The 103,930-nt window shown below is 61.8% G+C and carries 97 protein-coding genes and 3 pseudogenes; 47 read left to right on the top strand and 53 right to left on the bottom strand.

Annotation, left to right across the window (positions count from 1 at the left end; translation table 11 throughout):
* Positions 1 to 35: 35 nt before the first annotated feature.
* Positions 36 to 236: pseudogene (locus BLJAPNOD_RS36060) on the top strand (hypothetical protein); the annotation flags it as partial.
* A gap of 410 nt (positions 237 to 646) precedes the next feature.
* On the opposite strand, the gene BLJAPNOD_RS21375 reads toward BLJAPNOD_RS36060, so the two are convergent.
* Positions 647 to 1,159, bottom strand: coding sequence for a hypothetical protein (locus BLJAPNOD_RS21375; protein ID WP_115421418.1), 513 nt, complete (start codon positions 1,157 to 1,159; stop codon positions 647 to 649).
* A 641-nt stretch (positions 1,160 to 1,800) separates the two neighbouring features.
* Here BLJAPNOD_RS21375 and BLJAPNOD_RS21380 point away from each other — a divergent pair.
* From BLJAPNOD_RS21380 to BLJAPNOD_RS21390, 3 genes and pseudogenes are all read left to right on the top strand, one after another.
* Positions 1,801 to 2,073: pseudogene (locus BLJAPNOD_RS21380) on the top strand (transposase); the annotation flags it as partial.
* A gap of 188 nt (positions 2,074 to 2,261) precedes the next feature.
* Positions 2,262 to 2,612 (top strand): MbcA/ParS/Xre antitoxin family protein, encoded by a 351-nt coding sequence (locus tag BLJAPNOD_RS21385; RefSeq protein ID WP_115421419.1) that lies wholly within the window; start codon positions 2,262 to 2,264, stop codon positions 2,610 to 2,612.
* A 6-nt stretch (positions 2,613 to 2,618) separates the two neighbouring features.
* Positions 2,619 to 3,119: an RES family NAD+ phosphorylase gene (locus BLJAPNOD_RS21390; protein ID WP_115421420.1), complete on the top strand. Its 501-nt coding sequence runs from the start codon at positions 2,619 to 2,621 to the stop codon at positions 3,117 to 3,119.
* A 658-nt stretch (positions 3,120 to 3,777) separates the two neighbouring features.
* Here BLJAPNOD_RS21390 and BLJAPNOD_RS21400 read toward each other — a convergent pair.
* The 4 genes from BLJAPNOD_RS21400 to BLJAPNOD_RS21415 form a co-directional block, all read right to left on the bottom strand.
* The gene (locus tag BLJAPNOD_RS21400; protein WP_115421421.1) at positions 3,778 to 4,764 is read right to left on the bottom strand and encodes an ABC transporter permease; all 987 of its coding nucleotides are present in this window, start codon (positions 4,762 to 4,764) and stop codon (positions 3,778 to 3,780) included.
* A complete protein-coding gene (locus tag BLJAPNOD_RS21405; protein WP_115421422.1) occupies positions 4,761 to 5,741 on the bottom strand; it encodes an ABC transporter permease in 981 nt (326 codons plus the stop codon). Before BLJAPNOD_RS21405 ends, BLJAPNOD_RS21400 begins: the two co-directional genes overlap by 4 nt.
* A complete protein-coding gene (locus BLJAPNOD_RS21410) occupies positions 5,738 to 7,279 on the bottom strand; it encodes a sugar ABC transporter ATP-binding protein (protein WP_115421423.1) in 1,542 nt (513 codons plus the stop codon). Before BLJAPNOD_RS21410 ends, BLJAPNOD_RS21405 begins: the two co-directional genes overlap by 4 nt.
* A 73-nt stretch (positions 7,280 to 7,352) precedes the next feature.
* A complete protein-coding gene (locus tag BLJAPNOD_RS21415) occupies positions 7,353 to 8,477 on the bottom strand; it encodes a sugar ABC transporter substrate-binding protein (RefSeq protein ID WP_115421473.1) in 1,125 nt (374 codons plus the stop codon).
* A 350-nt stretch (positions 8,478 to 8,827) separates the two neighbouring features.
* Here BLJAPNOD_RS21415 and BLJAPNOD_RS21420 point away from each other — a divergent pair, with 350 nt between their 5' ends.
* The 5 genes from BLJAPNOD_RS21420 (at position 8,828) to BLJAPNOD_RS21435 (ending at position 12,353) form a co-directional block, all read left to right on the top strand.
* The gene (locus tag BLJAPNOD_RS21420) at positions 8,828 to 9,739 is read left to right on the top strand and encodes an SMP-30/gluconolactonase/LRE family protein (protein ID WP_115421424.1); all 912 of its coding nucleotides are present in this window, start codon (positions 8,828 to 8,830) and stop codon (positions 9,737 to 9,739) included.
* Between the two features lie 15 nt (positions 9,740 to 9,754).
* Positions 9,755 to 9,979, top strand: a complete 225-nt coding sequence (locus tag BLJAPNOD_RS21425; RefSeq protein ID WP_115421425.1) for a tautomerase family protein — start codon at positions 9,755 to 9,757, stop codon at positions 9,977 to 9,979.
* Positions 9,976 to 11,031, top strand: coding sequence for a LacI family DNA-binding transcriptional regulator (locus BLJAPNOD_RS21430; RefSeq protein WP_244611034.1), 1,056 nt, complete (start codon positions 9,976 to 9,978; stop codon positions 11,029 to 11,031). Before BLJAPNOD_RS21425 ends, BLJAPNOD_RS21430 begins: the two co-directional genes overlap by 4 nt.
* Before the next feature lie 199 nt (positions 11,032 to 11,230).
* The gene (locus tag BLJAPNOD_RS36395) at positions 11,231 to 11,353 is read left to right on the top strand and encodes a hypothetical protein (protein WP_256372332.1); all 123 of its coding nucleotides are present in this window, start codon (positions 11,231 to 11,233) and stop codon (positions 11,351 to 11,353) included.
* 754 nt (positions 11,354 to 12,107) lie between these two features.
* Positions 12,108 to 12,353, top strand: coding sequence for a helix-turn-helix domain-containing protein (locus tag BLJAPNOD_RS21435; RefSeq protein WP_077505245.1), 246 nt, complete (start codon positions 12,108 to 12,110; stop codon positions 12,351 to 12,353).
* A 171-nt stretch (positions 12,354 to 12,524) separates the two neighbouring features.
* Here BLJAPNOD_RS21435 and BLJAPNOD_RS21440 read toward each other — a convergent pair whose 3' ends face one another.
* Positions 12,525 to 13,394 carry a LysR family transcriptional regulator gene (locus BLJAPNOD_RS21440; RefSeq protein WP_115421426.1) on the bottom strand — a complete coding sequence of 290 codons (870 nt, stop codon included), beginning with the start codon at positions 13,392 to 13,394 and terminating at the stop codon, positions 12,525 to 12,527.
* A gap of 93 nt (positions 13,395 to 13,487) precedes the next feature.
* Between BLJAPNOD_RS21440 and BLJAPNOD_RS21445 the strand changes: the two genes are divergently transcribed.
* Positions 13,488 to 13,901 carry a VOC family protein gene (locus BLJAPNOD_RS21445; RefSeq protein WP_077505228.1) on the top strand — a complete coding sequence of 138 codons (414 nt, stop codon included), beginning with the start codon at positions 13,488 to 13,490 and terminating at the stop codon, positions 13,899 to 13,901.
* A gap of 189 nt (positions 13,902 to 14,090) precedes the next feature.
* Here BLJAPNOD_RS21445 and BLJAPNOD_RS21450 read toward each other — a convergent pair whose 3' ends face one another.
* The 14 genes from BLJAPNOD_RS21450 to BLJAPNOD_RS21520 all read right to left on the bottom strand — a co-directional run bounded on the left by BLJAPNOD_RS21450 (position 14,091) and on the right by BLJAPNOD_RS21520 (position 31,179).
* Entirely contained in the window at positions 14,091 to 14,930 is an 840-nt protein-coding gene (locus BLJAPNOD_RS21450) for a phosphotransferase (protein ID WP_158556146.1), read from the bottom strand.
* Between the two features lie 179 nt (positions 14,931 to 15,109).
* On the bottom strand, positions 15,110 to 17,800 hold the full coding sequence (locus BLJAPNOD_RS21455) for a TonB-dependent receptor (protein ID WP_115421428.1): 2,691 nt from the start codon (positions 17,798 to 17,800) through the stop codon (positions 15,110 to 15,112).
* A gap of 128 nt (positions 17,801 to 17,928) precedes the next feature.
* Positions 17,929 to 18,912: a FecR domain-containing protein gene (locus BLJAPNOD_RS21460; protein ID WP_115421429.1), complete on the bottom strand. Its 984-nt coding sequence runs from the start codon at positions 18,910 to 18,912 to the stop codon at positions 17,929 to 17,931.
* 87 nt (positions 18,913 to 18,999) lie between these two features.
* On the bottom strand, positions 19,000 to 19,515 hold the full coding sequence (locus tag BLJAPNOD_RS21465; protein WP_244611035.1) for a sigma-70 family RNA polymerase sigma factor: 516 nt from the start codon (positions 19,513 to 19,515) through the stop codon (positions 19,000 to 19,002).
* Positions 19,516 to 19,794: 279 nt separating this feature from the next.
* Complete coding sequence (locus BLJAPNOD_RS21470) at positions 19,795 to 20,529, bottom strand: 2OG-Fe(II) oxygenase (RefSeq protein WP_077505241.1); 735 nt, start codon at positions 20,527 to 20,529, stop codon at positions 19,795 to 19,797.
* A gap of 228 nt (positions 20,530 to 20,757) precedes the next feature.
* Complete coding sequence (gene alkB / locus BLJAPNOD_RS21480; RefSeq protein WP_077505218.1) at positions 20,758 to 21,405, bottom strand: DNA oxidative demethylase AlkB; 648 nt, start codon at positions 21,403 to 21,405, stop codon at positions 20,758 to 20,760.
* Positions 21,402 to 22,067, bottom strand: coding sequence for a hypothetical protein (locus tag BLJAPNOD_RS21485; RefSeq protein ID WP_115421431.1), 666 nt, complete (start codon positions 22,065 to 22,067; stop codon positions 21,402 to 21,404). The genes alkB and BLJAPNOD_RS21485 overlap by 4 nt, the downstream gene beginning before the upstream one ends.
* A 359-nt stretch (positions 22,068 to 22,426) precedes the next feature.
* Positions 22,427 to 23,398, bottom strand: coding sequence for an ATP-binding cassette domain-containing protein (locus BLJAPNOD_RS21490; protein ID WP_115421432.1), 972 nt, complete (start codon positions 23,396 to 23,398; stop codon positions 22,427 to 22,429).
* Complete coding sequence (locus BLJAPNOD_RS21495) at positions 23,388 to 24,368, bottom strand: ABC transporter ATP-binding protein (RefSeq protein ID WP_077505212.1); 981 nt, start codon at positions 24,366 to 24,368, stop codon at positions 23,388 to 23,390. Before BLJAPNOD_RS21495 ends, BLJAPNOD_RS21490 begins: the two co-directional genes overlap by 11 nt.
* Entirely contained in the window at positions 24,365 to 25,186 is an 822-nt protein-coding gene (locus tag BLJAPNOD_RS21500; RefSeq protein WP_115421433.1) for an ABC transporter permease, read from the bottom strand. Before BLJAPNOD_RS21500 ends, BLJAPNOD_RS21495 begins: the two co-directional genes overlap by 4 nt.
* Before the next feature lie 4 nt (positions 25,187 to 25,190).
* A complete protein-coding gene (locus BLJAPNOD_RS21505) occupies positions 25,191 to 26,126 on the bottom strand; it encodes an ABC transporter permease (RefSeq protein WP_077505209.1) in 936 nt (311 codons plus the stop codon).
* 195 nt (positions 26,127 to 26,321) lie between these two features.
* Positions 26,322 to 27,920 (bottom strand): ABC transporter substrate-binding protein, encoded by a 1,599-nt coding sequence (locus BLJAPNOD_RS21510; RefSeq protein WP_077505239.1) that lies wholly within the window; start codon positions 27,918 to 27,920, stop codon positions 26,322 to 26,324.
* A 121-nt stretch (positions 27,921 to 28,041) separates the two neighbouring features.
* Positions 28,042 to 29,679, bottom strand: coding sequence for an amidohydrolase (locus BLJAPNOD_RS21515; RefSeq protein WP_115421434.1), 1,638 nt, complete (start codon positions 29,677 to 29,679; stop codon positions 28,042 to 28,044).
* A gap of 456 nt (positions 29,680 to 30,135) precedes the next feature.
* Positions 30,136 to 31,179, bottom strand: a complete 1,044-nt coding sequence (locus BLJAPNOD_RS21520) for a class I SAM-dependent methyltransferase (protein WP_115421435.1) — start codon at positions 31,177 to 31,179, stop codon at positions 30,136 to 30,138.
* A gap of 315 nt (positions 31,180 to 31,494) precedes the next feature.
* On the opposite strand from BLJAPNOD_RS21520, the gene BLJAPNOD_RS21525 reads away from it, so the two are divergent.
* Complete coding sequence (locus tag BLJAPNOD_RS21525; RefSeq protein ID WP_077505203.1) at positions 31,495 to 33,489, top strand: EAL domain-containing protein; 1,995 nt, start codon at positions 31,495 to 31,497, stop codon at positions 33,487 to 33,489.
* A gap of 161 nt (positions 33,490 to 33,650) precedes the next feature.
* On the opposite strand, the gene BLJAPNOD_RS21530 is transcribed toward BLJAPNOD_RS21525, so the two are convergent.
* The 10 genes from BLJAPNOD_RS21530 to BLJAPNOD_RS21575 all read right to left on the bottom strand — a co-directional run bounded on the left by BLJAPNOD_RS21530 (position 33,651) and on the right by BLJAPNOD_RS21575 (position 44,685).
* On the bottom strand, positions 33,651 to 34,823 hold the full coding sequence (locus tag BLJAPNOD_RS21530) for a GAF domain-containing sensor histidine kinase (RefSeq protein WP_077505201.1): 1,173 nt from the start codon (positions 34,821 to 34,823) through the stop codon (positions 33,651 to 33,653).
* A gap of 367 nt (positions 34,824 to 35,190) precedes the next feature.
* On the bottom strand, positions 35,191 to 35,751 hold the full coding sequence (locus tag BLJAPNOD_RS21535; RefSeq protein WP_077505199.1) for a methylated-DNA--[protein]-cysteine S-methyltransferase: 561 nt from the start codon (positions 35,749 to 35,751) through the stop codon (positions 35,191 to 35,193).
* 172 nt (positions 35,752 to 35,923) lie between these two features.
* Positions 35,924 to 36,541, bottom strand: coding sequence for a dual specificity protein phosphatase (locus BLJAPNOD_RS21540; RefSeq protein WP_115421475.1), 618 nt, complete (start codon positions 36,539 to 36,541; stop codon positions 35,924 to 35,926).
* A gap of 26 nt (positions 36,542 to 36,567) precedes the next feature.
* Positions 36,568 to 37,458: an inositol monophosphatase family protein gene (locus BLJAPNOD_RS21545; RefSeq protein ID WP_077505237.1), complete on the bottom strand. Its 891-nt coding sequence runs from the start codon at positions 37,456 to 37,458 to the stop codon at positions 36,568 to 36,570.
* Between the two features lie 61 nt (positions 37,459 to 37,519).
* The gene (locus BLJAPNOD_RS21550) at positions 37,520 to 38,650 is read right to left on the bottom strand and encodes an ABC transporter substrate-binding protein (protein WP_077505195.1); all 1,131 of its coding nucleotides are present in this window, start codon (positions 38,648 to 38,650) and stop codon (positions 37,520 to 37,522) included.
* A gap of 51 nt (positions 38,651 to 38,701) precedes the next feature.
* Positions 38,702 to 39,808, bottom strand: a complete 1,107-nt coding sequence (locus BLJAPNOD_RS21555; protein ID WP_244611038.1) for an ABC transporter substrate-binding protein — start codon at positions 39,806 to 39,808, stop codon at positions 38,702 to 38,704.
* Between the two features lie 64 nt (positions 39,809 to 39,872).
* Positions 39,873 to 40,937, bottom strand: coding sequence for an ABC transporter substrate-binding protein (locus BLJAPNOD_RS21560; RefSeq protein ID WP_171986936.1), 1,065 nt, complete (start codon positions 40,935 to 40,937; stop codon positions 39,873 to 39,875).
* Positions 40,938 to 41,071: 134 nt separating this feature from the next.
* Entirely contained in the window at positions 41,072 to 42,205 is a 1,134-nt protein-coding gene (locus BLJAPNOD_RS21565; RefSeq protein ID WP_115421438.1) for an ABC transporter ATP-binding protein, read from the bottom strand.
* Positions 42,205 to 44,061 (bottom strand): iron ABC transporter permease, encoded by a 1,857-nt coding sequence (locus tag BLJAPNOD_RS21570; protein WP_115421439.1) that lies wholly within the window; start codon positions 44,059 to 44,061, stop codon positions 42,205 to 42,207. Before BLJAPNOD_RS21570 ends, BLJAPNOD_RS21565 begins: the two co-directional genes overlap by 1 nt.
* Before the next feature lie 435 nt (positions 44,062 to 44,496).
* On the bottom strand, positions 44,497 to 44,685 hold the full coding sequence (locus tag BLJAPNOD_RS21575; RefSeq protein ID WP_115421440.1) for a hypothetical protein: 189 nt from the start codon (positions 44,683 to 44,685) through the stop codon (positions 44,497 to 44,499).
* On the opposite strand from BLJAPNOD_RS21575, the gene BLJAPNOD_RS21580 reads away from it, so the two are divergent.
* Positions 44,684 to 45,670: a LacI family DNA-binding transcriptional regulator gene (locus BLJAPNOD_RS21580; RefSeq protein ID WP_115421441.1), complete on the top strand. Its 987-nt coding sequence runs from the start codon at positions 44,684 to 44,686 to the stop codon at positions 45,668 to 45,670. The genes BLJAPNOD_RS21575 and BLJAPNOD_RS21580 overlap by 2 nt on opposite strands.
* A 6-nt stretch (positions 45,671 to 45,676) precedes the next feature.
* Here BLJAPNOD_RS21580 and BLJAPNOD_RS21585 read toward each other — a convergent pair whose 3' ends face one another.
* From BLJAPNOD_RS21585 to oiaX, 7 genes are all read right to left on the bottom strand, one after another.
* Complete coding sequence (locus BLJAPNOD_RS21585; RefSeq protein WP_077505183.1) at positions 45,677 to 47,320, bottom strand: Na/Pi cotransporter family protein; 1,644 nt, start codon at positions 47,318 to 47,320, stop codon at positions 45,677 to 45,679.
* 54 nt (positions 47,321 to 47,374) lie between these two features.
* Positions 47,375 to 47,671 (bottom strand): LacI family DNA-binding transcriptional regulator, encoded by a 297-nt coding sequence (locus BLJAPNOD_RS21590; protein WP_115421442.1) that lies wholly within the window; start codon positions 47,669 to 47,671, stop codon positions 47,375 to 47,377.
* Complete coding sequence (locus BLJAPNOD_RS21595; protein ID WP_115421443.1) at positions 47,668 to 49,389, bottom strand: metallophosphoesterase; 1,722 nt, start codon at positions 49,387 to 49,389, stop codon at positions 47,668 to 47,670. Before BLJAPNOD_RS21595 ends, BLJAPNOD_RS21590 begins: the two co-directional genes overlap by 4 nt.
* Positions 49,389 to 49,997, bottom strand: coding sequence for a dual specificity protein phosphatase (locus BLJAPNOD_RS21600; RefSeq protein WP_077505177.1), 609 nt, complete (start codon positions 49,995 to 49,997; stop codon positions 49,389 to 49,391). The genes BLJAPNOD_RS21595 and BLJAPNOD_RS21600 overlap by 1 nt, the downstream gene beginning before the upstream one ends.
* 79 nt (positions 49,998 to 50,076) lie before the next feature.
* Positions 50,077 to 50,913 (bottom strand): inositol monophosphatase, encoded by an 837-nt coding sequence (locus BLJAPNOD_RS21605; protein WP_115421477.1) that lies wholly within the window; start codon positions 50,911 to 50,913, stop codon positions 50,077 to 50,079.
* Between the two features lie 107 nt (positions 50,914 to 51,020).
* Positions 51,021 to 52,355 (bottom strand): four-carbon acid sugar kinase family protein, encoded by a 1,335-nt coding sequence (locus tag BLJAPNOD_RS21610; RefSeq protein ID WP_115421444.1) that lies wholly within the window; start codon positions 52,353 to 52,355, stop codon positions 51,021 to 51,023.
* Positions 52,356 to 52,382: 27 nt separating this feature from the next.
* Positions 52,383 to 53,639, bottom strand: coding sequence for a 3-oxo-isoapionate-4-phosphate decarboxylase OiaX (gene oiaX, locus BLJAPNOD_RS21615; RefSeq protein ID WP_115421445.1), 1,257 nt, complete (start codon positions 53,637 to 53,639; stop codon positions 52,383 to 52,385).
* A 169-nt stretch (positions 53,640 to 53,808) separates the two neighbouring features.
* Here oiaX and BLJAPNOD_RS21620 point away from each other — a divergent pair, with 169 nt between their 5' ends.
* Positions 53,809 to 54,540: a transcriptional regulator NanR gene (locus BLJAPNOD_RS21620; protein WP_115421446.1), complete on the top strand. Its 732-nt coding sequence runs from the start codon at positions 53,809 to 53,811 to the stop codon at positions 54,538 to 54,540.
* Here the strand turns inward: BLJAPNOD_RS21620 and BLJAPNOD_RS21625 are convergent.
* The 7 genes from BLJAPNOD_RS21625 to BLJAPNOD_RS21655 form a co-directional block, all read right to left on the bottom strand.
* Positions 54,537 to 56,459 (bottom strand): hypothetical protein, encoded by a 1,923-nt coding sequence (locus BLJAPNOD_RS21625; RefSeq protein ID WP_115421447.1) that lies wholly within the window; start codon positions 56,457 to 56,459, stop codon positions 54,537 to 54,539. The genes BLJAPNOD_RS21620 and BLJAPNOD_RS21625 overlap by 4 nt on opposite strands.
* Complete coding sequence (locus BLJAPNOD_RS21630; RefSeq protein WP_115421448.1) at positions 56,456 to 57,490, bottom strand: Gfo/Idh/MocA family oxidoreductase; 1,035 nt, start codon at positions 57,488 to 57,490, stop codon at positions 56,456 to 56,458. Before BLJAPNOD_RS21630 ends, BLJAPNOD_RS21625 begins: the two co-directional genes overlap by 4 nt.
* 3 nt (positions 57,491 to 57,493) lie before the next feature.
* Positions 57,494 to 58,558: an ABC transporter permease gene (locus BLJAPNOD_RS21635; protein ID WP_115421449.1), complete on the bottom strand. Its 1,065-nt coding sequence runs from the start codon at positions 58,556 to 58,558 to the stop codon at positions 57,494 to 57,496.
* Positions 58,555 to 60,108: a sugar ABC transporter ATP-binding protein gene (locus tag BLJAPNOD_RS21640; RefSeq protein WP_115421450.1), complete on the bottom strand. Its 1,554-nt coding sequence runs from the start codon at positions 60,106 to 60,108 to the stop codon at positions 58,555 to 58,557. The genes BLJAPNOD_RS21635 and BLJAPNOD_RS21640 overlap by 4 nt, the downstream gene beginning before the upstream one ends.
* Positions 60,105 to 60,749, bottom strand: coding sequence for a DUF2291 family protein (locus BLJAPNOD_RS21645; protein ID WP_077505163.1), 645 nt, complete (start codon positions 60,747 to 60,749; stop codon positions 60,105 to 60,107). The genes BLJAPNOD_RS21640 and BLJAPNOD_RS21645 overlap by 4 nt, the downstream gene beginning before the upstream one ends.
* 76 nt (positions 60,750 to 60,825) lie before the next feature.
* On the bottom strand, positions 60,826 to 61,767 hold the full coding sequence (locus BLJAPNOD_RS21650; RefSeq protein WP_115421451.1) for a D-ribose ABC transporter substrate-binding protein: 942 nt from the start codon (positions 61,765 to 61,767) through the stop codon (positions 60,826 to 60,828).
* A 69-nt stretch (positions 61,768 to 61,836) separates the two neighbouring features.
* Positions 61,837 to 62,664: a phosphogluconate dehydrogenase C-terminal domain-containing protein gene (locus tag BLJAPNOD_RS21655; RefSeq protein WP_077505161.1), complete on the bottom strand. Its 828-nt coding sequence runs from the start codon at positions 62,662 to 62,664 to the stop codon at positions 61,837 to 61,839.
* A gap of 241 nt (positions 62,665 to 62,905) precedes the next feature.
* Here BLJAPNOD_RS21655 and ytfQ point away from each other — a divergent pair, with 241 nt between their 5' ends.
* The 6 genes from ytfQ (at position 62,906) to BLJAPNOD_RS21685 (ending at position 69,791) form a co-directional block, all read left to right on the top strand.
* Entirely contained in the window at positions 62,906 to 63,868 is a 963-nt protein-coding gene (ytfQ, locus tag BLJAPNOD_RS21660) for a galactofuranose ABC transporter, galactofuranose-binding protein YtfQ (RefSeq protein WP_077505160.1), read from the top strand.
* A gap of 242 nt (positions 63,869 to 64,110) precedes the next feature.
* On the top strand, positions 64,111 to 65,631 hold the full coding sequence (gene ytfR, locus BLJAPNOD_RS21665) for a galactofuranose ABC transporter, ATP-binding protein YtfR (protein ID WP_115421452.1): 1,521 nt from the start codon (positions 64,111 to 64,113) through the stop codon (positions 65,629 to 65,631).
* Positions 65,628 to 66,653, top strand: a complete 1,026-nt coding sequence (locus tag BLJAPNOD_RS21670) for an ABC transporter permease (RefSeq protein WP_077505158.1) — start codon at positions 65,628 to 65,630, stop codon at positions 66,651 to 66,653. The genes ytfR and BLJAPNOD_RS21670 overlap by 4 nt, the downstream gene beginning before the upstream one ends.
* Positions 66,650 to 67,618, top strand: coding sequence for a galactofuranose ABC transporter, permease protein YjfF (gene yjfF, locus BLJAPNOD_RS21675; protein ID WP_115421453.1), 969 nt, complete (start codon positions 66,650 to 66,652; stop codon positions 67,616 to 67,618). The genes BLJAPNOD_RS21670 and yjfF overlap by 4 nt, the downstream gene beginning before the upstream one ends.
* A 24-nt stretch (positions 67,619 to 67,642) precedes the next feature.
* Positions 67,643 to 68,386: a FadR/GntR family transcriptional regulator gene (locus BLJAPNOD_RS21680; protein ID WP_077505232.1), complete on the top strand. Its 744-nt coding sequence runs from the start codon at positions 67,643 to 67,645 to the stop codon at positions 68,384 to 68,386.
* A 148-nt stretch (positions 68,387 to 68,534) separates the two neighbouring features.
* Positions 68,535 to 69,791, top strand: coding sequence for a GGDEF domain-containing protein (locus tag BLJAPNOD_RS21685; RefSeq protein WP_158556147.1), 1,257 nt, complete (start codon positions 68,535 to 68,537; stop codon positions 69,789 to 69,791).
* A 165-nt stretch (positions 69,792 to 69,956) separates the two neighbouring features.
* On the opposite strand, the gene BLJAPNOD_RS21690 is transcribed toward BLJAPNOD_RS21685, so the two are convergent.
* Entirely contained in the window at positions 69,957 to 70,754 is a 798-nt protein-coding gene (locus tag BLJAPNOD_RS21690; RefSeq protein WP_077505155.1) for an NAD(P)-dependent oxidoreductase, read from the bottom strand.
* Between the two features lie 191 nt (positions 70,755 to 70,945).
* On the opposite strand from BLJAPNOD_RS21690, the gene BLJAPNOD_RS21695 reads away from it, so the two are divergent.
* The 8 genes from BLJAPNOD_RS21695 (at position 70,946) to BLJAPNOD_RS21730 (ending at position 78,651) form a co-directional block, all read left to right on the top strand.
* Positions 70,946 to 71,698 (top strand): FadR/GntR family transcriptional regulator, encoded by a 753-nt coding sequence (locus BLJAPNOD_RS21695; protein WP_077505154.1) that lies wholly within the window; start codon positions 70,946 to 70,948, stop codon positions 71,696 to 71,698.
* Between the two features lie 69 nt (positions 71,699 to 71,767).
* Entirely contained in the window at positions 71,768 to 72,673 is a 906-nt protein-coding gene (gene kdgD / locus BLJAPNOD_RS21700; protein WP_115421455.1) for a 5-dehydro-4-deoxyglucarate dehydratase, read from the top strand.
* Position 72,674: 1 nt separating this feature from the next.
* Positions 72,675 to 73,811 carry a mandelate racemase/muconate lactonizing enzyme family protein gene (locus BLJAPNOD_RS21705; RefSeq protein ID WP_115421456.1) on the top strand — a complete coding sequence of 379 codons (1,137 nt, stop codon included), beginning with the start codon at positions 72,675 to 72,677 and terminating at the stop codon, positions 73,809 to 73,811.
* A gap of 1 nt (position 73,812) precedes the next feature.
* Positions 73,813 to 74,694 carry an amidohydrolase family protein gene (locus tag BLJAPNOD_RS21710; RefSeq protein ID WP_077505151.1) on the top strand — a complete coding sequence of 294 codons (882 nt, stop codon included), beginning with the start codon at positions 73,813 to 73,815 and terminating at the stop codon, positions 74,692 to 74,694.
* A 60-nt stretch (positions 74,695 to 74,754) separates the two neighbouring features.
* Positions 74,755 to 75,729, top strand: coding sequence for a TRAP transporter substrate-binding protein (locus BLJAPNOD_RS21715; protein WP_115421457.1), 975 nt, complete (start codon positions 74,755 to 74,757; stop codon positions 75,727 to 75,729).
* A 73-nt stretch (positions 75,730 to 75,802) separates the two neighbouring features.
* The gene (locus BLJAPNOD_RS21720) at positions 75,803 to 76,324 is read left to right on the top strand and encodes a TRAP transporter small permease (RefSeq protein WP_077505149.1); all 522 of its coding nucleotides are present in this window, start codon (positions 75,803 to 75,805) and stop codon (positions 76,322 to 76,324) included.
* Positions 76,324 to 77,604 carry a TRAP transporter large permease gene (locus tag BLJAPNOD_RS21725; RefSeq protein ID WP_115421458.1) on the top strand — a complete coding sequence of 427 codons (1,281 nt, stop codon included), beginning with the start codon at positions 76,324 to 76,326 and terminating at the stop codon, positions 77,602 to 77,604. The genes BLJAPNOD_RS21720 and BLJAPNOD_RS21725 overlap by 1 nt, the downstream gene beginning before the upstream one ends.
* A 93-nt stretch (positions 77,605 to 77,697) precedes the next feature.
* Entirely contained in the window at positions 77,698 to 78,651 is a 954-nt protein-coding gene (locus tag BLJAPNOD_RS21730; RefSeq protein WP_244611036.1) for a DUF817 domain-containing protein, read from the top strand.
* Positions 78,652 to 78,690: 39 nt separating this feature from the next.
* On the opposite strand, the gene BLJAPNOD_RS21735 is transcribed toward BLJAPNOD_RS21730, so the two are convergent.
* Positions 78,691 to 79,584, bottom strand: coding sequence for a LysR family transcriptional regulator (locus BLJAPNOD_RS21735; protein WP_077505146.1), 894 nt, complete (start codon positions 79,582 to 79,584; stop codon positions 78,691 to 78,693).
* 144 nt (positions 79,585 to 79,728) lie between these two features.
* Here BLJAPNOD_RS21735 and BLJAPNOD_RS21740 point away from each other — a divergent pair, with 144 nt between their 5' ends.
* The 3 genes from BLJAPNOD_RS21740 to BLJAPNOD_RS21750 all read left to right on the top strand — a co-directional run bounded on the left by BLJAPNOD_RS21740 (position 79,729) and on the right by BLJAPNOD_RS21750 (position 83,901).
* The gene (locus BLJAPNOD_RS21740) at positions 79,729 to 80,340 is read left to right on the top strand and encodes a glutathione S-transferase (protein ID WP_115421459.1); all 612 of its coding nucleotides are present in this window, start codon (positions 79,729 to 79,731) and stop codon (positions 80,338 to 80,340) included.
* 58 nt (positions 80,341 to 80,398) lie between these two features.
* The gene (locus BLJAPNOD_RS21745; protein WP_115421460.1) at positions 80,399 to 82,465 is read left to right on the top strand and encodes a pyridoxamine 5'-phosphate oxidase family protein; all 2,067 of its coding nucleotides are present in this window, start codon (positions 80,399 to 80,401) and stop codon (positions 82,463 to 82,465) included.
* Between the two features lie 215 nt (positions 82,466 to 82,680).
* Positions 82,681 to 83,901 (top strand): adenylate/guanylate cyclase domain-containing protein, encoded by a 1,221-nt coding sequence (locus BLJAPNOD_RS21750; protein ID WP_115421461.1) that lies wholly within the window; start codon positions 82,681 to 82,683, stop codon positions 83,899 to 83,901.
* A gap of 9 nt (positions 83,902 to 83,910) precedes the next feature.
* Here the strand turns inward: BLJAPNOD_RS21750 and BLJAPNOD_RS21755 are convergent, their stop codons facing one another.
* A complete protein-coding gene (locus BLJAPNOD_RS21755) occupies positions 83,911 to 84,804 on the bottom strand; it encodes a LysR family transcriptional regulator (RefSeq protein ID WP_077505142.1) in 894 nt (297 codons plus the stop codon).
* Positions 84,805 to 84,920: 116 nt separating this feature from the next.
* Between BLJAPNOD_RS21755 and BLJAPNOD_RS21760 the strand changes: the two genes are divergently transcribed.
* From BLJAPNOD_RS21760 to BLJAPNOD_RS35420, 3 genes are read left to right on the top strand one after another with little or no spacing between them, the layout of a single operon-like run.
* A complete protein-coding gene (locus tag BLJAPNOD_RS21760) occupies positions 84,921 to 85,661 on the top strand; it encodes an SDR family oxidoreductase (RefSeq protein WP_115421462.1) in 741 nt (246 codons plus the stop codon).
* 52 nt (positions 85,662 to 85,713) lie between these two features.
* Positions 85,714 to 86,610, top strand: a complete 897-nt coding sequence (locus BLJAPNOD_RS21765) for an SDR family oxidoreductase (protein ID WP_115421463.1) — start codon at positions 85,714 to 85,716, stop codon at positions 86,608 to 86,610.
* Positions 86,611 to 86,661: 51 nt separating this feature from the next.
* The gene (locus BLJAPNOD_RS35420) at positions 86,662 to 87,072 is read left to right on the top strand and encodes a hypothetical protein (protein ID WP_158556148.1); all 411 of its coding nucleotides are present in this window, start codon (positions 86,662 to 86,664) and stop codon (positions 87,070 to 87,072) included.
* Here BLJAPNOD_RS35420 and BLJAPNOD_RS36065 read toward each other — a convergent pair.
* The gene (locus BLJAPNOD_RS36065; RefSeq protein WP_077505138.1) at positions 87,000 to 87,299 is read right to left on the bottom strand and encodes a DUF6074 family protein; all 300 of its coding nucleotides are present in this window, start codon (positions 87,297 to 87,299) and stop codon (positions 87,000 to 87,002) included. The genes BLJAPNOD_RS35420 and BLJAPNOD_RS36065 overlap by 73 nt on opposite strands.
* Positions 87,300 to 87,534: 235 nt before the next feature.
* Between BLJAPNOD_RS36065 and BLJAPNOD_RS21780 the strand changes: the two genes are divergently transcribed.
* The 9 genes from BLJAPNOD_RS21780 to BLJAPNOD_RS21820 all read left to right on the top strand — a co-directional run bounded on the left by BLJAPNOD_RS21780 (position 87,535) and on the right by BLJAPNOD_RS21820 (position 96,810).
* On the top strand, positions 87,535 to 89,253 hold the full coding sequence (locus tag BLJAPNOD_RS21780; protein ID WP_077505137.1) for an ABC transporter ATP-binding protein: 1,719 nt from the start codon (positions 87,535 to 87,537) through the stop codon (positions 89,251 to 89,253).
* 107 nt (positions 89,254 to 89,360) lie between these two features.
* Positions 89,361 to 90,923: a D-aminopeptidase gene (locus BLJAPNOD_RS21785; protein WP_115421465.1), complete on the top strand. Its 1,563-nt coding sequence runs from the start codon at positions 89,361 to 89,363 to the stop codon at positions 90,921 to 90,923.
* Positions 90,924 to 91,032: 109 nt separating this feature from the next.
* Positions 91,033 to 91,776 carry a pseudouridine synthase gene (locus BLJAPNOD_RS21790; RefSeq protein WP_077505135.1) on the top strand — a complete coding sequence of 248 codons (744 nt, stop codon included), beginning with the start codon at positions 91,033 to 91,035 and terminating at the stop codon, positions 91,774 to 91,776.
* Positions 91,777 to 92,031: 255 nt separating this feature from the next.
* On the top strand, positions 92,032 to 93,009 hold the full coding sequence (locus BLJAPNOD_RS21795; protein ID WP_077505134.1) for a tripartite tricarboxylate transporter substrate-binding protein: 978 nt from the start codon (positions 92,032 to 92,034) through the stop codon (positions 93,007 to 93,009).
* 236 nt (positions 93,010 to 93,245) lie between these two features.
* A complete protein-coding gene (locus BLJAPNOD_RS21800; protein WP_077505133.1) occupies positions 93,246 to 93,707 on the top strand; it encodes a tripartite tricarboxylate transporter TctB family protein in 462 nt (153 codons plus the stop codon).
* A gap of 10 nt (positions 93,708 to 93,717) precedes the next feature.
* Complete coding sequence (locus BLJAPNOD_RS21805; protein ID WP_115421466.1) at positions 93,718 to 95,223, top strand: tripartite tricarboxylate transporter permease; 1,506 nt, start codon at positions 93,718 to 93,720, stop codon at positions 95,221 to 95,223.
* 108 nt (positions 95,224 to 95,331) lie between these two features.
* Positions 95,332 to 95,739 carry a hypothetical protein gene (locus BLJAPNOD_RS21810; protein ID WP_147294567.1) on the top strand — a complete coding sequence of 136 codons (408 nt, stop codon included), beginning with the start codon at positions 95,332 to 95,334 and terminating at the stop codon, positions 95,737 to 95,739.
* A gap of 92 nt (positions 95,740 to 95,831) precedes the next feature.
* On the top strand, positions 95,832 to 96,518 hold the full coding sequence (locus BLJAPNOD_RS21815) for a helix-turn-helix domain-containing protein (protein WP_115421468.1): 687 nt from the start codon (positions 95,832 to 95,834) through the stop codon (positions 96,516 to 96,518).
* 76 nt (positions 96,519 to 96,594) lie between these two features.
* On the top strand, positions 96,595 to 96,810 hold the full coding sequence (locus tag BLJAPNOD_RS21820; protein ID WP_077505129.1) for a hypothetical protein: 216 nt from the start codon (positions 96,595 to 96,597) through the stop codon (positions 96,808 to 96,810).
* Between the two features lie 434 nt (positions 96,811 to 97,244).
* On the opposite strand, the gene BLJAPNOD_RS21825 is transcribed toward BLJAPNOD_RS21820, so the two are convergent.
* Positions 97,245 to 98,177 (bottom strand): nucleotidyltransferase and HEPN domain-containing protein, encoded by a 933-nt coding sequence (locus BLJAPNOD_RS21825; protein ID WP_244611037.1) that lies wholly within the window; start codon positions 98,175 to 98,177, stop codon positions 97,245 to 97,247.
* 288 nt (positions 98,178 to 98,465) lie between these two features.
* Between BLJAPNOD_RS21825 and BLJAPNOD_RS36070 the strand changes: the two are divergent.
* The 3 genes and pseudogenes from BLJAPNOD_RS36070 to BLJAPNOD_RS21840 all read left to right on the top strand — a co-directional run.
* Positions 98,466 to 98,662 (top strand): annotated as a pseudogene (locus tag BLJAPNOD_RS36070) (hypothetical protein); the annotation flags it as partial.
* Positions 98,663 to 98,808: 146 nt separating this feature from the next.
* On the top strand, positions 98,809 to 99,090 hold the full coding sequence (locus tag BLJAPNOD_RS21835) for a type II toxin-antitoxin system RelE/ParE family toxin (protein WP_077504919.1): 282 nt from the start codon (positions 98,809 to 98,811) through the stop codon (positions 99,088 to 99,090).
* A 30-nt stretch (positions 99,091 to 99,120) separates the two neighbouring features.
* Positions 99,121 to 99,420 carry a HigA family addiction module antitoxin gene (locus BLJAPNOD_RS21840; RefSeq protein WP_077504920.1) on the top strand — a complete coding sequence of 100 codons (300 nt, stop codon included), beginning with the start codon at positions 99,121 to 99,123 and terminating at the stop codon, positions 99,418 to 99,420.
* Positions 99,421 to 99,656: 236 nt separating this feature from the next.
* Here the strand turns inward: BLJAPNOD_RS21840 and vapC are convergent, their stop codons facing one another.
* Together vapC and vapB are read right to left on the bottom strand one after the other, a co-directional pair.
* Positions 99,657 to 100,067: a tRNA(fMet)-specific endonuclease VapC gene (gene vapC, locus BLJAPNOD_RS21845; protein ID WP_115421469.1), complete on the bottom strand. Its 411-nt coding sequence runs from the start codon at positions 100,065 to 100,067 to the stop codon at positions 99,657 to 99,659.
* A complete protein-coding gene (gene vapB / locus BLJAPNOD_RS21850; RefSeq protein ID WP_077500955.1) occupies positions 100,067 to 100,297 on the bottom strand; it encodes a type II toxin-antitoxin system VapB family antitoxin in 231 nt (76 codons plus the stop codon). Before vapB ends, vapC begins: the two co-directional genes overlap by 1 nt.
* Before the next feature lie 327 nt (positions 100,298 to 100,624).
* Here vapB and BLJAPNOD_RS21860 point away from each other — a divergent pair, with 327 nt between their 5' ends.
* Complete coding sequence (locus tag BLJAPNOD_RS21860) at positions 100,625 to 100,903, top strand: HU family DNA-binding protein (RefSeq protein WP_077500957.1); 279 nt, start codon at positions 100,625 to 100,627, stop codon at positions 100,901 to 100,903.
* A 192-nt stretch (positions 100,904 to 101,095) separates the two neighbouring features.
* Here BLJAPNOD_RS21860 and BLJAPNOD_RS21865 read toward each other — a convergent pair whose 3' ends face one another.
* On the bottom strand, positions 101,096 to 101,422 hold the full coding sequence (locus tag BLJAPNOD_RS21865) for a GYD domain-containing protein (RefSeq protein WP_077500958.1): 327 nt from the start codon (positions 101,420 to 101,422) through the stop codon (positions 101,096 to 101,098).
* A gap of 406 nt (positions 101,423 to 101,828) precedes the next feature.
* On the opposite strand from BLJAPNOD_RS21865, the gene BLJAPNOD_RS21870 reads away from it, so the two are divergent.
* The gene (locus BLJAPNOD_RS21870) at positions 101,829 to 102,032 is read left to right on the top strand and encodes a hypothetical protein (protein WP_115421471.1); all 204 of its coding nucleotides are present in this window, start codon (positions 101,829 to 101,831) and stop codon (positions 102,030 to 102,032) included.
* A gap of 455 nt (positions 102,033 to 102,487) precedes the next feature.
* On the opposite strand, the gene BLJAPNOD_RS21880 is transcribed toward BLJAPNOD_RS21870, so the two are convergent.
* The gene (locus tag BLJAPNOD_RS21880) at positions 102,488 to 102,952 is read right to left on the bottom strand and encodes a BA14K family protein (RefSeq protein ID WP_115421472.1); all 465 of its coding nucleotides are present in this window, start codon (positions 102,950 to 102,952) and stop codon (positions 102,488 to 102,490) included.
* Positions 102,953 to 103,930 lie beyond the last annotated feature (978 nt).

Here is a 103,930-nt window from a genome sequence, read left to right on the forward strand (position 1 = left end):
CATAAGAATCTCATCCAGATTGTCGCCGCCGTCTCATCCTGATCGTCGCGCTATATACTGCGCTATTCATCACCGATCCCGTAACGCTCGACGATGTTCGCGCCACCGATGACATTGATCTCATCGTTGATCTGACAGGCCAAGCGGCATGGGCACACCTCCAGGAAGAGCTTCGACAGCGCGGTTTTATAGAGGCGGCTGACGAGGAGGTGATATGCCGGATGCGTCTTGGACGACCTTCTTCACCGCCCCCGCATGAATTGTAGCATGCCAAAAGCCGCGGCGTGACGGCAGGAAGTGGCTAATCCTTAGAACATGCTTTGCGACGAGCCAGCTTTGACGGCGGATCGTTGCGGGCACGCACGAATGGCAAAGACGAGCGCGGGGTCGGCTACTTCAAGAAGAACGCAATCGCCGGTCGTCGCTTCGATAGCTGGGCCGCGCTGGAAGCGCACTTGGATCGCTAGACACCTGAAGTTGCCGACCAGCGCGACCACGGCACCACCGGCGTCAAACCGGCGGAACTGAGGTTGCCCTCCAAGGGATCAGGCAAATTGAGCATCAAGAACCTCCCGTGAATTTGCCGGCGCTCGGTTCCCTTCGCAGTCCCTGGCCGCCGGCGCCGGGCGACTGCAGAAGCCCCGGTTTAATTTAAGGCAAATTCGCGATCAGACAAACTGTTCCACGCCTTTCGCAACACCAGTCCGCCCGCTGAGTAATCAGCGTCGACGGTCCACGGCCGCAGTGCGCGGGACAAAAGGTTGTCGGCTGTATTCTGCGCGAAGTCGAAGGTTTCGAGGAACACAGATTCCATTGCGAGCGCCATCGGCGTGGGAAGCTCCAGCGCAAGAACGCCAAATCCACCTGTCGTTGCCGCACCGTCGGGTAATCCGGAGTAAAGCTCGCCGATCTTTCCGAACCGAACATGCTCGCCCAATCTCGTTTGTATCGGCCGCGAGGTAAATCCGACATAGGTCGGAACGTATTTGTTTTCGTGGAATGAAGACTTCAACCAAAGGGAGTATATCCCGGGCCCGTCCAACCGCAGGCGGGGTATATTCTGCGGGACTGTCTGCAGATCGCCCTGAAGCAAATAGGATCTCGCACCGACGTAACCCCATACATATTGGATGACTTGCGCATAGTTCTCGGCATACATCGGAACGCTCCATGAGTTAAACAAATTCAATTATTACAAAATGTTAGGCGAAGTGATGCCAGCGCATTGCCGAATGGCTTTGCGTAGCTCGATGGCATCCCAACGGGTCCGGTATTGCGCTCAAAGACAACCCGGCAACGATGGCGCCCATAAATTGATTTAGCAATACAATTTACAAGTTATAATTGTTTTTTGAGTTTGTGACGCGCCAAAACAGAACGTTACGAACTGAACCACTTTGACGGGCTCGCAATGCCGCCGAGGGTGGCGTCGATCCCAACCGACAGGACAATGGGTTTAAGGATGTCGGCGCCAATTTTTGGAGGCTTTAAAACTGCTGAACTGAACAATTCTTAACGAGCTTACCAGGCGCCGGCAGCAACGCCGCCAGAGCCCGTTCGCGCGCGGCTTGACCGGTTAAAAGCCTCGTCTCGGAGGATCAGCATGAGCGACGGCCAACGGCCGGGATCCGGGAAGCCTAGGCCCGGCAAGCCGCTCCGGTTGGTCGAGGGGTCGCAAAGGAGCGACCGCCGGTACCCGCGCCCTCACCTCACCTGCCTGCCCTGACCAGCGACCGCGCAATGTCGATGATGGGTGTTGTCACATAAATCTGCTGTCAGTGAGTGGGGCGTAGAGATGGTGACCGGTTGTCGTTCATGCGGTTTCTCGGGCTCGGCCTTTCCGACAAGGTTCCGGATGCCAAGACGATCTGGCTGTTTCGTGAAAGCTTGGTGCGGGCCGGTGCCATCGACAATCTGTTCGCCCGTTTCGACAAGCATCTCTCGCGATCGGGCTATCTGGCCAAGGGTGGTCAGATCGTTGATGCAACGATCATCCAGGCTCCCAGGCAGCACAACAGCCAGGACGAGAAAGACGCGCTCAAGGCTGGCGAGATCCCGGGCGAGTGGAAGGACGACGTGGCCGGGATCGCGAGCAGCGCGGTTAAGCGCAAGCGTCAGCGGTCCGCCCGATCTGCGAGCGGACGTTTCTTTCCTTCCAGTCCCCTATTTGGCCTTCCATTCCCTTATTTTGATTGAATGCCGAACATATTGACGCTATATTGCGTCATAATAATTGGCACTCAAGAATGGAAGCAAATGTGATGGGACTTGCCCAATATGCTGACGGCGGACTTTTCTCGCCGCGCAAGATTGCCGACGCCTTTCGCACGACCAGCGAGGAAATCGCCCGCACGGCGGGCCTCGGGAAAGATGCTATCCAGCGCAAGGACCGCATCCGTTCGGACAGGACGCAGCGGCGCCTGCGCGAGATGACCGAAGTCGTCAACAAGGTGGAGCCGCGTTTCGGCTCGGCACTGATGGCCTACGCCTGGTATCGCTCCGAACCGCTGCCCGGCTTTTCCGGCCAGACGGCGATGCAATTGGTCCGCGAAGGCCGCGCCGACGATGTGCTCGACTATATCGATGCGGTCGATGCGGGCGTTCACGCATAGTCGCCCATGCTCCATTATCAGGGAAAACTATACAGGGCGCTGAACCCGATCTATGCGCGCGAACCGTTGTCAGGTCGTGGCGCTGAGCTTTATGGCGGTCGGTTCAACCCGAAGGGCATGCCTGCGCTCTATACATCGTTGTCGATCATGACAGCGCTGCGGGAAGCCAATCGGGTCGGCAACCTGCAGCCGACGACGCTCGTCTCCTACGATGCGGACATAGAGCGCGTTTTCGACAGCCGGGATGATGCCGCTCTGCGGGCGGAGGGCATGGATGCGGCGATGTTCGCCGATACGACATGGCGCGATCAGATGAAAGCGAACGGGGAAGCAGAAACGCAAGCCTTCGCCCGAAGGCTCGCTGCGGCCGGCTATCATGGATTGCTGGTCACAAGCTTCGCTCCCGGTGCGACCAGCGACGATCTCAACCTTGTTCTGTGGAAATGGAGCGATGCGGCTCCCTGCCGTCTCACCTTGAACGACGACGAAGATCGCCTGTCACGGTAGCGACGGGAGGAGGCAGTCGGTCATTAACGACACAAGTCATGACCTCCACCAGAGGTGGAGGTTTGAAACGCTGCGCTTGAACCGCTAGAATCGGTTTTGTTATAAGTTAGTAGCTACGGTTAAAGAGGTCGGCAAAGTCGGAAGCTTTGTCGGCCTTTCCTTGATTACGGATATACCGTCTGACGACCTGCTCATCATAGCGAGCCGCGGGAGTTGTCACGTTATCGAGCGTTGAGCGGTCTTTGTCGCAGGCAGCCTGCTATCAAGCAGCCGCGCCGGTGACGGCCTTCCAGTGCGCGATTGCGCGGAGGCGATGAATATGGTTCGCCCGCTCCGGCAGCGCCTCCATGCTTCTGCGGCCTTCACAGTTGCTCTTTCAACAGGTACCCGTCCTCGCGCGTGTGAATCGTTTGCGGCACGCCCCACGAGGACAGGTCGCCGAGGGTAGATCCTCCCGTGACGTTTCTGCCGCGAGCGCTTGGTGGACGGCAGGTCCGTACGATCCGAAATAGAGCGAGGTGAGGACCGGCGAAAGGCTTTGACGGCCCATGTATCATCCAACCCGCGGGGTGGCCTTTCGAGCCCATTGCCGGATCGACTGCCGTCTTGGCGAGAAGCCAGATGGATGCGTGTGGCGCTTCCTCTGTTCTCCGCAAGCTTAACGGCTGGCTGGCGCACGACCATAGAGCAGGAGCATGAGTATGATCATCACGCCGTAGATGATCTGGCGCCCGGCCTCTGGCATCTGCGTGACGGAGAGGATTGACTGCAGGAGTGTGATTAGGATGACGCCGGCGACAGTGCCGAGATAGGATCCCCGGCCGCCTAGGATCGAGGTTCCGCCAAGAACAACAGCCGCTATGGCAGGAAGCAGATAGGCATCGCCCATCGATTGCGAGGCCTTGGAAGCATAGCCTGCCAGCAGGACGCCGCCGAAGGCCGAGAGCCCGCCCGAGGCGGCGAAGGCAATCAACACGATGCGGCGGGTATTGATCCCTGAAAGATAGGCCGCCCGTTCGCGATTGCCTATGCCGTAGACGGCCCGCCCGAAGCCCGACCGGCGCAGCAGGAAGACCATCGCCGTGCCGACCAGCCCCCAGATGAAGACGACATTCGGGATGCCGGGGATCAAGGCGCCGGTGGAGAGATAGCGCATGGCTGCGGTGGCGGAATCCTGCGGCGAGAACCCGCCTGTGTAGACCACCATCACCCCTTGAGCGACGGCATTCGTCGCCAGCGTCACGATCATCGAGGGTATGCGCAGATATGCCACCCCAACGCCGTTGACGAGCCCGATGCCGATCCCGCAAAGGATTCCGAAGGGGATGGCAAGAGCAGTGCCGACCGGACCGTAGGCGGCAGCCGCGCAGGCCATCATGGCGCCCGTTGCAACGGTCCACGGTACGGAAAGGTCGATCTGCCCGAGCAGGATGACAAGCATCATGCCGGTGGCGATGATGCCGAGGAAGGATGCCACCTTCAATTGCTGCAGCAGATATTCCGGTGACAGGAAGCTGCGCGAATAGAAGCTGCCAAGGACAAGCAGCAGCAGGATGCAGCCGAACGCGGTGACCACCGCCGGATCGAGTTTGCGCAGGAAGTTCGGCTTGCGTCCGTTTACGTGCGTCATCGCCGTCTCGCTCACAGGAACCACTCCAATCTGTTGCGCACCCGGAAAAGGGCCAGAGCGCCGAGGCTGATGGCCGCAAGCAGGATCAGCCCTTGGAACAGCGGTTGCCAGAGCGGGTCGAGATCGAAAACGAACAAAAGGTCACCGATCGTGCGGAACGCCAGCGCACCAAAGACGGCACCGATGGCGCTGCCCTTGCCGCCGAACAGCGAAACGCCCCCCAGCACCACTGCGGCAATCGAGAACAGCGTGTAGGCGTTACCGCTGGCGAAAGCCGCGTCACCGGTATACGTGAAAAAAGTGAGAAACAGCCCGCCGAGGGCGGCCACCAGGCCCGAAAGCGTATAGGCAAGCAGCTTGCCGCGCCGGATCGGCATGCCAGACATGTAGGCCGCCGTTTCGGAAGAACCGACGGCATAGGCCGCCCGGCCATAGACCGACCGGCTGAAGGGCACCCATATCAGCACAACCACCGCCGCGAGTGCCGCGAGGCTTGCCGGGACGACTCCGAATATCCGTCCCGTCAGGGCGTCCGCCAGACCCTCGTTAACGGAACCTCCCGGAAAGGGTCGCAGCGACAAGGCGACACCGAAATAGATCGCCCCCGTCGCAATCGTCGCCACGATCGGCTGCAGCCGCCCATATATGACGATGGCTCCATTGATCGCGCCGCACACAGCCCCGACGGCCAGGACGATAACGACGCCGAAGGTCGTTTCGAGCGGCGAGCCCACGACCAACCATGAGGCCAGGCAGTTGGTGAGAAGGAAGATCATGCCGACGGAGAGGTCAATGCCCGCGGTAATCACCACCATGGTTTGGGCCATCGCGACAAAGGCGAGCAGCACCCCCTTGTTGGCAGCCGTCTGAATAACGTTGGCTGTGAAACCAGCCGGATGGTTCGCCGTGTAGATGATGAACATCACCACGAAGATCGCAACCGCAGTCAGCGTGCCCCGGTGCTCGGCCAGTCGATACTGCCAGTCGTTCATTGGGCGGGCTCCTGATGGAGTGGTTCTGCGGACGGGATGTTAAGCGCGCTCGCGATCAGGGCGCGCTCCGTTATCTCAGCCCCCACCAGTTCCCGCTTCACTGCCCCGTCATAAAGCACGAGGACCCGGTCGCAGCAGCCGATGAGCTCGGCATAGTCGGTCGAATAGAACAGGATTGCCGCGCCCGCGTCAGCCAGGCGCCGCAAGAGCAGATAGATCTCCTGCTTGGTTCCAACGTCGATGCCGCGTGTCGGATCGTTGAGGAGGACGATGCGTGGCTGCCGCATCAGCCATTTCGCGATGACGACCTTCTGCTGGTTGCCGCCCGAAAGGGCGCCGACGGGCGCGTCAATGTTCCCCGCCTTGATGGCGAGCAGCGTCATCATCTGATTGATGGCGCTGTCCTCTTTCGCGCTGTCGATGATCCCGCCGCGCGTCAGCCGGTCGAGCGACGCAAGCGAGAGATTGTCGCGCACCGTCATCGGCAGCATCAGCCCCTCGGTCTTACGGTCCTCCGGGATGAGCGCCATGCCGACACCGTGCCGGCGCGCCTGCGTAGGGCTGCTGATGCTGATCGGGCTGCCGTCGACGAGGACCGTGCCGCGCAGCCCGCGCAGGACGCCGAACAGCGCTAGAAGGAGATCACGCTGCCCCTGCCCGTCCAACCCGCCAAGACCGACGATTTCGCCCGAGCGGAGCGAAAACGAAATGTCGTGGAGCCGGTCCGACCAGGACAGATTTCGTGTTTCAAGCACTGGCGCAGTTTGTGCAAGCCGGCCCGGCTTAGGAGGGTAGACGCTGTGATACTCACGGCCGATCATCATCTCGATGACTTCGCCGTCACTCTTGGAGCCCGCCACGTAGCTCGCGACCTTGCTGCCGTTGCGAAACACCGTGCAGTCGTCCGCAAGTTCCGCGATCTCGTTCATTCGATGCGAGATGTAGACAAGCGCCAGCCCTTCCGCACGCAATCGCTTCAGCACTGCAAAAACCTTCGAAACGTCGGCCGCAGTCAGCGCCGATGTCGCCTCGTCGAGGATGAGGATGCGCGGCTTGCGGGCCAGCGCCTTGGCAATCTCGACGATCTGCTTGCGCGACAGCGGCAGATCCTTGACCAGAGCCAGAGGATGGATGTCGACGGCACCGGCGCGCGCCAGCGCCTCCTCTGCCAGGCGCCTCTGGGCCTTGCGGTCGATCATGCCGAACCGCGTCGGCGGATTGGAAATGACGATATTGTCAGCAACGCTGAGTTCTGGGATCAATGACAACTCCTGGAAGACGCAGGCGATCCCGGCGGCGTTGGCGGCAGCCGGCGAAGCGAATTTCACCGGCTGTCCGTCGAGCGTCATCTGGCCCTCGTCCGCAGCCACGACGCCGGCCATGATCTTGATGAGCGTCGACTTTCCGGCGCCGTTTTCGCCGAGTACGGCGTGGATGCCCCCTGCCCTGACCGACAGCGCGGCATTTTCAAGCGCGCGAACCCCACCATAGCGCTTCGATATCCCCTCCATGCAAAAGAGCGGTCCGCCATTTTCCATTGCGCTCTCCGGGAAACCGTTACGGACGACGGGCACCGCACGGCTGGCTGTGCGATGCCCGTTCCTGATCGACCTACTGGTTTTCCTTGCTCTGCTTCATAATCTCCTGGGCGGAGAAATTGATCCCGCAGGTAGGGAAGGAATTACCGACGAAGAAATTGTCGGATTCGGACTGGAAATAATCCTGGCCCTCCTTGAAATTCGGATCTTCGACAATGGCCAACGGCAACTTGATCGACTGCGGCACCACCTGTCCCTCGAGCGCGGCGATCGCCGTCTTGATGGCAACGGCCACCTGTGCGGGTCCGGTTCCAGCCGACGAGCATTTCAGGCCGTCGGCGGCATGTGCTGCGCAGAACTTGCGAAACCCGTTTTCGGTTTCGCCGCCAAATGGCACGAACGGATGTTTGGCGTCGATCATCGCCTGGACGATGCCGGTATCGCCGCCCTGACCGGTAATGCCGTCAAAGGGACCGCTGGTGGCGATCGCATCCGCCGTCACCTTCTGGGCCACCCCGTCATCCCACTTGCCCATGACCTCGACGACCTCGAAGTTCTTGCCCGACGCCTGGAGTTTCTCATGGATCCCATCGTGCCGGTCGGTGTCGACCGAAGTTCCGGCTACACCGCGCACCTCGAGTACCTTGCCGCCATTCGGCAGATGTTTGACGAGCCATTCGCCCCACAGTCCGCCGAGCCCCTTCTGGTCGACGTTCACGTTGATCGCGTCCTCGGTGTCGAGGATGTTGTCGAAGGCAACCAGCACCACGCCGGCTTCCTTCGCCCGCTTGATGACAGGCGCGAATGCCGTCGGGTTCTGGGCGTTGACGACGATGGCGTCATAGCCGGAATCGATGAAGTTGTTGATCGCCGAGATCTGGGCGGGCACGTCCTCACCCGTCGATACGACCTTGAACTCCTTCAGCTTGGCCGCGACGTCGGGCTGAGCGGCATAGGCCTTGGCTGTCTGCACCATCTGGATACGCCAGGTGTTGGCAATGTAGCCGTTCGCAAGAGCGATGCGGTATGGGCCGTCCTTTTTCGGAAACTTGAAGAATTTGGTGTCTGCCGACCAGGGCGCGAAACATTCCGGCTCCGCCGAGGGCCCTGAAACCACTTCCGGCTCTGCGTAGGCGGACGATCCCAACATGAAAAAGGCAGTGGCAGCAACGATGCCGCCAGCGAGTGACTTCACCATCGACATTTCCTCCCATTGGCGCACCACTGATTTTGTTCTCCGGTTCGAGAGGGAACTCCTTCCCCCGGAACGGCACGAACTTCTCTGGCACCGGCACGCTGGATGCCTGCTTTCACCATTGACGAGGCGCTCTGGTCTCCTCCCGAAAACACCGCTGTCTCTTAATTAGGTAGCGCTACCATAGAAAATTGTAAAGTAACATTTGCGGATTACCGAGAACCGAACTTCCCAATTTTCAAGTGAAATTCGGCGACGTCGAGACCGATGCAGGAAGGCTATTCCCTTCCGTGATGATAGCGCTATCATGCGATCAACGGTCAGAGCGCGATCGTTGCCGCATGAGGGTACCCATGGCCGAGGATTTCGAGATCGTAGACCAGCGCTTTGCCAGCCTGGTCAACTACAGCGCCCGAGTGGAACAGCTCTATACGGGGTGTCGCTGGGCCGAAGGGCCGGCCTATTTCGCCGCCGGGCGCTACCTGGTCTGGTCGGATATCCCCAATGACCGGATGCTGCGTTATGACGAAACCGACGGGCATGTGAGCATCTTTCGCCAACCGTCGAACTTCGCGAACGGCAATACCACCGACCGGCATGGCCGTCTGGTGACCTGTGAGCACGGTGGCCGCCGTGTCAGCCGCACCGAACATGACGGGAGCATCACCACCGTCGCCGATCGCTGGAACGGCAAGCGGCTCAACTCGCCGAACGACGTCGTCGTGCGATCAGACGGGTCGATCTGGTTCACCGATCCCGCCTACGGCATCGAGTCCGATTACGAGGGCCACAAGGCCGAAAGCGAAATCGGCGCCTGCCAAGTCTATCGTGTCGACCCGGCGACGGGCGCAGTTGCGGCCGTCATTACTGACATGGTGCGGCCGAATGGCCTCGCCTTTTCGCTTGACGAAAAAAAGCTCTACGTCGTCGACACCGGCCGGACGCATGGGCCCGACCTTCCTGCGCATATGCGCGTCTTCGATGTGAACGAGGCGGCCGCGATATCGGGCGGGAAGGTCTTTGCCGATTGCACGGTAGGCCTCTTTGACGGGTTCCGCCTGGACGACGAAGGGCGGATCTGGACAAGCGCCCGCGACGGCATCCATTGCTACTACCCGGACGGCACCTTGCTCGGCAAAGTGAGAGTGCCGGAAAACACCGCCAATTGCGTGTTCGGCGGGCCTAAGCGAAATATCCTCTACATCTGCGCGACCAGCTCGCTTTATGCCGTTCGGCTGATGGTCAACGGCGCAAAACTCGACTGAGGCAGGAGGCCAACCATGCCGTTCGTGCGGATCACAATCGTGCGCGAGACCCTTGCCGACGATCCTGCGGCCAAGAAGGCGGCAATCAGCAGCCAGGTCATTGCGGCGAATGCCGAGGCAACCGGATTGTCCGAGCGCGAAATCTCCGTCGTCTTCGATGAGGTGGACGCAAGGAACTGGTATGTCGGCCGCACCGATGTCGGGACCCTGCGCTCACGCAGCCAGAAGGAGTCGACGTGAAGGACGACATCACTTCCAAAGACCAGAGCCGGAAGGCAAGCCGACGCGGCAGTGGGAGACCGACCATAGCCGACGTCGCAAAGCTGGCAGGGGTCGCCGCGATTACCGTGTCGCGCGCGCTACGCGATCCCTCGTTGGTTTCGGCCGAACTGCGCGCGGGGATCGATACGGCGGTGGTCCAGCTCGGCTATGCGCCCGACCCCAATGCGCGCGCGCTCGCCTCCTCCCGAGCCGATGTGATCGGTGTTCTCGTGCCGTCACTGACAAACATCGTCTTCGCCGACACGGTGAGAGGCATCTATGACGAGCTCGGCGACGGTCCGTTGCAGATACAGATGGGCAACACCCACTATTCGCCCCGGGAAGAGGAACGGCTGATCCGGATGTTTTTGAGCCAGCGGCCATCGGCGCTGATCGTGTCCGGCATCGACCAGACCGAAACGACCCGCAAACTGCTCGAGAGCGCAGATTGCCCTATCGTGCAGATTATGGAGTATGGCGACGATCCGGTCGACATGCTGGTCGGGTTCTCACACTTCGCTGGCGGCAAGACGGCGACCAACCATCTGATCGAGGCTGGATATCGTCGTATAGGCTTCATCGGCGCGCGAATGGATCCCCGCTCGCAGCGTCGCCTCGCCGGTTACCGCTCGGCTCTGGAGACCGCTCAGCTCTTTGATCCCAAACTGGTAACCACCACGCTGACGCCTTCACGCGTATCGCTCGGCGGGCCGCTCCTGGCCGATGCGCTTGCCAAGGTCGCCGATCTTGACGCGGTCTTCTGCAACAATGATGACCTTGCCATGGGCGTGCTGTTCGAATGCCAGCGGGCGGGCATCGCCGTGCCGCACAGCATGGCAATCTGTGGCTTCAACGATCTCGACATGATGCACATCGCCTATCCGTCGCTCACCAGCGTACGCACGCCGCGCTATGAAATCGGCCGGCGCTCGGTGCAGATGGTGCTGGATCGACTTGCCGGCCGGCCAATTGAATCGCCGATCGTCGACTTGGGCTTCGAGCTTCAGGTTCGCGAAAGTACGGCGCGATGAAACGGCACATTCTCAAGGATCGGCCGCAGCGCACAATCCAGACGATACATTATGCGATCTTCTGTAACGGGCCGGTACATTCTATTTTCAAGCCTGCACTTGAGCACGCAAACGTCGACCTACAGGAGTTGTAAGTTCAATTAGGATTGCCTTGCAGATTGCAAACGTTCTTCCTACTCTGTCGGTAGGAGGACAGTGTATGGCCGAAGTCGCCTCGCCGAAACGCCCGATGAATCATCCTGATCGACTACTCGATTGCGAGGAAGCGATGGGGGCGGCGTTCCAGGTAATCATCAGCGGCGCCGCCGCCCTCGTTCAGTGATCGGGCTTATAGACCCCGCACCTCAGACACGTCAACAGACAATTTCAAAAAACTGACAAGATCGAACAAGTGACTGAAAAAACACAGGAAATTCACCAAGGAGTTATCAACAGGGCGGTGAAGGGCGCATGCGTTCGGCCGAAAAGACGGAGCGTCAGGGATTTGGCTGCAACCGGAGCGAAATCGCCCCCCACTCATACAACGCCAGTGGCATCAGCGCCCGAGACGAACACGCTCGCGGTTGCCAGCGCGCGCGCCGGCGACCGCCGCCAGGGCGCAAATACGACGTGAAATGCGGTAGTGTCTGCAATCTTGGCCGATACTGTTCGATGACAGCGATCCCGGCATGCGTCTGGATACAAGTCACCGGCCAACACGTCATCAACGATTCACATCGCCACGCGCTGAAAGGGTTCGAAGATGACGAAGGGTTCCGACCGACTATTCCGAAAACATGCGCGTCCTCGGGCTATCTCCTAGTAGGGCCAGCAGGCGACGGCACCATCAGCTTTATCGGCGTGGCCGGTGGGCGAGGATCACTGTGCGCAAGGTCGCAAGGTCGCCGCTCCCCAACGACCCTGATGTCGCCAATCGAGGCGACGCCATGGCCGCAGTTGCCAACGGGCCTTGCGCTGCCATCTTTTGGACTTATATTGCACTGCACTCAGCGCCTCCTTTCTGGGCCGAGTTTTCATGGCTGCATGCCGCCTTCACGCGAAGAGCCTCTCTTCGCGCAAAACCGAAGGACCACTTCATGACTGTTTCGATAAACAATTTTGATGCCTCTACCGTGGGCGCTTCGGCCCATGTCGATATCGGCGATGCCGTCAGACGCTCCCGTCAGGCCATCGGCTATAGTGTCGACGACCTTGCGCTTACCTGCGGGCTGACCGACGTCGAAATTACCAACATCGAGGCTGGCGCCGACGCCGATCCGGGCAAGCTTCGGCGGATCGCCGCCGCGCTTCAGTTGCCCGTAACCGCCTTCCTGCTCAGCTAGCGTTTCCGGGCTTGGGCAGGGTCGATCATGACGCATTTCCTACCGACCCACTTCACACTTCTCCCGGACATGTTCTAGGCCCAATGGGCATCGCGTTCACACACGACGCGATGCCCGCTTACAGGCAGTTCCCGTCGCAGAGCCGACGTCCCTTCCCGAAACGACCGTCCCTCAACCGGTAAACCCCTGTGATAAAATCTGCGTCAAGAGGGCCAGCGGCGTTGGCCGGCTTGGCACGCTTTGATGCAGGAAGACGATCCTGCGTTCATAGGCGGCGGCATCGGGCACCTCGGTCAGGTGAAAGCCATTCCGCTGCAGCCCTTGCCAGGCCGGGACCACCGAGTTTCCCATTCCATTGGCAACGAGCATGGCGATGGTTTCCAGAGCGTCCATGTCGCAACGGATGTCCGGATCCAGCCCGGCGTCGGCGAGATATTGCGACGACAATCGTCCGCCCCACGATCCCGGATCGTAGCGGATGAACGGTGCCTGCCGGATCTGCTCGGCAATATCGGCAGGTCCAGCCCCATCCCTGCAGATGAAAACAAGCGGTTCGCGGCGGATGACACGGGCGGTCAACCCTTTGGGCAATGCGAAGGGAGGCTCGACCAGCACGGCGGCATCCAGCTCGCCAGAGAGAAGTTGTTCGTAGAGCTGCGACGACGAACCGGGGCGCAGCATCAACTTCAACCTCGGCGCTTGACGCGAGAGTTCGTCCAGAACCTCGGGGAAGATGCCCGTCAGCGCCGTCGAGATCGCCCCGATCTTCATCTCGGCGGCAAGTCCGCCACCCGCAGCGTCATATCTGAGGTTTTCTGCTTCCCGTATCAGCAAGCGCGCCCGCGGCAACAGCGAGAGACAGGCCTCCGTGGGTTGGGCGGAATGGGCGCCGCGGGCGAGCAAGAGACATCCGAGCGCACGTTCCAGCGATTGAATGCGCTGGCTGACAGCGGCGGGCGTCAACTTCTCGCGCCGCGCAGCCGCTGCAATGGAGCCTGTTTCCACCGTGGCGACAAGGCTTTGCAGGAAACGAATATCCAATGGGATCCCTTATTCTCAGAGAAAGTATTACATAGTTTTTCTTAGCCTCTCAAGGCGATATCCCTGTGTCAACTGGAGACACAGGAGTTACGGATGAAGTCGCTTTTCCATCTTGCCTACCACGTGAAAAATCTCGACGACGCCCGCAGGTTCTACGGCGACGTGCTCGGCTGCGAGGAAGGGCGCAGCACGGACACCTGGGTCGATTTCGATTTCTTCGGGCACCAGCTTTCGCTGCATCTCGGTGAGCCCTTTGCGGTCACGCGGACCGGCAAGGTTGGCAATCATCTCGTGCTGATGCCGCATATGGGCGTGGTGTTGCGTCTTGCGGATTGGTTCGCTCTGGCCGAACGTCTCGAACAAAAGGGCGTCAACTTCGATATTCCGCCGGTGGTGCGTTTCGAAGGCGAGCCCGGCGAACAGCGGACAATGTTTTTCCTCGATCCAAGCGGCAATCCGATCGAGGTCAAGGGGTTTGCCGATTTCGACAGCCTGTTTGCGCGCTGACGCTGGCGCCGGATGTGAAGAAGCGGGTCGCTCTGGCGACACTGCATCGACAATGCCGATGAGCGGAGCTGACATCCGGCTGGCCTGCTGCCGGAAAACGAGACGGTGTCCTTCCGGGATGGCCGCCGAACAGCACACCGCCATCGATATCAAGTGCGGGTGTTCGGCGGCATGGCGCACCGGTCCAGGTTAGCCACGCCGTAGCGCCTCCAGCCCTGCCTTCAGCACGCCGTCATCGTCATGCTTCAGGCCGAAAAGGACGTCCAGCAGCGGGAACGTGCTACGATAGAAGCGGATCCGATCCTGCATGGCGTCTATCCCAGGAAGAGACGGCCGCATGAGCGCGAGCAAATCGTCACCCAGGCCGGCCGAAAGGCTGGCAAGGTCATAGGCCGGATCGCCAATCGCGCATCCCGCAAAGTCGATGACGCCGGATACCTGTCCGTCTTCGACCAGAATGTTTCCCGCGCCGAAGTCACCGTGAATGATCGCCCGGGCGCGCGGATGGCCGTCGCCGACAAGAAACTGCTCGAACCGGCCTCGGATCGCGGCGGCGATGTCGATCGGCAGTAACGGCAGAACCTTTTCATCGACGTCGGCAAGAAGCTCGTGCCATTCCGCTTGGGGGTCCACCGCCGCGTCCGGCTCGCCGAGCGTATCGAGCGGCAGCGTATGCAGCACCCGCAGGAAGCCTGCGAGTGTGTCTGCCAGCTGTTGGCGACGGGTATCATCCATGCCTGCGAGGTCCAGCAGCGGTGTTCCCGGCAATTTCCGGTGCATGGCGACAGTGCCGGAGACAAGCGTGATGACGTTTACGCTTGGGATGGGCAATGGCAGCCTGCCTGCAAGGGCGGCAAGCACCTTCGTTTCCCGCTCGAGATCGAGACATGCGCCGTCGTATCGGGGGATGCGAATGATCAGATCACCGGTGTCAAACACCAGATTGTTCTGTCCGGTATCGATGATCACCGCCGACAGGATTTCCGGGCGCCCGAGGGCGGAGGCGATTTCATCTAGGCTCGGACGCATCGCCTCCCCTTCGAAGTGGCGCGACCAACACGGCAGCATCTGCCTGTTTTCCCGCGTCGGCTGCTTCACGCCGCATAGCAGAAACGGCGCGCCTCGCCAAAGCCGTCGCGCGAACAGCACATGACCGTGCCGGACAAGGTTCGGCACGGCCGCTCTTAAATCGCCCACTCGATGAAAGATCAGAACTCGGCCTTCAACGAAGCGTAGAATGTGCGTCCAGGGCCTGGCTGCTGCACGAGGCTCAAGGGGTCGACATAATAGGCATCGGTGAGGTTCTCGATCCGCAAGGAGGCCGTCAGGCCGTCGTTGATCTTGTATTCGGCGAATGCATCCACCAGCGTATACGGCCTCCAGTCGATCAGCGAGATGAACTGCGAAGCGCCCTGCGCCGTCACGTCGCCATGGCCGATGGCGCGCGACCCCGTGCGCGAGACCCGTCCGCCGACCGTCAGCGCGTCGTCGAGGAAGGTCTGAGACAGCGTCAACGCGACCGTATACTCCGGCGGCACCTGGTTGGTCGCATAGTCGGCATAGAGCGACTTGTTTCCGCACGTCGTGGCCGTGCGGCAAAACTCGACATCGGTGTAGTAGTTGGCGGCGAGTTCAGCGGTAAAGCCGTTGCGCTCGTAGCGCCCCGAGAGTTCGATGCCCTGGAAATGGGCGCCGGCGATGTTATGGATCCGCATTCCGGAGAAGCCCCGCGGATCGGTGTACCATTCGCGCGCGATATAGTGGTCGACGTTCCAGTCGAAGAAGCCGAGCTTCATCATTGCCTGGTCGTCGGCGGCAAAGAGACCCTCGCGGCGCAGGTTCGTGCCCACTTCCCAGTTGCTGGAGCGTTCGGGCCGCAGGTTGGAATTGACGTTCATGGTGAAGGCAGAAACAGCTTCCATGATGCTCGGCGAGCGCAGGGCATTCGAGTAATTCACATAGAACTGCGTGCCTTCGAACGGCTCCACCGTGACGCCGAGCGAAGGGCTGAAGCCGCCGTCATTCAGCGATGTGTCGTAGATGTAATCCAGCCGGGGCTGTTCGGGCGCATTTCTATCCTTGGACCAATAGTGCTGATAGCGCAGCCCGCCGTTGACCGTCAGCCAGTCGGTTGGCTTCCAGGCCGCCTTGGCGAAACCTGCTGCCTCCTCCCGGCTGCCGTCACGAAGGTCGAGCCAGGTCTCGAGCTCCGGCGTAAAGGCGCTCGGCCTGGTGTCCTCGCTCTGGAACGACAGGCCATAGGTCAGGTCGAGCGCGCCATAGTCGGTGGTCAGCGCCGATGTATTGGAAACGTCCGCGCCCCACATGATCGTATCGGATCCGGTGCGGAAATTGGCCGGAAGGCCGAAGTCTTCAGGCCGGGGAAACGGCAGGCCGGTGCGCCGCGGATTGCGCAGCTCCAGCCGTGTCGCCCAAAGATTGGCCTTCAGGTCGATCAGTTCGTTATCATCGGGCTTCCAGCCATAACGCAGCGTGCCGGCGTCGACCTTCGTTCCGACCGTCTGTCCCTGCTGTATGGCCTGGCCGCGGTCCGATGTCAGGCGCGAGGCGAGCAGATCGCCTGCTTCACTGCGGAAACCGTTATAGCCGAACTGCAGGCTGTGACCGTTCTCGAGACGAACCGTGCCTTTGGCAAGAAAGGATTTCGTCTGGAGCTGGGTGTTGAGCACCTCCTCGCCGGCGCGATAGTTGGCGATACCGGCATTGTCGATGTAGTCCTTCCAGATCAGGCCCGGCGGGCAAATGCCGCTTGTATAGCAATAGGGCTGCGGCCCCTTGCTGACAGGTTTGGCTGCCGGGCCGTTGCTGCCGGCGTGATAGTTGCCCTGCCGGCGATAGGCGTAGCCGGCGATGAAGTCGACATTTTCTTCCTGCATCGCACCGACGATGCTCCCCGAACCACTCGTCGGATCGAAGAAGGACGGCCGATCCATGCCATCGCTTTTTGCCGTGGCGACAGGCGGAGCCCAGGTGCCGCCCGGCCATGCATAGCCGGCCGTGGTTCCGGCCGGCGGCGGGCTCGACGTGTTGGTGCCGAAGCCGCCCTTGACCCGCAGACCGAAGGTACGCCCCTCCTTCACGATGTCGCTGGCATTCAGCGTGCGCATCGCCACCGTGCCGGCAATGCCGTTCGAGGCCGCATCGGAGCCCTTGGTGATGTCCACGCCACCCAGAAAATCCGGATCGACGAAGGTGCGGTTGGAGATGCCCTGGTAGCCCTGGTAGACCGTCGCCGCGTTGCTTGCGCCATCGACGGTGACGGCAACGCGGCCCATGCCCTGCATACCGCGGATATTGACGTCGATGGCACCCGCCCCGTTGCGCGCCTCGCCGGACAGGACGCCGGGCGTGCCGCGGAAGATGTCCGCCGGGCTCGAACCGCGGAAGCGATCAATATTTTCCTCGGAGATGAATGCCGTCGGCGCGGCCGTTTCATAGGGCGCATCGGCCGGGTGGATACCCGCGCCGCGAATGGTGATCGGCTCGAGCATCGTTCCGCCGTCGCCTGGGTTGATCGCATGTGCGCCAGCGACGCGACCGGTAATCGCGACGGTACCGCCGTTCAGACTATAGGAAAGGCCGCTTCCCGACAGAAGTTGGGAAAGCGCCTGCGACGGCGAGATCGAACCGCTGACGGCAGGCGCGGGTTTGCCTGCGGTCAGCGACGCGGAATAGGCGAGTTTCAGGCCGGACTGACGCGCGAACGCCGTCAGCGCCGACGTCAGCGATTGTGCCGGAATGTTGAAAGCGACAACGCCGGTGCGCGCAGATGTTGCCTGCTGCGCCGAAACCGGCTTTGCCGCTTGAATTGATCCGACTGCCGTGGCTGCGACCACAAGTGCGTTGAGAAGACTGCTTCGCCCCGATTGACTGGACATATGACCCCTATTCCCATGCTATCGACGAGGGATCAGCGTTCCTGGTGGCAAGACACGTCCCTCATTAGCCGAGACGAGGCGTCGCCCAAAAATCCGCAATGAAGACCGAAAGAAAAATGACGGATCGTCTAAATGGCCGAAATCAAGGTCATGAAGCGCGTCATGCGGGTGACGCGGATCGGCAGTCCCGCTGCGAGTGCCGCGAGCGAAGCGTCGGGTGTACGGAGGTCCAGCACCGCACTGACCTGCCTGGATTTCAAACTGTCGTGGCTGAAGACGATCCAGCCCTGATGGTACCGGCCGAGAGCGGCCACGACTTCACCGAGCCTGCGGTTCTCCGCGACATACATGCCCGACTGCCACGCGAGCGCGACCGCCGGGTCCTCGGTCATTGGCGTACCGATGACGCCGTCGCGATCGATCGAAACACGCTGCCCCTCCGAGAGCGTGAGATCGGCGGGCAAGCCGCTCACCGAGGATCGGACCCGAACGGAATGACTGGTGACGGTGACCGCCAGCGAGCCGCCGGTCGCATTGGCATCGACATCGAATGCCGTTCCGAGCGCCGTCACTTCGGTATTGCCGACCGATACGATGAAGGGCCGCGCTTCTGCCGCAACGTCGAAGAACGCCTGTCCTTCCTTCAAAACCAGCCGTCGCGCCTCTCCATCAAAGTGAACATCCAGCGCCGAAAGAGCATTGAGCATGACGCGCGAGCCATCGGGCAGATTGATCGCGCGTGTTTCTGCCGTCGCAGTCGTATAATCCGAGCTCAGGGTGCGAAGGTAGGGGCGCGAGACGGCCAGCCCGCCGCCTGCAATACCGAGCCCGACGATGCCCGTGAGAAGCCGTCGGCGGGAAAGACCCTCCCTGTTCCTGCCCGGGTAGACGAGACCGGTTTGACCATCCTGGCGCAGATGCGCGGCATCTCTCCAGAGCGCCTCCGCTTCGGCGGCTGCCGCCTCGTGTTCGGCGCTTTGCGCGCGCCACTGGCCATACTCTCGCCGATCCTGACTGGACGCCTCGCCGGAATGAAGGCGCACAATCCAGGCCAATGCCTCGTCCGAAATATCCTTGGCGGGACAGTGCGATGGTGATGGTGTCTGTTTCAATGGAGCCTCAGCTTTGCGGCCGTCATGCGGCTCTATTCTCACAGGCGCTGCGCGGCCCGAAAATCCGCAAAAGGAAATCCGGAAACATCAGAGATAGTCGATTTCGCGCCTCACATCGCGGCAATGCGAGAAGGCGCGCAGGATATGCTTCTCGACCATGCTGATGGAGATGCCGAGTTTTTCGGCTATCTCCCGATGGGAATAGCCTTCCACCTTGTTCATGATGAAGGCCGTTCGGCACGCCTGCGGCAGTTCGTTCATGAGCACCGAAAGCGTGGCGACCTTGTCGCGGAACTCCAGCCTCTGTGAGAAATCCTCGGGCGATGACAGGCTGTCAGCCTGATCGAGTTCGACGCGACGGGACCATTCCCTCTCAAGCTTGATGCGAAAATCAATCGCCGCATTCCGTGCGGCCTTGAACAGGTAGGATCTCGGATGATCGACGGTCCGGCGGTCCACCCGCACCATGCGCAGGTAGGCATTCTGAACCACTTCTTCGCCATCGTCGCGGTTGCCGATCAGCCGCGCCGCATAGCGCACCACCTCTTTGTGATGACGCCTGAACAATGCGCCCAGCCAGTGATTGAGGGAGTTTGCCACCATGCAATCCTCTTCAGAGACCTGCAATACGGTGGCTATGGCCGTGCGTTTTCGGAGGCATACTGCATAACTTCGTGGAGTGCCGACCGGTCGGTCGATTGCCGTGCGTTAATACTTGTCTTTTATAATCAAGTTTAAGCGCACGGCAAGCGTGTTTCTGTGAAAGCATCGCGCACCCGACGCATCGACGTGCGGCGGCACCAATCCGCAGATCTCGAACAGGCCCTCCGCCCAAGAGTGAGGGGTGCTGACCCCACTTTGAATGCGGCGGTGCGAACCACGCTATTTTGCGTCGTGAAAGATGATGCCGGCGGTGTGGCGCAGGCCGGATCGGATACGGCTGACGCCGTGGCGAAGGTTGACGCGGTAGTTGCCTTTCGTGCCCTGCACCGGACGGTTATGAACCGCAAAGGCAACGGCATCGCCCTGGCGAAGGGGAACGACCTCGACCCGGCTTTGCATGCGCGGCCGCTGCTCCGTCAGCACGAATTCGCCGCCGGTAAAATCCTCCCCCGGCTCCGACAGCAGGATCGCCACCTGGATCGGAAAGGCAAGATCGCCGTAGAGATCCTGATGCAGACAATTGAAATCACCGGGGACATATTGCAGCAACAGCGGCGTCGGCCGCGTCTGGCCGGCGTCATGACACTGGCGGAGGAAGTCCGCGTGCTTAGCAGGGTATCGTTCTTCAATTCCCATGCGGCCGTTCCATTGATTGGCGACCTCGGCTAGACGCGGATAGAGTGCGGTGCGAAGACCGCTGAGCAGGTCCGGCAGTGGGTATTTGAAGTAGCGATATTCGCCTTTGCCGAAACCGTGCCGGGCCATGTGGATATGGCTGCGGAAGTGCTGTTCCTGGCTATAAAGCGCTGAAATCCGCCGGCACTCCTCCACGGACAGAAGCTTTTCCAGAACGCCGCAACCAAACCCGTCCAACTCGCTCGAAATCGCCTGCCAATCATAGGCTGCGACGCGTGCTTCCAAAGGATGCTCAGCCGCATCCGAAAGGACCGTCATGGCACGCGGGTTCATGGCGTCACCTCCTTCATGCCGATTGGCGCGGCGTGGCGTCCCACATCCCGGCAGTGTCCATTGATCACGTTCATCCGGCTAACTCCTTTGCTGGCCGGCCCAAGGAGGCGAGCGATCTTGCGCCCTGGCCGGGCTCTGGTTCTTGCATTCAATTCGACGGCGTTTTTCTTCAACAGAAGCATCATCATCCCGGCGGGGCGGGCCTGAGTATCCTCAGAGAGCGCGCCGGAAGGTCAGGTTGATGCGCATTCGCCCCAGGATCTCATGGTCGCCGTCCTTGAGCTCGGTGATCCCGTGATAGAACAGGCGCGACTGCCCGCCCCAGACCACTGCATCGCCGTGGCGCAGAGCGTATTTGCGAATAGGATCAATGCGGTTCGGCCCGCCGAACTGGAACGTGGCGGGAAGACCGAGCGACACCGAGACGATCGGGTGGGCGTAATCGCGCTCATCCTTGTCCTGATGGAGCGAAAGCTTTGCGCCCGGTTCGTACCGATTGATCAGGCAAACATCAGGCCGGAAATCGGCGTAGCCCGCCTCCTTCGCCGCAGCGATGGCAAGGTCGAGAAAGGACGACGGCAGGGCCGGCCAAGGCCTGGCGGTTTCCGGGTCGTGCCTGTCGTAGCGATATCCGCTTCGATCGGTGACCCAACCCGCGGCACCGCAATTGGTCATGGCGACTGACATCGTGTACCCGCCCGGTGTCACCATGTGCCGGAACGGCGCCTGCTCGATGACCGAACGCAGTGCCGGCAGAACCCGATCTTCGAAGGACAGCGCGAAGCCGCGGAGCAAGATCGCTCCTTCGGCCACGGCTTCGCGCGATGGATCGACAACGAGCCTTGTGAAAAGGTCGGTCATGATGGCGATCCGGAGAGAAATTTGGCGATATCGGGATGCAGGACCGGGCGATACCCGGCCCGAAGCGCATTGACGGTAGAGGGTGGCGTCAGCACGCCTTCGGCGACAATGTCTGGTTCCGGCTCGAGATAGCCGGTTTCGGTCCAACGGAAGTAGCGCCCGGAGGCGACCGTAAATGCGGCACCCGCTGCCACCGCCACCGTTCCGTCGGGCAGATCGGCGGCGGGCAGATCGGCGGCGGGCGACGGCAGAGGATGGACGCGTTTCTGTCCGCGAGACTGCCTCTCATCGTGCAGCACCGCATCGAGTTCTCCCGCCGATGGTACCGTCTTTGAGCCGCCGGCCCAGGCGGCCCGGAAGCCAAGGGCCGCCTCGCGCCTGCAGAAGAAGCAGGGACGATGGCCGGCCGCCAGCGCCACGGCCTCATCGAGAAAGAAGAGCTCGGTCCAGCTTCGCCCGGCCATGACATCTCGTCGGCGAACCCCATAGTCGCAGGCGCAGATCAGCCACGCCTTCGACGACCATCGTCGCCTCAACAGGGTCTTCGTCGCGGGGTCGTGGATGATACCTCGATTGCCGGTGAACAGGCCGCGCTGCGCCATGGCGACAATCTCGCCGAATGGTGTCACACGGTTCTGAAGCGGGCGATGATTGGTTTGCATGCCGGAAGAGTTCCCCGGATCGCGTCTGCGTCCGAAAGCGAGACCATGGTGCGGCCGGATCACGCAGAGCGCGACACGATCGCCGTGACGACCGCCGCTCTCACGAGTGGCGGCATCAGGTCAGCTTGAGCGAGAACCAGGAAATGCACCACCCGTTTCCTGCGCGTGGAGGAACGCACGGCCATCCTGGTCGCCGGCATGCACATGGTGCCGGGCAGAAAACGCACCGTAGACGGGGGTCTCAACACGAGCCTTCGACTGCGACTGATCGCCCCAAGCGCGTACACTTCCGGCTCGCCGTACTGGCACGGGTATGGGCCGCTTTCACCCCGGTGCGCAGCCCTTCGGTAAAAACCGGCTCAGGCGCGCGCGATCAGCCGAACGCTGTGATCCTCGCGCAGCGCAACCAGTTGCGAGGCAGGCGGCAGGCTGTAGACGTCGTGCTTCCCGAACTCTCTGGGATAATAGTCATAGCCGGCCGGCGGTTCCGGCGTCTCGCGCGTATCCACCGGGCTCTGGCCCGCCAATTCTGTGACGGGATCGAGAATGGCGCCGATCAGCCGGCGGGTATAGGGATGCTGAGGGTCGGTGAAGACCCGGTCCCAGCTGCCGGTCTCGACGATCTGGCCGAAATACATCACCGCCACGCGGTCGCTCATATGTTCGACGACGCTGAGGTCGTGGCTGATCATGATGTAGGACAGATCGAGCCGCTCCTTGAGTTCCAGCAGCAGGTTGATGATCTGGGCGCGGATCGAGACGTCGAGCGCCGACACCGGTTCGTCCAGCACCACAACCTTGGGGTTGAGGATCAGCGCGCGGGCAATGCCGATGCGCTGGCGCTGGCCGCCGGAAAATTCATGCGGGAAGCGCTTCGCCTGCTCCGGTTTCAATCCGACGAGTTGCATCATCGTCTCGATGCGCCGATTGATCTCCTTGCGATCCTTGATCCCGTGCAACTTCAGCGGCGCTGCCAGCGAGGTGTAGATCGTCTGGCGCGGATTGAGCGACGCGTAAGGGTCCTGAAACACCATCTGCGCCATGCCGGCGCGCTCGAGCCGGGACGGCTGCGCAATGCCGGTGATCGATCGTCCTTCGAAGAGGATCTCTCCCGCGGTCGGCTCCTGCAGCCCCAGGATCGAAAGCGCGAGCGTCGACTTGCCACAGCCGGACTCGCCGACGATCGACAGGCACTCGCCCTTGTTCAAGGTCAGGCTCAGGTCGTTGACCGCGCGCAGGGTTCGCTTGGTGCGGCCGAAGATGCCGTTGCGCACCGGGAAGTGCACGCTCAGATTATCGACCCGGACCAATGGTTCGTTGTTATCGCTCATGGTTGAAACACTTCACGAAGCCATCATGGCTGAGGGCAGATGCAGAAGGAATTTCGGCGGAACAGACAGACGTTGCCCTGTGGCAGCGCGGCTGAAAGCGACAGCCCAGAGGAAAGCTGGCAATCGAGGGAACAGTGCCTTCGATCTCCCGCAGACGCTTTCGCCCTTCCAGCCGACGGGAACCGAGCTGTGGCAGCGATTTGAGCAGACCGTCGGTGTAGGGATGGGCCGGATGGAGAAACAGGTCCGCGACCGGCCGCTCTTCCACCAGGCGCCCGGCATACATGATGCCGACCCTGTTGCACATGTTGGCAATCACGCCCAGGTCATGGCTGATCATCAGGACGGATGTGCCACGCGCGGTGCAAAGTTCCTTCACCAGCTTGAGGATCTCGGCCTGGACCGTCACATCAAGCGCCGTCGTCGGTTCGTCGGCGATCAAAAGGTCCGGGTTGCAGGCAAGCGCAATGGCGATCATCACCCGCTGCCGCATGCCGCCGGACATCTGGTGCGGATAGGCCTTCACCCGCTCTTCCGGCGCCGGCACCTGGACGTTGCCGAGCGCCTCGATCGCCAGCTTTTCGGCTTCCTTCCAGGTTGCACCCTTGTGCAGCACGAACATCTCGGCGATCTGCCGGCCGACCGGCGACAGGGGGTTCAGTGCCGTCATCGGCTCCTGGAAGATCATGGCGATCTTCTCGCCGCGAAGCCGCCGCAGCTCGCGTTTCGAAAGCTCCCGCAGATCGCGGCCGTTGAACATCAACGCGCCGCCGGTCACGGCGAGCGGTTTGCGCAGGAGGCCGATGATAGAAAGCGCGGTGATGCTCTTGCCGCAACCCGATTCACCCACCAGCCCATAGGCTTCACCGCGTCCGATCGAGAACGACACATTGTCGACGACGTTGTGGCTGACTTTGCCCGACACGATATCGAGCCGCAGATCCCTGACTTCAAGCAAATTGTCCGTCATAGCTGGCGCGCCCTCATATGCGGGTCCAGCCAGTCGCGCAGGCCGTCGCCGAAAAGATTGAGCCCGAGGACGGTGACGAAGATCGCCAGCCCCGGAAAAATTGCTGCCCAGGGCGCGATCACGATGAGTTCGCGGGCGTCTGTCAACATGTTTCCCCAGCTCGGGAACGGCGGCTTGATGCCGAGACCGAGATAGGAAAGTGCTGCTTCCGCAAGGATCGCATCGCCCATGCCGAGCGTCCCGATCACCAGGATCGGGCCGATCATGTTGGGCAGGATCTGCGTGATCATGATGCGGATGTCGCCGTAACCGAGCGTCTTGGCCGCCTGGACATAGCCCTGCTTCTTCAAGGACAGCGCCGAGCTTCGCGCGATGCGACAGGTCCATGACCAGTTGGTAAGACCGAGCGCAATCAGCAGGCTGGAAAGGCCGGGACCGAGGATCGCCATGATGGCGAGCGCGAAGATCAGGCTGGGGATCGCCAGCATTAGGTTGGTCAACCCGGTGACGAAATCATCCCACCAGCCGCCGAAATAGCCGGCCGAAATGCCGAGCGCCAGACCGATTAGCGTGTTGATAACCTGCGAGCCGATGCCGACGGCAAGCGAGATGCGGGCGCCATAGAGAATGCGGCTGAGAACGTCACGGCCTTGCGCGTCGGTGCCGAACCAGAACTGCGCGTCCGGCGGCAGTTCTGCATTCATCAGGTCAGCGTCGAGCACGGGATCGGTCGGTGCGAGCCAAGGCGCCAACAGCGCCGCCGAGATGATGACGATGCAGAGGACGCCACCGATGAGGAGATTGAGCCTTAGTCTCATGGATCTATCCGTGGCTGATACGCGGATCGATGACCGCGTAAAGAATATCGACGATGGTGTTGATCAGCAGGAACCAGAGAACGATGACGAGGATCGCGCCCTGAACCACCGGGATGTCGCGCAGGCTGACACTGTCGACCAGCAATGACCCCAGTCCCGGCCAGGAGAACAACTTCTCGACCACCACAGCCTGGCCCATCATCGAGCCGAACTGCAGGCCGATCGTGGTGATGATCAGCACGAGCACGTTGCGAACGACGTGCCAGGTGACGAGGCGAAAACCGTTCATGCCCTTGGCACGGGCGGTCCGGATGAAGTCGGCGTTCATCACGTCGAGCACGGCGGCGCGCGTGGTACGCGCCAACAGTGCCATCGGCGCGACGCCGAGCGTCAACGCCGGCAGGATCAGGTTCGTCATGCCGCCATCACCGTAGCCGAAGCTCGGCAACCAGCCGAGCGTCAGCGCGAACAGATACATGCCGAGCAAACCCAGCCAGAACTGCGGCAACGACAGGCCCGAGATAGCCCCGATCATCGTCAGCGTGTCGATGACGCTGCCCGGCTTCAAGGCGGCGATGAAGCCGAGCGGCACGCCGACGAACATCGCGATCGCCATCGCCGCGAAGGCAAGCTTCAAGGTCGGCCACATACGCTCGCCGATCAGATGCGCGACCGGCTGGCGGCTGCGGAACGACGTCCCGAGGTCGAACCTCGCAAGATCGGACAGATACGAACCGAACCGCACGTAGAGCGGCTGGTCGAGACCGAATTCGCGCGTCATCTTCTCGACGATCTTCGGGTCGCCGCCGCCCTTGCCATTTGCCGTCAGACTGGTGGCGATGCTGCCCGGGACAACGCTGAAGATCACGAAGATCAACAGGGATACTGCGATGATGGTCGGGATCACCTGCAAGGTGCGGCGCACGACGAATTGAAGCATTCATTTCCCCCCTCGCCGCGCCCATCCACGGATGCGCGGGCGATAACTCTCCGGTGCGGCCGGTAGTGCCTTTCCCGCCAGCTTATCTCGGCCGGTCGAAACATCGTAAGTTTTTACTTACGCAAACGGCCGCAACATGTGCCAGATGCCAATGGAAAGAGCCCCGATACCGCAGACGGTATCGGGGCGTCTCCATCAACGTCCGGCTGGAACGGTTTCGTCCACCCAGAGCTTTTCATAGGACTGGATTGCCAGTTCGGCGGAGTTCGGCTGCAGACCGTGCAGCCAGGGTTGGTAGGCCATGACAGCCTTGTTGTAGTTGAAGAACCAGACCGGCGCTTCTTCCTGAACGAGGTTGTTGGCCTTGCGCAGCAGGTCGTTCTTTTCTTCCGGCGTCTTGGCGACCTTGGCGGCCTCGAACAGCTTGTCGAAGTCGGCGTTTGCGAACTTCTGGTAGTTGCACGCCGCCTGCGATGTCTTGGAATAGAAGCACTGCATCGCCGTCAAGGCATCAGGACCGCTTTCCGACGACCACATGAAGGACTGGAAATCACCAGCCGGCACGACTTCGGACAGCACCGAAGCTTCGACCGGCTTTGCTTTCACCCGGATACCGACTTTTTCCAGCATCGGGATGATCGCTTCGACGATCGTCAGACCCCAGCTTTCGTTCTGGGTCGCCGTCAGCTCGACATCGAAGCCATCGGCGTAGCCTGCCTCGGCGAGCAGCGCCTTGGCCTTCTCCGGATCGTAGGCATAGGGCTGGGCGTCCTTGTCATAGGCCGGCGACGAGGTCGGCAACCAGCCGCTTGCCCGATAGGCCTTGTCCTTGGCCAGCCGCTTGATGATCAGGTCGGCATTGATGGCATAGTTGAAGGCCTGGCGGACGCGCTTGTCCTTGAACGGTTCGAAATCGAGGTTGAAGCCGACATAGCGGGTGTAGACTTCGGCGACTTCAAGCAGGCCCTTCGACAGTTCCGGATCGGCCTGATAGGCGACGTATTGCGACGGCCCGAGGACGGAGACGTCGATCTCCTTGTTGCGGAAGGCAACGTCGCGCGCCGAAGCGTCGCCCATGATCAGGATGTTGATCTTGTCGGCGTAAGGCTTGTCCTTCTCGTAGTATTTCTCCCATTTCTCGACCGTCAGCCGGGAGCCGGGCACGTATTCGGCGAACTTGTAGGGCCCAAGACCGATCGGGTGGCTGGCGAAACCTTCCTTGTCGGCCTCGCCTGCCGGGTAGATTGCGGTGTTGTTGCGCATGAACAGGAAGGCCGGATCGACGGGATCGGTCAGCGTTACTTCCAGCGTGAAATCGTCGACCTTCTTTAGGCCGGAAATCGCCTCGGCCTTGCCGCCCATATAGTCGGCGCCGCCCTTGATGTTGGCGATGTAGCGCGAGGGCGGATAGGCCTTGGCCGGGTCGGCCATGCGAGTGAAACTCGCGATGATGTCATCCGCCGTCATCTGCTTGCCGTTGTGGAAGAAAGCGTCCTGGCGCAGCTTGTAGGTATAGACAAGCTTGTCGGCCGAGATGTCGACGTCGGTCGCAAGCGCCAGCACTGGCACGTTCTTGTCCGCGTCCCAATCGTAAAGCGTGCGATGGATCGCCTTGGCGTAGAATTCGTCCTGGGTCTGTGGCGACGCCTGGATGTCGAGCGTCGAGAAGCTATCGCCATAGGGCGCCACGAAGTTGACCGTTCCGCCGGCCCGCGGCGCGTCGGCCGCATGGACGGACGCCACGCCGGCCAGCAACGCCGCCGTCAGTGTCGAAAGCAATGCTATTTTCTTCATCATTCCCGTATTCCTCCCCACGTGTTGTTCTGCTCATGGATGAACAAGATCGCGATCTTACCCGACCTCCCGGATCGGCTGAGATGCATGGAGCCGCACACCGCGGCCCGGTCCGCCATTGTCAGGCGTTCAGTCGCTCGAAGACCACCTCGCCGCCCCGGATCGCCAGGGTGCAGCGCGTGTCGTTGAGGATGTCTTCGGGGCTCGCCGTCAGCATGTTCCTGGAGAACACCGCGATATCGGCAAGCTGTCCGGGCACGAGCCGTCCCTTGACCGTTTCGAGTTTCTGTGAGAACGCGCCAAATTCGGTGTAGACCTGCAGAGCCTCCTCGATGCTGACGCATTCGCGCGCATCCATCACCGTGCCCTTGGCAGTCTTGCGCGTCAGCATGCTGTAGATGTTGGGGAACGGATTGGGGTGACAGACCGGCGCATCGCTGCCGGTTGCAGGCTTCAAGCCCAGTTCCTTCCAGGTCTTCAAGGGATAGCTCGACAGCGCCCGCTCCTCGCCGAGCACGGAGACGTATGCGTCACCGAAGTCGTAGATGAACACCTGTTGCGGACAGGGATAGATGCCGGCCTCCACCATGCGGCGGTGCTGCGCGTCGCTGGAAAAGCCGCAATGCTCGATCCGGTGACGGCGATCGGCATCCGGGATCGCGTCGAGCGCCTTCTCGTAGGCCGTGATCAGCTGATCGATCGCTGCGTCGCCGATGGCATGGCAGGCCAGTTGGTAGCCCTTGGCGTGGGCGTCGAGCACCATCGCCTCGAGTTCCGCATCGGAAAGGATCTGGACGCCGGTGTTGTGGTCTTCGCCGAGATAAGGGCTGCTCATCCAGGCAGTGCGACCACCGGCCGAACCGTCGAGGAAAATCTTGACGGCGCCGACTTTCAGCATGTCGTCGCCAACACCGGAAACGAGACCGGCCTCGTAGCTCTGCGGCACGATCGAGACCTTGGGATCGCCGAGAAGCACCAGCCAGGTGCGCACCGGCAGCCTGTTGTGGAGCTTAGCCAGGTTGTAGGCCTTGATCTCGTCGAAGCCCGCGACCTGGCCGACGGCCGCATCCATGATGCTGGTGATGCCGTACGACAGAAGCAGATTGCCGCCGCTCTCGATCGCATCGATCATCTCGTCGGTCGAGGCTTTCGGGATCGCGGCGCGCACCAGCCCTTGCGCATTCTCCGCAACAAGACCGGTCAGTGCGCCGGCGACCTGTTCGATCAGGCCACCTTCCGGCACGGCCGTGGTCTCGTCGACGCCGGCAAGACGAAATGCTTCCGAATTGAAGATCGACACATGCCCGCAGGCGCGCACCACCATGACGGGATGGTTCGGCGCAACCGCATCGAGTTCGGCGCGACGCGGGTGGCGACCGGTGTCGAGCTTGGTCTGGTCGTAACCGCGTGCCCTGATCCAGGTGCCGGGTGGCGTGCTTTCGGCCTGCTGCTTGATTACCGCCAGCAGGCTTTCGAGAGTGGGGGCAGCCTGCGGCGTCGCATCGACCCAGTTCAACGTCAGACCGACGGAAATCAGGTGCAGATGTGCGTCGTTGAGGCCCGGGGTCGCGAATTGCCCCTTAAGGTCGAGAAGCTCGGTCCGCTCGCCCCGATAGGCTTCCATTTCCTGTCTGGTGCCGGTTGCCAGGATCTTGCCCTGCCAGATCGCCAGGGCCTCGACGACGCCCTCGGCGAGGCCGCACCAGATCACACCATTGTGCACGATCCTGTCGGCATGAAAACTCTGTCCCGCTGGCATTAAAGGCTCCTCCCCTCGGCCGTCGCTGCAATGCAAAGCAAGGCCCATTACAAACCTCGCTTTCGGCACAAACCCGTGTCTCCCGCCCGCACCAGGTGCGCGCCGAAACCGGATCTTCATCCATTCCGGTGCGCCGCTTTGATCGGCCACAAGTTGTGCAACTGGGGATGCTAGAGAAAAGGCAAGCGGCTCGCCAATGCATAGAATTTCAGGGGCTATGAAATAATTGCATAACGGCTTGAGGTCGATCTGTTGACCTTCACGGGGCTGCACCGCGTCGAGAAACGTATGCCTATGGAGACCTTGAGCGTCGGGGGCTACACGCAAACGGCGATGCCGGCGACCGGAACGACACAGGTGACACGCGGTCCGCGGCAACGGCACCAGCGGTAATGCCGCAAGAAAACGGCGCGCGCCAGGAATGACGCACGCCGTTGTTTCGTACCTCAGTCGCAATCAGGCGCGCTTTTGCACCGTTGCATAGACCACGTTGCGGTTCTCCCCGAACGTTACATGCGTTTCGAAGCTCGAGCCATCGACGCTTTCGTTGACGATGCGCCACATGTCGGATTGCGAACGAAGCAGCAGCGCCCAGTTCATGAATGTCTCCATGTAGCCGTCGACGCCGATATCCGTTGCGAAATTGGCGAAGAGAAAGACGCCGTTGGGCTTCAGCATCTGCAGGCAGCGGCGGGTGAGCTTCACCGCCACGTTGTGAGGCAGGTAATCATAAAGTCCGGCCGCATAGACGAAGTCGAATTTGCCGAGCTTATGCGCACGGGTGAGTATCCCGCGGACGGAGCCGTCGATTGCCTCGACCTTCGTTCCCCGGAAATCCCTGGTGATTGCTCCGACGCTGAGCGGATCCTGGTCGAGCGCGACCCAGCGCTTGATGCGCCCTTCCTTCAGGGCAACCGAACGGTTTGCCTCGCGCAGATGCCCGGCCGCAATCGTCAGGATCTCCGCCTCGCCACCATGTGTGGCAGCGATGTCATCGACGTGCTGCGTCAAGAGGTCCCGCCGCTCGCGCACTGCAACCGACGATGAGGCGTCCTTGGTGTAATCATAGAGCGCCTTGCCGACCGGTGATGCCTTGGCGATCTCACCGGCAACGCTCGGGTGAGCGTAGATAAAATCGAGCAATTGCGCGTCGCCGGAGTAACCCCGCGGCTTTTCGAAGGACCACCGGGTAAATGGGTCCTGGAGGAAGAATTCCGACACCGGATGATTCTGCGCGATCGGAATCAGTTCCTGCCAGACACTGGGATGAAACTTCGCGCGCGTCTCGTGAAGCGCACCCGCCAATCGATGTATTATTTTCTTCGGGTCCAGTTCCTGGGCAAATTGCTGCTGTGCAATTTGGAGAATCAGGGCGAGTTCGGCCTTTCCTGTTGCAAACTGCTCATCATAAAACTCACTTCTTGACGAAGTGAACTCGGTTGCGATTGACTGGGGAGTAATAAGACTTTCGCCATCGAATACGATTTGAAGCTGACTCACGCAAAACCCATCCGTTTAATGATCTGTTAACGTTATGGGTAACAATGCGCGAACTGCTTCTCGAATTGCAAGTTTTTGTAGAGTATATGGTAAATTCTGGCGGATCCGTATCCATTCGGATACACCCATGTGCCGGCCGTCAGTCTCGGCTAATTTATCAAAATTTAATGGGCGTCTTCTACGATGTCGGTGAGGCTTGCTCGTCCTTGTTGTGGTGCCATTCGGATGGCAAGCATAGAGTGTGCAGAGCAACGCCAGAGTGGAAAAGCGAGAGCATGTTTCCGTTGAGCGCGACGTAACTCTCTGGACCGGTGCATGAAGCAAACCTTGGCCGACGTCGTTGAGATAGATTTGCATAAGCAGCCGCATAGGCCGCTGCCGGCGGAGCTACGCTCACTTTATCGCCAGGAAGGCGAAACGGCGCGCCGGGAAGCGACGAGAAAAGGCCTATGGATCGCCGTCGCGGTCTATCTCCTGTTTTCGATTACCGACTTTCTGCTCATCTCCGACGTCGCTCACTACACGATCGCCTCGCGCTTCGTGGTCGGCGCGGTCGCACTTGCCGTCCTGGAGGTTCAGATCCACTTCAGCGTCAAGACGGACTGGCTGGATAGAACATGCTCCGGCGCGCTTGTTTTCGGCTATCTCGGCTGGCTGATACCGGCAATGATGACGGCGTACACGCAGAACATGTCCTACTACATGATCTTCGGCGCCATCTTCATGATGGGCGCGAACCTGTTCTTCATCTTCCAGTTCCGCCTATCGGTGATCTCGTCGAGCATAATTCTGGGCGCGTTCTTTGTCGACCTCATCTACTTCTCGCCGCAGAACCCTTACTACCAGTTGGCCTTCGGGACCTTCTACGTCTCATGTTTCATGTTCACCTCCTACGTCAACTGGAAGCTCAACCGCGAGCGCTACAAGGTCTTCCTCAATGCCTTCGAGGCAAAGGTCCAGCAACGGGAGGCGGCCGAGCGCGGAAAGGCGCTGCTCAGGCTTTCCAACACCGACTCCCTGACCGGGCTCGACAATCGCCGGGCGGTCGATCAGAAACTGCGTGAATACTGGAGCGACTGGCAGAGGTTCAGTGACAGTTTCGCCGCGATCCTGATCGACGTCGACTTCTTCAAAAAATACAATGACTGCTACGGCCACCAGGAAGGCGACCGCTGCCTCATTCTCGTGGCCAACACATTGAAAGAATCGATCGGGCAGCTCGATGCATCCATCGGTCGTTACGGCGGCGAGGAATTCATCATCCTTGCGCGCGTGGATACGCGCGAAGAGGCAGCCGATCTCGCCGACGCCATCTGCCGCACGGTGCAGAGCCTGGGATTGGTGCACGGACAACGCCGGGACGGCACGTCCATAGTCACAGTGAGCGTCGGTGCCGCCTTCACCAGGCATCAGACGGGTTCAAAGCTCGAGCGGATCATCCACGAGGCCGATAGGGCGCTTTACGCCGCCAAGGCAAGCGGCCGCAACTGCGCCAAGGTCTTTGACCCGAACGACCCGCAAACCAGCGACGAGAGCGAGAACATTGCCGCGCTCTTGAAGATCGCAACCAATGAAGATCTCGTCTCCCTCGTCTACCAGCCGATCAAGAATGTCGCGACCGGTCGCATCGAGGCTGTCGAAGCGCTGATGCGGCTGAGGATGCTGGATGGGACCGCGGTTCCCCCGAGCCTTTTCATCCCCATTGCCGAGCGCACCGGCGCCATCATCGATCTCGGCCGCTGGGCGATCCGCACGGTCTGCCGCGAGCTTCTGGCGCACGACCACGTGCCCGTTGTCAGCGTCAATGTCTCGCCTATCCAGCTGAAGACGCCGGGTTTTGCCACATCCGTTGCCGCTATCCTTGGTGAAACGGGCGTTGCCGGCGGCCGGCTCGCCTTCGAAATCACCGAAGGTCTCGAGATGGAGATGCACTCGGACGTGCTGCGCTGCATCAGCGACCTCGAGACGCTCGGCATCCGCATCTGGCTCGACGATTTCGGTACCGGCTTTGCCGGTCTGTCCTGGCTCCGGCTGATCGATTTCGATACGGTCAAGATCGACCGGTCGTTCCTGCACGATTGCAGCACGCCAAAGGGCAAGGCGATGCTGAAGGATATCATCGGGTTGGTCAGGAATCGCGGCCACAAGATCCTGGTGGAAGGTGTCGAAACCGAGGAGCAAATGGCGCTGATGCGGGAATTCCGCATCGACCATGTCCAGGGCTTCCACGTCGGCCGTCCTGTGCCAGCAGAAAACTATCGCGTGACAGTTGATGTCGCGCAGCGCCCGGCCGGTCTGGGCGGCTTCTGATCTTTCGACGCGCATCTTTGCGCAGCATATTCCCGAAACGGTTGAAAGCGTCAGCCTTGGCTAACGAAACCCGATGGGCTGCTTACGTCTCCTGCATCGCTCGGCCCATCCGAGACAGCATCGAATGTCAGCGGCTCAGTTCAAGAAACGCGGCAACCCGCTCAGCACACAGGCACGTTCAATGTAAACCTGGTTTCCTCCGACGTTGAGGAAACGCTGATCCGCCCGCCATGAGCCTGTGCGATCTCGGCTGCGATGTAGAGCCCCAGGCCGAGGCCTTGCAGCTTTCCCTTTCCTTCGCGCCGCTTGAACGGCTGGAACAGTCGAGGCAGGTCTATCTCCGCGATCGGCTCGCCCGCATTGGCGATCCAAAGCTCCAGCATGCCGCCGCTTTGCGCGGCACCGATGCGGATCGGCTTGTCCGGGGCACCATGGGTCAAGGCATTGCTGAGCAGATTGGAAAAGAGCTGACCGATGCGCTGATGGTCCAGCGCCAGCGGCCCGTCGAGAGCCAGATCCGTATCGATCTGCCTGTCGGGATAAGTGCTTCTATGTTCCGCCAGAATCTGCAGGAGGATGGGAGTGAGCGGCCGGTTGGTGCGGTTGAGGCCGATGCCGCCGCCGAGCCTGCCCCGGGCGAAATCCATGACATTGTCGATCAGATTGGCCATCCGGTCGACACTCTCCTGCATCAGCGCGATCACCGCCTTCGACTTCGGTGCGTGCTCCTCACGGGCCAGGATGCGCGTGCCGGCCGAGATCGAAGCAAGCGGATTGCGCAGGTCATGCCCGAGGACCGCGATGAACTGGTCCCGGAGTTCGGAGGTCTCCAGTTCCCGATCAAGCTTCAGCCTGGCATCGGCGATATCGGCCCGTGCGTCGAGGTGTCGGGCAATCAGGTCGGCGAACAGCCGGAACATGCCGACCGTCACAGGACCGCCGAGCTTGGCCGGGTTTGGATCGATGGCGCAAAGCGTGCCGAAGAATACATTGCCGCGCAGATAGATCGGCACCGAAATGTAGCTCTTGAAGCCATATTGCAGCGGCGTGTGGTGGTTCGCATAGGCTTCGTTGGCCGAGACGTCGTCGATGACCACCAGCTCGCCACTCTGGCGGATTTCGTGACAGATGGTCGTCTCGACCTGCAATTCGCCGCCGGCGCCCAGTCCGAAGTCGATCATATCGAGCGTCTGGCACGCCACCCACCGATCTTCAGTCACCCGGGCAATCGCGACAAACCCCATGCCCGTCGATTGCTGAATCACGTCGAGAATCGTCGGGGCGACCGAGATGCTGGCAACGGCATCCAAGTCTGCCTGAAAATCATGCGCCACTGCCTGATGTCTCCCGAGGTCGCTTTTCGATCCCCTGTATAGGCGATCGACCGGGTTTGGCAAACCGCCGCGGTGACGTTGTCCGTGCGACGATGCGGCCGGTCCCCACAGCTACCGGGTCTTCGGCATCCCATCCCCAGCTGGCGCGCTTTGAGACGCGGCGGGCCAAGGCCGCCGCCCTACGCACGAGTGCATCTTCCGCCCGAAATGTTGCATGACGATTGCGCCATGCGGATCCACGCTTGTAGGCACTGCCATGCACAACAGCCGGTCGCGAAAGCGGCAGCCGGCAGCCGGGGTTAACGGGCAAAGGGGCTATGTGGGATCCTTCCGGATGGCCGCGGCTAAGCGCGCTGAGGCAACCCGCTCAAAACAACGATTGCTGGGCAGGCTCCGGCGGCCCGAGATGCACGCCTTCGAGTTCCAGCATGCGGATCTTCGATGTCGAACCGCCCGGAGCCGAGAAGCCGCCGACCTTGCCGCCTGCGGCCAGCACCCTATGGCAGGGAATGATCAGCGCCACCGGGTTCTTCGCCATCGCCTGGCCGACATCGCGCGCGGCTTCGGGGCCAACGCCGAGTTCCTTTGCCAGGGCGCCATAGGTGGTGGTCTCTCCCCACCCGAGCCTGCGTGCCGCTGCATAGATCCGCTGGAAGAACGGATCCTGCCCTTCGAGGTCGAGCTTGATATCTGAGAAATCGACCTCTTCGCCGTTGAAGTATCGTCGAACCGCGGCAACCGCCTCGGCAACTTCGAGCGTCGGCGTACCCGGTTCGCCGCCAGCAAGCCGGCGCAGCAGCAGCCGTTCGGTGTCTTCGGCCTTTTTGGTCGGCAGCTGGAAACGGGTGATGCCGACGGTGTTCCAGGCGATGCCGCAAAATCCGGCCTCGGTTTCGAAGATTAGATAGCTGTGAACTGCCTGCGCCATCGCACCGTCCTCACGTTTCATACCCAATGAAAATCGTGCGGACGGCCGGCGAATTCAACCCGATTCCTGCGTCCATGTGCCGTCGCCAACAGGCAACCTACCGAACTGCCCGGCAGAGCAGCGCCATCACGCTCCGATCGCGGACAGCCCAACACCGGAGCGACAGCGGGTACTACTTTGCTTCGATCATCTTCGCCCAGCCCGCGGCACGCTCGGCGGACCCGATCAGCACAGCCTTCGGCGCCTTGTACCATTCGTTTTCCGGTAGGCCGCGACGGTCGCGCACGAAGGCGATCGCCGCATCCAGCGTCGGGAACTCCGCCGGCAAGGTCAGGTGCAGGAACAGCGACACGACGATGACGGAACGCGACCGCCCGCCACGGCAGTTGATCAGGATGTTGCCCATCTCGCGGCGCGGATAGGACGGTTTTTCCGGCAGCACCTGCTCCAGCGCGGCGCGCAGGATGTAGTGGGCCGCCAGCATCTGCGTGTCGGGATTGCCGCCACCGTCGATCAGTCCGATCTTGTAGTAGCGGATTTCGCCCGGTCCGTAGACACTGCCCTCATGGTCCGACACCAGTTGCGCCTGCCGGACGAAATTGAAGTCAAGATTGACCGCGCAATTGACGACCGTGGTGATGCCGTTCTGCCTCAAGAGATCGAGATCACTCGTGCCCTCCTTGCCCGCAATATAGAAATCGACGCCATAGAGCGGATGCTTTTCATAGACGAGGCTGAGTTTGGCGAGTTCGGCCGACGCCGGCACCTTCGTCTCGGTCTCCTGGATCATGTCCAATATCTTCTCCTCGTGTCTTTTCAAAGCGCCGCTGCAGCAATGCGTTTGGCCGAGATTCCTCGCGCGACACGCTGCAATGTCGGATAATTGGCGCCGGCGCCGGTGGCGATATAGCCGGGACACATGAAGTCGGGCGCATCAGTCGGCACCTTGCCAAGCGTCAGCGGCTCGTACCGACCGCCGGCATTTTTCAGGATCAAGGTCGCGGCCGCCACATCCCAGGAGTTGACGCCGAAGCCGGTCGCCGCATCCGCCCATCCCGCCGCCACATGGGCGAGACTGAGGGCAGCACTCCCCGGCCGCCGAAGCGTTGAAAACGTCTCCACGAACTCCCCGAGATTAGCGAGCGCTGCGTCCCGGCCGTCGAGGCGAAAGTCCCGCGACACCGGATAGCCGGTGATCAGGGTTGCGCGGTTCTCGTCCTCGACCGCTTGCGAAGAGATAACCTCTTCATTGAGATAGCTGTGTTCGAGATCGGCGGAAAACATCAGGTCGGCGACCGGGTCATAGACCACGCCGGCAACGACCTCACCCTGTTCGACGGCAGCGATCGAGATGCACCAGAATGCCAGTCCGCTGGCGAAATTCGAGGTGCCATCGATCGGGTCGACATACCACTGGATGTCGCCGTCGCCCACTTGTCCGCCTTCTTCGCCGAGCATGGCGGAATTGGGCTCCTGCGCAAAAATGAAATCGCGAATGGTGGCTTCGGCGCGCTTGTCATGGATCGTCACGACATCATGCAGGTCACGCTTGTAGTCGATCACCATGTCGGAGCGGAACGCCTTCAACAGGGGATCACGCACTTCCTTCGCCGCCCCACGGGCAATCTCGACGAGGCGCTTCGACCGCTCCAGCCGTTGTTCGGTTTCGGCTAGCGGCGGCACCGCCGGGGAAAGGCGCTTTTCCATGTCGTTCCATTCCTTATCGAGAAAGTGCCGGCGCGCCATCCGATGGCGCGCCGGCCTTGTTTCACTTGGTGTAATTCACACGCCAGAAATCCTGCCACTCCTCGCGTCGGTCGAAATCGTCGAGACCGGTCGAGGAGTTGTAGCCGAACAGGCGATCGGCCACCGTCATAAGCCCCGAGGGCTCGTCGGCCGGCATCTTGATGTCGATGTTGGTCGGCAATTTGCCGTCCTTCATCTGGGGAGCGATGCCTTCCTCGGTCAGGATGTAGTGGATGAAGAGCTTTGCCGCGTTCGGGCTCTGCGTCTTCGTCGCGATCAGGCCGAGCTTGACGTAGCTCCAGCCGACCCAGGGATTGAGATCCTTGCAGATGCCGAGCTTGTAACCCTTGCCTTCGTTGTCGCGGAATTTCGCCGAGCTCAACAGCCCGAAGAAAGGCTCCTTCTGCCCTGCGGCCCCGACAGCTTCTGCCACCGGATCGTCACCGTCGGTGACCAGCGGCGCGTTCTGCGCCAGCGCCTTGATCCAGGCAGCCGAAGCGCTCTTCTCTTCGGTCGCAAGGTCCTTGCCGAAATGAGCCTTATAGGCACCAGCGACCTTGTCGTCGGCGTGTTTCTCCATCTGGTTGAACCAGTCGGTATAGGTGCCCTTGGTCAGGGGATCGACCAGCGCGACCTTGCCCTTCCACTTCGGCTCCGTCAGCTCCCAGATATTGGCGACCGGGCACTTGTCGTAGGCTTCGGTGTTGTAGGCCCAGACGTTGGCGTTGGTCGAAATCGCCAGCGGGTTCTGGAACTCCGCCGGGATTTTCTCGACCATGTCGGCCGGCAGGTAGCTTTCGACGAATTCCTGCGGCAGAAGCTGCGCGAGCGCCGCCGGCGCGTCGGTGATCAGCGCGACATCGCCCTGCACGTTGCCCGCCTGGCTCTCCCGGATGATCATTTCCAGCTGGCTGTTGGCCGACACTTTGACGCCCGTCGCCTTGACGCCATACTTCGCCGTAAAGCCCTCGGCCATTTCGACGATCTTGCCGGTGCTGTCATAGACGTTGATCGGCTTTTCCGTCTTTGCCGCCGCAATCAGCGCGTCCAGATCGAGGCCGTCAGCCGCGCGGGCCTGCGTCGAAAGCAGGCCGGCTGCGAGTGCCGCGGCCGTCATCGTCAGGTCACGCACTCTCTTCTTTTCCGTTGTCATCGCTTCCCCTCCCAAGGAAACAGCGCTCGGTGATCGGCACCGCCCGTCACGTCATTTTCGGTAGTTTATTCGCCAGAGGTCCTGCCAGGCTTCCCGTTTGTCGAGGTCGTCGCTGGCGGTGGCAGCATCGAATGCCATCAATTGATCGAGATACTTTGCGATGCCCGAGGGCTCATCCGTCGGCAGGCCGATGGTCGAATTGCCGGAAATCTTTCCGTCTTCCGTCTGGGGCGCGATGCCCTCTTGCGTCATCAGGTAGCGGACAAACAGCTTGGCGGCATTGGGGCTCTTGGTCTGGCCTGCGATCAAGCCGAAGCCCGGATAGAGAAATCCGGAGAACGGCTCGACGCCGGCGCAGATGCCGAGCTTCAGGCCCTTCGTCAGGTTGTCGCGATACTTTGCCGTCGAGGTGATGACGAAGAACGGCTCCGCCTGCCCCGGCGCACCGGCCGCATTGGCGACCGTGGTGGAATCGGCAAGCAACGGGCCGTTTTCGGCAAAGGCCTTGACCCAGGCGGCCGTGGCACTTTGCCCGTTCGTCTCCAGCTTCTTGCCGTACAGGCTTTCGTAGGCGCGGGCGACATCGGCGTCACGATGCGTCTCGATCTGATTGAACCAGTCCGCATAGAGCGGCTTGTCGAAGAGATCGAGCATCGCCAGCTTGCCGCGCCATTGCGGTTCGGTCAGCTGCCAGATGTTGGTCACCGGGCACTTGTCGTATTTCTCGGTATTGTAGGTCCAGACATGCGGGTCCGAGACCACCACCAGCGGGTTGCGAAGGGCCTCCGAAATATCCCTGGCGAGATCCGGCGGCGTCCAGCTGGTGGCAATGCCTTCAGGCAGAAGCTGCCCGATCGCCGAAGCCACGTCGGTTGCCACGCTGACATCACCGAGGATGTTGCCTGCCTGGTGCTCGCGGATCATCAACTCCACCTGCGTGGCTTCGTTGACCTTTTTGCCCGTGGCCTGCACGCCGTATTTTTCCGAGAACGCCTTGGCCGTATCGACGATCTTGCCGGTCACGGCATAGACGGTGATCGGCGGCTCCTTCTTTGCCGCTTCGATCAGGGCGTCGAGATCGAAAGCTTCTTCGGCTTTCGCGGCGCCAGGGGCCAGTGTCAGCATGGCAGCAAGGCTGCCTGCGACCGCCCAGGCCATGGGGCGGTCGCGCAATGCGCTGCGTTTCATTTCCATCATGTCGTCACTCTCTCCGGCCGCACCGTCACTTCTGGTAGTTCACCCGCCAAAAATCCTGCCAGGTTTCGCGTGCATCCCAATCGTCGAGGCTCGTGTCCATCTGATAGGGCAGAACCTGATCGAGAACCTTGCCGATGCCCGAGGGTTCGTCGGCCGGAAGTGCCACGTCGCTGTTAGTGGACATCTTGCCGTCGGCCGCCTGCGGCGCGATGCCTTCCTCGGTCATGACATAGTGAATGAAGAGCTTGGCGGCGTTCGGGCTGTTGGTGCCCTTAGTGATCAGGCCGACGCCCGGATACATCCAGCCGAGCCATGGCTTCAGATCCTTGCAGAGCCCGAGCTTCATGCCCTTCTCCGCATTGTCGCGGAATTTCGCCGAGCTCATCAGCCCCATGAACGGCTGTGACTGGCCTGGTGCACCGACGGCATCGGCTGCCGCGGCGTCCGCATCGGTCAGGAGCGGGGCATTGGCGGCAAGCGCCTTCACCCAGGCCGCGGTGGCACTGCCGTCGTCGAGCTCCAGTTCCTTGCCGTACAGCTCCTTATACGCAGCGGCGACCTTGTCATCGCCATGTTTTGCCATCTGGTTGAACCAGTCGACATAGGACGCCTTGCCGAGCGGGTCCTGCATGGCGACCTTGCCCTTCCACTCAGGGCCGGTCAGCTGCCAGATGTTGGTGACCGGGCACTTGTCGTAGAGCTCGGTGTTGTAGGCCCAGACGTTGGCGCTGGTGACCACCGTCAGCGGGTTCTGGTACTGCTCCGGGATTTTCGAGGCAAGATCCGGCGGCAGCCAGCTCTCGGCAAAGCCCTGCGGAATGAGCTGTGCCATGGCGGCCGGCGCATCGCTGATGATCGAAACGTCGCCCTGGATGTTGTTGGCCCGCGCCTCGCGGATGATCATTTCCAACTGCGCCGTCGCCTTGACCTTGGAGCCCTCGGCGGCGACGCCGTATTTCGCCGAAAAGGCCTTGGCCATCTCGACAATCTTGCCGGTGCTGTCATAGACGGTGATCGGCGCTTCCTTCTTGGCCGCTTCGATCAGAGCGTTCAGGTCGAAGGCCTCTTGCGCCATAGCCTGCCCGGCCATGAGGCCGGCACAGGCCGTCGTCCACAACAGGCAGCGCCTGGTATTGTCTGTTCTTCCATTCTTCCGAAAATGCATCGACTGCTCCTCCTCAGTAAGCGGTGTTCGTCTTTCGGTTGATGCGATGAGTAATGTCGTCAGTTGAGTTTCGCGCTGCGCAGCAGCTTGTCGGCCTCGGTTATGCGCTGGCCGTCCTTGTCGAAGACGTGCAGCGCTTCCGGCGGCGCGAAGAAGCGGACCTTTTCGCCAAGCTCCAGCCGCGGCAGCGCATGCGTTGTGAGAAACAGCGTGTGGCTGTCGCTCTTCAGCTCCAGGATCCAGCTGCCGCCGGTCGGCAGGATACCGGTGACGACCATCTTGCCGCTGAAGTTGCCCTGCGGAACGTCTTCCTTCCTCGTGGCGTAGCTGAGCGCTTCCGGGCGGATGCCGACGGAGCCGATGCCGCGCAGGCTGGGGTAGCGGCTAGACAGGTAAGCTTCCGCCTCCTTGGCCACATCCGACGTGCCCTTCTTGTCGAAGGACAGGATGTTGATCGGCGGGCTGCCGACGAACTCGGCGACGAAGCGGTTGGCCGGACGATCGTAGATGTCGTTCGGCGTGCCCATCTGCTGCAGTGTGCCCTCGTTCATCACCGCGATCGTTGTCGCAAGCGTCATCGCTTCCCACTGATCGTGGGTGACGAAGACGATCGTCGTCTTGAATTCCTTGTGCAGGCGCTTCAGTTCGGCACGCATTTCGAGCCGCAGCCGCGCATCGAGGTTCGACAGCGGTTCGTCGAGCAGCAGCACACCAGGATTGACGGCGAGCATGCGGGCAAGCGCCACGCGCTGCTGCTGGCCGCCCGAAAGCTGCGACGGATAGCGGTCGCGGTACTTGGCGATATCGAGCGCCTGCATGACTTTGTCGACACGGGCCTCGCGCTCGGCCTTGGGCAGTTTGCGCAAGCGCAAGCCGAAGTCGGTGTTGCGCTCGATGGTCAGGTGCGGCCAGAGCGCGTAGCTCTGGAAGACCAGGCCCATTTCCCGCTTCTCCGGCGGCACGAAGACGCCGTCGAAGATGGAATCCACCACCCGGTCGCCGATGCGGATTTCGCCGCCCGACAGGTTTTCAAGGCCCGCGATCATGCGCAATGTCGTGGTCTTGCCGCAGCCGGACGGGCCGAGAAGGCACATGAACTCTCCGTCGCGGATTTCCAGATCGAGGTTGGAGACGGCATTGGCGGAGTTGACGCCGTAATTCTTCTGGGCGCCGCGCAGATTGATAGTGGGCATCAGCTTCCGAGTCCTTCTGCAAGATTGGTCTTGGTCAGCTTCTGGGCTGCCAGTGTTCCGAGATAGGCTATTGCCGCGATGATCAGCACGACCGCGTTTGCCGCCTGGGTGTAGTGGTAGTCGACGAGCCGCAGCGAATAGGTCGTCAGAACGTCGGTGCTGGGCACGGCGAGGATGACGAACAGGCTGAGACCCTTGATGCCCGAGATGAACGGCAGCAGCACGCCGGTGACGAGCGAGCCTTTCTGGATCGGGATGACGATCGACATCATCCGGCGAAACCAGCCGGCGCCGGCGATCTGGGCCGCCTCTTCCGGATCCTTGCCGAGCTGGGTCATGGCCGAGATCCCGGCCCGCGAGGCATAGGGCATTTGGTCCGCCATCAGCGCCAGCACCAGGATGGTGACGGTGCCATAGAGCGCGGGCATCGGCCCCCGGGGAACCGCAAAGAGCGAGAGGTAAGCGGCAGCAAAGGCAATGCCCGGCACCAGATAGGGCAGGAACGTCACCTGGCGCAGATAGACCGACAGCGCCCGGACGGGGGTGCGGATGACGACGTAGCCGACGAGCAGGCCGAGAATGCCGGAGGCAACCGAGGCGAGACCGACAATCATCAGCGTGTTCTTCGCCGCGCCCCAGAGATCGGGGCTCAGAAGCACACCTGTCTGCAGCGCCACGGTATGAAGATCCTGGCCGATCCAGTAGTCGAGCGTGAAGTTGTCGAGCGTGAACTGGGCCGGCAGCTTCATGACCGTCGACAGGAACAGGGTGAGGAGCGGCAGGCCGACGCTCAGCATGAAGATCGTCGCGGCGAAACCGGTGGCCGGAAGCCTGAGTTTGCCGAGGCGGCTTTGCCGGTTCATCGACCCCTTGGAACCGATGGTGACGAAGCGGCGCGCTTCACGCACCAGCCGCGCATCGATCATCAGGGTGATGATGCCGATCAGCATGATGGAGGCGGCAACGACACCGGCGACACCCGTCTGGCGGGAAGCGATGCTGCGGAAGAGCGAGGTGGAGAGCACTTCGAACTTGACCGGCAGGCCGAGAACGTAGGGCACGCCGAACTCGCCAAGGCACTTTGCGAAGATCAGGATCATCGACGACATCAGCGCCGGGCGCATCAGCGGCAGGATGATCTGCATCGCCACCTGGTAGCGCTTGGCACCGAGAATGCGGGCGGAATCTTCCAGCTGGGAATCGAAGCGCCGGAGCGCCGAGCCGAACAGCAGGATGACGAAGGGGGTGTAGTGCAAAGCGAGAATAATGGTGATCGGAAACCGGCCATAGGCGACCCAGTCGGGCGGCGTCCACCCGAGCGCCTCGAACCAGCCCGGCTGACCGCCAACCGTGCGGTTCTTGAACAGAGTCGTCCAGGCGAGCGCGAAGGTCCAGGCCGGCAACATGTAGGGCACGATCAGCGCGGTCGCGAACCAGCGGCGTCCGAACATGTCGGTGCGGCTGATCAGCCAGGCGAGAATGGTCCCGATCAACAGCGACAACAGGATCGCGCCGACGGCAACCGACAGCGTGTTGAACAGCGGCCGCCAGAAGAGATCGACGGAGACAGGCGAGGTGAACGTCCGGTCGAGATAGTAGAGCGTCAGGTCGCCGAAATCCTTGCCGAGCCGGCGCTCATGGCCGAACTGGACACGCACGGCATCGAGCACGATTGAGATGATCGGCACGACGATCAGATAGGTAAAGAGCAGTGCCGTCAGCACGCCGATCAATGTCGTCGGCTCTCGAGAGGCGACCTTCAACCGGTATCGCCAGACCTGCCAGGACGAAGGCGCGGCGGACGCCTCGCCGCCCGCTGTCGGCGACGCCTTCGCTGAATCACTTAGAAAAGCCATGCTCTGTCCCCTTGAGATCTCGCCTCGCTACACGATCCGGCGATGTGCCGGGCGCGTCGCGGCCGAGCCAACATGCGAACGGGGAGATCTGGCAGAGCCGCACGGGCACTCGCCCCCGCTCCAATTCGAGCTGGGCAACCTGCCGCGAAAACGCGATGCGTCGTCATCGATCCAATCCTCCCTGTTCGCGACCGACCCCGTTCAAACGATCCTGTCCGGATCAGGTCCGACAGCCACCAGCCGCTCCTCAGAAGCCGGCGCCATCATCACGAACATAGACGGAACAAAAATTCCATTTCGCAACCGCCTATGGAATGCATGATCCATTGAGAGGCTTCGCTTGTCAACAAAAAAATGCACACGTGCGCAATGATTTATCGTGTTGTTTTTATTGCCTAATTTTTTGGTCATGCACGACTTTGTTCGAACACGTGATCACTGCCGCGTGACCACCAGCCGAGGCTGCACCAGCGACAGGTGGAACGTCGAGGCAATCAGCCGGATTTCCAGCGCGCGTGGGGCGCTCGGCTGACAGCACCAACCAAAGCCAATGATACTTTTTCGTTGGAATGAACCGGCTTTTGTGGCCCAGATGGCCACAAACTGATTCTTGAGGAAAACCATGGCACGAGGGTTCGTCACGGCGGAGGAAGTCGCAAAGCGCGCAGGTGTTTCGCGCTCGGCCGTCTCGCGAACATTCACTCCGGGCGCCAGCGTTTCCCAGGCCGTGCGGCGCAAGGTGCTGAAAGCGGCGCGCGAGCTCGGTTATCGGGTCAACCGGCTGGCTCAAGGGTTGAACAACGACCGCTCCAACCTGATCGGCGTCGTCGGCACCAATCTCAGTGCACCCTTCATTTCCAAGCAGCTCGACCTCTTGAGCATCGGCCTGCTCCGGCGCGGGCTGCAGTGCCTGCTGCTCAATGCCGCCGATGCGCGCAAGGATATCGCGCCGCTGATCGAGCTGCTGTTCGAGTTCCGTGCCCAGGCGATCGTCGTGCTTTCCGGCGAGCCTCCGTCCTCGATTGTCGACGAATGCATCGCCAATGGCGTGCGGCTGATACTGGTCAATCAACGGCTCGACCGCACCGATACCAACATGGTGCTGAGCGATGATTCGCACGGTGCCGATCTTGCCGCGCTCCGGCTGATTGCCGCCAAATGCCAGAAGGTTGCGGTTGTCTCCAGCGCCAGCCAGACGCCCGCCCAGGTCCGTAGGGCAACGGCGTTTACACAAAGAATGCAGACGGCCGGCGTCGAAGTGGTCGCTTGGTCCGACGGGCCGACCGGCTACGAAAGCGGCTACCAGGCCGGTTGCGATCTCCTGCGCGACAAGAAGATCGACGGGGCGTTTTGCGTCACCGACCTTCTGGCGCTCGGTTTCCTCGATGCGGCCCGCATCGAGATGCATCGCCGCGTGCCGCAGGATGTCTCGGTCATCGGCTTCGACGACATTCCGCAAGCCGGCTGGAAGAGCTACGAACTGACGACCATCGTCCAGTCCCTGTCGACGTTGACGGAGAATGTGCTGACGGCGCTCGAAACCGACGAACCCGCAACGCGACTGCAGGTCGTGCCTGTGTCAATGGTCGAGCGAAAGACCGTGCGGTAGCAGACGTTACCCGGCCTGTCGGATGCGGCTTTCGATCAGCAACCCGCTGTCGTCGAGGATCGGATGCGCAACCGATGCGATATGGGCGTTGATGCGCTTGAGATCGCGCAGCATGTCGAGATGCAGTGAGCTGGTCTCGATGCTTTCCGCGCGGCCATCGCGCAGGCGCTGCAGATGACGCTCGGCCGATTGCCGCTCGAGACGCCGCACGTCTTCCTTTACCTCCACAAGCCGCCGCGCCAGGGCCGCATCGCGGGTGGCAAACACGGTCTGCGCCATGCGCAGATTGTCGAGCGTAATGGCGAAGAGCCGCGTCAGCTCCTGATGGCCATCTCTCGAAAAAGTCAGGCCCAGCGCGATCTTCTTGGCCAGTTCGGCGAGCAGGCCCTTTTCGATGATGTCGCCGATATGTTCGAGATTGATGGCGTAGTCGACGACATCCATCGCCCGCCGGCGGTTGTCTTCGCCGATCTCCGCCTGGCCGAGGCGCGAGACATAGACCTTGATCTGATGCTGCAGCCGATCGACCCGGCCTTCGAGCGCGCTGATGCCCGCGAGCTTGCTCGGGTCTGCATGCTGCAGCGCGTCGCTTGCCTTGGCCAGCATGCTTTCGATCAGATCGCCGACGGCCAGAACCTCGCGGCTCGCGCCGGCCAGGGCTGCAACCGGCGTCGAGAGCTTGTCCTCGTCGAGATAGCTCGGCGCGTCCGGCATCTGCCTGGGTTCCGGCAACAGCCTTGCGGTCAGCACTGAGAGCGGTCGAGACAGCGGCCAGGCAAGCATCGCCAGCGCCAGATTGAAGATGAGATGGGCATCGACAGGCAGCTTGTCATGCGAAAGCGGCAGGATATCGAGCAATTGCGCCGAGTAACCGGCAAGCGGCAACGCGACGAAGCAGCCGATGGCCCGCACGATGAGATTACCGATCGTCACGCGTCTGGCGCTGATCGGCGCCCGCAGCGTCGCCAGGACCGGTGGGACGGCACCGCCGAGATTGGCACCCAGCACCAGGACGACGATAAGCCCGGTGGAGATGCCGCCCGTTGAGGCAAGCGACAGGATGAGGACGACGATGGCAAGGCTCGAGGACGCCAGGACCGCCAGCATGGCCGAGAAGATGAGCGCGACCGGCCAGGCATTGTCCAGCATCGCCAGGAAGGCCGAAAGCGCCGCGGAGGCGCGCAATGGTTCCGTCGCAAGACCGATCAGATGCAGCGACAACAGCATGAGCCCAACGCCGACCAGGGCAGCACCGCCACCCTTTCGTGCGTTCGAGGTTCCCCGCGAAAGGATGACGCCGACAAGGATCAGAAGCGGCGAGAGCCAGCCGATGCCGAGCGACACGATCCATGCCGTCATCGCGGTGCCGACATTGGCGCCCAATAGCACGATCTGCGCCATACGCGGCGCAACGAGATTGCGCTCGGCAAAGGATGCGATCATCAGTGCCGTCGCGGTTGAACTCTGCAGCGCGATCGTCGCGATCAAGCCAGCGAGAAACGATCGAACCCCGTCGCGCGTACCGGCGGCCAACCCGGTCTTCAGCTTGGCGCCGAATGCGCGCTGGACGCCATTCTTGACCTGCGACAGCCCGAACAGCAGCAGCGCCACGGCACCGAAGAGATTGATGCTGATGATGGTCGAGTCCATGAGCGCGCTCCGGTCGGATGATCTTTCAGGCCCGTTGCCGCGACGGGCGTCGCTTCACTGCCTGCCGCGCCGCAGTTCCTCGCGGAACAACTGCTGGAAGGCGGCGTATTTCTCGAAGCCGAGATCGTTGATCAGCCGCATGACGGTGGAGGTGGAAACGCCGGCCCGCGCAGCCACTTCCCGTGCGCTGGCAAAGGCGATGTCATAGGGGTGAGACAGGGCGAACTTGGCGACCTTGAGCCGCCCGCCCTTGAGCCGACGGGCACCAAGGCGAAACGCCTCCTTCAACTCCGGGACGCTTGCCGGCGGTTTCAGCCTCCAGCCGGGCAATTCAAACGACTGCTCGTTCATGGGCAAGCAACCTCCTTCGCTTCTCGCTGCAGGGTGATCTCGATCTGCCGCGCACCGTTTTCCGCCCGGTCGATAAAGGCGGCAAAAGCGCCGAGGAAGATCGACAGGAAACCGGCGATGGAGCCGTCCCATCCCTCTTGCGGTTCCCGGCCGAACCGCTCGGCAAGGGCACGGTAAAGACCGAGCCGCTCCGGCGCGATGGCAGGCAAGGCCAGGTGGGCTGCCTGGCGCAAACAGTACCAGTCGGCGATGATGTCGATCATGCGGCAAGCAGCAAGCTGCTCCGTTGCGATTCCAGAGGTTTTTGCAAGCGCGTGCAATACCGCTACCGCCACTTCGGCGTCGACCAGCTCCGCGCTGACGTCAGCAATTGTGGCGCCCGAAACCCGGCTCACCACGTCTTGCGGCCACTCCTTCGGGAAGTAGCGGTGGCGAACCAGGGCCACCTTATGGGCGCGCAGAAACGCGCCATAATCCTCGGCATCAAAGGCGGCATCGTCGGGCTCTTCAAGCCGCGCCGTTTCACGGCGATAGGCCTGCGGCAGGCGCGGATCCACCGCCATCGTCTGCAGTTCGACGGTATCGACTGTTATGCCGTCCTCTGTCGGCTCGATGACCTTGAAGGCCGGGGGATAGGCGACCAGCGACGGCACCGCCACGTTGGTGAGTTGGCGCCCGCCGCGCCCCCGCCGCGTCACGCCCTCGACATGGAGGTGGCCGCTGAAATGCACGGCGAGCCCGGCACCGAGCAGGGCATCGGTAACGGTCTGGCGCGGTGTGCGGCGGGCAATATTGGTTTCACCAAACAGCACGCGCTCGGCCCCGGTCGCGCCATCGAAGGGATCGAGCGCCGGATAGTGCGAGAAGGCGAGCACGGTCTTGCCCAGCACCTTTGCCCGCGCGCAGACGTCGGCGATCCACGTGACGATAAAGGGCTTCAGGCGCAGCATGGCGTTCCAGCCGGCGGCAGTGCTGTCAATGAAGGCCGCTTCTTCGCCGCTTTCGAACGTGCCGTCCCGCGGCTCGAAGACATTGGCGTCCATCATCAGCAGCCAGAGCCCAGGCTCTGGCTCGACGAGGTACGACGCGTCCATCAACGCATAGCGGTTGCGTCCATCTGGAGAAGCCACTTCGTAACGTCGGCTTTCGACATCGTCGGAAAGGCCGAACGGCGTCTCCCAATGGAGATATTCGGACTTGCGAAAATAGCCGTAGGCAGCCATCGGCCCAAGACCCGAAGGATAGCCCTCGCAATACATGCGCGGGGTCACGATTGCGCCCTCAGTGGTCGATGCCGGATCACTCGCCACCCAGACGCCGGCACCCTCCTGGTCCAGGAACTCCTTGGTGTGGTTGCGCCCCGATGGGCCAAAGATGTCGTGATTTCCGGGGAGAGCGTAGAAGGCGGTGCCATACTCGCTCGCATGCCGGTCGAGGATGCGGCGCAAGCTCGCGGTCGTCTGCCGCTGGCCGTCGTCGGTATAATCGCCCAGGAGAACGACGTGCCGGATGCCGCGATCGCGCACCTCATCCAGCGCCACGGAAAGCGCCTTGGCGCTCTCGTTGAAGACACGGGTCGACTGGCGCGTTTCCGCCCAGCTGCGAACCATCATCCGCTGGCCGTCGATGGTCATCCCCGGAAAATCGAAATCGCCTTCAAGATCATGAAAATGCGCGTCGGCGATAACGGCGATGCTGGGTTGGCGGCGCTTCAACATCAGTCCTGCCCGGATGCCTTGCCGGCGATCATGTCGACCCACTGGGATGCCCGGCGGGCCGCCTCGTAAAGCATCGGCTTCGGCGTTTCGAACCATTCGTCCGGACGCAGTTCGCGATGTTCGCGAATATGGGCGACGGCGGCATCGAGCGTCGGAAACAGCTCCGGTTGCTGCTTGTGCAGGAAAAGCGCGACCAGAGATACCGAGCGGCTGCGTCCGCCGCGGCAATTGACCAGCACATTGCCGCCATCGGCAAAGGGATAGGTCTCGCGCTTCGGCATCGCCTGGCGCAGCGCGCCATCGAGGATATAGTAGGCGCCGAGCATCATCGTATCAGGGCTGCCCTCGCCGTCGATCAGGCCAAGCTTGTAATAGCGGATATCGGCGTAGCCGCTCGGCCGCAGGTCGCCGCCATCATCGACGGCAGCGCGCACCCAGTTGATATCGAGATTGACCGCGCAGTTGACGACAATCGAAATGCCATGTCGCTTGAGCAGGTCGAGATCGCGGGCACCGTCGCTGCCGCCAATATAGATATCGGATTTGTGTGGGCCGACGTCCCTTGCGATCAGACTGATCGCCGGGCGCGCATAAACAGGAGCATCCATGCCGTTTCCTTTCCAGATCAGGCGATAGCGAAAGGCAACCGCCCGTAATTCTCACCGTTCGCGCCGTCGGCGCAGGCGCTCACGCGAGCTGCGGTTCGGCAACGGCCGCATCGGCTGACGCGATCGGTATTCGAGACGCCTGACTGATCCCACCGGCAATGCCGGGGGCGGATGCGAGAACCGGTCCACCGCCGCGAAGACTGCCGATTTCCATGAAGGGGCAGACATCGCCGCCGGCTTCAGCAACCAGCAGCAAGCCGGCAACACAATCCCAGGAGTTCATATGCAGTTCGATATAGGCATCCGAACGACCGTCAGCGACATAGGCGAGCGCCAGCGCTCCGGAGCCTGCCCTGCGGACATTGGTGCCGAGCGCCAAGAGATCGCGGATGGTTTCGAGGTAGATTTCATTGGACACGCGCCCGGACCAGCCCATCTCGACCGACGCCGTCTCGAATGCCGTGGTGGTGGAGACTGCGATCGGCTGCCCGTTGCGGGTCGCGCCTGCGCCGCGCTCAGCGAAATAGAGTTCGTCCAAAGCGGGATTGTAGATGGCGCCGATCTCCGCCCGGCCGTTCTCGATATAGGCGATCGAAATGCAGAAATGTGGGATGCTGCGGGCGAAATTGGCAGTGCCGTCGACGGGATCGACCACCCAGAGACGATTGCTGATCGAGCCGCCGCCTTCCTCACCGAAGAAGCCGTCATCAGGAAAGTGCTCGGCAATAGCCTTGCGAATGTGCGCCTCGGATGCCGCATCCGTCTCGGTCAGAAAGTCCTGCGGACCCTTCATCGAGAACCCGCGGCTCGCACTGTCTTCGAAACCGCGCAGCACCAGCGCACCGGCCGACAGGATGACGTCCCGACAGAGCTTCGCCCGACCCTGCAGATCGTTCGGATAGAATGGTCGTTCCAGGTTCATTCGGGCACAGCTCCTTTGCACACGCGAGCATCTTTGCACACGCGTTCATTGGTGACAAGCCCCATTCCCTGTTTCAAGCCCAGGGATGCTGAACGGAAGGGCTAAGCCGCTCGACCGTCGCGGATCATCGAGAAGTAGTCGTCATGGCCGATCTGTCCGCCCTTGAGCGAGATTTCGAGGCCATCGACAGCGGGATCGCGGCTATGCGCAGTGCAAAGCGGCGAGCCTGGAGATTGCGGCAGCGGCAACCGCAGCGTCAGGGCCTCGACGGAAAGCTTGCCGAGCGCATGGCTGGACGTGTCGCCGCCTGCAATGACGGCGCGACGAAGGCCCGCGCGCGTGACCAGCTGCTGCAATAGTACTCCCAACCGCTCTCCAAGTCGGTGGCGGGAGCCATCTTCGAGCGACAGGGCGGCGCCACGATCGGCCGCCGGCCCGAGCGCCGTGTAGAAGATGACGCTGCGACCGGATGCGAGACCCTGCAAGCCGCGCGCAACTGCGGTCTCAAGTGCCGCAGTTGCGTCCGCGGCGGCAAAATCCACCGCGTCGAGCGCGATCCCTTCGAAACCATTGTCGACCGCATGACGGATCTGCCGCTCGGTCGTCGGCGATACGCTGCCGGATACGACGGCGATCTGATCGACGCGCGCGGCTGCAGAGAAGGCGGGTGCAGCGCACAGCAGGCCAAGCCGTTGCCATTCCCTCACCAGCGCATACTCCACCCCCGAGGATCCGCAGATGAACTGGCCGGACGGCGCCTTCAGTCGCCAAAGCTGCCTCCCGACGACCGCCTGGCTGTCTTCATCGGCCACGTCGAACAGAACGATATCGCTTCCGGCTGCAAGAGCCCGATCGATCGCCGCATCCACATCGGCCGCCTTGAGCGCGGCAAGGTCGACAAGGCCGCAGCGAAGTGCCGTCTGTGGCGCCAGGTGAAGGCGAACATCCGCCTCGCTCATCGGCGTTACCGGGTGCCGGCTCATGACGGGATGGCGATCGATCCGGTAGGTCTCGCCGCGATAGGCGGCAAACAGATTGCCGAACGCCGTGTATCGCCGGATCTGCGGCGCGCCGACGACGAGCGGCACCGGCGCCGCCCCGAAGATGTCGCGGCCGATTTCGATGGCCTTGCCGATGCTGCCGAGCTGCGGGCTGGAATCGAAGGTCGAACACACCTTGTAGTGCGTGATCGCGGCACCGAGGGATTTCAGCCAGGAAAAGGCGGGAGCGAGATTGTCGTCCATCCAGCCCGGCGTCTGGCTGCGGCTTGTGCCGGCAAGGCCGAAGGCACCGCAATGGGAAAAGCGATCAAGGAGCGACGCATCCGGGATTTTCAGGAACAGCGCCGTGTCGACGCCCTGAGACGCAAGCGCCTCCATGACATCGGTCGAACCGGTCAGGTCATCGCCGTAATAGCTGAGCAAAGGTGTCTGCATGAAGGTCTCGCTGCGAATTGCGTTCGGTCAGGCGCCCTTGCCGTCGGCGAACTTTTCAATGGACTGGGCAAGTTCGAGATGGTCGCGGGCATAATCGGTCAGCGAGATGCCGGCAACGGCCGCCTCCCAGGCCTGACGAACCGCCCTGACGCCCGCTCCGGCACCGCCCGGGTGGCTGACGATGCCACCGCCGCAGAGATAGAGAAGGTCGGTGGATCCGCCGGTCCGCATATAGGTGTCGGGGGCCTGGCCGCCCCATTGCCCGGAGCCGACGACCGGCAGCGGGCAATCCTGCGGCGCAAACAGCGGCGTACTGATGGCCTTGAATGATTTCACGAAACTGTCGTCCGGCTCCCAGTATTTGACGCGGATGCCGTTGATCTGGAACTGGTCGACACCGAGCAGACGCCAGAACTGCTGCCACACGGAAAATTCCATTCCCAGTCCCCCGTGGCGGGTCAGGACATCCCAGCCATTGCGGTGGGCGTGCAGGACGAGCCTGGACCGTTTGCGCAGGAAAGCGATGCCGCCCATGCCGATGGAATTGATGTTGACGACGGCTGCGTTGCCGCCGGCAGCCGCGACCAGATCGTGATTGCGCATCATCTCGTCAGGGTCGGCGTGAGAGATGCCGAAGGCATACATCACCTTCCTGCCGGTCTTCTGCTCGTGATCGAGGATTTTCGGCATGATCGCCGCAACCCGGTCCTTAAGCGGCGAGTAGGCTGGGCTCATCAGCTTTTCATCATCCTTGATGAAATCGACCCCTGAAGACAGCAGTTCGCCGACCAGCTCTGCCGTCTCCTGCGGCCGCAACCCGAGTGCCGGCTTGACGATCGTGCCGATGATCGGCCGTCCCTCGACACCGGTCAGCCTCCGGCTGCCGCCAACACCGAACTGCGGCCCTGGATGGGCGCCTGCGAACTCTGGCGGCAGCTCCATGTCGACGACCCGGATGCCGGTCATGCCCTTGATCGAATAGACGCCGCCGATGGCAATCGTCATCAGCGCCGAAAGATCCGTCCCGACGGCGTCGAGCGGAAAACAGACATCGACATCCGCCCGGTTGAAGTGCTTCGCCTCCCCGGCCTCATCAGGCAGCGATGGCCGCTCTGTCGGCTCAAGATGCCGGATGGCGACGACGCGCGCAGCTACCCGGGCTTTCAGTTCCTCGGTTTCTCCGGGGACCGCGACGAAGGTCCCGGTCGACTGGTCGCTGGCGATCTTCGCGGCGAGCGCCTCTACGTCGCCAGCGCTCTCTATCCGGTAGGTCATGCGTATCACGGGCGGCTCGCTCTTCGGCTCGAAAGGAGTGGCTCTTGCTATCAAACTGGTATAATGAGTATCTCAGTTGCGCAAGAAGAATCTCTGAACGAGCGCCGCCATGCGAACCATTCCTTATCCGCAGGAATCGTGCATATAGGACACACGCTCAGGCACCGGTGGAGTTCACATGATCAGCCAGCCAGAACCCATTGTTCGCAGGAAACTCTCTGACGAGGTTTTCGCCCGCTTGAAGACCTTGATCGAAAGCGGCGAATTGCAGCCGGGCGACGAAATGCCGTCGGAACGTATGCTGATGGAGCGGTTTCAGGTCGGCCGACCGGCGATCCGCGAAGCGATGCAGGCGCTTGCGAACATGGGCCTTGTCGAGATCTCGCACGGCGAGCGCGCCAAGGTGCTCAAGCTCACACCCAAGTCCCTCTTCCGCCAGATGGACGTGGCCGCCAAGATCATGTTGTCGGGCTCTTCGGATTCGCTCGAACATCTGAAAAGCGCGCGCATCTTCTTCGAGCGCGGCATGGTGCGCGAGGCTGCGAGCCGCGCGACAGCCGCGGATGTCGCCGCACTGAAAGACACGCTCGCCCGCCAGCGCGACGCGCTTGGCGATTCCGAAACGTTCATCGCCGCCGACATGGCCTTCCATAGCTGCATCGCGCAGATTTCCGGCAACCCCATCTATACCGCCGTCAGCGAAGCGATGCTGGGCTGGCTGAAGGAATACCACACGGAAATGCTGATCTGGACCGGTCGTGAGAACCACACGCTCGCCGAGCACGAAGAGATTATCGACTGCATCAGCCGCGGCAATCCTGATGATGCCGAACAGGCGATGATCAAGCATCTCGAGCGCTCACGCGCGCTCTACGCCTTGAAGGGCAAGACCGAAGGCGCCAACGGCTAGCGGGGAATTTCGATCCGGGCGACGGCATAGGCCGGTAACCGGACGCTTTCTCCGCGAAGGTCGACGGCCTTCGGCTCATCGGTGCGCGATCGCATCCAGTTTTCGTCGACAATGGTAATCCTTGCCTTACCGACAAAGCCGAGGGCCGCAACCCGCATCTGCGGACTGATGTTGGCCAGAAGCACCGTTCTGCCGCTATCGGTGGCGGCGCCGACCCCAACAAGCGCGTCCGAAGCGCTGGTTTCGACCGACACGCCTGCGCGCCCCGCCAATTCCGCCAGCCACTTCAGCACGTGAAAGAGCGGACGCTTTCCGCCGTCCTCCATCGGTTCGCCGGCGGCGGCAATCAGACCGAACGGGCCGCAGAGCGTCGAAAGCGTCAGCACCTCCAGCCCGGCCTCGGCCACAGTCGCCGCGTAGGCAAGCGTCCATGCGACGCCGAAAAGGGCATTGTGCCGCGGGTCTCTGTTCGCCATGGCAATCCGCCTGCCAAGCGGGTTGTCCTTCGTGGCGCTGCCATAGGGGTTCTGACGCATCGCGATCGTCGATGGCCCGATGCGGTAGGGCCGGTCTCCATAGATTGCCCGAACCGAACGCGTCACGTGACGCAAGGCTTCGAACGTCTGCATGACACTCAGATCGTCTGCCGCATGGACGATCGGATTGGTGCAATGGGTCAGATAGGACAACGATCCGGCCGGCACGCGTTTGCGATTGAGCTCGGTGAAGTAGCTGAACATGCCGCCGCCAAGCGGCAGTCCGGGAAACGCACGCTGCGCCGCCGCGTAGACCGCTTCGAGTGGCGGGCAATCCGGCCAGGTACTTCCAGGCGGCGTCGATTGACGGTCGACCGAAGGCGAAACGGCAATGCTCGAAAGCGTGAGGCCGGCCGTTTCGACGTCGGCCGCAACCGCCTTCAATTCCTCGTCGAGCGCCTGCCGGCAGGCAAGGAAACACTCGAGAGTCACCTTCGCGCCGCTCGCTTGCGCGATTCTACGGAAGCCTGAAAGCGCCTCGACCCCATGACCGGCGCCCGGATCGAAGTGGCAGATCAAGTGCCGGGCGCCCAGCTCCGCAACGAGATCCGCATGCCTCAGCTCCTCAGTCAGATCCTCCGGGCGCAGGCCAAGGCCGATCTCGGGAAGTGTCTGGCTGATGTCGGCGAGAGAAATCTCGATCGCTTCGGGCGTCCGGCCATCCGCGGCGACCGGCGGAGCGGACGGTGTGATCGTCAGCAAAATCGACTGACGAAGCGTTTCTCCCGCCTTCAGGATGTAGGGCCACGGCAGTGCCAGCGGGCGCACATAAGTCTTGTATGAACCGTCCGTCCAATTGCGCTGGTCTTCCATTTCGAAGACATCGCCGGTCATCCGACACTCAGCCGTGACCCCGGGCATGGCCTCATGGGTGATGGCCGAAATACTCTTGAACGGCTGCCAAGGCTCGATGAAATCTGGAAAGACGGCGCGTTCGATCGTGCCGTCGCCATGCTCCACCGCAACAGGTCTGCCGGCGACGCCAACGACCGGATGAAGGACGACGAATCCGGCGCGCGCCGTCTCAAAATCGCGATCGGGTGTGAAGTTCGCGGCAAAAGTGACGGATTGCGGGTCAAGCGCGATCGTCGCATTGCACCGAAGAATAGCCCCATCCGGCGCCGCGAACCGGGCGGAGTAGCGGACCGTAGCGCGTTCGGCACCTACCTCGATTTGCACGCCGTCGAGCGCCGCTTCGCAAGTGCCCCAATCGCGATCGCGAACAAGAAACGAAATGCCGCGCAGAACCTCGCGTTCGGCAAACCGGATCGTGCGCAGATTGCCGCCGTCCAGGTCGACGCTCAGTTGTCCCGCTTGCAGACGCTGAACGGTCGGTTCGCGTTCGTCGGAACCGAACAGGAGAAACGCGCGCGATAGCGTCATCCCAGGAATTCCGAGAGCGGCACGGTGCGATTTTCCGCCGCGCTCAGATAGGACGCCTCGACCAGCGCAAAGGTCTGCAGGTTGTCGCGACCGGACGTGTCGGGTTCGCGCCCCTCGCGCAAACACTCGACCCAGTGGCGCTGGATAAGACCGACGCTTTCCTGAATGTTGTGCCACGGCTGCGTGGCCCAGGGCAGAAGACGTGGCTGCACGTCGCTCACTTCCGTACCGTCCGGCGAATGAACGGACAGGCGGTAGCTCTGCGACAGGCGAAGCGTGCCCATGCTGCCATCGACTTCGAGCAAGGTCTCCGGGAAAGGCTCGACCGGAAGCCGGGTCGCATAGCTGCAATCGACAATGGAGGTGATGCCGGCCGCATGGTCGAGCATCATCGTTGCGACGTCCTCTCCGGCAATCGCGGGATTGACCCGTCGCGTGCGCGCCGTCACCGCAGTCGCGTTGCCGAAGAGGAAGCGAGCGATATCCAGGGCGTGGATGCCGAGATCCTCGACGATGAACCGTTTTCCGGTGGCAAGGTAAGGTTGGCCGGTGAAAACGTCATAGGCAGAGCGGAAGCTGACCCGTCCCCAGAAGACCTCGCCGATTGCGCCGCTTTCGATTGCGGCCTTCGCCGCACGGATCGGCGATTGCCAGCGAAAGTTCTCATGGATCATGAAGGCGACGCCGGCCCGGCCACAGGCGGCGACCATTGCGGCAGCGTCTTCCATCGTCGGCGCGAATGGCTTCTGGCAGATCGTCGCCACGCCGTTTGCCGCCGCCATCTCGACCAGCGGGCGATGGCTGGCAACCGTCGTCGCGATGTCGACGAAATCGAACCCGCCATCGGCAAACAATGCTTCTGCCGAGCTGTAGCGTCGCTCGACACCGAACGTGTCGCCGACGATCTGCAGCCGCGCCGGGTCCCGGTCGCAGATCGCGACGATGCGCACGCCCGCAGCGTCATTCCAGCCGTGCATCTGGTTGACCGCGAAGAAGCCGCAACCGATCAGCGCACCTTTCAATTCCGTCATTCTTCAACCCTTCTTGGCAAGCTGCATCAAGGTCACCTGCTGCTGCAGCCGGCGCTGGGCCTGGTCGACGACAACAGCGACGATGATCACGATGCCCTTGATCACCATCTGCCAGAAAGACGAGATCCCCATCATCACGAGCCCGTCAGACAGAATGCCGATGACGAAGGCGCCGATGATCGTGCCGCCGATGGTGCCGCGCCCGCCGGACATCGACGTCCCGCCGAGAACAGCCGCCGCGATTGCATTCAGCTCGAACGAGTTGCCGGTCGCGGGATGCGACGCCATCAACTCCGACGAGATCACCAGGCCGACGATCGCCGCGCAGAAGCCCGAGAACATGTAGACGAACATCTTCACCCGGTCGACCCGGATGCCCGACATGCGTGCGGCGCGCTCGTTGCCGCCAACGGCAAAGATGTGGCGACCGATCGGCGTGTATTTGGCGACATAGGCAGCTGCCAGCGCTACGACGATCAGGATCCAGATCGAAACCGGCAACCCGAGCACACGCCCCGATCCGAGGAAGGCAAAGCCCGTGGTCGCAAGCTCCGGCTTGCCGACGAGGTTGGGGAACGTCTGGCCGTCGGACGACAGCAGCGCGAACCCGCGCGCGACATAGAGCGTGCCGAGCGTGGCGATGAACGGCGCCACGTTGAGCTTGGTGATCAACAGACCGTTGATCGCCCCGATTACGACGCCGACGGCAAGGGTGATCAGGCACACCTCGACGATGTTGAAGTAGACGGTAAAGCCGAACTGCAGGTCGATGCCGTTGAGGATGAGACCGCCGGCAACCATGCCGCAGAGCCCGACGATCGACCCGACGGACAGGTCGATGCCGCCGGTGATGATGACGAACGTCATGCCCATGGCCAGGAACGCGTTCAGCGCCACGTGCTTGGACATCAGGATGATGTTGGCCGTCGACAGGAAGTTCGGCGCGAAGATCGAGAAGAACGCGATCACCGCGAACAAGGCGATGAAGGTTCTGAGCTTCATCAGGGTCAGCAGGACCGATCCGCTGGAAACGTCCGTCGCGTCGGGGGTCGTGGTTGCCGTCGTCATTGGGCGAGTTCCCTTGTCGTTTTGTGTCCTTCGGCCGAAGCCTTGACGATCATTTCTTCGGTCGCGTCCTTGCGGTCGATCACGGCGACGAGGCGGCCGTTGCTCATGACCGCGATGCGGTCGGACAGCGCCATCACCTCCTCGAGGTCCGAGGTAGAAAAGAGGATGGCGAGCCCCTCGCCGGCCAACCGCCGCATCGTGCGAAACACGTCCGCCTTTGCGCCGACGTCGATGCCGCGGCTCGGCTCGTCCATCAGCAGAACCTTCGGCTCCGTCATCAGCGCCTTGCCGATCACCACCTTCTGCTGGTTGCCACCCGACATCGAGGTCACTTCAAAGTCGGGGTTCGGGGCCTTGATGGAGAGATCGCGGATCGCCGATTGGATTGCCGACTGTTCGCGTTCGCCGGCAATGTGAAACCCGAAGCGCACGAACCGATCGAGGCTTGCCAGCGTCAGGTTGCTGGCGATCGAGAGCGCCTGTACCAGACCTTCGCGCTGCCGGTCCTCCGGGATGAGCGCCAGGCCCTCCCGGATCCGGCGCGACGTATCACGATCCGCCACCTCGACGCCGCCGACACGAATGCTGCCGGTGGAGTGGGCATGCTGGCCCATCACGCATTCGAAGAATTCGCTGCGCCCTGCCCCCATCAATCCGTAGATGCCGAGCACTTCGCCCGCCCGCACCGAGATCGAGACGTGGTCGACGGCGAGTCCGCCTGTTTTCCGCGGCAGGCAGATATCCTCCACCCGGAACATTTCCTCACCGAGGCGATGATCGATGGACTTGGCAAAATCCTTGGCGTCGGAGCCGATCATCGAGCGGACGATCCACTTGGTATCGATATCGCGCACCATCGCGTGCCCGGTAATCTGGCCATCGCGCAGGACGGTAATATAGTCGCCGATGCGCATCAGTTCTTCGAGGCGGTGGGAGATATAGACGATCGCCACCCCTTGTGCCTTCAACTCGCCGATGACCTTGAAAAGCACATCGACTTCGGCCGCCGACAATGCCGATGTCGGTTCGTCGAGAATGAGGATGCGGGTGTCGAGCGAGATCGCCTTGGCGATCTCGACCAGTTGCTGCTGACCGATCGGCAGGTCTTCAACCAGCGTCTCGGCGTTGATGCCGGCGTCGAGCTTGTCGAGGAAATGATTGGCTTTTTCGACCTGTGCGCGATGATCGATGCCGCGGACGCCGCGCATGATCTCGCGCGTGGCAAAGATGTTTTCGGCCACCGACAGGTTGCCGAAGAGATTGAGTTCCTGAAAGACCATGCCGATGCCGTGACGCTGGGCGTCGGCCGGCGAAAGAAATTCGACCTCCCTGCCGTCGATGAGGATCCGTCCGAGCGAAGGTTTCTCCACCCCGGCAATGATCCGCATCAGCGTCGACTTGCCGGCGCCGTTCTCGCCGACAAGCACGTTCACGGCACCGCGCCGGAGCGCCAGATTGGCATGACGCACGGCGACGATGCCGGAATAGACCTTGGTCACATCCTCCAGGCGCAGCACGCAGGTTTCGTCTTCTATCGGATGCATGGTCATTCGCTCACCGTCAACTGAACGGGTACGAACAGCGGCAGCTGCCCCTTGGCAGGCAGCGGGAAGGCGCCCAGCGCCTCGAGCTTCTTGCCGGCAAGACCTTCACGCGAGAGCTTTTCCAGAATGAGGCCGTTGACATGGGTGTTGAACGACTTGCCGTACTGCGCCCACTCGATCTGGTTCTTGAATTCGTTGAAATTGACGAAGTCGAGGCTGTCGCGGATTGCCGTGCCGCGGATCGCCGGCCCGATCTGCACGCGGGCATCCGCCTTGCCGTCACCGTCCGCGTCGACATCCACATAGGCCGATCGCGATTTCGTTTCGGCGGCGACGATGGTCCCGGTGAGGCGTGCCGCAAACGTCCAGGGCGCGCTCCCCTGCTTTTCCTTGTGACCGTATTTCGCGCCGGCCGCATCGGCATTTTCTGAAGCAAGCGCCGCCACCTCCTGAAAACCACCAGCCTTTTTGCCGAGATAGGGCACCACTTTCGTGTCCCATATTTCGGCGACCATGCGGTCGGGATTGAACCCGCCGGACGCGGCTTCCGCAGCCTCCTCCGCCGTGGGCGTCTTGATGATCTTGCAACCCGACAGAGCGATCGCACAGACAAGTGCAAGCGCAGCCGCGGCCTTCAACTTCGGCATCGAGAACTACTCCGTGACAGGACAATGGCGCGCGACGGCGGTCCCCGTCGTCGCGCGCCTGGAGGATCGTTGAGGATCAGTCGGCGAGAGCGAAGGTCTCGAGCTGGCCGGCGTTCTCGCTGTTGATCAGCACGCAATCCATCAACTGCTTTTCTTCAGCCGGGCCTTTGCCTGTCTTGATGTAGTCGTGGGCCTGCTGGACGGCCATCTGCGCCTGCGCGTAGGCCGGTTGCAGAACGGTCGCCTTGATGCCGCCCGACTTGATCGAGTCGCGAACGTCGTTGGAGCCGTCGAAGCCGACGACGATGACATCCTTGCGCCCGGCGGCCTGAAGGGCTGCGATCGCGCCCATGGCCATGGTGTCGTTGCCGGAGATCACGCCCTTGATATCGGGATTGGCCTGCAAGATGGTTTCCATCTTGCTGTAGCCCTCGGTCTGGCTCCAGTTGGCCGACTGCTGCGCGACCATCTTCATCTCGGGATATTCGTCGATGACGTCGTGATAGCCCTTCGAGCGAATGCCGGCATTGAGATCGGCCTCACGACCGAGCAGCTCTACATAATTGCCGCTCTCACCCATCAGGCGGACGAACTCTTCAGCGCCAAGCTGGGCGCCCTGGTAGTTGTTGGAGACGATCTGCGAGACCGCAACACCGGTGGCGTTGATCTCACGGTCGATGAGGAAGGAGGGAACGCCGGCATCCTTTGCCTTCTGGACCGCTGCGATCGAGGCCTCGGATCCGGCATTGTCGAGGATGATCGCCTTGGCGCCACGACCGATAGCGGTGTCGATGAGCTGTGACTGTTTGTTGGCGTCGTCGTCATGAACGAGCACCAGGGTCTCGTAGCCCAGCTCCTTGGCCTTGGCCTCGGCGCCGACGGCTTCCGCCTTGAAGAACGGGTTGTCATGCGATGGCGTGATGATGGCAATGAGATCGGCCGCATAGGCCGGAATGGCCGAACCGGCGGCCAGAAATGCCGCGAAGGCGGCGATGGTCATTCTGCGTGTCAGTTTCATCAGTTTTCTCCTCCCAGGTTGAATGGTGACCGAAACCGCCTCACCGGCTCCGGTATCGCGTGCGCACCTTCAGGTGATGCGGCGAATGCTGTCGGTGATTTCCTGCGGCTCGAAGACACGCTTCCAGTCGTCGCGCATCAGCATCGGCTTGCCGAACTCGATCGCCTTGTTGCAGGCATCTGAAAAGACACCCTCGACCTCGTCAAAGATCACGGCGCCGAGCACGTTCATGTGGCCGAGCAGAAAATCCCGCGCCGCTTCGCGCGGCACGCCGCGGGCGATGCATTCGTCCATCGCTTCGCGCATGACGACCAGCAGCGACGCGCATACGGTTTCCGACAGGCCGGGCTCAAGCAAGGCCATCTGCTCGACGGTGACGCGGTGTGAGCGCATCACCGGCGCCCAGATGAGCTTGGCGATCTCTTCGCCCTTGGCATAGTCCGCCTCAGGCCCCTGCATCAGTGCGGAAACGATATGCTGCTTGGCGGCGATGCCGCCGAAATGATCCTTGCGTGCGGCAAGTTCGGTCTCGTCGTTGAAGATCGGCGGATGGCAGGGATGCGTGACGAAATAGGTAAGATCGCCGCGCTCCGGCAGGTGGCCGGCGAAGGGCGCTGCGGCGTCGAGGACGACGACCATCGTGCCAGGCGCCAACTGATCGACGATGCCGGCCGCAACCTTGCCGATCGCGGTATCCGGCACCGCGAGAATGATGACATCCGCGCCGTCGAGCGCCTGGTCGGCGCTCACCGCGCTGAGACCCAGTTCCTTTGCCAGACGCGCGCGGCCAAGCTCGCTGACCTCGACATGGCGCACGTCGAAGCGTGAGCCCTTGAGGTTCTTGGCCAGTCGGCAGCCCATCTTGCCGCCAGCACCGAACAAAGCAATCGAGGTCATGTCGTCTCTCCCAAACAGATCGTGTGGTCGCAGTCATACGCGCAACTGGTATAATGAGTCAATAAGCATGTCATCATCCTCACCAATCTGCCGCCGGACGGGCGGGGACCCGCCTGCGCTCCCTTTTGCACGTTCCGGTGCATCTGGTTGGAGCTTGTCTTCAAACGTGAGTTTACAAAAGTAATATTATATGATTTTTTGCAATTGCTGCGAGGAGAGCAGCTTTCTTTGGGAGGAAACCATGAAATTCGCCAAAGCACTCGCGAGTGCAACGATCCTTGCTGCCTGCACGTTCGGCAGCGCATCTGCCGCAGATCTCGTCGTCGGCTTCTCGCAGATCGGCTCGGAGTCCGGCTGGCGCGCGGCGGAAACCACGCTGACGAAGCAGCAGGCTCAAGAGCGCGGCATCGACCTGAAATTCGCCGATGCCCAACAGAAACAGGAAAACCAGATCAAGGCGCTGCGCTCCTTCATCGCGCAGGGCGTCAATGCCATCCTGCTTGCACCAGTTGTCGCGACCGGTTGGGACGAAGTCCTTCAGGAAGCCAAGGATGCGGAAATCCCGGTCATCCTGCTCGACCGGACCGTTGACGCTTCCGACGACCTCTATATGACCGCCGTCACGTCGGACCTCGTGCATGAAGGCAACGTCGCGGGCAAGTGGCTCGCCGACACCGTTGCCGGCAAACCGTGCAACATCGTCGAACTCCAGGGCACGACCGGCTCTTCGCCGGCAATCGACCGCAAGAAGGGCTTCGAGCAGGCCCTGTCAGGTCACGACAACCTGAAGATCGTGCGCAGCCAGACCGGCGACTTCACCCGCACCAAGGGCAAGGAAGTCATGGAAAGCTTCCTGAAAGCCGAGGACGGCGGCAAGAACATCTGTGCACTTTACGCCCATAACGACGACATGGCCGTCGGCGCCATCCAGGCGATCAAGGAAGCCGGCCTGAAGCCGGGCAGTGACATCCTCGTCGTTTCGATCGATGCCGTGCCGGATATCTTCCAGGCGATGGCGGCAGGCGAAGCCAACGCCACCGTCGAGCTGACACCGAACATGGCCGGCCCTGCCTTCGACGCGCTCGCTGCGTTCCAGAAGGACGGAACGAAGCCGCCGAAGTGGATCCAGACGGAATCGAAGCTCTACACCCAGGCTGATGATCCGATGAAGATCTACGAAGCGAAGAAGGGGCTCGGTTACTGATCCCAGACACGACAGGCGCCGGCGCAAACCGTCGGCACCTGTTGTCGCAAGCCGGACGATCGGCACCGCGGGGTTGAGCGATGGAACGGGCACGCCCACCTCGTTCTCACCGCGGGTTGACGTCGGGCCGGCATGCTTTGCTCGAGTACGAGGATCGATGCGAAGCAGGACCGGTGCTTCGGCACGCTGAAGCGATGCGGTGCGCCCGATAGGGCGTTCCGCGTTCCAGTCAGAGAGGGATCATGCAGACCATTGGCGACAACCTGCTTTCAGCGACCCGGATCGACAAGATCTTTCCCGGCGCAAAGGCACTGGACAAGGTCGACTTTCATTTGCGCCGCGGCGAGGTTCATGCGCTTCTCGGCGAGAACGGCGCCGGCAAGTCGACGCTCGTCAAATGTCTCACCGGCGCCTATCGGCGCGATGGCGGGACGATCTTGCTCGATGGCGTCGAGGTCGATCCGCGCGACACCTTCAATGCGCAGAAGCTCGGCATCGGGACCGTCTATCAGGAGGTCAACCTGCTGCCCAATCTGACGGTCGCGGAAAACCTCTTTCTCGGCCGGCAACCGCGTCGGCTGGGATTCGTCGATGTCGCTGCCATGAACCGCCAGGCGCGCGCGCTGCTTGAAAACTACGAGCTCGATCTCGACGTCACCCGCACGCTCGACAGCTACTCCGTCGCCATTCAGCAGGTGGTGGCGATCGCCCGTGCCGTCGACCTCTCAGGCAAGGTGCTGATCCTCGACGAGCCGACGGCAAGTCTCGACGCCCACGAGGTCGAGATGTTGTTTCGCATCGTCCGGCGGCTGAAGGCGCGCGGGCTCGGCATCGTCTTCATCACTCACTTCCTCGAGCAGGTGTACGAAATATCCGACCGCATCACCGTGCTTCGCAACGGCCAGCTGGTCGGCACCCGCGACACGGCGACGCTCGAGCGGCGCGACCTGATCTCGATGATGATCGGCCGCGAGCTTGCAGCGGAGATCCGCGCAGCGCGCGAAGAGCCCGATGTCACCGGACCGGTGCGCTATCGCTTCAAGGATTACGGCCGCAAGGGCCACATCTCCCCCTTCGATCTCGACGTGAGGGCCGGTGAGGTCGTCGGCATTGCCGGACTTCTCGGCTCAGGCCGCACGGAGACCGCCGAGATCCTCTTCGGTGCGCATCGCGCCGACAGCGGCGCGGCGGAAGTGGACGGCAAGACCGTCCAGCTCTCGTCGCCGCGCCGGGCGATCGCGCAACGGTTCGGCTTCTGCCCCGAAGATCGCAAGACCGACGGCATCGTCGGCGACCTCTCGGTGCGCGAAAACATCGTCTTGGCGTTGCAGGCACGACGCGGATGGACCCGACCGATCTCCCGCACCGAACAGAACCGCCTCGCCGACCACTATATCCGCGCGCTCGACATCCGTACGGCCGATCGTGAAATGCCGATCCGGCTCTTGTCCGGCGGCAACCAGCAGAAGGCTATCCTCGCCCGCTGGCTGGCGACCGAGCCTGAGTTCCTGATCCTCGACGAGCCGACGCGCGGTATCGATGTCGGCGCGCATGCCGAGATCGTCCGGCTGATCGAGGGCCTGCGCGAGAAAGGCATGTCGCTGCTGGTCATCTCGTCGGAGATCGAGGAACTCGTCGCCTACTCGACGCGCATCCTCGTGCTTCGCGACCGCCAGCACGTTGCCGCACTCGAAGGCAACAGGATCACCGCGGACCAGATCATCGAAGCCATCGCATCGGCGAATGAACGGGGAGCGGCATGACAGCAACACTCAAGGGCTATGCGCTCCGGCTTCTGCCGCAGATCATAGCGCTGGCGGCAATCCTCCTGATGGTATCCTTCGTGTTCCCAGGCTTCTTCCGCCTCGAAATTCAGAACGGCCGTCTCTATGGCAGCCTCATCGACATCCTCAACCGCGGTGCACCCGTGGTCCTTCTCGCGATCGGCATGACCGTCGTCATCGCCACCAAGGGCATCGATCTTTCCGTCGGCGCCGTCATGGCTATCTGCGGCGCCGTCGCCGCCTCGTCGATCACGTCGGGCCACTCGCTGGCGATGACGCTCGTCATCACGCTTGGAACTGGGATTCTCTGCGGCCTATGGAACGGCGTCCTGGTCGCCATTCTCGACATCCAGCCGATCATCGCGACGCTTGTGCTGATGGTTGCCGGACGCGGCATCGCCCAGCTCGTTACCGAAGGCGCCATTCTCACCTTCAACGATCAGGGACTGATCTTCCTTGGCAGCGGTTCCTTCGCATGGCTGCCCCTGCCCGTGATCATCTGGCTGGTCTTCGGCATTCTGGTAGCGCTGATCGTGCGCAAGACGGCACTCGGCATGCTGATCGAGGCGATCGGCATCAACCGCCAGGCAAGCACGCTCTCGGGCGTTCTGACCCCGGTGCTGCTGATCGCCGCCTATATGCTGTCAGGCCTTTGTGCCGCGATTGCCGGCATCATCGCTGCCGCCGACATCAAGGGCGCCGACGCCAACAATGCCGGGCTCTGGCTCGAACTAGACGCCATTCTCGCCGTAGTCATCGGCGGCACCTCGCTTCTTGGCGGTCGCTTCAGCATCGCCGCCTCCGTGCTCGGCGCCATCATCATCCAGTCGATCAACACCGGCATCCTGCTTTCCGGCTTCCCGCCGGAGTTCAACCTGATCATCAAAGCGGCGATCATCGTCTTCATTCTCGTCTTGCAGTCGCCGCCGGTGCGCAACGCCTTCACCTTCCTCGCGCTCCTGCGCGCCAGCAGAAAACCGACGGAGCGGCAAGCGCGATGAAACCGAAATACCTGCCGCTGACCGCAACCATCGTCATTTTCGTCTTGAGTTACGCGCTTTGCGCGGCGCAGTACCCCAACATCCTGTCGACACGGGTGATCGGCAATCTCCTGACCGACAACGCCTTTCTCGGCATCGCTGCCGTCGGCATGACTTTCGTGATCCTGTCCGGCGGCATCGACCTGTCGATCGGCTCGGTCATCGCCTTCACCGGCGTGTTCCTGGCCGTCGTCCTGGAGAACACCGGCATCCATCCGCTTGCCGCCTTCGCCATGGTGCTTTTGATCGCCACGCTTTTCGGTGCATTGATGGGCGCCATCATCCATTATCTGGAGATGCCCGCCTTCATCGTCACGCTCGCCGGCATGTTTCTGGCGCGCGGCATGGCCTTCGTGCTGTCGATCGACAGCATCGCCATCAAACACCCCTTCTACGGCACGATGAAAGCCCTCTACTACAAGCTTCCCGGCGGCGGCAGGATCACGCTCATCGGCGGGTTGATGCTGCTCGTCTTCGCTATCGGCATCGTCATTGCCCATCGCACCCGCTTCGGCACCGACGTCTACGCGCTTGGCGGCGGCTCCGCGACCGCCAAGCTGATGGGCGTCCCGGTCGGGCGCACCACCATCATGATCTACGCGTTGTCGGGCCTGCTCGCGGGTCTCTCCGGCATCGTGTTCTCGCTCTATACGTCGGCCGGCTACTCGCTTGCGGCAGTCGGCGTCGAGCTCGACGCAATCACCGCGGTGGTGATCGGCGGAACGCTTCTGACCGGCGGCTCCGGTTTCGTCGCGGGCACCTTCATCGGCATTCTCATCCAGGGCCTGATCCAGACCTACATCACCTTTGACGGCTCCCTCTCCAGCTGGTGGACGAAGATCCTGATCGGCCTGCTGCTGTTCGTCTTCATCCTGATGCAAAAGGGCATCGTCTACGTGTCGCGCAGTGAACGGCGACATGCCTAGGAAAGGGTTCGGTTGCACCTCATGCTGTCAGGAAGCTTCGCAACACGACCGGTGAAACGCTCGAGCCATGGCCATGTGGTCGACGAACTCGGGCGTGCAGTGATCGGCGGCGAGTTCGCGGCCGGTGATATTCTGCCGGGGGATGTCGAGTTGGCGGCACGCTTCAAGGTGTCGCGCACAGTGCTGCGCGAGGCGATGAAGACGCTTGCGGCCAAGGGCCTGGTGTTCCCGCGCGCGCGCATCGGAACGCGGGTGATGCCGCGGGCGCATTGGAACCTGTTCGACAGTGACGTGCTCTCCTGGCATTTCAGCGTCGGCGTCGACGAAGTCTTCCTGAATCACCTGAGCGAAATCAGGCTAGCGCTCGAACCCTATGCGGCAGCGCTTGCGGCCGAGCGTGCCACCGACGCCGACATTGCCCAGATGATGCGGCTCGCCGTTGCCATGGGCAACGACGACCACAGCGCAGAAACACTCGCCCGTGCCGACCTCGAATTCCACCTGCATCTGCTCGAGGCGTCACTCAACCCGTTCATGCGCACGGTCGGCAGCCTGATCGAGGCGGCGCTGATCGGCGTCTTCAAGCTCACCAACCCGACCGCCGACCGCAGCGAAATCGACCGCGTCGCCGTGACCCACATCCGCATCGTCGAAGAAATTCGCCGCGGCGACGCCGAGGGCGCCCGGCAGGCGATGGAAGACGTGATCCGGGCCGGCCAGCAGCGACTGATGTCAGACCTGACGGTGCGGATGGCCCGACCATCGTAAGGGACTGAAAACCGATCGCACAGATCGGCAAGGTGCATCCGAAACGCTGGAAGGGCCGACGCCCCTGCATGCGAATAGTTGCAGCCACCATTTGTGAAACCTTTAAGATTCTGGCGCATAAATCTCCGGCAGAATCCAGGAGCTGATGGTGGAAGCGCTACACACCCCGACAATCATGATTAGCTCCTTTGCGACGCTGGTCGTTTTTGCCGTCTTTTTCGCGCTCGCCTCGCGGCAGGAGCGCAACAGTCTGGAACTGCGGCTGTGGTCTTGCGCATTTCTGGTCGGAGCCCTTGGATTTACCCTGCTTGCCTTGCGAGGCCCAGGCTATTCCTTCGTGCCTGTCTCCCTGGGCAACGCTCTGGCGGTTCTCGGGCTGGCGCTCATCTGGCTTGGTTTGCGGGCCTTCGACAATCAGCCGCTGAAGATCGCCTCCGCATTGGCCGGACCCATGCTATGGCTATTGATCACCAGCTTCTCCGACTATGTCCAGAGCAGCGTCACCAGCAGGATCGTGCTGTTTTCCGCGTTGATCTTTGTCTATTCGGCCATGATCGCGGTCGAGATCTTCCGCTCCGACAATTTCCGCAAGCTTCCAAGTTCCTACATCGTTGCGTTTCTCTTCGCGACGCATGGGCTGTTTTATCTGGTGCGCATCCCGCTGATCTTCGTCTGGCCGCTTTTCGGCAATACCGCGTCCGGCGCCGAGCAGCCGGTGTGGTACCAGCTCATGACGTTCGAGTTGTTCCTTCATAGCCTGGCGGGCGGCTTCTCGTTCTTCGCACTGATCAAGGAGCGGACGCAGCACAGATACAAGCTGGCGTCGGAAACCGATGCCCTGACAGGTGTACCGAACCGACGCGCCTTCATGGCGAAACTCGACGCCTATCTTGCGACAAAGCCCGCTGAAGGCGCGTTGATGTACATGGACATCGACCACTTCAAGGCCGTCAACGACCGCTATGGCCACGCTACCGGTGACAAGGTGCTCATCGAATGCGCCGCCGTCATATCGCAAGCCGCAGGCGGCCGGGCCTTCCTCGCGCGCATGGGCGGTGAAGAGTTTTCTGCCTGCTTCCCCGGGGTCTACCGGTCGCAGGCCGCGGTGATCGCCGAAGATATCCGAGTTGCCTTCGAGCAGGCGATCGTCAGGGCAGGAAACACCACGCTTTCGGCAACGGTCAGCATCGGCGTCGCCTTTGTCGGCAGCGAGCAGGAAGCAGGCGAGCTTCTGTCGTCCGCCGACCGCGCACTCTATGCGGCAAAGGCTGCCGGGAGAAACTCCGTCTGGGCCACCGGCAAGGACGGCGCCCCCCGGTTTGTATCGGGGCTGGCGGCCAAACCGGCCGAGCCGGCGCCTTCCTCGGGGAGGACTGAGAGAGGTTCGATGGCGCACTGCGCCTAAATGTGTCGCACCTGCATCAATCGTTGCGCCGATGTGATCGAAGGGCTGCTCTCTTTTCGACCCCTCCGGCAGAAGAGTTGCGACACGATATCAATCTGCCGGTATCCGGATACCCTTCGGCGCGCCATGGTCGGGCGATGGAGGTCGGTCGCCATAACCAGCCGGCTACTCCTCCGTGAAGATCGGGTCCCGTGTGAACATGCCGCCCTGATAGACAGCAAGCGGCGACGATGCCTCCGGCCGGCCGGGGGAAAGCTCGAGTTCGGCGCGAAAACGTTCGGCATTGTCGCGCGGCCGCCAGCCGAGATAGGCGGCGTGGCTGTTATCCCACCAGCGGCTGTCGTTGTCCGAGATGCCCCAGACGATCGGGCAGCCGAGCATCGGTGCCCGGAACACGCAGGCAATCAGTGCGGCAAAATCGTCGTGGGACATCCACGTCGACAGCATCCGGTGATTGGTCGGCTTCTCCATACAGCTGCCGATCCGCACAAGCGCCGTCTCCTGGCCGAATTTTTCGAAATACATCCGGGCGAGCGCCTCGCCGAAGCACTTCGAGACGCCATAGAGACCGTCGGGGCGCATGGGAGCATCAGCCTCCACATGCTCATCCTGCCGGTAGAAGCCAACCGTATGATTGGAGCTGGCAAAGAGAATGCGTGGCTGGCCATGTGCCCGCGCCGCTTCATAGAGATTGTAGAGACCCAGGAGATTGGCATTGAGGATCTTGGAAAACTTATCCTCGACTGAAATGCCGCCGAGATGAAGAATGGCGTCACAGCCGTCGACCAGCCGATCGACGGCCGTGGCATCGCCGAGATCGCAGGTCATGATCTCCTCGTGCGGCGCCGCGGTGCCGAGATCGGCAATATCCGAGACACGTACGACCTCGGCCAGATGGGCAACGCGCGACCGCATGGCGCGACCCAGCGCCCCCGCCGCCCCGGTGATCAACAATCGCTTCAAGTCAGGTCCTCCGCCGCCGGCACGCCCTTGGGCCGGGTATCGATACATTGCGCTTACGCCAAACTCATCATACAGGTTGACGTAACGACGTCAATAAATCGCGTCGGTGATGTCACGGGCCGCATAATCTGGCATACCGGTGTCACATGATGAGATGGCGCGCAGGCCGACGGCCGCGAAAAGGAGACGAGATGAGCGTTCAAACGAAGCTGGAGCCGGGCACCGGAACAGGAACGTTGACCTCGAGGCTCGGCGACATTCTGCGCCGGGCGATCGCCGCCGGCAACTTTCCACCGGGCAGCAAGCTGCCGAGCGAGGCACAGCTCTCCGAGACCCATGGCGTCAGCCGCACGGTCGTGCGTGAGGCAGTCGCAGCACTTCGTGCGGACCGGCTGGTCGAGGCGCGCCAGGGTGCCGGCGTCTTCGTTCTCGAGACCCCGCCCGCCGCAGGCATCGCGTCGCTGTCCCTCCAGGATATCGACCCGGCGCGCGTCTCCTTGATGATCGAACTCCTGGAGCTGCGAACGGCCGTGGAGGTCGAAGCCGCAGGGCTTGCAGCCCTTCGCCGGTCGCCGGCACAGGAAGAGGTGATCATCGAGCAGCACTATGCGGTGCGCGCCTGCCTCAACGCCGGCGTGTCCAGTGTCGAAGCCGACTTCGCCCTGCATCTCGCCATAGCCGAAGCCACCAACAACCCGCGTTTCCGCGAGTTCCTGGCGATGATCGGCCGAAACGTCATCCCGCGGGGAGCCTTGCGCAACGACGACAGCGAACAGGATCAGTCCGCCTACATCGCCATGCTCGATAACGAGCATAACGACATCGTCGTTGCCATATCAAACGGCGACGAGGAGGGCGCGCGCGAGGCGATGCGTCGGCATCTGCGTGGCAGCCAGGCACGCTACCGGACACTGCTTCGCGAACAGCGAGTACCTGTACGATAACTTATTGACACGATCTTATCATACACGTATGACAACTCTACCGGAGGAGGCAGGCAGAGGAAATCCAGCATGACGCCGCAAGAAATCAAGGCCGCGCTTGGCGCCGGCCTGTTGTCATTTCCCGTGACGCATTTTGATGCCGAGCGAAAGTTCCACCCCGAAAGCTACCGCCGGCATATCGAATGGCTGTCCGGCTTCGACGCTCCGGTGCTGTTTGCCGCCGGCGGAACCGGTGAGTTCTTTTCGCTTTCGCCGAAGGAGATCCCCGGCATCGTCGCCGCCGCGAAAGAGGCCGCGGGTAAGACCGCGATCGTTTCGGGATGCGGCTTCGGCACAGAGATCGGCGTCGAGCTGGCGCGCGCGGTCGAAAAATCAGGCGCCGACGGCATACTGCTTCTGCCGCATTACCTGATCGACGCGCCACAGGAGGGGCTCTTCGTTCATGTGAGAGAGATCTGCCAGTCGGTCGGTATCGGCGTCATGGTCTATAACCGTGACAACTCGGTGTTGGCGGTCGATACACTGAAGCGCCTATGCGACGAATGCCCGAACCTCATCGGCTTCAAGGATGGAACCGGCGATATCGGCCTCATCCGCCAGATCACCGCGACGATGGGCGACCGGCTCACCTATCTCGGCGGCATGCCGACGGCCGAGCTCTTCGCCGAAGCCTATCTCGGAGCGGGCTTTACCACCTATTCCTCGGCCGTCTTCAATTTCGTACCGGGGCTCGCGGTCGAATTCTACAAGGCGTTGCGCGCCGGACATCGGGCGCGGTGCGAAGAAATCCTGCGCGATTTCTTCTACCCCTTCATGGCCATTCGCAACCGCCGCAAGGGCTATGCCGTTGCCGCGATCAAGGCTGGTGTCCGGCTGCAGGGGTTTGATGCGGGCCGTGTTCGGCCGCCGCTCGACGACCTGACGGCGCAGGAAGAAGACATGCTCGCAACGCTTATCGCGCCCTGGAAACGCTAGGATGAAGATCGCAGCCGTCCGCACGCATCTCTTGGAACACCGCCTTGCGGTGCCGTTTCAAAGCGCATCGATGCGCTTCGACCGACGCGCCCATGTGCTGTTAGAGATCGTCTGCGACGATGGCACCACTGGTTGGGGCGAATGCCTCGGCCCGGCCAGGCCGAACGCGGCGGTCGTCGCGGCCTACACACCCTGGCTTGTCGGTGCCGATCCTCTCGAAACCGAAAAGATCTGGGCGCGGCTCTACAATGCGCTGCGTGACCAGGGCCAACGTGGCCTGGCGTTGACTGCCCTTTCAGGCATCGACATCGCGCTTTGGGACATCAAGGGCAAACATTTCGGCGTGCCGGTCTCCACCCTTCTTGGCGGGCGTTTCCGCGAAACGGTCAAGGCCTATGCGACCGGCAGCTTCAAACGTGACGGCGTTGACCGGATCGAGGACAATGCCGCGGAGGTCGCGCGCTATCGCGCCGAGGGCTTTCACGCCAGCAAGATCAAGATCGGTTTTGGCGTGAAGGAAGACCTCGGCGTCGTGCGCGCCGTTCGCGAGGCCGTCGGGCCTGATATGCGGCTGATGGTCGATGCCAATCACGGCTATGACGTGCTCGAAGCGCTCGAATTCGGGCGCAAGGCTGCCGAACTCGATATCGACTGGTTCGAGGAGCCTGTCGTGCCGGAGCAGCTCGGTGCTTACCGCGAAGTCCGCGCCGGCCAGCCGATAGCAGTCGCCGGCGGCGAAACCTGGCACAGCCGCTGGGGCATGCGCGAGCCGGTCGAAACCCGCGCCATCGACATCCTCCAGCCCGACCTTGCCGGCGTCGGCGGCTTCACCGAGGCACGCCGCGTCGCCGACATGGCCGCACTTCACGGTATCCGCATCGTGCCGCATGTCTGGGGCACGGCTGTTCATATCGCAGCCGCCCTTCAGTTCATGGCGGCGATGGTGCCCAATCCGGTGCGCGTCAATCCGATCGAGCCGATCCTCGAATTCGACCGCACCGACAACCCGTTCCGGCAGGCGGTGATCAAAACGCCGATCGAGCATGACCAGGGGGTCGTAAAAATCCCCTCAGGTCCGGGACTTGGCATCGAGATCGACCGCGATGCGCTTGCCGAGTTCCGGATGAGGAATGATTGAGATGCTGGTCAGAACGCTCTCCGGTCGCCCGCCCAAAATCCCGCTGCCAAAAGGCGCGGTCGATACGCAGATGCACATGTATCTGCCCGGCTTTCCCGCCCTTGCCGGCGGGCCTGCACTTCCCGCCGGCGCGTTGCCCGATGCGGACCAGTACAGACAATTCATGCGTTGGCTCGGCATAGACCGGGTCATCATCACCCAGGGCAACGCCCATCAGCGCGACAATGCCAACCTGATTGCCTGCCTGAATGCGATGGGGACCGTCGCCCGCGGCGTCGCCGCCTTCGGCGCGGAAACCTCTGAACGCGAGCTGGACGCCTTGTCGGCAGCCGGTGTCATCGGTGCAAGGATCATGGATCTGCCCGGCGGGGCGGTCGGCCTCGGCGAACTCGAAGCCGTGGATGACCGCGCGGCAGCCCGCGGCTGGATGGTCGCGATCCAGTTCGACGGCAGCAACATCCTCGAGCACGAGCCAAGACTGCAGAAACTGAAATCCCGCTGGGTTTTCGACCATCACGGCAAGTTCTTCTCCGGCGCGGCACCGGATGGCCCCGAGGTCGCCGCGGTCAAGCGGCTGATCGACGGCGGGAATTGCTGGTTCAAGTTTGCCGGCGCCTACGAATCCTCGAAGGCCGGCGGTCCCGATTTTGCCGACGTGGCCGCGATTTCGCGCGCGATTGCCGAGCATGCGCCCGCGCGCATCGTCTGGGGCAGCAACTGGCCACACAACCTTGCAAAGACCAATGCCGACTATCCCGACGACGCCGAACTGACAGACACGGTTCTGGGCTGGCTGCCCGATGCCGATGCCCGTCATCGCGCACTCGTGGAAAATCCTGAACGGCTCTTTGGCTTGAAGCCGTTCGCGGACGGAGGTGCTTGAAGCCACCCGCATGCGTCCGGAGCGAGGAGGCTTCGGCGTTTCAAGAAGGAGGAGGACACAATGAACATATCAAAAACGCTTTGCCTGGCCTTGGGCATTGCCCTTGGCGCCGGCACCCTGCAGGCACAGGAAATCACCCTGCGCTCGGCCGACATCCACCCGGACGGCTATCCGACCGTCGATGCGGTGAAATACATGGGCGAACTGGTCGCCAAGCGCACCAACGGCCGCATCAAGATCGACGTCACCAACAACGCCGCCCTTGGCAGCGAGAAGGACACGATTGAGCAGACCCGCTTCGGCGTCATCGACATGAACCGCGTCAACGCAGCACCGTTCAACAATCTGGTGCCGCAGACCGTCGTGCTCGGGCTTCCCTTCCTGTTCCGCTCGACCGAGCATATGCACAAGACCGTCGACGGGCCGATCGGCGACGAAGTGCTGGCCGCCTTCGAACCGCATGGGCTGATCGGCCTTGCCTTCTACGATTCCGGCGCGCGCTCGTTCTACTCGACCAAGAAGCCGATCGAGAAACTCACCGATCTCAAAGGCATGAAGGTTCGTGTCCAGCAGTCGGATCTCTGGATCGCCATGATGGAAGCCTTCGGCGCCAACGCCACGCCGATGCCTTTCGGCGAGGTCTATTCGTCGCTCGAGACCGGCGTCGTCGACGCGGCGGAAAACAACTGGCCGTCCTACGAATCTTCCAGGCATTTCGAGGTCGCCAAGAACTACACGCTCACCGAACACTCCCTCAATCCCGAGATCCTGGTGATCTCGAAGCTGAGCTGGGACAAGCTTTCGCCCGACGACCAGAAGGTCCTGAAGGAGGCGGCGAAGGAGTCGGTGGTGAAGATGCGTGAACTCTGGACGGCACGGGAAAAGGCGTCTGAAGAAAAGGTTCGTGCCGCCGGCGCCAACGTCATCACCGTCGACAAGGCCGAGTTCTCCGCGGCGATGAAGCCCGTCTACGATCGTTTCGTCACCGACCCGCAGATGAAGGACCTGCTCGAGCGCATCCGCGCCATCAACTAGCGCCCCGACAACGGAGTGTCCGACCTGATCGGCCGGACGCTCCCCTCGTCTGCAGCTTATGGAGGATAAGGCAATGTGGCGCTTCATGCAGGCCGTCAGGCCTGCGCTTACCCGGCTCAGCCGGCTCTCGCTTTACATTTCAGGCCTGGGTCTCGTCACCATGACGGCGATCGTCGGCTGGCAGGTCTTCGCCCGCTACGTCCTCAACGACACGCCCAGTTGGTCGGAACCGCTGTCGCTGCACCTGATGTCCTGGTTCATCCTGCTGGGTGCTGCCGTCGGCGTGCGCGAGAGCGTGCATCTCGGTCTCGATTTCGTCCGCCATTCGGCACCGCCTGCCGTGCAGCGCCTGATGGATCTCGCCAGCCTTTCCCTGATCGTGCTCTTTGGCCTCGCCATGAGCTTCTATTCGACCCTGCTTGCCGCCGGCACCTGGGCGGCGACCATCCCCGTGCTCGGCTGGCCGGGCGGCGTCGATTTCTTCCCGATGATCGCAGGCGGCCTGCTGATCGCACTGTTTGCGGCAGAGCGGCTCGCCGACGTTGTGCTGGGCGAAGCAACCGCTGCGGATGTCGTCATTCAGGAGGCAGCATAGTGGCCTACAGCATTCTCTTCGGCACCTTCACGCTCCTGATGATGATCGGCATGCCGATCGCCTTTTGCCTCGGCATCGCCTCGCTTGCGACCGTGATCTACATGGGCCTGCCGCCGATCGTCGTCTTCCAGCAGATGAACTCCGGCATGAACGTCTTTGCGATGATGGCGATCCCGTTCTTCATCTTCGCCGGAGACCTGATGGTGCGCGGCGGCATCGCCGACCGCCTGATCCGGTTTGCCGCCGGCATTGTCGGGCATCTGCGCGGCGGCCTCGGCCAGGTCAATATCGTCGCCTCGACGCTGTTCGGGGGTATTTCCGGCTCCGCCGTTGCCGACGCGTCGGCCGTTGGCGGATTGATGATCCCGCAGATGGCGGCGCGCGGCTATGACCGCAGCTATGCCGTCAACGTCACGGTCAACGCGGCGATCATCGCGCTGATGATCCCGCCGTCGCACAACATGATCCTCTATTCGATTGCCGCCGGCGGCAACGTCTCGGTCGCCGATCTCTTTACCGCCGGCATCCTGCCTGGCCTGCTTCTGGCCGCTGCCCTGATGGTCACGGCCTATGTGGTGGCGCGGAGAAAGGGATATCCGTCGGAGCCGTTCCCGGGCCTGCGCCGCCTCGGCTTCTACTTTCTCGCCTCGCTCCCAGGGCTGCTGCTGATCGGCATCATCTTCGGCGGCGTGCGCTCGGGTATTTTCACGGCGACGGAAAGCTCGTGCATCGCTGTGTTCTACGCCCTGCTGGTCGCACTGCTCGTCTACCGTGAACTCGACTGGAGCGGCTTCGTCGAGGCCGTGCTGCAGGCGGTGCGCACCACCGCAATGGTGCTGCTGGTCATCGGCACCGCCGCTTCTTTCGGCTGGCTGATGGCATTCCTGCACGTCCAGCAGGGCATGGTCGCCGCGATCAGCGCGATCTCCGACAACCCGATCATCGTGCTTTTGCTGATCAACATCATCCTGCTACTGCTCGGCACCTTCATGGACATGGCGCCGCTGGTCATCATCAGCACGCCGGTGCTGCTTCCGGTGGTCAAGGCCTTCGGCATCGACCCCGTGCATTTCGGCGTGGTGATGATCCTCAACGCCGGCATAGGCCTCAACACGCCACCGGTCGGCACCGTGCTTTTCGTCGGTTGCGCCGTCGGCGGCATTTCTATCCGCGAGGCGATGCGAACGATCTGGCCGTTCTTCGGCGCCAGCATCGCCGTGCTGATGCTGGTCACCTACATCCCCGGCCTGTCCCTCTGGCTGCCGAGCCTGTTCCGCTAGCCGACGGCCCGAGCCCTCAGGCTCGGGCCGATCCACAATTCGACCGCATTGCCCCTCCATCGCACCAGCGACACAGACATGGAGGCGAATCGCGTGGCGCAGCGATCGGACGACAAACGTTTCACATCGCTCGAAGCGCGTATCGATGCAGCCGCCCACCAGCTGCTCGACCGGCTTCCACGCCATGGTTTGCTTGGCGGCCTGACGGAGTTTCTCGTCTTCGGCATCAAGCAGGCCTTCGCATGCCTGTTCGGTGGCGCCCTGCTGGCGCTGATGATCGCCACCAAGCTGTGGTGGCCGGTCGAGATCGGCCTCGCCCGCTACGATTTTCTCTTCCTGGCAGCACTGGCGATCCAGCTTCTGATGCTCGCCTTCAAGCTCGAGACCATTGCCGAAGCCAAGGTCATCCTGATCTTCCACATCGTCGGCACGCTGATGGAAATCTTCAAGACCGCGGTCGGATCGTGGATCTATCCTGAACCCAGCTTCTTTCGCATCGGCGGCGTGCCATTGTTTTCCGGGTTCATGTATGCGGCCGTCGGCTCGTACCTGGCGCGCGTGACCCGCATTCTCGATTTGCACTACACCCACTATCCGCCGCGCTGGGCAACCCTGCTCGTCGCCCTCGCCATCTATGCCAATTTCTTCACCCATCACTTCGTCATCGATGTGCGCTATCTGCTGTTTGGCGTCATCGCGATGCTGTTCTTTCGCACGACCGTGCACTACCGCGTCTTCCGCTTCCGCCACCGCATGCCGCTGCTGGTCGGCTTTCTGCTCATCGCCCTGTTCATCTGGTTTGCCGAAAACATCGGCACCTGGTCACGCGCCTGGATCTACCCCTCCCAACATACCGGCTGGACACCGGTATCGCTGCAGAAGCTGGGTGCGTGGTATCTGTTGATGATCCTGTCCTTCGTGCTGGTCACGCTCGTCCACCGACCGCGCTCCTTGCAACCGATGCATCAGCATCGGCCGGCCGTTGCTCCACACGGAGTGACCGCTGATGGCGTCACCGTCGGCGAGGCATCGCAGATCAGCCGGTAGTGCCAGGATAGAATCCGTTGCGGGACGCTCCGATTGCCGTCACTTCAGTACCGCCCGGAGCCGAGGGGCCGCGAAATCGACGAAAGCTCTGAGTTTCATCGGCACGTGGCCTTGCGGCGGATAAACCAACTGGACGGCAAGCGCCTCGTGCTCGAACGTCTCCAGCAGGGGAACGAGCAGCCCTTGCGAAACGGGTTGCGCCACCTGGTAGGAAAGCACCCGCGTCAGACCAAGGCCGGAGATGGCGGCATCGACAGCCGCTTCCGCCGTGTTGACGATCAACCGCGACCGGATCGGCGCAGTCAACTCCCGCCCCTCTTCGAGAAAGCGCCAGACATGGGCGGCGGTGACGTTTTCGAAGGTGATGCAATCATGGGCGGCGAGTTCGCTTGGATGTGTGGGCGCGCTACGCCGCGCGATGTAGTCGGGGCTCGCATAGACCACCCGACGCACTTTACCGATCTTCGTCGCCACGAGATTGCTGTCCGGCAGGTTGCCGATCCTGAGCGCGAGGTCGATATGGTCGTCGACCAGGTTGGTGAACCGATCGCCCAGTGTCAGCCGCAGGTCGATCTGGGGATGAACTTTCAGAAAATCGACGACGACGGGCAACACGTGCAGCCGCCCGAAGACGATAGGTGCCGAGACTGTCAGATCGCCCTTCACGGCACTGTACTCGCCAGCGGCGACCCTCTCCGCCTCCTCGACCCGCGCCAGGATTTCCTTGGCGGCCTCGACATAGGAGCGACCGGCTTCGGTCAAGAGGACCTTGCGGTTCGTCCTGGTGATGAGCTGAGCGCTCAGATGTGCTTCGAGCTCCGAAACCTTCCGGCTGACGGTGGCAAGCGGCATCTTGAGCTGCCGTGAGGCAGCGGACAGGCTGCCGCTCTCAATGACGGCAAGCAGAACGCCCATGGCGTCGAGACGATCCATCGTCCTTCCAAAAAATGAGAACTGTAATATCAGAATCGCATTCTACTGCGAAAAACTGGAAAGTCATAGATTGCTCTCGAAGGCGGTTCATCCCGAACCGTCGCAGGGCCACAACGGCTCTCACGTGTTCGAGGGTAATCTCCCATGAAACTCTATCGCCATCCGCTGTCCGGCCACTCGCACCGTGTCCAGCTCTTCTTAGCTCTGCTTGGCGTGCCACATGAACTCGTCGACGTCGACCTCCTGGCAAAGGCCCACAAGGCACCGGACTTCCTCAAGCTTAATTCCTTCGGGCAGGTTCCGGTGCTCGACGACGACGGCACGATCGTGGCCGACTCAAACGCCATCCTCGTCTATCTCGCCAAGAAGCTCGGCCGGGCCGACTGGCTACCGGAAGATCCCGCCGGTGCTGCGAAAGTGCAGAAATGGCTGTCGGTCGCCGCCGGCGACATTGCCTTCGGTCCGGCGGCAGCCCGGCTCGTGACCGTTTTCGGCGCAAGTCTGCGAGCCGAAGAGGTTATCGCGAGAGCGCATCGGGTCCTGACGCTGATCGATGCGGAGCTGGCCGACCGCGACTTCCTGCTCGGCGCCCGGCCAACCATCGCCGACGTTTCCCTCTACAGCTACGTTTCCGCCGCTCCCGAGGGCAATGTCGACCTTTCCGAGTACGCCCACGTCCGGGCCTGGCTTTCCCGTATCGAGGGCCAGCCCGGATTCGTCGGCTTTCAGAAGACGGCCGTCGGCCTCGCCGCCTGACCCCACGTCCCGGGGCGGCCGCCCTGCCCCGGGCTTCGTCTCAACGAGGATCGCGATCATGCCGGACAATGCACAACCGAAGCGCCCCGACTCTCCCTGGCACGCAGGCGAGCTCGCCATTCAGCGAAGCTTGGGCGTGGTCGAGCGCATGGATGCGACGGGACGCAACTTCGTGCGAACCTTCATGCCCGAACAGCACCAGCAATTCTTCCCGATGCTGCCCTTCGCCGCCTTCGGCGCCGTCGATGCGAACGGCGATGTCTGGGCGACGATGCGCGCCGCCGAGCCCGGCTTCATGCAGGCGCCCGATGCCTGGACCCTCGAGGTGCGGCTGCCGCGCGAGCCTGACGATCCCGCCGACGCAGGCATGGGCGACGCACACGCCATCGGCATGCTGGGCATCCAGCTCGAAACCCGGCGCAGGAACCGGCTCAATGGCGCGATCCGCCGCAACAGTGACGATGGCTTCGCCATTCGCGTCCGCCAGAGCTTCGGCAACTGCCCGCAATACATCCAGCTTCGGCAGTTCTCCTTCGTCCGCCCACCGCATCAACCGGCGTCCGTGCGGCCGGTCCGTCACGCCGGGCTCGACGATCGCGCCCGGGCGATTATCGCCAATGCCGATACCTTTTTCGTCGCCTCCTATGTCGACCTCGACACCGGCGAACGGCAGGTCGACGTTTCCCATCGCGGCGGCAAGGCCGGTTTCGTGCGGATCGGTGAAGAGGACGTCCTGACAATCCCCGATTTCTCCGGCAATCTGTTCTTCAACACGCTCGGCAACTTCATGGTCAATCCGCGTGCCGGTCTGCTGTTCGTCGACTTTGCGACCGGCAACATGCTGCAGATGACCGGGAGCGCCGAGGTCATCCTGTCTTCGCCCGAAGTTGCCGCTTTCCAGGGCGCGGAACGCCTGTGGCGCTTCCGGCCCGAACAGGTCGTCTACCGTGAGGACGGATTGCCGCTTCGCTGGGTGTTGGAGGACGGCGGCTGGTCGCCCAGCCTGCTGCCAACAGGTGATTGGGGGCAAGCGAAGGTTCGCCTGCAGGCGGCAGCGCTTGCCGAAGCGTGGCGGCCGTTTCGGATCGCCCGCGTCGAAGCCGAGAGTACGACGATCCGCTCGCTTTACCTGGAACCGGATGACGGGGTCGGCCTCATGGCGCACCGTGCCGGCCAGCATCTGCCGATCCGGGTCAGGACCGGAGCGGACGATAAGCCGCTGGTCAGAAGTTACACGCTGTCCTCCGCCCCAACCGACGACCTTTACCGCATCAGCGTCAAAGAGGACGGCGAAGTCTCCCGCTACCTGCATGGGTTGAAGCCGGGCGACCGCATCGAGGCCCGTGCTCCGGCGGGCAGCTTCATCATCGATGGCACGGAGCGTCGCCCCGCCGTGCTGATCGGCGCCGGCGTCGGTATCACGCCGATGATCGCCATGCTGCAGCACATCGTTTCCGAGGGACGCCGCAAGCGCCGCACGCGTCCGACCTGGCTTTTCCAGGCTGCCCGTTCGCCAGAGGAACGCGCCTTCGATCGCGAGATTGCCGCCTTGGTCAATGCAGGCGAGGGAAACATCCACCTGGTGCGCGCACTCAGCCAACCGGGAGCCGCAACCGAAGGCCAAGATTACGAGGTCGCCGGCCGTATCGACCTCACCCACCTCAAGGCGACGCTGCCCTTCGACGACTACGACTTCTACCTCTGCGGCCCGGCGGCTTTCACCCAGTCGCTCTACAGTGGCCTGCGTGCGCTGAACGTCGCCGACGCCCGCATTCATGCGGAGACCTTCGGCCTGTCTTCGCTGACGCGCAGCCCCGATGTCGGATTGCAAGTAGCGTCGAAGCCGCCTGCAAGCACATCGGTTCGCGTCATCTTTGCCGCCTCCGGCAAGGAAGCCCGCTGGCAGCCGGGCGAAGGCACTCTGCTCGATCTGGCCGAGGCCCGCGGCCTTGCGCCCGAATACGGCTGCCGAAACGGCAGCTGCGGCAGTTGCAGCACGCGGGTTCTCGAAGGCGAAGTCACCTACCCGCAGCAGCCATCGTTCGAGGTCGGCCAAGGCGAGGCGCTGATCTGCTGCGCCGTGCCGGCGGAAAATGACGGGCACGCGTTGCATCTGGCCGTTTAGCGCAGCGGCGCCACGGCCCGGCGGCGCGCCGGGCCGCGTCGTCGCGCGGCCGCAGGCAGCGCCTTCCTTCCTGCCCGAGGCCTGGAACGCACGGGACGCACAGGAACCTTGCGGAGGTTTGAAGGGTTGCTTGTTCTCATGCCGGACTCGGCTATTGATAGTGTGCCCGGCGCGCGCCAGCGCAAACCACCGGCAGCTCAAAAGCGGGACCCGCAATGAACAACGAACAGATCCGCGACATCGTTCTCTGGCTGTCCGAAGAGGGACTGAAAGGCCTGGAAGAGCCCGAGATGCTTGCCGGCTTCTGTGAGAAATGCCGTGCCGCCGGTCTCGACCTCGCCCGGGCACAAGGCCTGATCGACACGCTGCATCCGGAGTTCGAAGGACGCGCGTTCCAATGGAACAGCGAGAGCGACGTAACGCCGGAGGTCGTGCAATATTCCGCGACCACGGGGGGAGAAGCGCAGGCGAACTGGCATCGCTCGATCTTCTACCACATGCTGACGGCGCGCGAGCCGGAGCGGCGCGTGCGCCTCGCCCACGAGCCTTCAGTGCCGTACCAGGTCCTCGACCGCCTGAAGGAAGAGGGCCATACCGACTGCCTCAACATGATACACCATTTCACCGACCGAGGCCGCGTCGGCGAGATGGACTGTTTCTATTCCTATTGGACCACGCGTCGGCAAAGCGGTTTTACCGACGAGGAGATCGCTGCCCTTCGCATCCTACTGCCTACCCTTGCGCTCGCGGTGAAGACCACGTCTTGCGTCCGCATCATCGGCACGCTTGCCGACGTCTATCTCGGTGCCGACGCCGGCCGGCGCGTGGTCGAAGGCAGTATCGTGCGCGGCGAGGCCGAACGCATCGAAACCGTCATGTGGTTTTCCGACCTGCGCAACTACACACGGATCTCCGACACCGCCGCCCCGGAAGACATCATCCCCTTCCTCAACGACTATTCGGGCATGGTCATCTCCGCCATCCACGATCACGGCGGCAGCGTCCTCAAATTGATCGGTGATGGCGTGCTGGGCATCTTCAATGCCGAGGAGCCGACAACCGCCTGCACCAATGCCATTGCCGCCGAGCGGCAATTGCGGCGCATGCTGGTGGCGTTGAACGCGCGCCGGGAAGAAGAGGGAAAGCCGACGACTGATGTCTATCTCGGCCTGCATATCGGCGAGGTCTTCTACGGCAATATCGGCAGCCAGAACCGTCTCGATTTCACCGTCGTTGGCCCGGCGGTCAACGAAGTCAGCCGCATCGCCTCGATGTGCCGCTCGATCGAGCGGCAGGTGATCATGTCGGCGGATTTCGTCGCGGCCTGCCCGCCGCCGCTTCAGGCGGACGCTGTTTCATTGGGGCGCTTCGCCCTGCGCGGGATTGCCCGCGCCAAGGAACTGTTCACCTGGGATCCGGAACTGTTGACGGATTGACGCCCCGGATCAACCGCCGCCCTTGGCAAACACGCCGGCCAGCCAGTCGATGAAGACCCGCACGCGCGGCGAAAGCTGGCGGTTGCGCGGATAAAGCAGGAAAACCGGTGTCGGCGTCGGACGGCAGCTCTCAAGCACCTCGACCAACGTCCCCTCACGCAGGTCTCGCTCGACATGGTAGCGCGGCACCTGAATGAGCCCGAGCCCCAGCCTTGCGGCGGCAACGAAGCTTTCGGCGGCATTGACCGCGACCGCCACCGGCAGCGTGACATGTTCGATCTTGTCCCCAACCTGGAATTCGAGCGGTATCGGAGCGCCTGAAGTCGACGAACGAAAGCCGACCATACGATGCCCTTCCAGCGCGTCGAACCGTTCGGGCCTGCCGTATCGGGCGAAGTAGCCGGGTGCCGCGCAGGTGATCTCGTCCAGCATCGTCATCCGCCGCCCGATCATGTCGCTGTCCTGAGGCTCGCCGACCCGCAGCACGCAATCGATGCCTTCCCGCACAAGGTCGACGAGCCGGTCGCCCTCGCTCATGTAAAGCTCGATCTCCGGGTAGGCCGCAAGAAAAGCAGGCAGGCTTGGTAGCACGAAGTGTCGCGCCAGGGTGCCGTGCACGTCGATGCGCAACAGGCCCTTGGGCCTGGCGCCGGCAAAGGCACCTTCCGCATCCTCGATATCATCGAGAATGGAGATGCAGCGTTGGTGGTAGGCGGCACCATCCAGCGTCGGGCTGACATGCCGCGTCGTGCGCTGCAGCAGGCGTACGCCCAGTCGTGCTTCCAGTTGCTTGACCGCATCTGTCACCGTCGAGCGAGGCAGGCCGAGATCATCAGCAGCCTGCGTGAAACTGCGTCTCTCAACGACGCGTGAAAACACGCGCATGGCATCGAACCTGTCCATTTGTTCGCGATCTCCGGATTATGTTGCTGAACAATGCATGATTATCCGAATTATGAAAGTCGTCATTCTTCTCTCAGCAACGAAGCCAATTCGCTTCGCAACCAAGGAGAAGCATCATGCAAGACCAACCCAACAGGGTCGCCCTCGTGACCGGCGCCTCGCGCGGTATCGGAGCGGCGATTGCCGAACGCCTGGCCGCCGACGGCTTTACCGTCGTCATCAACTATGCCGGCGACACCGCCTCCGCCGAGAACCTGGCGCGCAGAATTGGAGAAAAAGGCGGTAGCGCCCTGACCGCCAGGGCCGACGTTGCCGATCCCGAAGCGGTCAAGCGCATGTTCGACGCAACCGAGGCCGCCTTCGGCGGTATCGACGTGCTGATCAACAATGCCGGTATCCTCAAGACTGCCGCGCTTACCGAAACCAGCGACGAGGAATTCGACCGTCATTTCGCCATCAACACCAAGGGCACCTTCAACACGCTTCGCGAAGCGGCAAAACGCATGCGCAACGGCGGCCGGATCGTCAACTTCTCCTCCACGACGCTTGCCCTCAACCTGCCGGGCTATGCCGTCTACAACGCCACCAAGGCGGCCGTCGAAGCGCTGACGCATGTCTTTGCCAAGGAGCTGCGCGGCCGCGACATCACCGTCAACGCCGTGGCGCCTGGCCCGATCGCGACCGACCTGTTCCTGTCGGGCAAGAGCGAAGAGCTTGTCGCGCAATTTGCCAAGATGCCGCCGCTGGAGCGGCTCGGCCAACCGGGGGATATCGCCAGCGTCGTGGCTTTCCTGGTGGGGCCTGATGCCGGCTGGGTCAACGGCCAGATCCTGCGCGCCAATGGCGGCGTTGCCTGACATCAGCACCCGTCCTCTCTCCGATCCCCTTACCGAACCAAGGAATTGAACCATGTCCTCCGTCATTCTCGTCACCGGCGCCGGCTCCGGCATTGGCAAGCTTTCTGCCGAAGCGCTCGCCCGCGCCGGGCACACCGTCTACGCCTCGATGCGCGGCATCGATGGCCGCAACAGCGACCGCGCCTCAGAGATGCGCACTGCCGCCGAACTCGGCGGATATGATTTGAGGCCGCTTGAACTCGACGTCTTGTCCCAGTCCTCTGCGGATGCCGCCGTCGCGACGGTCGTTGCCGAGCAGGGCCGCATCGATGTTATCATGCACAATGTCGGTCATCTCGTCATCGGCCCGACCGAGGCCTTCACGCCGGACGAACTGGTCAAGGTCTTCGACACCAATCTCTTCGGCGTGCAGCGGGTCAACCGCGCCGTGCTGCCCGAAATGCGCAAGCGTGAACATGGGCTCGTCCTGTGGATCAGCAGCACCACCACCAAAGGCGGCTTCCCGCCCTTCCTGGGTCCCTATGCCGCTGCCAAGGCGGCGATGGATTCCCTTGCCGTCACCATGTCCTACGAACTGACGCGCTTCGGCATCGAGACCTCCATTGTCGTGCCCGGCGCCTTTACCCGAGGCACCAACCATTTTCCGACCGCCGGGCGCCCGGCGGACGAGAAGACCGTCGTGGCCTATTCCCGCTACGACGGCCTGCTGGACAGGGTCGGCGAACGTCTCAGCGAACTGACGCCGGATCATGCCGACCCGCAGGCCGTGGCCGACGAGGTCGTGCGCATCGTCGGCCTGCCGGAAGGATCGCGCCCCGCCCGGTCGGTCGTCGATTTCGTCGGCGACGGTGCTGCGGAAGTGATCGAGATCGCCGAGCGCATGCGCATCGACTTCGCCCGGCGCATCGGCATTGCCGATCTGCTGTCGATCGAAAAGCCCCGAGCCTGACCTTAGCTGTCCGGTGACAGCGCCTATTCAATCCAAATTCGAGGATATGTCATGACCGTGCAAACAGAACCAACGGGCCGAGCGCCCTTCGCCTGGAAATTCAATCTGCTGACGCTGGTGGCGGCAACCACCGCCGCCCTGGCCGCCGCCACATCCGCAAGCATCGGCTGGCCCGTCTGGGCGATGTTCATGGGATGGGTTGGGCGCATCTCGAGCCGGGATGGCTCGCATTCTGCGAACTTTCAGGCGTCGCCGCTCTTGGCTGTGCGGCTGCATGGCTGGCGCACCGTCTGCAGGGCGCCATTGGTCGCTGACAATGATGGCTCCGGCGGGAATGCCGGGCCGTCTCCTGCCAAAGGTCCGGCCAAAGCGGAGGCGGTGCCGCCGATTTACTGGCTCACCGCGCCGGTAGAACCCCGGGACTGGTGGCGCTGCCAGAGTTCGGCCTGCACCTCAGCCTGAAACGCCATGACCTGCTCACGCATGTCTTCTTCGGAGCAACCGAGCGCAAGCAATTCGTCGGCAAGCTTCCGGCATTCGCGCCGCCAGTATTTTACGGCGTCGTCACCATGGAGATCTTCCAGGTCGGCAGCGCAGATGCGAATGGTGCTCAGTCTTCTTGCCATCGGAAACGGAACGACCTCGCGTCCGCCAAACACCGCCGCTTCATCTGATCTATCGCCTACCATTGCTTCATTTTCTCCCCTGGTGATTCCCTCTTCTACGAAGCTTATGGTTAACGTTTTCTTCCTCCCGCCCCGCCTTGCGCCTCATCGGGGGATCACACGCCCGGGTTGGTGTGATTTGTGACGGCGTGTCATCGCTTTTCGGTCGCATTTCTGTTGGCTTCCGGCTAAAAACATGACATTTGAGCTCAGATTTTACGGCCGTTCCCAAGCGGCTGCCCATGTGAGTGCGGTTGTCATGTTGAAGCGCTTCTTCGCGTTCTATCGGCCCTATCGCGGCCTCTTCATTCTCGATTTCACCTGCGCGGTGCTGTCCGGCCTGCTGGAGCTTGGCTTCCCGGTCGCGGTCAAACTGTTCGTCGACCAGCTGCTGCCGAGCCAAGAATGGACGCTGATCCTGCTGGCCTCCGTCGGTCTTCTCATCGTCTATCTCGTCAACACCGGCCTGATGGCGACTGTCACCTATTGGGGACACATGCTCGGCATCAACATCGAGACCGACATGCGCCGCCTGGCTTTCGACCATTTGCAGAAGCTCTCCTTCAGCTTCTTCGACAATCAGAAGACCGGCCATCTCGTCGGCCGGCTGACGAAGGATCTCGAAGAAATCGGCGAAGTCGCCCATCACGGCCCCGAGGATCTGTTCATCGCGATCATGACCTTCATCGGCGCGCTGCTGTTGATGATGACCGTGCACTGGCAATTGGCGCTGATTACCGCGGCCGTCGTCCCGATCACCGCCTGGGTCACCAGCCGTTACGGCGGCCGCATGGCCAACAACTTCCGCAACCTTTACGGCCGTGTCGGAGACTTCAACGCCCGCATCGAGGAAAATGTCGGCGGCATCCGCGTGGTCCAGGCCTTTGCCAACGAAGAGCACGAGCGCAGCCTGTTCGAGACGGACAACCAGAACTACCGCCAGACGAAGCTCGAGGCTTATCGCATAATGGCTGCCAGCACGTCGCTGAGCTACATGAGCATGCGGCTGACGCAATTGATCGTGATGATCACCGGCAGTTACTTCGTGCTGACCGGTCAGTTGACCAATGGCGGCTTCATCGGCTTCCTGCTCCTCGTCGGCGTGTTCTTCCGCCCGGTCGAGAAGATCAACTCCGTCATCGAGACATATCCCAAGGGCATCGCCGGCTTCAGGCGCTTCATCGAACTGATGGAGACCGAGCCCGATATCGAGGATCGCCCTGACGCGGTCGACGTGAAGGGCCTGCGCGGCGACATCGCCTATCGCAACGTCTCCTTCGGCTACAGCGCCGACAAGCCGACAATCTCCAACATCGACCTGACGATCAAGGCCGGAGAAACCGTCGCCTTCGTCGGCCCATCGGGCGCCGGCAAGACGACGATCTGCTCGCTGCTGCCACGCTTTTACGAAGTCGCCGAAGGCAGCATCACAGTCGACGGCATCGACATTCGCGACATCAAACTCGCCTCGCTTCGCGGACAGATCGGCATCGTGCAGCAGGACGTCTTCCTGTTCGCAGGCACCATCCGCGACAACATCGGCTATGGGCGGCTGGGTGCAAGCGAAGCCGATATCCTCGACGCCGCCCGCCGGGCAAAGCTCGACGGCATGATCTCAGGCCTGCCCGAGGGTATGGACACTGTTATCGGCGAGCGCGGCGTCAAGCTTTCCGGCGGTCAGAAGCAGCGTCTGGCGATCGCCCGGATGTTCCTGAAAAACCCTTCGATCCTCATCCTCGACGAGGCAACCTCGGCGCTCGACACCGAAACCGAAAAGGCGATCCAGCAATCGCTTGCCGAGCTTTCGAAGGGCCGAACCACGCTGGTTATCGCCCACCGTCTGGCGACGATCCGCGACGCCGACCGCATCATCGTCGTCGATGCCAACGGCATCAGCGAACAGGGACCGCACGATACCCTGCTCGCCGCCAAGGGCACCTATAGCCGGCTTTATCACGCCCAGGCGGGTTTGCGCTGAGGAGACACGGAGCGCGGTTGCAACTGCATTGACGGAGCGGTAGGTACGAAACCGATCCGCCCGTCCGGGCGGCAGATTTCCTCACCCACCGACTGGCATTGCGCACCATGACCACCCTGGATCTTCCCGCCCTCGAACGAGCCGTCCTTGCCTTGCCACAGCAGTACCGGGGGCCGGGCGGTGTCGTGGGTGTCGTCAGGGATGGTGAGGTCATCCTGAAGCACGTCTGGGGTTATGCCGATCTCGCCGCGCGCAAGCCGATGTCACCCGGCACGCTGCTGCCGATCTGCTCGATCAGCAAACACTTCACTTGCGCCGTGCTGCTCGACACGGTCGGCGACCCCGCCAGGCTCGACCGCGCGCTCGATGCTTACCTGCCACTCATCGAAGGCAAACGCCCGAGCGCTGCCCATCTCTGCCACAACCAGTCGGGCCTGCGCGACTACTGGGCGCTGACCGTGCTGCAGGGCGCCATGGCAGATGGCGTCTTTGGTCGCGAGGACGCCCGGCCGCTGCTGTCGCGCGCACGCTCGACCCATTTCGAGCCGGGCACGCGCTATTCCTATTCGAACGGCAACTACCGCATCCTTGCCGACCTGATCGAGGACCATACGGGCCGGTCGCTTGCCGAACTCTACGATCGCTCGACCTTCGGTCCGGCCGGCATGACGACAGCGGCGCTTACCCCCGACACCAGCGTGTCACCGAACGGCGTGATCGGGTACGAGGGCAATGAGACCACAGGGTATTTCGAGGCGACGAACCGGATCTATTGGGCGGGGGACGCCGGCATTTCGGCGACGCTTGACGACATGCTCGCCTGGGAATGCTTCATCGACCGGACGCGCGACGACGACGATGGTCTCTACCGCAGACTGTCCGCCCCGCAGACCTATGCGGATGGGACCGCGGCAACCTACGGCTTTGGCCTTGCGCATGAAACGATCGGCGACGTCGCGATCACCGGCCATGGCGGCGCTCTGCGCGGCTTTCGCTGCCGCCGCCTGCACGCGGCCAGTGAACGTCTGTCGATCGTCGTGATGTTCAACCATGAGGCCGACGCCCATGCCGCTGCTACGGCGCTTATGAAGGTGGCGCTTGGCCATCGGGATGCCGAGGCGGCGGTCGGTAACTGGGAAAGCCAGCAATTCGGCACCTATCTCGAGCCGGAGACCGGTCTTGCGCTGTCGACCCGGCCCCTGGCAACCGGACGACTTGAGCTGCGTTTTGCAACCGCTGGAGACGTTCTGCAGATCGGAGCGGATGGTGTCGCCCGCTCCAGCGCGGTCTCGCTGACGGCAAACGGCACCGGCCTGCAGATGGGGCGCGAACGCGAAAACCTTGCAACGACGGCCCAAAGGGTCGCCGGCAGAGCGAAGCCCGACATCGCCGGGCGCTACCACTCCGCCGAACTCGACGCCGATATCGAGATCGTCTCGACCAACGGCGTCTTCTTTGCCGGCTTCAACGGTTTGCTCGGCAAGGGCGCTATGCATGCGATGCATCCGTTTGCCGACGATATCTGGCTTCTCAGCTGCAAGCGCTCAATGGATGCCCCGGCACCCGGCGACTGGACCGTGCGGATCCACCGCGACGGACGGGGCGCCGTTTCCGGACTGACGATCGGCTGTTGGCTTGCCCGGCAGATCAGCTATATCAAGGTCGACTGAACCACAGTTCCGAGGCGTGACGAGACGCGTCGGCAGCAGAGATGGACGGAGACGACCCGAAGTGCGGCAGAAGCGGCCGATATCAGCACGAAGCGAAGGCGGTGGCCGCATGACCGGCGATGTCGGCAAGCGCGTCACCATCGCCCGCGCCCTTTCCAAGCTCGGCTACTGCTCGCGGACGCAGGCGGAAAAGCTGGTGCTCGAGGGTCGCGTCAGCATCGGTGGCCGCAGGACAACGGATCTCGCCCAATGGGTCGATATCGAAAAGGACCGCGTCGCCGTCGATGGCAAGGCCGTTCAGGCGGAAGACAAGATCTACCTGATGCTCAATAAGCCACGCGGGCTGGTGACGACCCGTCACGACCCGGAGGGACGCCCGACGGTCTTCGATTGCCTGAGCGATCACGATGCGCAGTTCCTTTCGCCGGTCGGCCGGCTGGACAAGGCAAGCGAGGGCCTGCTGCTTTTCACCAACGATACCGTGCTTGCCCAGCGCCTGCTCGACCCGGAAACCCATCTCGGCAAGGTCTATCACGTGCAGATCTCCGGCGAGATCGACAACGCCAAGCTCAGGGCGATGGTCGATGGCGTTGACGAGGGTGGCGAGCATCTGCGCGCCGCGCGTGCCGAACACTTGAGAGGCGGCGAAAAGAACAGCTGGATCGAGGTGGAGCTGAACGAAGGCCGCAACCGTCAGATCCGGCGCATGCTCGATGTCCTCGGTTTCGAGGTCTTGCGGCTCGTGCGCGTCTCGATCGGCGACATCGTGCTTGGGGCGCTTGCCAAGGGCGCCACCCGCCCGCTGACAACGGACGAAGTGCGGTATTTGAGGCACCGTACCGGACAACAATAGCGGCCCGCTTGTCCGGCCGGAGGCGGCGCCGCAATGTCCCGTCGAACCGCCCGGCCCACAATGGGTGGAAATCCACCCACTGAACGAGCCTGTTGTTTCCAATTCTACCCAAACTCCGACAACCGGCGGCAGAAATGCGCGAAGGCGCACAGCAAAGCCGTTGTCTGTGCTAAAATTACGCCCGCAAATGGGTCAACCAGAATCGGCATGGGAGGAGCCTTGCCGGCTGGTCGATATTTCATCCGGGAGGAAAAGATGAAAACCCTGAATGCGCTTCTTGGCGCCGTTGCCGCCCTGTCACTGTTTGCCGCTTCCGCCAATGCGCAGACCTATCCCGAACGCTCGATCACCATGGTCGTTCCGTTCTCGGCCGGCGGCCCGACGGATACTGTCGCGCGCCTCGTCGCGGAATCCATGTCGAAGGATCTCGGCCAGCAGATCATCGTCGAGAACGTCGGCGGCGCCGGCGGCACCCTGGGTGCCGGTCGCGTTGCCCAGGCCGATCCGGATGGCTACACCGTTCTGCTCCACCATATCGGCATGGCGACCAGCGCCACGCTTTACCGCAAGCTCGCCTATGACACCCTGAACGCCTTCGAATATGTCGGTCTCGTCACCGAAGTGCCGATGACGATCGTCGCGCGCAAGGATCTCGAGCCGACCGATCTCAAGAGCCTCGTCGAATACGCCAAGGCCAACAAGGACACGGTTACCGTTGCCAATGCCGGCATCGGTGCTGCCTCTCACCTTTGCGGCATGATGTTCATGAGCGCCATCGAAACGCCGCTGACGACCGTTCCCTACAAGGGCACCGGCCCGGCAATGACCGATCTGCTCGGCGGCCAGGTCGACATCATGTGCGACCAGACCACCAACACCACCAAGCAGATCCAGGGCGGCACCATCAAGGCCTATGCCGTGACCTCGCCCGAGCGTCTCAAGGTCTTCCCGGACCTGCCGACGACGACGGAAGGCGGCCTTTCCGGCCTGCAGGTCGGCATCTGGCATGGCGTTTACACGCCGAAGGGCACGCCGGCCGAAGTGACCGAACGCCTGTCGAAGTCGCTGCAGGTGGCGCTGAAGGACCCGAACGTCGTTGCCCGCTTCGGCGAACTCGGCACGATACCGTCGAGCGAAGCCGATGCCACCCCGGCAGCGCTGAAGGCGAAGCTTGAAAGCGAAATCACCCGCTGGAAGCCGGTGATCGAAGCCGCCGGCCAGTACGCCGACTGATTTAAGACCGCTGCCCGCCACGATCCTTCGGCCGACGTGCCTCGATCGTGGCGGCCTTTGCCGCTTCAGGCATAGCATCCGGCTCGGACGAAACGGCATTCATCCGGTGGCCTTCTACGTTGGACGTCCGCAAAGCGCCCTCCAGGCACCGCCGCGCCGCTGACAACAGGCAGTTCGGATTTTGGTTGCGGCTCTTTCCGCTCGACGACCGGCTCCGGTAACCAAATGGGGACACGATGAAATCAATCTCCTTCGACAGCACCAATGCGCTTTGTGGCGGCATTCTCACGGCCGTCGGGCTGTTCTTCGCCTGGCAGGCCTTCAACCTCGAACTCGGCACTGCGTTCCGCATGGGACCGGGCTATTTTCCGCTGGTTCTGGCTGTCATTCTGACACTGCTCGGTATCGTCGTCCTCGTGCAGTCGACCCGGGTCCAGGGAGAGCCGATTGGCCCCATCGCCGTGCGCGGCATGCTCTTCATCCTGCCGGCACCGGTCTTCTTCGGCCTGACCGTGCGCGGGCTCGGCTTCGTCCCGTCGCTGTTTTTCACGGCACTCATTGCCTGCTTTGCCTCCGGCCGGATGAAGCCGTTGACCGCCATCGCGCTGTCGCTGGCGCTGACGGCCTTCTCGGTCGCAGTCTTCAGCTACGGCCTCGGCCTACCCTTCCAGCGCTTCGGCCCCTGGACCCAGTTCTAGGAGACGGATGATGGAACTCTTCAGCAATCTCGCCCTCGGTTTCGCCACGGCCGCCTCGCCGGAAAACCTGTTCTTCTGTCTGATCGGCGTTCTGCTCGGGACGCTGATCGGCGTGCTTCCCGGCATCGGCGCGACGGCAACCATCGCCATGCTGTTGCCGATCACCTTTCAGCTGGAGCCGGTCTCCTCGCTGATCATGCTCGCCGGCATCTATTACGGCGCGCAGTATGGCGGCTCGACCACGGCCATCCTCATCAACATGCCGGGCGAATCCTCGTCAGCCGTCACCGCGATCGACGGCTACCAGATGGCCCGCAAAGGCCGCGCCGGTGCAGCACTCGCGATCGCCGCGCTCGGCTCGTTCTTTGCCGGCACGGTCTCGACATTCCTCGTCGCCGTCTTCGCCCCGCCCCTGACCGTCATTGCACTTAAGTTCGGCGCGGCTGAGTATTTCTCGCTGATGATCGTCGGCCTGGTGTCCTCGATCGCGCTGGCGCACGGCTCGATCGTCAAGGCTTTGGCAATGGTAGCGCTCGGGCTGTTGCTCGGCCTCGTTGGCACCGACATCTACACCGGCACGCCGCGCTTCACGCTGGGGATCCGCGAGTATTCGGACGGCTTGAATTTCGTTGCCCTCGCGGTCGGCGTCTTCGGTATCGCCGAAATCCTGCGCAATCTTGAGAACGAACGCACGCGCGAAGTGCTGATGGCCAAGGTCACCGACCTGATGCCGACGCGCGACGACTTCAAGCGCATGGTCGGCCCCGTCCTGCGCGGCACGGCGATCGGCTCGGCGCTTGGCATCCTGCCCGGCGGCGGCGCCATCCTTGCGGCCTTCGCCTCCTATACCGTCGAGAAACGCGTCTCAGATCGGCCGGAAGAATTCGGTCACGGCGCCATCGCCGGTGTGGCCGGCCCGGAAAGTGCCAACAATGCCGGTGCCCAGACCTCCTTCATCCCGCTGTTGACACTCGGCATTCCCGCAAACCCGGTCATGGCGCTGATGATCGGCGCGATGATCATCCAAGGCATCGTGCCCGGCCCGAACGTCGCGTCCGAACAGCCGGCGCTGTTCTGGGGCATCATTGCCTCGATGTGGATCGGCAATCTGATGCTGGTGGTCTTGAATCTGCCCCTGATCGGGCTGTGGGTGCGGCTGTTGAAGATACCGTACTACGTACTCTTCCCGATCATCATGGCGTTCTGCTCGATCGGCGTCTACAGCGTCAACTCCAACGTCTACGATCTCTATGCCGTCGCCTTCTTCGGCCTCGTCGGCTATCTCTTGTTGAAGCTGCGCTGCGAGCCGGCCCCGCTCCTGCTCGGCTTCGTCCTCGGTCCGCTGCTTGAAGAAAACCTGCGGCGGGCGATGATCCTGTCGCGCGGCGACCCGACCACCTTCGTCACCCGCCCGATCAGCGCGATCCTGCTTTTCATCGCAGCCATGGTGCTGGTGGTGGTGTTCCTGCCGAGCGTCAAGGCCAAGCGCGAGCAGGTCTTTGTCGAGGAAGACTGATCCAACGGCATGCGGCATTCTGCCCCTGCGCGGTTTGCCACATTGAGCTTTGTCAATACCATCGCCTATCCCTGAGCCAACAGATCGGCATAGGGATAGGCAGAGAGAATGAAGCCTCGCACGAAGATCAGAATGCAGCAGGCCATGCGCATGTTTTGCGCATTGGCCGTGCTGCTTCTCGGCTTCGCGCACCAGGCGCCCGCAGCCGCCGCGGCTTTGTCGCCTGCAGAGCGCGCGCAGTTCGTGCTCCCCGACGGGTCCCTGCCCGACCTCTGCCTGCCCGCATCCGGCGACGACGGCAGCGGCAAGCAACTCTCCCACAGCCACTTCTGCGGTGCCTGTCGTATCTTCTGGGCCCTCCTGCCCGCACCGACCAACGCCACGGACACGATCGTTCGCAAGACCGAAAAGGCCCTGCCACCGGCACAGCCGGTCGCATCCGCCCGATCGCAGCTTCCACCCAATGCGAGCCCGCGCGGGCCACCCACGTCAAAATCCAATCGCCTGAGCCGCTAGTCACGGTCGATCGTGACGGAACGCTGATGCCTGATCTGCGGCGCGTCGCATAGCGACGATCCCGACGAGATCGCAATACGGATCGCCCACCCATGCCCGATACCATCACCTTTGCGGAAACAACGCTTCCGCCCCCACTTTCCGCCGCCTTCTCGACGGCAAAACTCTCCCCCAACCGCCAGCGTCTGGTCGGCGAACACGCGACATTGCTGTTCCAGGGCGGGCGAAACCGCCATCTTTACCGGGTCGTCGACGGCTGTGTCGCGCTGTCGCAACTACTCGACGACGGACGCCGCCAGATCACCGACGTGATTGGCCCTGGGCGCCTGTTCGGCTTCACCCATGACGGCCGCAACATCGCAACTGCCGAGACGCTGACCTTCGCGCGCATCGAGACGCTCGCCAGCGGCCAGGTCGACGACGGCGACCAGGGGCCAGATGTCGCCGCCGAACTGAAGGCGACGCTACACCGGATGCAGGCACACGCAACCCTGCTCGGCCGCAAGACCGCGACGGAAAAGGTCGCAACGGCGCTCATCGATCTCGCGGATCAATTCGCATGGCGCGGCAGGGCCGCCGGCCGGAACCTGTTCAGCTTCAATCTCTATCTCTCGCGCGCCGATCTTGCCGATTGGCTGGGCCTGACGGTCGAGACCGTCAGCCGCTGTCTCAACCGTTTCAAGCGTGACGGCCTGATCGACTTCAACCACCCCAAGACGGTGCGCATCCTCGACGAACAGCAATTGCGGGCGCTGGCTGGCCTTGCGCGCAGGGACTGATCTCTCCGCACAGGGCCAGCCAACCCAACAGATCATGGTGGGCTCAGGGTCCACCCGGAAGAAAGGCTTGAAAACAATGATTGCAAAAATGGTTTATCACGTGCCGGTGTTCGGCTGGATGCTCAAGGAAGCGGTGCGGGGCTCCGGCACCGCCAAGGTGCTGTTCCTCGTCAACTGCGTGCTGATCTGGCTGCTGGCGATCGTCACCTTCGGTTACCCCGCCATCATCATACCCGCGCTCGCCATGGTGCTGGTGGTCTTCGTTCTGCTGATCCTGATCACCACGGGCTAGCGGTCCCGGGCCACTCGACCACGTGAACCTATAGCTGCTGCGAGCTAAAGACGCGACATGGTCGTGGATTGCGGCCACTTCGGCGCTCCGACAGTATGGGCGTGGAATTCACGGCTCGACACGCACCTGGCGGGCGTAATCAGCGAGACCATACTTTCGGCTCATGTGCATGCATCCGCAAACGAACGCCACGCCGAAGCGATGAATTATCTCCCTTTTGGCGACAGCCACAGTTGCTCGAGCGCGGATTCTTGCCATTATGGCTGAGAGACATGTCATTGGTCCGGGAGGAAAAAATATCAGAGACGTTTCCCACGAACCCGGGGCATAGCCCTTTCGTCGAGGGCACGTCCACGGCCGGCTTGGCCGCTTACGGCCGCCCCTTCATGTCAAAAGCTGCACGTCTGCTCGCAGCCCCAAAGGCCGACACCGGATCATCGCCTTGACTTTTGCTCGGCGATTTCGCCAGCCAGAGTGATCAGATGGTTTTCGCACACCGTTTTTACCAGTGCGTGAAGAACCTGCGTACGCTCGATCAGGAAGGAAAGCGCTTCTTCGCTTATCTGGTAATGCTTGGAATACCGCGCCTTCACATAGGCCTCATTGATTGTATTGAACCAGGCCGAGTAGCGCTGGCGGTCTTGTGGCCAAGCGTCGGCGAGTCGACGGTCCAGATCTTCGGCAAACCCGCGCAGGGAACGCAGGTTGTGGGTTGGTGGACCATAATTCTTTAGAACAAGAAGCACGGTTGAGTAGGCGTGCTCGATCGCTTGATGGAGCTGGAACGCAGCGAGGGCGGCGTCGCCTTCGGATATGCAAAACCGCGCTACCTTGAGGAAGCCTATGGCATGCGGAAGTCGGCTTTCGTAATGTTCGCGCGCGATCTTGAACTGCTGTTCAAGATTGATCGGCCTCGGTTCCACCAGCAGCTCGTTATCGAGCTCGTAAAGCACAATGCCTTGCTCGCGAATGTCGCAGAAGAAGTCCTTTCCGCGCCTGAGCTCCTCGTTCACCTCACGGCGAGAATGCACGATGAAGGACACCTGCATGCCCTTCAGGATGCGGTCGTTCAGAAGCCGGTCAGCAGCGTTGTTCCAGTATGCGGTGAAATCCGTCAGCTTTCGATTGTTGACGATCACCAGCAGGTCATAATCGGAGCGATAGCCCTTGCCAATGTGCTCTTCATCCACCCAATCTCCACGTGCATAGGAGCCAAACAGGATAACCTTGAGGATCCGGCCTTTCTTCTTGAAGTCTGCCTCGCCTCCCGCCAGGGCATCCGCGAACTCCTCACGCAGGATTTCGACCGCACGCGCGAGTTCCCGCCTCTTGGCATCAGGCAGGTGTTCGAGGCTGGATTTCATCATTTTCGGAAAGGACTTTCGCTTCGCGGGGGGACAGGCCCACCGGATTTTAGTCGGTCAAACGTAGTGCGCAACCCAGACGGGTCGAGTTCTCCCCTTCATCATCAAACAGTCAGTCCTTCGCGCGGGAATCGGTCGGCCGAGTCGGTGATAACTTGCCCAAAGGTGCCGGCTAATACAACGAAGTAACCGCAATGATTTCTCCAAATTAGCTTCACAATCGGCAGTCAGCACTTATGCTCGGCCCCGTGTTCCGATCGATACATTATGCGATCTTGGTCTCCCGGAAGGATATGCCGGATGCGTCTTGGTGCTCTCAAAGTCGATTTCATTCCCGACGACGAAAAGATCCTCGGCTTCAGCAATCGCTGGTACGCAAAGGCATCGAAACGGCGACGAAGCATCAGCTTTCACAAGACCTATCCATTCAGGTGCTGACGCCGGCGCTGTTTCTTGCGACGAAGCTCGAAGCCTTTGCCGGGCGCGGAACTGCTCGCCTTGAGAGGAATTGAACCGAGCTCCATGACCTCCAAATATGTACGAGCCAGCGATTGCAAATCCGTATCGCGCGATGATACGTTTTGTGTTGACTTTCACTCGTATCACCGTATGATACACTTATGAAGAGCCAGACGTGATCAGGTCATTTAAGGACGCCAAAACCGAGGCCGTTGCATGCGGCAAGACACCAAAAGGCTTTCCTTCAGATATCGTGAGGTCGGCAATTCGCAAATTGACGATTCTGAACGGTGCTGCTGTTCTCGACGACTTGCGTTCGCCCCCGGGAAATCGACTTGAAGCGCTGAAGGGCGACAGGGAAGGCCAGCACTCGATCCGGATCAATGATCAGTGGCGCATATGTTTCGTTTGGACAGATGCAGGCATCGAAGACGTCGAAATTGTTGACTACCATTGAGAGCCAATCGTGGCACACAGGGAGCTTGAAATGATCCATATTCTTCCACCGGTCCATCCGGGCGAAATCCTCCGCGAGGAGTACCTACGTCCTCTGAACATGAGTGCCGGTGCATTGGCGAAAAAGCTCAATGTTCCTCGCACCCGCATCGAACGCATAGCGGCCGAGCAAACACCGATAACCACAGATACCGCCCTGCGCCTTGCTAAGTACTTCCGCACAACGCCCGAATTTTGGATGAACATTCAGACCAGCTTCAACCTCAAGACAGAGGAAATAGCGCTCCATGGCGAACTGGAGTTGATCCCAGAAATCGATAGAGCGGCGTAATCGGTCCTGCGCAGTACACCGCCTTCCAAACGATACATTATGCGATCTTGAACGCAGAACGGGGACGGCGGAATTCTGTTCTCATCCCACGATAGTTCGCATATCCCATGAGCATTGCTAGCCGTGTGGTGCCGATACGCAACGTGATCTTGCGGTCGATCGCACCGCGCCGAACGCGACGGTATCGGAGTTGCGTCCTGCCGGCAGTGTAGCCAGCAAACGTGACAGAAGTGGACTCACCCGGCCGAAGAGGTCCAATCCTCCACACGCAGGCCGGGTACGCGATCAAATTCGCGGCGATTGTTTGTTACGACTATTAGGCCTCGGGAGCGCGCGTGCCCGGCTATCAACTGATCATATGGACCAATCGGCGTGCCACTCCGAGCGAGTTCGGCGCGCAACTGCCCTGTATGACTTGCGGCTACCTCGTCATAGTGGAGTATCTCAAGGCGTGCGGCAAAACCCTCTACGACAGAAAGGTTCCTTTCAGGCATTGCGGATTTTTCTGCGCCACAGATAAGCTCCATCAAGCTGATTGAGCTCATGCACAGTTGACCATGATGGCGGTTGAACGCGTCGCGTACCTGTTGGGGACGGTTCTTCACCGTGAATATACAGATGTTCGTGTCGAGCATATATTTCAGCATTATAGAGGCTCACGCTCCTGTAAAGCCGGCTGATCTCGCTCTGTCATGAAGTCGATCGATACAGCCTCGCCATCGAACCAACTATCCCAAGCCTCGCCGGCAGGCGTTATGATCCGCGTGCGACCGACCGCAACAATATCGACGCGCTTCACATCTTCAGGTAGCGCTACGGCCTTTGGAAGCCTGACCGCCTGACTGCGATTGCTTTGAAACACTGATCCTTGTTCCATGATCGACACCTTTTTTGGATTTACGCCAGACGTATCCATATCGACCCAACGACGGGATATGTCAATGGGATATACATAAAATTGTCACAACCGGGTAATGCTGAGGGAACGTCACGATCACGCTCCAGTTCACGTCAGACCCCTTCACCACGAACCCGATCCGGCGGCTCGCCTCCGCAAAGCTGACGTCGAGTGCGTGCCCGAAGGCACACTTCACGATTGTGCTGTGGAAACTGTCGGTATTTCGGCCGCGCTCACTTGGAAGCCAGATGACAAAGGGGATCTCGTCGGACGACAATTCCCACGTCATCAAGAGGGGAAAAAACAATGACAACGACCAATGAGATTGCAGAAAAGATCGCGACCGAACATGGCTTGACGAAAGCCCAGAGCAAGGCGGTTGTCGAGGCGGTCTTCGCCGCAGTGACCGCCGCTGCCACATCCGGCGCCGAAACATCGATCCCGGGCTTTGGTAAATTCAAGGTCAAGCACACGCCAGAGCGCGAAGCTCGCAATCCGGCAACCGGTGCGACCATCAAGGTTGCTGCTGCGAAGAAGTTGTCCTTCGCGCCGGCCAAAGCTCTCAAGGACGCGCTGAACGGCTGAAGCGAATGAGGTCCGGATCGACCTTGGAGCGTGCCATCCTGGAAAGAGGTGGCCGTTCTCACTCGGATCGGGCCTCGATTTCCCAGCCAGCGGCACAAAACGTCAACGCGTTGTGTCCCGCAGCGAACCTTTGCTCTCACGTCGGTGGAAAGCTCCCCCAGATTGATCGCGCAAGAGAACGGCCGCGTGCGCCTATCCTGCCGGTGGACGATACCGAATGGACTTCGCCTTTCCCAGGGCCTCAATTGTATCCTCGACGGTGAGGAGGACAGTGGTCTCAACAGAGTTGAGCGCACCTCCAGCGCCGACAGCAAGCACGACCGCCGCCATCGAAATGTTATCTGGCGCCTCCCACAGAGTCCAACCATCATGCTCGCCAAAGGCGTACCAGAAACCATGGAGGTTTCCGCCGACGGATTCAATATAAGTACGTGCCGCCTTGCGGCGATCCTCGGGGTTCTCGATCATGCGTGCCCATGTCTCGGGCGTGTAATTGAAGCGCGTGAGATACATGGCCATAGTTGCCTCCTTTGTCTGCACAGTGCGGTTGGGCACAACTCGGGGACAGCGCGGCCAATCTTAAAGGGCGCACTGCAAACTCCCCGATCAGCGCGCGCTCGCAGCTCATGCTCCCGCATTGCGAGCACGCCGAGTAAGCGTAGCATGATTGATCGCTAATATTCCCTTGGTTTTGCACCTAGAGTGTGCAATCGGACGAGGTTAGCGGGACCTGATGCACGAGCGGGAAACACGCCAAAGTGCAGCTCGTCATTCGCGATCATGTAGAGCGCCGCGTCTAGACAGACCAAACCGCTCGCGGCGCTCAGGTACGACTGACGCGGATGAGAGTTAGGGTCGAAGTTGAGGTCGCGTATTTTCTCAAGCTTGATCACGATTACACCGTCCCTCCCCGCGTCGACGGACTATGCATCTGCCGAAGAACATCGCGTGGCATGAAGTGGCTGTTCCGGGCATGAAACCCAAAGCTCTGATCGAAGCGGTCAGGGGCCGGCATCCGGATGCTTCCAAGAAAGACATTGCGCGCGCGGCGTTTCTCACTGTCATTCTTTCGGCTGCGCATACCCCGGAGGATGTCCAGGCGTTCCACGACGTTGCGAGCGACCCTTGATGGTCCCGGGCTCCGGCAAGAACTCATCCCAAGCTTAAAAGTTAGGGCGCGCTAATATCTATTGACTGCAGCGCCGAGGTCATTAGCCCCTCATCATCGTCTCTGGACAACTGTTCCGATGGCTTGAACAGGTCGAGCGCGGGCGCCGCAGGGGAACTCTCGACATGGAAATGTCGAACGGAAAGCGGCCCGTTGGACAGCAAAAACAGCAGGACGTCCGCTAAGGCGTTCGTGGCGAAATACCGCGAGGGCATGGCGGCGGCCCGTTTCTACCGGCCTACAGTTCCCGGCGATACATTATCTGATCTTTGCATTCGATCTGGAATCACCAGGCTACTTGGCAATGCCACAGTCTCGCCCCTCAACGTTCTGGTCAATGCCAGCGTTGGGAGCAAGGATGACGAGCTTCAGCCTGGTCCAGACCAAGAGCGGTCGGGTTGTCACGTCCTGCCCGCTCAATAGTACGGAGAAATACACTCCTGGCGCCGCCCGTAATAGGGCTGAAAAGTGTTGTCGGAAGGCCTATAGGAACGATACCGGTCAAGACACCATTCTACATGGGCTGAACCGGCGCTCGAATAGACACCCCGGGGCTGCGCAGCGACTGCGCCACCTATCGCGAGCCCTGCTCCGAATGCCGCGAGTGGATACCACCAGCCATCACTATGACGACGGTAGCCATAGCGTTGGTAGCGATAACCCTGGTGACCGTTGTAATAGCCATATCGTGGACCTGAATTGTATCGATAACCGCCATACCCACGAGAGTGCGGAGGACCGCCATAGTGACCGGGCTTGTGATGGATCAGATCTGCCCCCGGGGTGTTCGTAAGTTTGACTCGATACAAGGACAAAGCCTCTGCCGGCACCGCCGTGACGGCCAGAGCAACTGCCACGATCACTGCACCTATGTTCTTCATGACATCATCCCAAAGCTGGCAAATTCGATAAGCACGACGAGAGCAAGTCGCAACCCGATGGACACTTGCGCAGGGCGGAGCTCCCAAAGGTTTCTAATCCCGACCTGGACGGTCCAGACGCAGATTAACCTGCGACAAGATCGAAAGTTCCGCCATGGGACTTCAGTCCTACGCGCTACCGGTAAAGGTCTGAGTTCGATTGCCACGTCAACGGCCGGCTCCATATTTGCTGTAAGCCCATGGCGCTGAGGGCCCTGGACCAGGTCATGGGCGGGTACTGGCATCAGAGCGGTTCTAGAGACCCTTTTGGACGGCTCTGATGCTTACTGCGCGGCCCGTAAGATGATGGGCGATTTCCCGGATGTATGAACGACATGGCTATGGTCGGCGTGAAAGAAAGACATCAACCGGACTGCCGATCGGTATGCTGGTTCTCTCGGTATCAGCGATTGTCGTTTACCTAGTCGTTGGCGGTAAACCTTTTGACGGCAACAGTCGGGATGTCACGGTTTTTCTTCCTCAACTTCAGCAACCGTAGGCTTGCTGAGCTACCGCGAAACCTGGATCCTGGCACACTCAGATGTTTCACAACGGCAAAGACGTGACGTTTGAAAGCCAAACCATTGTGGACACGATGTGGGCTCGCCCATAAGCTGCATCTCAACATGGGGCTACCTGTGCCGAATAGGTCTGGCGACTGGCAGATAATGATCGAGTATCGCCGCCGGCAGATTTCTAACCTTATGGGGCATGGGTCGATGCCGGCATGGTCACGACGCTTCGGTAATATTCCAAGCCGGACTTCGCCAGTGCGTTCTTCGACATGAGTGGCGAAAAGTCAGTATCGATAGGCCGAGACCGAGTGTCATCCGCCGGTCAACCGCTTTCAAAAGACAGCGCAGCAATAAATGCTTCTCTTTACACCGAAAGAGCCTTGAACTCGGTAAGGATGGCTTCGCCCATTTCGACGGTTCCGAC

Origin of the sequence: Ensifer sp. M14 (assembly GCF_003355565.1) — a bacterium.
In the GTDB taxonomy this organism is placed as follows: Bacteria; Pseudomonadota; Alphaproteobacteria; order Rhizobiales; family Rhizobiaceae; genus Ensifer.

What these genes read in the sequence shown, in the direction of transcription:
- BLJAPNOD_RS21625 (WP_115421447.1), bottom strand. Translation starts at nt 56,459, where the DNA reads ATGACGCTATCGCGCGCGTTTCTCCTGTTCGGTTCCGACGAACGCGAA.
- BLJAPNOD_RS21560 (WP_171986936.1), bottom strand. Translation starts at nt 40,937, where the DNA reads ATGGCCGGGCAGGCTATGGCGCAAGAGGCCTTCGACCTGAACGCTCTG.
- BLJAPNOD_RS21880 (WP_115421472.1), bottom strand. Translation starts at nt 102,952, where the DNA reads ATGAAGAACATAGGTGCAGTGATCGTGGCAGTTGCTCTGGCCGTCACG.
- BLJAPNOD_RS21545 (WP_077505237.1), bottom strand. Translation starts at nt 37,458, where the DNA reads ATGGAAAAGCGCCTTTCCCCGGCGGTGCCGCCGCTAGCCGAAACCGAA.
- BLJAPNOD_RS21410 (WP_115421423.1), bottom strand. Translation starts at nt 7,279, where the DNA reads ATGGAAAATGGCGGACCGCTCTTTTGCATGGAGGGGATATCGAAGCGC.
- BLJAPNOD_RS21470 (WP_077505241.1), bottom strand. Translation starts at nt 20,529, where the DNA reads ATGACGGTCCTTTCGGATGCGGCTGAGCATCCTTTGGAAGCACGCGTC.
- BLJAPNOD_RS21390 (WP_115421420.1), top strand. Translation starts at nt 2,619, where the DNA reads ATGCTCCATTATCAGGGAAAACTATACAGGGCGCTGAACCCGATCTAT.
- BLJAPNOD_RS21865 (WP_077500958.1), bottom strand. Translation starts at nt 101,422, where the DNA reads ATGGCCATGTATCTCACGCGCTTCAATTACACGCCCGAGACATGGGCA.
- BLJAPNOD_RS21610 (WP_115421444.1), bottom strand. Translation starts at nt 52,355, where the DNA reads ATGCAGACACCTTTGCTCAGCTATTACGGCGATGACCTGACCGGTTCG.
- BLJAPNOD_RS21415 (WP_115421473.1), bottom strand. Translation starts at nt 8,477, where the DNA reads ATGGTGAAGTCACTCGCTGGCGGCATCGTTGCTGCCACTGCCTTTTTC.
- BLJAPNOD_RS21435 (WP_077505245.1), top strand. Translation starts at nt 12,108, where the DNA reads ATGACTGTTTCGATAAACAATTTTGATGCCTCTACCGTGGGCGCTTCG.
- BLJAPNOD_RS21595 (WP_115421443.1), bottom strand. Translation starts at nt 49,389, where the DNA reads ATGTTGAAGCGCCGCCAACCCAGCATCGCCGTTATCGCCGACGCGCAT.
- BLJAPNOD_RS21630 (WP_115421448.1), bottom strand. Translation starts at nt 57,490, where the DNA reads ATGACGGAATTGAAAGGTGCGCTGATCGGTTGCGGCTTCTTCGCGGTC.
- BLJAPNOD_RS21445 (WP_077505228.1), top strand. Translation starts at nt 13,488, where the DNA reads ATGAAGTCGCTTTTCCATCTTGCCTACCACGTGAAAAATCTCGACGAC.
- BLJAPNOD_RS21465 (WP_244611035.1), bottom strand. Translation starts at nt 19,515, where the DNA reads ATGGTGGCAAACTCCCTCAATCACTGGCTGGGCGCATTGTTCAGGCGT.
- BLJAPNOD_RS21655 (WP_077505161.1), bottom strand. Translation starts at nt 62,664, where the DNA reads ATGACCTCGATTGCTTTGTTCGGTGCTGGCGGCAAGATGGGCTGCCGA.
- BLJAPNOD_RS21640 (WP_115421450.1), bottom strand. Translation starts at nt 60,108, where the DNA reads ATGACCATGCATCCGATAGAAGACGAAACCTGCGTGCTGCGCCTGGAG.
- BLJAPNOD_RS21780 (WP_077505137.1), top strand. Translation starts at nt 87,535, where the DNA reads ATGTTGAAGCGCTTCTTCGCGTTCTATCGGCCCTATCGCGGCCTCTTC.
- BLJAPNOD_RS21600 (WP_077505177.1), bottom strand. Translation starts at nt 49,997, where the DNA reads ATGGATGCTCCTGTTTATGCGCGCCCGGCGATCAGTCTGATCGCAAGG.
- vapB (WP_077500955.1), bottom strand. Translation starts at nt 100,297, where the DNA reads ATGGAACAAGGATCAGTGTTTCAAAGCAATCGCAGTCAGGCGGTCAGG.
- BLJAPNOD_RS21565 (WP_115421438.1), bottom strand. Translation starts at nt 42,205, where the DNA reads ATGCCCACTATCAATCTGCGCGGCGCCCAGAAGAATTACGGCGTCAAC.
- BLJAPNOD_RS21455 (WP_115421428.1), bottom strand. Translation starts at nt 17,800, where the DNA reads ATGTCCAGTCAATCGGGGCGAAGCAGTCTTCTCAACGCACTTGTGGTC.
- BLJAPNOD_RS21810 (WP_147294567.1), top strand. Translation starts at nt 95,332, where the DNA reads ATGAAGCCTCGCACGAAGATCAGAATGCAGCAGGCCATGCGCATGTTT.
- BLJAPNOD_RS21535 (WP_077505199.1), bottom strand. Translation starts at nt 35,751, where the DNA reads ATGGCGCAGGCAGTTCACAGCTATCTAATCTTCGAAACCGAGGCCGGA.
- BLJAPNOD_RS21375 (WP_115421418.1), bottom strand. Translation starts at nt 1,159, where the DNA reads ATGTATGCCGAGAACTATGCGCAAGTCATCCAATATGTATGGGGTTAC.
- BLJAPNOD_RS21515 (WP_115421434.1), bottom strand. Translation starts at nt 29,679, where the DNA reads ATGCCAGCGGGACAGAGTTTTCATGCCGACAGGATCGTGCACAATGGT.
- BLJAPNOD_RS21795 (WP_077505134.1), top strand. Translation starts at nt 92,032, where the DNA reads ATGAAAACCCTGAATGCGCTTCTTGGCGCCGTTGCCGCCCTGTCACTG.
- BLJAPNOD_RS21840 (WP_077504920.1), top strand. Translation starts at nt 99,121, where the DNA reads ATGATCCATATTCTTCCACCGGTCCATCCGGGCGAAATCCTCCGCGAG.
- ytfQ (WP_077505160.1), top strand. Translation starts at nt 62,906, where the DNA reads ATGAAATTCGCCAAAGCACTCGCGAGTGCAACGATCCTTGCTGCCTGC.
- BLJAPNOD_RS21540 (WP_115421475.1), bottom strand. Translation starts at nt 36,541, where the DNA reads ATGATCCAGGAGACCGAGACGAAGGTGCCGGCGTCGGCCGAACTCGCC.
- BLJAPNOD_RS21765 (WP_115421463.1), top strand. Translation starts at nt 85,714, where the DNA reads ATGTCCTCCGTCATTCTCGTCACCGGCGCCGGCTCCGGCATTGGCAAG.
- kdgD (WP_115421455.1), top strand. Translation starts at nt 71,768, where the DNA reads ATGACGCCGCAAGAAATCAAGGCCGCGCTTGGCGCCGGCCTGTTGTCA.
- BLJAPNOD_RS21450 (WP_158556146.1), bottom strand. Translation starts at nt 14,930, where the DNA reads ATGCGTCCGAGCCTAGATGAAATCGCCTCCGCCCTCGGGCGCCCGGAA.
- BLJAPNOD_RS21670 (WP_077505158.1), top strand. Translation starts at nt 65,628, where the DNA reads ATGACAGCAACACTCAAGGGCTATGCGCTCCGGCTTCTGCCGCAGATC.
- alkB (WP_077505218.1), bottom strand. Translation starts at nt 21,405, where the DNA reads ATGACCGACCTTTTCACAAGGCTCGTTGTCGATCCATCGCGCGAAGCC.
- BLJAPNOD_RS21650 (WP_115421451.1), bottom strand. Translation starts at nt 61,767, where the DNA reads ATGAAACTGACACGCAGAATGACCATCGCCGCCTTCGCGGCATTTCTG.
- BLJAPNOD_RS21420 (WP_115421424.1), top strand. Translation starts at nt 8,828, where the DNA reads ATGGCCGAGGATTTCGAGATCGTAGACCAGCGCTTTGCCAGCCTGGTC.
- yjfF (WP_115421453.1), top strand. Translation starts at nt 66,650, where the DNA reads ATGAAACCGAAATACCTGCCGCTGACCGCAACCATCGTCATTTTCGTC.
- BLJAPNOD_RS21805 (WP_115421466.1), top strand. Translation starts at nt 93,718, where the DNA reads ATGGAACTCTTCAGCAATCTCGCCCTCGGTTTCGCCACGGCCGCCTCG.
- BLJAPNOD_RS21580 (WP_115421441.1), top strand. Translation starts at nt 44,684, where the DNA reads ATGGCACGAGGGTTCGTCACGGCGGAGGAAGTCGCAAAGCGCGCAGGT.
- BLJAPNOD_RS21790 (WP_077505135.1), top strand. Translation starts at nt 91,033, where the DNA reads ATGACCGGCGATGTCGGCAAGCGCGTCACCATCGCCCGCGCCCTTTCC.
- BLJAPNOD_RS21815 (WP_115421468.1), top strand. Translation starts at nt 95,832, where the DNA reads ATGCCCGATACCATCACCTTTGCGGAAACAACGCTTCCGCCCCCACTT.
- BLJAPNOD_RS21740 (WP_115421459.1), top strand. Translation starts at nt 79,729, where the DNA reads ATGAAACTCTATCGCCATCCGCTGTCCGGCCACTCGCACCGTGTCCAG.
- BLJAPNOD_RS21710 (WP_077505151.1), top strand. Translation starts at nt 73,813, where the DNA reads ATGCTGGTCAGAACGCTCTCCGGTCGCCCGCCCAAAATCCCGCTGCCA.
- BLJAPNOD_RS21570 (WP_115421439.1), bottom strand. Translation starts at nt 44,061, where the DNA reads ATGGCTTTTCTAAGTGATTCAGCGAAGGCGTCGCCGACAGCGGGCGGC.
- BLJAPNOD_RS21635 (WP_115421449.1), bottom strand. Translation starts at nt 58,558, where the DNA reads ATGACGACGGCAACCACGACCCCCGACGCGACGGACGTTTCCAGCGGA.
- BLJAPNOD_RS36395 (WP_256372332.1), top strand. Translation starts at nt 11,231, where the DNA reads ATGGCCGAAGTCGCCTCGCCGAAACGCCCGATGAATCATCCTGATCGA.
- BLJAPNOD_RS36065 (WP_077505138.1), bottom strand. Translation starts at nt 87,299, where the DNA reads ATGGTAGGCGATAGATCAGATGAAGCGGCGGTGTTTGGCGGACGCGAG.
- BLJAPNOD_RS21555 (WP_244611038.1), bottom strand. Translation starts at nt 39,808, where the DNA reads ATGGCCTGGGCGGTCGCAGGCAGCCTTGCTGCCATGCTGACACTGGCC.
- BLJAPNOD_RS21750 (WP_115421461.1), top strand. Translation starts at nt 82,681, where the DNA reads ATGAACAACGAACAGATCCGCGACATCGTTCTCTGGCTGTCCGAAGAG.
- BLJAPNOD_RS21495 (WP_077505212.1), bottom strand. Translation starts at nt 24,368, where the DNA reads ATGACGGACAATTTGCTTGAAGTCAGGGATCTGCGGCTCGATATCGTG.
- BLJAPNOD_RS21785 (WP_115421465.1), top strand. Translation starts at nt 89,361, where the DNA reads ATGACCACCCTGGATCTTCCCGCCCTCGAACGAGCCGTCCTTGCCTTG.
- BLJAPNOD_RS21760 (WP_115421462.1), top strand. Translation starts at nt 84,921, where the DNA reads ATGCAAGACCAACCCAACAGGGTCGCCCTCGTGACCGGCGCCTCGCGC.
- BLJAPNOD_RS21860 (WP_077500957.1), top strand. Translation starts at nt 100,625, where the DNA reads ATGACAACGACCAATGAGATTGCAGAAAAGATCGCGACCGAACATGGC.
- BLJAPNOD_RS21575 (WP_115421440.1), bottom strand. Translation starts at nt 44,685, where the DNA reads ATGGTTTTCCTCAAGAATCAGTTTGTGGCCATCTGGGCCACAAAAGCC.
- BLJAPNOD_RS21405 (WP_115421422.1), bottom strand. Translation starts at nt 5,741, where the DNA reads ATGAACGACTGGCAGTATCGACTGGCCGAGCACCGGGGCACGCTGACT.
- BLJAPNOD_RS21385 (WP_115421419.1), top strand. Translation starts at nt 2,262, where the DNA reads ATGGGACTTGCCCAATATGCTGACGGCGGACTTTTCTCGCCGCGCAAG.
- BLJAPNOD_RS21705 (WP_115421456.1), top strand. Translation starts at nt 72,675, where the DNA reads ATGAAGATCGCAGCCGTCCGCACGCATCTCTTGGAACACCGCCTTGCG.
- BLJAPNOD_RS21505 (WP_077505209.1), bottom strand. Translation starts at nt 26,126, where the DNA reads ATGCTTCAATTCGTCGTGCGCCGCACCTTGCAGGTGATCCCGACCATC.
- BLJAPNOD_RS21550 (WP_077505195.1), bottom strand. Translation starts at nt 38,650, where the DNA reads ATGACAACGGAAAAGAAGAGAGTGCGTGACCTGACGATGACGGCCGCG.
- BLJAPNOD_RS21500 (WP_115421433.1), bottom strand. Translation starts at nt 25,186, where the DNA reads ATGAGACTAAGGCTCAATCTCCTCATCGGTGGCGTCCTCTGCATCGTC.
- vapC (WP_115421469.1), bottom strand. Translation starts at nt 100,067, where the DNA reads ATGCTGAAATATATGCTCGACACGAACATCTGTATATTCACGGTGAAG.
- BLJAPNOD_RS21735 (WP_077505146.1), bottom strand. Translation starts at nt 79,584, where the DNA reads ATGGATCGTCTCGACGCCATGGGCGTTCTGCTTGCCGTCATTGAGAGC.
- BLJAPNOD_RS21870 (WP_115421471.1), top strand. Translation starts at nt 101,829, where the DNA reads ATGCATCTGCCGAAGAACATCGCGTGGCATGAAGTGGCTGTTCCGGGC.
- BLJAPNOD_RS21490 (WP_115421432.1), bottom strand. Translation starts at nt 23,398, where the DNA reads ATGAGCGATAACAACGAACCATTGGTCCGGGTCGATAATCTGAGCGTG.
- BLJAPNOD_RS21800 (WP_077505133.1), top strand. Translation starts at nt 93,246, where the DNA reads ATGAAATCAATCTCCTTCGACAGCACCAATGCGCTTTGTGGCGGCATT.
- BLJAPNOD_RS21585 (WP_077505183.1), bottom strand. Translation starts at nt 47,320, where the DNA reads ATGGACTCGACCATCATCAGCATCAATCTCTTCGGTGCCGTGGCGCTG.
- ytfR (WP_115421452.1), top strand. Translation starts at nt 64,111, where the DNA reads ATGCAGACCATTGGCGACAACCTGCTTTCAGCGACCCGGATCGACAAG.
- BLJAPNOD_RS21620 (WP_115421446.1), top strand. Translation starts at nt 53,809, where the DNA reads ATGATCAGCCAGCCAGAACCCATTGTTCGCAGGAAACTCTCTGACGAG.
- BLJAPNOD_RS21720 (WP_077505149.1), top strand. Translation starts at nt 75,803, where the DNA reads ATGTGGCGCTTCATGCAGGCCGTCAGGCCTGCGCTTACCCGGCTCAGC.
- BLJAPNOD_RS21715 (WP_115421457.1), top strand. Translation starts at nt 74,755, where the DNA reads ATGAACATATCAAAAACGCTTTGCCTGGCCTTGGGCATTGCCCTTGGC.
- BLJAPNOD_RS21745 (WP_115421460.1), top strand. Translation starts at nt 80,399, where the DNA reads ATGCCGGACAATGCACAACCGAAGCGCCCCGACTCTCCCTGGCACGCA.
- BLJAPNOD_RS21425 (WP_115421425.1), top strand. Translation starts at nt 9,755, where the DNA reads ATGCCGTTCGTGCGGATCACAATCGTGCGCGAGACCCTTGCCGACGAT.
- BLJAPNOD_RS21590 (WP_115421442.1), bottom strand. Translation starts at nt 47,671, where the DNA reads ATGAACGAGCAGTCGTTTGAATTGCCCGGCTGGAGGCTGAAACCGCCG.
- BLJAPNOD_RS21695 (WP_077505154.1), top strand. Translation starts at nt 70,946, where the DNA reads ATGAGCGTTCAAACGAAGCTGGAGCCGGGCACCGGAACAGGAACGTTG.
- BLJAPNOD_RS21485 (WP_115421431.1), bottom strand. Translation starts at nt 22,067, where the DNA reads ATGCAAACCAATCATCGCCCGCTTCAGAACCGTGTGACACCATTCGGC.
- BLJAPNOD_RS21755 (WP_077505142.1), bottom strand. Translation starts at nt 84,804, where the DNA reads ATGGACAGGTTCGATGCCATGCGCGTGTTTTCACGCGTCGTTGAGAGA.
- BLJAPNOD_RS21525 (WP_077505203.1), top strand. Translation starts at nt 31,495, where the DNA reads ATGAAGCAAACCTTGGCCGACGTCGTTGAGATAGATTTGCATAAGCAG.
- BLJAPNOD_RS21645 (WP_077505163.1), bottom strand. Translation starts at nt 60,749, where the DNA reads ATGCCGAAGTTGAAGGCCGCGGCTGCGCTTGCACTTGTCTGTGCGATC.
- BLJAPNOD_RS35420 (WP_158556148.1), top strand. Translation starts at nt 86,662, where the DNA reads ATGACCGTGCAAACAGAACCAACGGGCCGAGCGCCCTTCGCCTGGAAA.
- BLJAPNOD_RS21820 (WP_077505129.1), top strand. Translation starts at nt 96,595, where the DNA reads ATGATTGCAAAAATGGTTTATCACGTGCCGGTGTTCGGCTGGATGCTC.
- BLJAPNOD_RS21510 (WP_077505239.1), bottom strand. Translation starts at nt 27,920, where the DNA reads ATGAAGAAAATAGCATTGCTTTCGACACTGACGGCGGCGTTGCTGGCC.
- BLJAPNOD_RS21825 (WP_244611037.1), bottom strand. Translation starts at nt 98,177, where the DNA reads ATGATGAAATCCAGCCTCGAACACCTGCCTGATGCCAAGAGGCGGGAA.